Source organism: Cupriavidus sp. 01L43, from assembly GCF_056399925.1.
Genome location: NZ_JBFTSH010000004.1, coordinates 1 through 111,723 on the forward strand (window position 1 = coordinate 1; position 111,723 = coordinate 111,723).

The 111,723-nt window shown below is 67.4% G+C and carries 103 protein-coding genes and 1 pseudogene (1 of these 104 only partly in view); 55 read left to right on the plus strand and 49 right to left on the minus strand.

Going from position 1 to position 111,723, the window contains the following annotated elements:
• The coding region (locus AC1DP9_RS08820; protein WP_477107095.1) for a bifunctional UDP-4-keto-pentose/UDP-xylose synthase at positions 1-1,043 on the minus strand (1,043 nt) is incomplete at its 3' end.
• 39 nt (positions 1,044-1,082) lie between these two features.
• The gene (locus AC1DP9_RS08825) at positions 1,083-2,855 is read right to left on the minus strand and encodes a glycosyltransferase family 39 protein (RefSeq protein WP_477107096.1); all 1,773 of its coding nucleotides are present in this window, start codon (positions 2,853-2,855) and stop codon (positions 1,083-1,085) included.
• 139 nt (positions 2,856-2,994) lie between these two features.
• Between AC1DP9_RS08825 and AC1DP9_RS08830 the strand changes: the two genes are divergently transcribed.
• The 3 genes from AC1DP9_RS08830 to chrA are packed head-to-tail and all read left to right on the plus strand — an operon-like array spanning position 2,995 to position 6,286.
• Positions 2,995-3,684 (plus strand): response regulator, encoded by a 690-nt coding sequence (locus tag AC1DP9_RS08830; RefSeq protein WP_477107097.1) that lies wholly within the window; start codon positions 2,995-2,997, stop codon positions 3,682-3,684.
• Positions 3,681-5,075, plus strand: a complete 1,395-nt coding sequence (locus AC1DP9_RS08835) for an ATP-binding protein (RefSeq protein ID WP_441592687.1) — start codon at positions 3,681-3,683, stop codon at positions 5,073-5,075. Before AC1DP9_RS08830 ends, AC1DP9_RS08835 begins: the two co-directional genes overlap by 4 nt.
• Positions 5,072-6,286, plus strand: coding sequence for a chromate efflux transporter (chrA, locus tag AC1DP9_RS08840; RefSeq protein ID WP_477107098.1), 1,215 nt, complete (start codon positions 5,072-5,074; stop codon positions 6,284-6,286). Before AC1DP9_RS08835 ends, chrA begins: the two co-directional genes overlap by 4 nt.
• 12 nt (positions 6,287-6,298) lie before the next feature.
• On the opposite strand, the gene AC1DP9_RS08845 is transcribed toward chrA, so the two are convergent.
• A complete protein-coding gene (locus AC1DP9_RS08845) occupies positions 6,299-6,727 on the minus strand; it encodes a VOC family protein (protein ID WP_477107099.1) in 429 nt (142 codons plus the stop codon).
• 92 nt (positions 6,728-6,819) lie between these two features.
• Between AC1DP9_RS08845 and AC1DP9_RS08850 the strand changes: the two genes are divergently transcribed.
• A complete protein-coding gene (locus AC1DP9_RS08850; RefSeq protein WP_092295068.1) occupies positions 6,820-7,413 on the plus strand; it encodes a TetR/AcrR family transcriptional regulator in 594 nt (197 codons plus the stop codon).
• Positions 7,413-8,054 carry a DUF2459 domain-containing protein gene (locus AC1DP9_RS08855; RefSeq protein WP_092295067.1) on the plus strand — a complete coding sequence of 214 codons (642 nt, stop codon included), beginning with the start codon at positions 7,413-7,415 and terminating at the stop codon, positions 8,052-8,054. The genes AC1DP9_RS08850 and AC1DP9_RS08855 overlap by 1 nt, the downstream gene beginning before the upstream one ends.
• Before the next feature lie 54 nt (positions 8,055-8,108).
• On the opposite strand, the gene AC1DP9_RS08860 is transcribed toward AC1DP9_RS08855, so the two are convergent.
• Positions 8,109-9,647 (minus strand): catalase, encoded by a 1,539-nt coding sequence (locus tag AC1DP9_RS08860; RefSeq protein WP_477107100.1) that lies wholly within the window; start codon positions 9,645-9,647, stop codon positions 8,109-8,111.
• A gap of 232 nt (positions 9,648-9,879) precedes the next feature.
• Between AC1DP9_RS08860 and AC1DP9_RS08865 the strand changes: the two genes are divergently transcribed.
• Positions 9,880-11,364: an alpha/beta hydrolase gene (locus AC1DP9_RS08865; protein ID WP_477107101.1), complete on the plus strand. Its 1,485-nt coding sequence runs from the start codon at positions 9,880-9,882 to the stop codon at positions 11,362-11,364.
• Positions 11,365-11,496: 132 nt separating this feature from the next.
• Here AC1DP9_RS08865 and AC1DP9_RS08870 read toward each other — a convergent pair whose 3' ends face one another.
• Together AC1DP9_RS08870 and AC1DP9_RS08875 are read right to left on the minus strand one after the other, a co-directional pair.
• Positions 11,497-11,934, minus strand: a complete 438-nt coding sequence (locus AC1DP9_RS08870) for an OmpA family protein (protein ID WP_477107102.1) — start codon at positions 11,932-11,934, stop codon at positions 11,497-11,499.
• A gap of 34 nt (positions 11,935-11,968) precedes the next feature.
• The gene (locus AC1DP9_RS08875) at positions 11,969-12,982 is read right to left on the minus strand and encodes a M35 family metalloendopeptidase (protein WP_477107103.1); all 1,014 of its coding nucleotides are present in this window, start codon (positions 12,980-12,982) and stop codon (positions 11,969-11,971) included.
• 472 nt (positions 12,983-13,454) lie between these two features.
• Here AC1DP9_RS08875 and AC1DP9_RS08880 point away from each other — a divergent pair, with 472 nt between their 5' ends.
• Positions 13,455-13,763, plus strand: a complete 309-nt coding sequence (locus AC1DP9_RS08880; protein ID WP_092295057.1) for a hypothetical protein — start codon at positions 13,455-13,457, stop codon at positions 13,761-13,763.
• A 137-nt stretch (positions 13,764-13,900) separates the two neighbouring features.
• Here AC1DP9_RS08880 and AC1DP9_RS08885 read toward each other — a convergent pair whose 3' ends face one another.
• Positions 13,901-14,974, minus strand: a complete 1,074-nt coding sequence (locus AC1DP9_RS08885; RefSeq protein WP_092295055.1) for a porin — start codon at positions 14,972-14,974, stop codon at positions 13,901-13,903.
• 302 nt (positions 14,975-15,276) lie between these two features.
• On the opposite strand from AC1DP9_RS08885, the gene AC1DP9_RS08890 reads away from it, so the two are divergent.
• A complete protein-coding gene (locus AC1DP9_RS08890) occupies positions 15,277-17,832 on the plus strand; it encodes a penicillin-binding protein 1A (protein WP_477107104.1) in 2,556 nt (851 codons plus the stop codon).
• 12 nt (positions 17,833-17,844) lie between these two features.
• On the opposite strand, the gene AC1DP9_RS08895 is transcribed toward AC1DP9_RS08890, so the two are convergent.
• A complete protein-coding gene (locus tag AC1DP9_RS08895) occupies positions 17,845-18,693 on the minus strand; it encodes an EAL domain-containing protein (RefSeq protein ID WP_477107105.1) in 849 nt (282 codons plus the stop codon).
• A gap of 427 nt (positions 18,694-19,120) precedes the next feature.
• On the opposite strand from AC1DP9_RS08895, the gene AC1DP9_RS08900 reads away from it, so the two are divergent.
• From AC1DP9_RS08900 to AC1DP9_RS08935, 8 genes are all read left to right on the plus strand, one after another.
• Positions 19,121-20,212: a substrate-binding domain-containing protein gene (locus AC1DP9_RS08900; RefSeq protein ID WP_477107106.1), complete on the plus strand. Its 1,092-nt coding sequence runs from the start codon at positions 19,121-19,123 to the stop codon at positions 20,210-20,212.
• A 75-nt stretch (positions 20,213-20,287) separates the two neighbouring features.
• Positions 20,288-21,322, plus strand: coding sequence for an ABC transporter substrate-binding protein (locus AC1DP9_RS08905; RefSeq protein ID WP_477107107.1), 1,035 nt, complete (start codon positions 20,288-20,290; stop codon positions 21,320-21,322).
• Positions 21,323-21,414: 92 nt separating this feature from the next.
• Positions 21,415-22,233, plus strand: coding sequence for an ABC transporter permease (locus AC1DP9_RS08910; protein WP_477107108.1), 819 nt, complete (start codon positions 21,415-21,417; stop codon positions 22,231-22,233).
• Positions 22,234-22,265: 32 nt separating this feature from the next.
• A complete protein-coding gene (locus tag AC1DP9_RS08915; RefSeq protein WP_477107307.1) occupies positions 22,266-23,150 on the plus strand; it encodes an ABC transporter permease in 885 nt (294 codons plus the stop codon).
• The gene (locus tag AC1DP9_RS08920; protein ID WP_092295051.1) at positions 23,143-24,210 is read left to right on the plus strand and encodes an ABC transporter ATP-binding protein; all 1,068 of its coding nucleotides are present in this window, start codon (positions 23,143-23,145) and stop codon (positions 24,208-24,210) included. The genes AC1DP9_RS08915 and AC1DP9_RS08920 overlap by 8 nt, the downstream gene beginning before the upstream one ends.
• Positions 24,207-25,055: a phosphodiesterase gene (locus tag AC1DP9_RS08925; protein ID WP_477107109.1), complete on the plus strand. Its 849-nt coding sequence runs from the start codon at positions 24,207-24,209 to the stop codon at positions 25,053-25,055. The genes AC1DP9_RS08920 and AC1DP9_RS08925 overlap by 4 nt, the downstream gene beginning before the upstream one ends.
• Before the next feature lie 161 nt (positions 25,056-25,216).
• Complete coding sequence (pepE, locus tag AC1DP9_RS08930; RefSeq protein WP_477107110.1) at positions 25,217-25,909, plus strand: dipeptidase PepE; 693 nt, start codon at positions 25,217-25,219, stop codon at positions 25,907-25,909.
• A gap of 102 nt (positions 25,910-26,011) precedes the next feature.
• Positions 26,012-26,218, plus strand: coding sequence for a hypothetical protein (locus AC1DP9_RS08935; RefSeq protein ID WP_477107111.1), 207 nt, complete (start codon positions 26,012-26,014; stop codon positions 26,216-26,218).
• A 20-nt stretch (positions 26,219-26,238) separates the two neighbouring features.
• On the opposite strand, the gene AC1DP9_RS08940 is transcribed toward AC1DP9_RS08935, so the two are convergent.
• Complete coding sequence (locus AC1DP9_RS08940) at positions 26,239-26,619, minus strand: hypothetical protein (protein ID WP_092295119.1); 381 nt, start codon at positions 26,617-26,619, stop codon at positions 26,239-26,241.
• 198 nt (positions 26,620-26,817) lie between these two features.
• Here AC1DP9_RS08940 and AC1DP9_RS08945 point away from each other — a divergent pair, with 198 nt between their 5' ends.
• The 4 genes from AC1DP9_RS08945 to AC1DP9_RS08960 all read left to right on the plus strand — a co-directional run bounded on the left by AC1DP9_RS08945 (position 26,818) and on the right by AC1DP9_RS08960 (position 32,365).
• The gene (locus tag AC1DP9_RS08945; RefSeq protein WP_477107112.1) at positions 26,818-27,840 is read left to right on the plus strand and encodes a class I fructose-bisphosphate aldolase; all 1,023 of its coding nucleotides are present in this window, start codon (positions 26,818-26,820) and stop codon (positions 27,838-27,840) included.
• A 413-nt stretch (positions 27,841-28,253) separates the two neighbouring features.
• Positions 28,254-28,916, plus strand: a complete 663-nt coding sequence (locus AC1DP9_RS08950; protein WP_477107113.1) for a response regulator transcription factor — start codon at positions 28,254-28,256, stop codon at positions 28,914-28,916.
• A gap of 18 nt (positions 28,917-28,934) precedes the next feature.
• Complete coding sequence (locus AC1DP9_RS08955; protein WP_441592700.1) at positions 28,935-30,743, plus strand: ATP-binding response regulator; 1,809 nt, start codon at positions 28,935-28,937, stop codon at positions 30,741-30,743.
• 167 nt (positions 30,744-30,910) lie between these two features.
• Entirely contained in the window at positions 30,911-32,365 is a 1,455-nt protein-coding gene (locus AC1DP9_RS08960) for an aldehyde dehydrogenase family protein (RefSeq protein WP_477107114.1), read from the plus strand.
• A gap of 40 nt (positions 32,366-32,405) precedes the next feature.
• Here the strand turns inward: AC1DP9_RS08960 and AC1DP9_RS08965 are convergent, their stop codons facing one another.
• The 6 genes from AC1DP9_RS08965 to AC1DP9_RS08990 all read right to left on the minus strand — a co-directional run bounded on the left by AC1DP9_RS08965 (position 32,406) and on the right by AC1DP9_RS08990 (position 41,262).
• Positions 32,406-32,573, minus strand: coding sequence for a hypothetical protein (locus AC1DP9_RS08965; protein WP_177219923.1), 168 nt, complete (start codon positions 32,571-32,573; stop codon positions 32,406-32,408).
• A 181-nt stretch (positions 32,574-32,754) separates the two neighbouring features.
• A complete protein-coding gene (locus AC1DP9_RS08970; protein WP_477107115.1) occupies positions 32,755-35,346 on the minus strand; it encodes a hypothetical protein in 2,592 nt (863 codons plus the stop codon).
• A gap of 161 nt (positions 35,347-35,507) precedes the next feature.
• A complete protein-coding gene (locus AC1DP9_RS08975) occupies positions 35,508-36,623 on the minus strand; it encodes an NADH:flavin oxidoreductase/NADH oxidase (RefSeq protein ID WP_477107116.1) in 1,116 nt (371 codons plus the stop codon).
• 110 nt (positions 36,624-36,733) lie between these two features.
• Positions 36,734-37,981, minus strand: a complete 1,248-nt coding sequence (locus AC1DP9_RS08980; protein WP_092295026.1) for a YbfB/YjiJ family MFS transporter — start codon at positions 37,979-37,981, stop codon at positions 36,734-36,736.
• A gap of 116 nt (positions 37,982-38,097) precedes the next feature.
• Complete coding sequence (locus AC1DP9_RS08985) at positions 38,098-38,706, minus strand: TetR/AcrR family transcriptional regulator (protein ID WP_092295024.1); 609 nt, start codon at positions 38,704-38,706, stop codon at positions 38,098-38,100.
• Between the two features lie 150 nt (positions 38,707-38,856).
• Positions 38,857-41,262: an acylase gene (locus AC1DP9_RS08990; protein WP_477107117.1), complete on the minus strand. Its 2,406-nt coding sequence runs from the start codon at positions 41,260-41,262 to the stop codon at positions 38,857-38,859.
• A 133-nt stretch (positions 41,263-41,395) separates the two neighbouring features.
• Here AC1DP9_RS08990 and AC1DP9_RS08995 point away from each other — a divergent pair, with 133 nt between their 5' ends.
• Positions 41,396-42,418, plus strand: coding sequence for a helix-turn-helix domain-containing protein (locus AC1DP9_RS08995; protein ID WP_477107118.1), 1,023 nt, complete (start codon positions 41,396-41,398; stop codon positions 42,416-42,418).
• On the opposite strand, the gene AC1DP9_RS09000 is transcribed toward AC1DP9_RS08995, so the two are convergent.
• The 11 genes from AC1DP9_RS09000 to AC1DP9_RS09050 all read right to left on the minus strand — a co-directional run bounded on the left by AC1DP9_RS09000 (position 42,415) and on the right by AC1DP9_RS09050 (position 53,761).
• The gene (locus AC1DP9_RS09000) at positions 42,415-43,683 is read right to left on the minus strand and encodes a serine hydrolase domain-containing protein (protein WP_477107119.1); all 1,269 of its coding nucleotides are present in this window, start codon (positions 43,681-43,683) and stop codon (positions 42,415-42,417) included. The genes AC1DP9_RS08995 and AC1DP9_RS09000 overlap by 4 nt on opposite strands.
• 33 nt (positions 43,684-43,716) lie before the next feature.
• A complete protein-coding gene (locus AC1DP9_RS09005) occupies positions 43,717-44,106 on the minus strand; it encodes a type II toxin-antitoxin system VapC family toxin (protein WP_477107120.1) in 390 nt (129 codons plus the stop codon).
• The gene (locus AC1DP9_RS09010) at positions 44,103-44,369 is read right to left on the minus strand and encodes a type II toxin-antitoxin system Phd/YefM family antitoxin (RefSeq protein ID WP_441592706.1); all 267 of its coding nucleotides are present in this window, start codon (positions 44,367-44,369) and stop codon (positions 44,103-44,105) included. The genes AC1DP9_RS09005 and AC1DP9_RS09010 overlap by 4 nt, the downstream gene beginning before the upstream one ends.
• A gap of 62 nt (positions 44,370-44,431) precedes the next feature.
• The gene (gene pssA, locus AC1DP9_RS09015; protein WP_477107121.1) at positions 44,432-45,064 is read right to left on the minus strand and encodes a CDP-diacylglycerol--serine O-phosphatidyltransferase; all 633 of its coding nucleotides are present in this window, start codon (positions 45,062-45,064) and stop codon (positions 44,432-44,434) included.
• Positions 45,065-45,078: 14 nt separating this feature from the next.
• Positions 45,079-45,369: an antibiotic biosynthesis monooxygenase family protein gene (locus AC1DP9_RS09020; protein ID WP_092295010.1), complete on the minus strand. Its 291-nt coding sequence runs from the start codon at positions 45,367-45,369 to the stop codon at positions 45,079-45,081.
• Positions 45,370-45,469: 100 nt separating this feature from the next.
• Complete coding sequence (locus tag AC1DP9_RS09025; RefSeq protein WP_092295008.1) at positions 45,470-45,940, minus strand: DUF2127 domain-containing protein; 471 nt, start codon at positions 45,938-45,940, stop codon at positions 45,470-45,472.
• A 69-nt stretch (positions 45,941-46,009) separates the two neighbouring features.
• A complete protein-coding gene (locus tag AC1DP9_RS09030) occupies positions 46,010-46,417 on the minus strand; it encodes a hypothetical protein (protein WP_477107122.1) in 408 nt (135 codons plus the stop codon).
• A 131-nt stretch (positions 46,418-46,548) separates the two neighbouring features.
• Positions 46,549-48,066 carry an efflux transporter outer membrane subunit gene (locus AC1DP9_RS09035; RefSeq protein ID WP_092295006.1) on the minus strand — a complete coding sequence of 506 codons (1,518 nt, stop codon included), beginning with the start codon at positions 48,064-48,066 and terminating at the stop codon, positions 46,549-46,551.
• 37 nt (positions 48,067-48,103) lie between these two features.
• A complete protein-coding gene (locus AC1DP9_RS09040) occupies positions 48,104-51,292 on the minus strand; it encodes an efflux RND transporter permease subunit (protein ID WP_441592708.1) in 3,189 nt (1,062 codons plus the stop codon).
• A 104-nt stretch (positions 51,293-51,396) separates the two neighbouring features.
• Positions 51,397-52,662, minus strand: a complete 1,266-nt coding sequence (locus AC1DP9_RS09045; protein ID WP_092295002.1) for an efflux RND transporter periplasmic adaptor subunit — start codon at positions 52,660-52,662, stop codon at positions 51,397-51,399.
• A 181-nt stretch (positions 52,663-52,843) separates the two neighbouring features.
• Entirely contained in the window at positions 52,844-53,761 is a 918-nt protein-coding gene (locus tag AC1DP9_RS09050) for an alpha/beta hydrolase (protein WP_092295001.1), read from the minus strand.
• Positions 53,762-54,144: 383 nt separating this feature from the next.
• Here AC1DP9_RS09050 and AC1DP9_RS09055 point away from each other — a divergent pair, with 383 nt between their 5' ends.
• A complete protein-coding gene (locus tag AC1DP9_RS09055) occupies positions 54,145-55,071 on the plus strand; it encodes a LysR family transcriptional regulator (protein WP_441592710.1) in 927 nt (308 codons plus the stop codon).
• Positions 55,072-55,239: 168 nt separating this feature from the next.
• Positions 55,240-57,132 carry a lactonase family protein gene (locus AC1DP9_RS09060; RefSeq protein ID WP_477107123.1) on the plus strand — a complete coding sequence of 631 codons (1,893 nt, stop codon included), beginning with the start codon at positions 55,240-55,242 and terminating at the stop codon, positions 57,130-57,132.
• 93 nt (positions 57,133-57,225) lie between these two features.
• On the opposite strand, the gene AC1DP9_RS09065 is transcribed toward AC1DP9_RS09060, so the two are convergent.
• The gene (locus AC1DP9_RS09065; RefSeq protein WP_092294995.1) at positions 57,226-57,636 is read right to left on the minus strand and encodes a rubredoxin; all 411 of its coding nucleotides are present in this window, start codon (positions 57,634-57,636) and stop codon (positions 57,226-57,228) included.
• Positions 57,637-57,717: 81 nt separating this feature from the next.
• Positions 57,718-58,824: an NADH:flavin oxidoreductase/NADH oxidase gene (locus AC1DP9_RS09070; RefSeq protein ID WP_477107124.1), complete on the minus strand. Its 1,107-nt coding sequence runs from the start codon at positions 58,822-58,824 to the stop codon at positions 57,718-57,720.
• A 108-nt stretch (positions 58,825-58,932) separates the two neighbouring features.
• Here AC1DP9_RS09070 and AC1DP9_RS09075 point away from each other — a divergent pair, with 108 nt between their 5' ends.
• The 4 genes from AC1DP9_RS09075 (at position 58,933) to paoC (ending at position 63,824) form a co-directional block, all read left to right on the plus strand.
• Positions 58,933-59,847 (plus strand): LysR family transcriptional regulator, encoded by a 915-nt coding sequence (locus AC1DP9_RS09075; RefSeq protein WP_369823431.1) that lies wholly within the window; start codon positions 58,933-58,935, stop codon positions 59,845-59,847.
• Between the two features lie 134 nt (positions 59,848-59,981).
• On the plus strand, positions 59,982-60,650 hold the full coding sequence (gene paoA / locus AC1DP9_RS09080) for an aldehyde dehydrogenase iron-sulfur subunit PaoA (RefSeq protein ID WP_092294992.1): 669 nt from the start codon (positions 59,982-59,984) through the stop codon (positions 60,648-60,650).
• A complete protein-coding gene (locus AC1DP9_RS09085; RefSeq protein ID WP_477107125.1) occupies positions 60,647-61,597 on the plus strand; it encodes an FAD binding domain-containing protein in 951 nt (316 codons plus the stop codon). Before paoA ends, AC1DP9_RS09085 begins: the two co-directional genes overlap by 4 nt.
• Positions 61,598-61,607: 10 nt before the next feature.
• Entirely contained in the window at positions 61,608-63,824 is a 2,217-nt protein-coding gene (paoC, locus tag AC1DP9_RS09090) for an aldehyde oxidoreductase molybdenum-binding subunit PaoC (protein WP_477107126.1), read from the plus strand.
• 12 nt (positions 63,825-63,836) lie between these two features.
• On the opposite strand, the gene AC1DP9_RS09095 is transcribed toward paoC, so the two are convergent.
• Positions 63,837-64,112 (minus strand): YcgL domain-containing protein, encoded by a 276-nt coding sequence (locus tag AC1DP9_RS09095; protein ID WP_143093896.1) that lies wholly within the window; start codon positions 64,110-64,112, stop codon positions 63,837-63,839.
• A gap of 101 nt (positions 64,113-64,213) precedes the next feature.
• Positions 64,214-65,422: an NAD(P)/FAD-dependent oxidoreductase gene (locus AC1DP9_RS09100; protein WP_477107127.1), complete on the minus strand. Its 1,209-nt coding sequence runs from the start codon at positions 65,420-65,422 to the stop codon at positions 64,214-64,216.
• 277 nt (positions 65,423-65,699) lie between these two features.
• Here AC1DP9_RS09100 and AC1DP9_RS09105 point away from each other — a divergent pair, with 277 nt between their 5' ends.
• From AC1DP9_RS09105 to AC1DP9_RS09130, 6 genes are all read left to right on the plus strand, one after another.
• Positions 65,700-66,737, plus strand: a complete 1,038-nt coding sequence (locus AC1DP9_RS09105) for an ABC transporter substrate-binding protein (protein ID WP_477107128.1) — start codon at positions 65,700-65,702, stop codon at positions 66,735-66,737.
• A gap of 166 nt (positions 66,738-66,903) precedes the next feature.
• On the plus strand, positions 66,904-67,665 hold the full coding sequence (locus AC1DP9_RS09110; RefSeq protein ID WP_477107129.1) for a GntR family transcriptional regulator: 762 nt from the start codon (positions 66,904-66,906) through the stop codon (positions 67,663-67,665).
• Positions 67,666-67,668: 3 nt separating this feature from the next.
• On the plus strand, positions 67,669-68,487 hold the full coding sequence (locus tag AC1DP9_RS09115; protein ID WP_477107130.1) for a transporter substrate-binding domain-containing protein: 819 nt from the start codon (positions 67,669-67,671) through the stop codon (positions 68,485-68,487).
• Between the two features lie 39 nt (positions 68,488-68,526).
• Positions 68,527-69,195 carry an amino acid ABC transporter permease gene (locus AC1DP9_RS09120; protein ID WP_477107131.1) on the plus strand — a complete coding sequence of 223 codons (669 nt, stop codon included), beginning with the start codon at positions 68,527-68,529 and terminating at the stop codon, positions 69,193-69,195.
• Entirely contained in the window at positions 69,192-69,848 is a 657-nt protein-coding gene (locus AC1DP9_RS09125) for an amino acid ABC transporter permease (protein ID WP_092294975.1), read from the plus strand. Before AC1DP9_RS09120 ends, AC1DP9_RS09125 begins: the two co-directional genes overlap by 4 nt.
• A complete protein-coding gene (locus AC1DP9_RS09130) occupies positions 69,829-70,560 on the plus strand; it encodes an amino acid ABC transporter ATP-binding protein (RefSeq protein WP_092294973.1) in 732 nt (243 codons plus the stop codon). Before AC1DP9_RS09125 ends, AC1DP9_RS09130 begins: the two co-directional genes overlap by 20 nt.
• On the opposite strand, the gene AC1DP9_RS09135 is transcribed toward AC1DP9_RS09130, so the two are convergent.
• Entirely contained in the window at positions 70,557-71,480 is a 924-nt protein-coding gene (locus AC1DP9_RS09135) for a sterol desaturase family protein (RefSeq protein ID WP_477107132.1), read from the minus strand. The two genes, AC1DP9_RS09130 and AC1DP9_RS09135, sit on opposite strands and share 4 nt — an antisense overlap.
• 247 nt (positions 71,481-71,727) lie before the next feature.
• Between AC1DP9_RS09135 and AC1DP9_RS09140 the strand changes: the two genes are divergently transcribed.
• From AC1DP9_RS09140 to AC1DP9_RS09155, 4 genes are all read left to right on the plus strand, one after another.
• The gene (locus AC1DP9_RS09140) at positions 71,728-72,036 is read left to right on the plus strand and encodes a hypothetical protein (protein WP_477107133.1); all 309 of its coding nucleotides are present in this window, start codon (positions 71,728-71,730) and stop codon (positions 72,034-72,036) included.
• 45 nt (positions 72,037-72,081) lie between these two features.
• Positions 72,082-72,795, plus strand: a complete 714-nt coding sequence (locus AC1DP9_RS09145) for a response regulator (RefSeq protein WP_477107134.1) — start codon at positions 72,082-72,084, stop codon at positions 72,793-72,795.
• Positions 72,795-74,126: an ATP-binding protein gene (locus AC1DP9_RS09150; protein WP_477107308.1), complete on the plus strand. Its 1,332-nt coding sequence runs from the start codon at positions 72,795-72,797 to the stop codon at positions 74,124-74,126. The genes AC1DP9_RS09145 and AC1DP9_RS09150 overlap by 1 nt, the downstream gene beginning before the upstream one ends.
• Before the next feature lie 105 nt (positions 74,127-74,231).
• Positions 74,232-74,972 carry a DUF4410 domain-containing protein gene (locus AC1DP9_RS09155; RefSeq protein ID WP_477107135.1) on the plus strand — a complete coding sequence of 247 codons (741 nt, stop codon included), beginning with the start codon at positions 74,232-74,234 and terminating at the stop codon, positions 74,970-74,972.
• Here the strand turns inward: AC1DP9_RS09155 and AC1DP9_RS09160 are convergent.
• From AC1DP9_RS09160 to AC1DP9_RS09185, 6 genes are all read right to left on the minus strand, one after another.
• Positions 74,954-76,225 carry a M20/M25/M40 family metallo-hydrolase gene (locus tag AC1DP9_RS09160; RefSeq protein WP_441592719.1) on the minus strand — a complete coding sequence of 424 codons (1,272 nt, stop codon included), beginning with the start codon at positions 76,223-76,225 and terminating at the stop codon, positions 74,954-74,956. The genes AC1DP9_RS09155 and AC1DP9_RS09160 overlap by 19 nt on opposite strands.
• 121 nt (positions 76,226-76,346) lie before the next feature.
• On the minus strand, positions 76,347-77,078 hold the full coding sequence (locus AC1DP9_RS09165; protein WP_092294959.1) for a BON domain-containing protein: 732 nt from the start codon (positions 77,076-77,078) through the stop codon (positions 76,347-76,349).
• 173 nt (positions 77,079-77,251) lie between these two features.
• Positions 77,252-78,946 carry an FAD-dependent oxidoreductase gene (locus tag AC1DP9_RS09170; protein ID WP_477107136.1) on the minus strand — a complete coding sequence of 565 codons (1,695 nt, stop codon included), beginning with the start codon at positions 78,944-78,946 and terminating at the stop codon, positions 77,252-77,254.
• Between the two features lie 49 nt (positions 78,947-78,995).
• A complete protein-coding gene (locus tag AC1DP9_RS09175; protein ID WP_477107137.1) occupies positions 78,996-81,227 on the minus strand; it encodes a xanthine dehydrogenase family protein molybdopterin-binding subunit in 2,232 nt (743 codons plus the stop codon).
• 59 nt (positions 81,228-81,286) lie between these two features.
• Positions 81,287-82,270 carry an FAD binding domain-containing protein gene (locus tag AC1DP9_RS09180; RefSeq protein ID WP_477107138.1) on the minus strand — a complete coding sequence of 328 codons (984 nt, stop codon included), beginning with the start codon at positions 82,268-82,270 and terminating at the stop codon, positions 81,287-81,289.
• A 2-nt stretch (positions 82,271-82,272) separates the two neighbouring features.
• Positions 82,273-82,824 (minus strand): (2Fe-2S)-binding protein, encoded by a 552-nt coding sequence (locus AC1DP9_RS09185; protein ID WP_477107139.1) that lies wholly within the window; start codon positions 82,822-82,824, stop codon positions 82,273-82,275.
• 248 nt (positions 82,825-83,072) lie between these two features.
• Here AC1DP9_RS09185 and AC1DP9_RS09190 point away from each other — a divergent pair, with 248 nt between their 5' ends.
• Complete coding sequence (locus tag AC1DP9_RS09190; protein WP_092294949.1) at positions 83,073-83,594, plus strand: RrF2 family transcriptional regulator; 522 nt, start codon at positions 83,073-83,075, stop codon at positions 83,592-83,594.
• Between the two features lie 49 nt (positions 83,595-83,643).
• Here the strand turns inward: AC1DP9_RS09190 and AC1DP9_RS09195 are convergent, their stop codons facing one another.
• Complete coding sequence (locus AC1DP9_RS09195; RefSeq protein ID WP_477107140.1) at positions 83,644-84,855, minus strand: NAD(P)/FAD-dependent oxidoreductase; 1,212 nt, start codon at positions 84,853-84,855, stop codon at positions 83,644-83,646.
• A 292-nt stretch (positions 84,856-85,147) separates the two neighbouring features.
• Between AC1DP9_RS09195 and AC1DP9_RS09200 the strand changes: the two genes are divergently transcribed.
• Positions 85,148-85,591, plus strand: coding sequence for a carboxymuconolactone decarboxylase family protein (locus AC1DP9_RS09200; protein WP_477107141.1), 444 nt, complete (start codon positions 85,148-85,150; stop codon positions 85,589-85,591).
• 84 nt (positions 85,592-85,675) lie between these two features.
• Here AC1DP9_RS09200 and AC1DP9_RS09205 read toward each other — a convergent pair whose 3' ends face one another.
• Positions 85,676-86,647, minus strand: a complete 972-nt coding sequence (locus AC1DP9_RS09205) for an alpha/beta fold hydrolase (RefSeq protein WP_477107142.1) — start codon at positions 86,645-86,647, stop codon at positions 85,676-85,678.
• A gap of 219 nt (positions 86,648-86,866) precedes the next feature.
• Here AC1DP9_RS09205 and AC1DP9_RS09210 point away from each other — a divergent pair, with 219 nt between their 5' ends.
• From AC1DP9_RS09210 to AC1DP9_RS09230, 5 genes are all read left to right on the plus strand, one after another.
• Complete coding sequence (locus AC1DP9_RS09210; RefSeq protein ID WP_477107143.1) at positions 86,867-87,340, plus strand: DUF6130 family protein; 474 nt, start codon at positions 86,867-86,869, stop codon at positions 87,338-87,340.
• A 46-nt stretch (positions 87,341-87,386) separates the two neighbouring features.
• Positions 87,387-87,851, plus strand: coding sequence for a MarR family winged helix-turn-helix transcriptional regulator (locus AC1DP9_RS09215; protein ID WP_477107144.1), 465 nt, complete (start codon positions 87,387-87,389; stop codon positions 87,849-87,851).
• Positions 87,852-87,905: 54 nt separating this feature from the next.
• A complete protein-coding gene (locus AC1DP9_RS09220) occupies positions 87,906-88,640 on the plus strand; it encodes an SOS response-associated peptidase family protein (RefSeq protein ID WP_477107145.1) in 735 nt (244 codons plus the stop codon).
• 137 nt (positions 88,641-88,777) lie between these two features.
• Positions 88,778-88,939: a hypothetical protein gene (locus tag AC1DP9_RS09225; protein WP_477107146.1), complete on the plus strand. Its 162-nt coding sequence runs from the start codon at positions 88,778-88,780 to the stop codon at positions 88,937-88,939.
• 117 nt (positions 88,940-89,056) lie between these two features.
• Positions 89,057-90,136: a calcium:cation antiporter gene (locus tag AC1DP9_RS09230; protein WP_092294935.1), complete on the plus strand. Its 1,080-nt coding sequence runs from the start codon at positions 89,057-89,059 to the stop codon at positions 90,134-90,136.
• 26 nt (positions 90,137-90,162) lie between these two features.
• Here AC1DP9_RS09230 and AC1DP9_RS09235 read toward each other — a convergent pair whose 3' ends face one another.
• Complete coding sequence (locus tag AC1DP9_RS09235) at positions 90,163-91,137, minus strand: tripartite tricarboxylate transporter substrate binding protein (RefSeq protein WP_477107147.1); 975 nt, start codon at positions 91,135-91,137, stop codon at positions 90,163-90,165.
• Between the two features lie 51 nt (positions 91,138-91,188).
• Positions 91,189-92,313 (minus strand): muconate/chloromuconate family cycloisomerase, encoded by a 1,125-nt coding sequence (locus tag AC1DP9_RS09240; protein WP_441592730.1) that lies wholly within the window; start codon positions 92,311-92,313, stop codon positions 91,189-91,191.
• A gap of 122 nt (positions 92,314-92,435) precedes the next feature.
• Here AC1DP9_RS09240 and AC1DP9_RS09245 point away from each other — a divergent pair, with 122 nt between their 5' ends.
• Positions 92,436-93,317 (plus strand): LysR family transcriptional regulator, encoded by an 882-nt coding sequence (locus tag AC1DP9_RS09245; RefSeq protein ID WP_477107148.1) that lies wholly within the window; start codon positions 92,436-92,438, stop codon positions 93,315-93,317.
• 24 nt (positions 93,318-93,341) lie between these two features.
• Here AC1DP9_RS09245 and AC1DP9_RS09250 read toward each other — a convergent pair whose 3' ends face one another.
• Both AC1DP9_RS09250 and AC1DP9_RS09255 read right to left on the minus strand, forming a co-directional pair.
• Positions 93,342-93,908 (minus strand): TetR/AcrR family transcriptional regulator, encoded by a 567-nt coding sequence (locus AC1DP9_RS09250; RefSeq protein WP_477107149.1) that lies wholly within the window; start codon positions 93,906-93,908, stop codon positions 93,342-93,344.
• 60 nt (positions 93,909-93,968) lie between these two features.
• A complete protein-coding gene (locus AC1DP9_RS09255; RefSeq protein WP_477107150.1) occupies positions 93,969-95,381 on the minus strand; it encodes an SLC13 family permease in 1,413 nt (470 codons plus the stop codon).
• A 381-nt stretch (positions 95,382-95,762) separates the two neighbouring features.
• Between AC1DP9_RS09255 and AC1DP9_RS09260 the strand changes: the two genes are divergently transcribed.
• The gene (locus AC1DP9_RS09260; RefSeq protein WP_092294923.1) at positions 95,763-96,014 is read left to right on the plus strand and encodes a DUF2789 domain-containing protein; all 252 of its coding nucleotides are present in this window, start codon (positions 95,763-95,765) and stop codon (positions 96,012-96,014) included.
• 72 nt (positions 96,015-96,086) lie between these two features.
• Positions 96,087-96,596 (plus strand): GAF domain-containing protein, encoded by a 510-nt coding sequence (locus tag AC1DP9_RS09265; RefSeq protein WP_092294921.1) that lies wholly within the window; start codon positions 96,087-96,089, stop codon positions 96,594-96,596.
• A gap of 44 nt (positions 96,597-96,640) precedes the next feature.
• Here AC1DP9_RS09265 and AC1DP9_RS09270 read toward each other — a convergent pair whose 3' ends face one another.
• On the minus strand, positions 96,641-97,318 hold the full coding sequence (locus AC1DP9_RS09270) for a type 1 glutamine amidotransferase domain-containing protein (RefSeq protein ID WP_477107309.1): 678 nt from the start codon (positions 97,316-97,318) through the stop codon (positions 96,641-96,643).
• A 207-nt stretch (positions 97,319-97,525) separates the two neighbouring features.
• Here AC1DP9_RS09270 and AC1DP9_RS09275 point away from each other — a divergent pair, with 207 nt between their 5' ends.
• Positions 97,526-103,021, plus strand: coding sequence for a trifunctional serine/threonine-protein kinase/ATP-binding protein/sensor histidine kinase (locus AC1DP9_RS09275; RefSeq protein ID WP_477107151.1), 5,496 nt, complete (start codon positions 97,526-97,528; stop codon positions 103,019-103,021).
• A gap of 10 nt (positions 103,022-103,031) precedes the next feature.
• On the opposite strand, the gene AC1DP9_RS09280 is transcribed toward AC1DP9_RS09275, so the two are convergent.
• The 3 genes from AC1DP9_RS09280 to AC1DP9_RS09290 form a co-directional block, all read right to left on the minus strand.
• Positions 103,032-103,808 carry a molybdopterin-dependent oxidoreductase gene (locus AC1DP9_RS09280; RefSeq protein WP_477107152.1) on the minus strand — a complete coding sequence of 259 codons (777 nt, stop codon included), beginning with the start codon at positions 103,806-103,808 and terminating at the stop codon, positions 103,032-103,034.
• 23 nt (positions 103,809-103,831) lie between these two features.
• Positions 103,832-104,458: a cytochrome b/b6 domain-containing protein gene (locus tag AC1DP9_RS09285; protein WP_477107153.1), complete on the minus strand. Its 627-nt coding sequence runs from the start codon at positions 104,456-104,458 to the stop codon at positions 103,832-103,834.
• A gap of 77 nt (positions 104,459-104,535) precedes the next feature.
• Complete coding sequence (locus AC1DP9_RS09290; RefSeq protein WP_477107154.1) at positions 104,536-104,838, minus strand: pentapeptide MXKDX repeat protein; 303 nt, start codon at positions 104,836-104,838, stop codon at positions 104,536-104,538.
• A 252-nt stretch (positions 104,839-105,090) separates the two neighbouring features.
• Between AC1DP9_RS09290 and AC1DP9_RS09295 the strand changes: the two genes are divergently transcribed.
• On the plus strand, positions 105,091-105,663 hold the full coding sequence (locus tag AC1DP9_RS09295) for a sigma-70 family RNA polymerase sigma factor (RefSeq protein WP_092294913.1): 573 nt from the start codon (positions 105,091-105,093) through the stop codon (positions 105,661-105,663).
• Complete coding sequence (locus AC1DP9_RS09300; RefSeq protein ID WP_477107155.1) at positions 105,660-106,301, plus strand: DUF1109 domain-containing protein; 642 nt, start codon at positions 105,660-105,662, stop codon at positions 106,299-106,301. The genes AC1DP9_RS09295 and AC1DP9_RS09300 overlap by 4 nt, the downstream gene beginning before the upstream one ends.
• A gap of 15 nt (positions 106,302-106,316) precedes the next feature.
• On the opposite strand, the gene AC1DP9_RS09305 is transcribed toward AC1DP9_RS09300, so the two are convergent.
• The gene (locus AC1DP9_RS09305) at positions 106,317-107,129 is read right to left on the minus strand and encodes a class I SAM-dependent methyltransferase (protein ID WP_477107310.1); all 813 of its coding nucleotides are present in this window, start codon (positions 107,127-107,129) and stop codon (positions 106,317-106,319) included.
• 226 nt (positions 107,130-107,355) lie between these two features.
• Here AC1DP9_RS09305 and AC1DP9_RS09310 point away from each other — a divergent pair.
• Positions 107,356-107,661 (plus strand): annotated as a pseudogene (locus AC1DP9_RS09310) (DUF4148 domain-containing protein); the annotation flags it as partial.
• Between the two features lie 174 nt (positions 107,662-107,835).
• Here the strand turns inward: AC1DP9_RS09310 and AC1DP9_RS09315 are convergent.
• Positions 107,836-108,627 carry an IclR family transcriptional regulator gene (locus tag AC1DP9_RS09315; RefSeq protein ID WP_177219919.1) on the minus strand — a complete coding sequence of 264 codons (792 nt, stop codon included), beginning with the start codon at positions 108,625-108,627 and terminating at the stop codon, positions 107,836-107,838.
• Positions 108,628-108,764: 137 nt separating this feature from the next.
• On the opposite strand from AC1DP9_RS09315, the gene AC1DP9_RS09320 reads away from it, so the two are divergent.
• The 4 genes in view from AC1DP9_RS09320 to AC1DP9_RS09335 are tightly spaced (at most 21 nt apart) and all read left to right on the plus strand, a layout consistent with a single transcriptional unit that may run on beyond the window.
• The gene (locus tag AC1DP9_RS09320) at positions 108,765-109,937 is read left to right on the plus strand and encodes a CaiB/BaiF CoA transferase family protein (RefSeq protein WP_092294903.1); all 1,173 of its coding nucleotides are present in this window, start codon (positions 108,765-108,767) and stop codon (positions 109,935-109,937) included.
• A gap of 5 nt (positions 109,938-109,942) precedes the next feature.
• A complete protein-coding gene (locus AC1DP9_RS09325) occupies positions 109,943-110,530 on the plus strand; it encodes a cysteine dioxygenase family protein (protein WP_477107156.1) in 588 nt (195 codons plus the stop codon).
• On the plus strand, positions 110,527-111,261 hold the full coding sequence (locus tag AC1DP9_RS09330; RefSeq protein ID WP_477107157.1) for an enoyl-CoA hydratase/isomerase family protein: 735 nt from the start codon (positions 110,527-110,529) through the stop codon (positions 111,259-111,261). Before AC1DP9_RS09325 ends, AC1DP9_RS09330 begins: the two co-directional genes overlap by 4 nt.
• 21 nt (positions 111,262-111,282) lie before the next feature.
• Positions 111,283-111,723, plus strand: partial view of a tripartite tricarboxylate transporter substrate binding protein gene (locus AC1DP9_RS09335; protein ID WP_477107158.1) — the 5' end (the start) only. 549 nt of this gene lie beyond the right edge of the window; 441 of the gene's 990 nt are visible here — the first part of the coding sequence; its start codon is at positions 111,283-111,285; its stop codon lies off the right edge, out of view.

Below are 111,723 nucleotides of genomic sequence, written 5' to 3' on the forward strand. Positions count from 1 at the left end.
ACCAGCGTACGCGCCTCCACCACCTTGTCGCGGTAGGCTTCGAAGATGCGGCGCAGCGCCTGCTCCATGTTCAGCTTCGGCTGCCAGCCCAGTTCTTCCATCGTGTTGTCGATCTTCGGCACACGGTGCTGCACGTCCTGGTAGCCCTTGCCGTAGAACTCGCCCGACGACGTTTCCACGATCTTGGTCTTGCGGGCCTCTTCGGCGTACTCGGGGTAGTCGGCAGCCATCTTGAGCATCATCTCGGCCAGTTCGCGCACCGAGTGGATGTTGGCCGGGTTGCCGATGTTGAAGATCTTGCCGCTGGCCACGCCGTTCTTGTTCTCGATGATCTGCATCAGGGCCGAGATGCCGTCCGAAATATCGGCGAACGCGCGCTTCTGGGCGCCGCCATCGACCAGCTTGATCGGCTCGCCCCGGACGATATGGCCCAGGAACTGCGTCACCACGCGCGAGGAGCCTTCCTTCGACTCGAAGATCGAATCCAGCCCGGCGCCGATCCAGTTGAACGGGCGGAACAGCGTGTAGTTCAGCCCTTCCTCCATGCCATAGGCGTGGATCACGCGGTCCATCAGCTGCTTGGAGCAGGCGTAGATCCAGCGCGGCTTGTTGATCGGGCCGTAGACCAGCGGGGACGCTTCCGGGTCGAACTCATCGTCGGCGCACATGCCGTAGACCTCGGAGGTCGACGGGAACACCAGGTGCTTCTTGTACTTCACGGCCGCGCGGACCATCGGCAGGTTGGCTTCGAAATCGAGCTCGAACACGCGCAGCGGGTGGCGCACGTAGGTGGCCGGGGTGGCGATGGCCACCAGCGGCAGCACCACGTCGCACTTGCGGATGTTGTACTCGATCCACTCCTTGTTGATGGTGATGTCACCTTCGGAGAAGTGCAGGCGCGGATGGTTCACGAGATCGCCGAGGCGGTCGGAGGCCATGTCCATGCCGTAGACCTCCCAGTTGGTGGTCTCGAGGATGCGGCGCGTGAGGTGATGGCCGATAAAGCCGTTGACGCCAAGAATCAGGACTCGCTTGGGATGCATGGTTTCAGACAGGAACAGAAAGGTAAGCAGGAAAGCCGGTCAGCGCGACGTCGGGCTCGGGGTGGGCACGTTGGTCACCACCACCCGGCGCCAGTCGCGCGCCACCACGTACAGCGGCAGCGTGGGCGACAGCGCCAGATAGTTCTCCGGCGACATCACGGCCATGGCGGGCTGGCCGTTGCGCCAGACCTTGGCGAACGCGGCCATATCGGGCAGCCAGCGCTCCGGCTCCACCTCGGTGCCGAAGGACAGTTCGTCCGCCTCCGCCACCATGGTCAGCGGGTGCTGGACGTAGAACGGCAGGGTGTGATCGAGCATCTTCACGCCATAGAACGGCATGCCCGGGGTGAGCTTCTGCTGCACCAGCGGGGCGATGTCCGCGCCGGACGCCGGGCCGCCCACGGTTTCATGGCCGACCAGCGCCACCGTGAAGCCCAGGTACATGCCGAGCGCATACACGGCCACGCTGGGCAGCACGCCGCGCCGCAGCAGCCAGCGCGCGGCGGCAATGCCCAGCAGCATCACCACGAACGCCGCCGCTGCCCAGATCGCATAGGCGCGATAGAAGGCGTTCGGCGTATGGTTGGCGTTGAGCGTGGCCACCACCGGGCTGGCCAGCAGGCCGCACGCGGCCACGATGGCCATGCCGCCGAGCTGGCGCCGCCAGGCGCGCACATCGAGGCGGTCCAGCGCCACGCCGGCCAGGATGCCCATCGCCGGGATCACGGGCACGATGTAGCCCGGCAGCTTCGAACGCGACAGGCTGAAGAACACGAAAATGGCGATGGCCCAGATGCCGGCCAGCAACGCCGGGCGGAAGCGCTCCGCCGCATCATCCGGCTCATCGACCGGCGGCGTACCGATGGCACGCCACAGGCGCGGGAACAGTCCCACCCACGGCAGGAAGCCGCCCACCACCAGTGGCAGGAAGTACCAGATCGGCCCCGGCCGCGAGTGGACGCCCGAGGTATAGCGCTGCCAGTGTTCGTGGATAAAGAAGAAATGCAGGAATTCCGGGTTCCGCACCGATACGAGCCAGAACCACGGCACGGCCACGGCCAGCAGCACCAGCATGCCGGTGAATACGTGCAGCCGACGCCACAAGCGCCAGTCGCGCGTGATGCCTATATAGATAACGAGGACCAGCCCCGGCAGCGCTACGCCCACCAGCCCCTTGGTCAGCACGGCGGCGCCCATCGCCGCCCAGCAGGCGAGCATCCAGCCGCGCCGCGCGCTGGCCGAAGCGGCGGGATGCTGCGCCAGCATCATGCAGGCGAGCACGCAGGACATCACGCCCGCCAGCGTCATGTCGAGGGTGTTGAAATGCGCGGCCACGCTCCACATCGGCGCCGCCAGCAGGGCCAGTCCCGTAAACGCCGCCGCGCGGATGCCGAACCAGCGCCACGTGGCCAGCATCGACATGACGATGCCAGCCAGCCCGGCCAGCGCCACGCAAAGCCGCGCCTGCCATTCGCCCACGCCCCACAGCGCGTACGTCAGCGCCGTGACCCACATGTGGAACGGCGGCTTCTCGAAGTACTTCAGCGCGTCGTAGCGGATGGTGACCCAGTCGCCGGTGGCCAGCATCTCGCGCGAGATTTCGCCGTAGCGGCCCTCGTCCGGCCCCAGCAGGTGCCGCATGCCGAGCGTGCCGAACCAGACCAGCAGCGCCACGGCGATGAACGCAGCGGCCCAGGCCATGGCTGGCGACCAGGCGCCCAGGCGCCAGCCCTCCAGCGGACGGGCCGGGGTGACGGCGGGCTGCTGAGTGGACAGGGAGGGGGACTGCGGATGAGACTGCGATTGCGGCATGCGCGCGGGGGGACTGGGTGAGACGAGCGCGCAGGTTAGGAGAGCAACCTTAATCCCACATTAAGCGTGCGACGCCGCCCGCGCGGTGCTACGCTTCACGCCGTTCCCCGTGCCGTATGCGTCCTTTTTCGCACCCAAGATGAGAATCCTTATCGTTGAAGACGACCCCATGCTCGGCGACGGCCTGCAACGCGGGCTGAAGCTCAAGGGGCATGCCGTGGACTGGTTCACCACCGGCGCGGAGGCGGAGCGCGCCATCGCCAACATGCAATACGACGCCGTGGTGCTCGACCTCGGCCTGCCCGACGACGACGGCGTGGCCCTGCTCGCCCGCTGGCGCCAGCAGGGCTGCCAGACGCCGGTGCTGATGCTGACCGCGCGGGATGCGGTGTCCAGCCGCATCGGCGGCCTCGATGCCGGCGCCGACGACTACCTGATCAAGCCCGTCGATCTCGACGAACTCGCCGCCCGGCTGCGCGCCGTCACGCGACGCAGCGCGGGCATGCCCGAGCCGGTCTGGCACCACGGCGCGCTGGCCTACCAGCCGGCTGCCCGACAAGCTACGTGGCAGGGCCAGCCCGTGGACCTGACTGCCCGCGAGGCCATGCTGCTCGAGGTGCTCCTGGCGCACCCGAGCCGCGTGCTGACGCGCGAATTCCTGCGCGAAAAGCTCTACGCCTGGGAACAGGGTTCGGAGAGCAACACGCTCGAGGTCCACATCCATCATTTGCGCCGCAAGATCCACCCCGGCATCGTCCGCACCCTGCGCGGCGCAGGCTACACGCTCGGCACGCCGGAAGCCATCGCCAGCCCCGGAGACGACGCATGACCCTGCAGCGGCGCCTGATCCTGGCCGTGCTGGTGGGGGTGGCCCTCGCCTGGAGCCTCACCAGCGTGCTGATCTACCTCAGCACACAGGAGGAGATCAACGAGCTGTACGACACCGCCATGGTGCGCATGGCCCAGCAGATGCAGGCCGTGCTGCCGCTGATCAATGTGGGCGCGGTGCCGCAGCCGCCGCCCCAGAACGGTCCCCTGCCCGGCGATGCCGATCTGGGCGACATGGGTGACGCGGGCCTGGGCGACCTCGCCATCGCCGCGTGGCGGCCCGGCGGCGAGCCGCTGCATATCGATCCGGACGGCGACCGCCTGCCCCGCGCGCCGCGTGTGAAGGGCTTCACCAACGTCTCCATCGACGGTGTGCCGTGGCGGCTCTACTACCTCGACGATCCGGTGGAAGGCTGGCGCGTCTGCGTCGGACAGATCCAGGCCGAGCGCGAGGAACTGGTGGTGTCCTACCTCCAGGCCCAGGTGCTGCCGTGGGTGCTGGGCGTGCCGCTGCTGATGGCGCTGGTGGTGTGGGCCGTGCGCGCCACGCTGCGGCCGCTGCGCGCGCTCTCCACTGCCATCGCCGCGCGCGCCCCCGGCGACCCCGCGCCGTTGGAATTGGCCGATGTGCCGCCGGAACTGGCGCCGCTGGTCGGCGCGATGAACACCCTGCTCCACCGCGTCTCGGCGCTGATCGAGCACGAACGCCAGCTCACCGCCGATGCCGCACACGAGATGCGCACCCCGCTGGCCGCGCTCAAGGCGCAGTGGGACGTGGCGCGCCAGTCGAACGATCCCGAGGAACGCGCGCAGGCCTCTGCGAACGTGGAGGCCGGCATCGACCGGCTGAGCCATCTGGTGTCCCAACTACTGACCATGAGCCGGCTCGAGGACGAGGACACGCAGCCGGTGCGCGCGGCGGTGGACTGGCGCGAGATCGTCCAGCAGGTGCTGTCCGATTGCCTGACGCTCTCCGAGCGTCGCCAGGTGGACATGGAGGTCACGTGGCCGGCGGCCATCCACCCGCCCCTGCCGGTGTGTGGCGATCCGGCACTGCTCGGCATCATGCTCCGCAACCTGATGGACAACGCCATCCGCTACAGCCCCGCCGGCACGCTGGTGACGCTGGCCTTCGCCCCAGACGCGATCACGGTGTCCGACCACGGCCCCGGCGTGGCGCCCGGCCTGCTGCCGCGCCTGGGCGACCGCTTCTTCCGGGGCGTCGGGCAGCGTGAACAGGGCAACGGGCTGGGCATCTCCATCGCCCGGCGCGTGGCCACGCTGCACGGCCTGTCATTAACTTTCGATAACCTCGCCAGCAGCGGCCGCACCGGGCTGCTCGCCACCATCCGCCCCGCCGAGGGCCAGACGCCGCCCCCCCAATCGCCATGAGTGCCGTGCCAGACCTCGAACACACAGACGCCCGCGGCAACGCCTGGGCGGTCTTCCTGATCTTCCTGCGGCTGGGGCTGACGTCGTTCGGCGGCCCGGTGGCGCATCTCGGCTATTTCCGGGAGGCCTTCGTCACGCGGCGGCGCTGGTTCAGCGAGCAAGCCTATTCCGATATCGTCGCGCTCTGCCAGTTCCTGCCCGGGCCGGCCAGCAGCCAGGTCGGCATGGTGATCGGGCTGTCCCGGGCCGGCTACCGGGGCGCACTGGCGGCATGGCTGGGCTTCACCATGCCATCGGCCATCGCGCTGATCGTGCTGGCGATGGGGCTGTCGGCCACAGGCAATCACGTGCCGGACGGCCTGCTGCACGGCCTGAAGGTGGCGGCGGTGGCCGTGGTGGCGCAGGCCGTGTGGGGCATGGCGCGTTCGCTCTGCCCGGACGCGCCGCGCCTGAGCGTGATGGCGCTGGCGGCGACGGCGGTCATCGTCGTGCCGTCGCCGTGGTGCCAGGTGGCCGTGATGCTGGCGGCGGGGCTGGCCGGCGCGCGCTGGTTCCGGCCCGCGCAGGTGCAGCCGCACGCGGCGCTGCCGGTGCCCATCGGCCAGCGTGCCGGCGCGGCCTTCCTGCTGGCGTTCGTCGTATTGCTGGTGGCGCTGCCGCTGGCCCATCGGCTGTTTCCGAGCCAGCCGTTGGCAATGTTCGATGCCTTCTACCGGGCCGGCGCGCTGGTGTTCGGCGGCGGCCACGTGGTGCTGCCGCTGCTCCAGGCGGCCGTGGTGCCTACGGGCTGGGTCGACAACGACACCTTCCTGGCCGGCTATGGCGCCGCGCAGGCCGTGCCGGGCCCGCTGTTCACGTTCGCCGCCTTCCTTGGCGGCGCGATGCAAACGGCCCCCTCAGGATGGGCGGGCGGCATGCTCTGCCTCGTGGCGATCTTCGCGCCATCGTTCCTGCTGGTCTTTGGCGCGCTGCCGTTCTGGGAGCGGCTGCGCCGCAACGCCGGCACGCAGGCGGCGCTGGCCGGGGTGAACGCCGCCGTGGTCGGCCTGCTGGTGGCGGCGCTGTACTCGCCGGTCTGGACCAGCGCGATCCACGCCCCGGCGGACTTCGCGCTCGGGCTGCTGGCACTGGTGGCCTTGGCCGCGTGGCGGCTGCCGCCGTGGGCCGTGGTGCTGGCCTGCGCGGCGGCAGGCTGGGCGCTCGGGGGCTGAAGTATCGAGGTATTAGCCCGGCAACGCGCTGGCGTCGTACATCGCCGCGAACTCGGGGCTCGGCGGAATGGGCTGGATGATGTCCAGCATCACGCCGCTGGGGTCCACGGTAATGAAATGGCGCTGGCCGAACGCTTCATCGCGCAACGGCAGCAGGATCGGCAACCCCGCCGCCTGCATGCGGGCGTGCACCGCGTCCACATCCTCCACTTCGAAGTTGAGCAGCAGCCCCGCCGCCCGCTGGCCGCGCGCCGGGGTGGGAATCGTCTCATGCGTGCAATCGAGAATGGCGAGGTTCGTGCGCGCGTCGGCGTTGGACTGCAGGTGCACGTACCAGTCGCTCTCGAACAGCGGGCGGAAATCCACGTGCTGCGTGTAGAACGCCACCGTCTCCGCCACGTTCGTGGTCATGATCACCGGGTAGTAACTCGTTGTTTTCATCGCAAGTCTCCGTTGTGGCGCGCCGGCCGGGCGCGGATCGCATAACATACAGCCTGTATCTTTCCTGAATTTATAACATACAGGCTGTATGTATGCAAAGTAAAAAGACCCGTTCGAACCAGGAACGGACAGAAGCGACGCGCGCTGCCCTGCTATCCGCCGCGCGCAAGCTGTTTGTCGAAAAGGGCTATGCGGCCACTTCCACGCCCGAGATTGTGGCGGCGGCAGACATCACGCGCGGCGCCCTTTATCACCATTTCGCGGACAAGCAGGACCTGTTCCGCGCCATCCTGGAGGAGGAGGCGCGCGCCGTGGCCGGGGAGATCGAGCTGGCCGCCCCGGACGCGCTGCCGGTGCGCGCGGCCTTGATCGCCGGCAGCGAAGCCTATCTGGCCGCCATGACCGTGCCGGGCCGCACCCGGCTGTTGCTGATCGACGGACCGGCCGTGCTCGGCACCGAAGCGATGTTCGCGCTCGATGCCGCCCACGCGGGCCGCACGCTGCGCGAGGGTCTGGCGATGGCGGTCGGCCACGGGCTGCCCGGCGGCACGCCGATCGATGCGCTGGCCGCCCTGCTCTCGGCCGCCTTCGACCGCACCGCGCTGGCCATCGCATCCGGCGCGGACGCCAACGCATTCCGCGCGGCGATGATCGGCATGATCGAACGGACAGTGGCGCCATCGTGATGCGCGCGTGGCGGTGGCTCGTCGGCAGCGCAATGGCCGCCACGCTGGCAGGCTGCAACGCCACGCCTGCTGCCGCCCCGGTCACGCCGGTCACCACCATCGACGTCGTGGAAGGCGACTGGCACACCGAACTCTGCATCCGCACCGAGGACGCCGATGCGCGTCTGCTGCGGCTGACCGTGGGCTACGCCGGCTCGCGTTTTCTTTGTTTTGGATTTGGGGATCGTCAATACCTGCTGAGCCGCGAGCGCGGCCCGATGACGCTGATCTCGGCGCTGTTCCCCGGAGAAGGCGCCATCCTGCTGACGATCCTGCGGGATACCCCAGCGGCGGCCTACGGCGCCGGTAACGTGGTGCGGCTCGCGCTCGACGAAGCCGGCATCTCGCAATTGCGCGAGTTTCTTGGCGATGCGGTGCAGACGGACGCGTCGGACAAGCCCATCGGCCTCGGGGATGGTCCCTACGAAGGCGGCCTGTATTTCGCGGCCACGGCCACCTACGCGGGCTTCTACACCTGCAATACGTGGACCGCGCACGCCCTGCGCACGGCCGGCGTGCCGGTGCGCGGGCCGGTGCTGTTTGCCGAAGGGGTGATGCGGCAGGTGCGCGAGATTGCGGCGGCGGCCCCGGAGGCGCCCTGAGACAGCTAGCGGGGCCGCCGCCCGCCGTTCTCCTAACGGCGTGGCCTCACGCCATCAGTCCTTCAGCAGCGCGGCGCGTCGTTGCACATCGGCAAGATCGCCGCTGACCGCCTTGGTCAGCCGCTGGCCATAGTCGGCATCGGCCTTGTAGAAGTGGCTAAGCATGATCTGCTTCACTTCCGCATGCTTCACCACGCCGAGGTCGGCCGCCAGGTTGCCGATCAGGTTCTCCTGCCCCGATTTGGACAACTTGCGATAGTAGTCGCCGGCTTGCGTGAAGTTGTCCGTGCGAGCGATCGGCGCCTGCTGGGTCGTGCCCGCCAGCGGCGTGCGTGCAAAGCGATAGTGCGGATTGTCGGAATACGCCCCGGCCATCCGCGACGGCTGGTAGTTGATATCGCCCGTCGTGCCGCCGATATCGCCATGCCCGTCGCTGTTGTAGTTGCGGACCGCCACGCGCGGACGGTTGACCGGCAGCTTCTGCTTGTTGGCGCCGAGCCGGTACGTCTGCGCGTCGTAGTACGAGAACAGCCGGCCCTGCAGCATGCGGTCTTCGGACGGCTCAATGCCCGGCACGAGGTTCGACGGGGCGAAGGCCGACATCTCCGAGGTCTCGAAGAAATTCTCCGGCACGGTATTCAGCGTCATGGTGCCGAGCTTGCGGAACGGCACGTCGGGCCAGACCTTGGTCGAATCGAGTGGATCGAATCGATATTTGCCGAGATCCTCGGGCTTCATCAGCTGCACGTAGAAGTCCCATTTCGGGAAATCGCCACGCTGGATGGCCCCGAACAGGTCGCTGGTGAGGTTGTTGAAGTCGGTGCCCTGGATCTTCGCGGCCTCTGCCCGGGTGAGATATTTCTCGCCCTGGTGCGGACGCCACTGGAACTTGGCGTAGTGCACCTCGCCCTTGGCGTTGACCAGCTTGTACGCGTGCACGCTGTTGCCCTGCATCATCCGGTACGACGCCGGGATGCCGAGGTCCGAATAGAGCTGCGTCAGCATATGGGTGCTCTCCGGCACGCTGCTGAAGAAGTCGAAGAAACGGTTCGGATCCTGCAGATTGGTCACGGGCGACGGCTTCAGCGAGTGAACCATGTCCGGGAACTTGATCGCGTCACGGATAAAGAAGATGGGCGTGTGGTTGCCCACCAGGTCCCAGTTGCCCTCTTCCGTGTAGAACTTGGTGGCGAAGCCGCGCGGATCGCGCACGGTCTCGGGCGATCCCTTGCCGTGGATCACCGTCGAGAACCGCACCGTGACCGGCGTGCGCTTGCCAGCCCCGGCGAACACCTTGGCGGTGGTCAGGTCCGAAAAATCGCCTTCGGACACAAATTCTCCCTGTGCTGCAGTGCCGCGTGCGTGCACCACGCGCTCGGGAATCCGCTCCCGATGGAAGCGCTGGAGCTTCTCGATCAGGTGGACGTCCTGCAGCAGCGTGGGACCGTTCGGGCCGGCGGTCTGGGAGTTCTGGTTGTCGCCGATGGGCGCGCCGTTGTCGCGCGTCATGGTCTGGGCACCGGCGGAGAGGGAAAACAGGGCAGCAAGGCCGTAAGCGACGGGTCTGAGTGCGAATCGTCTGAATCGAGCCATTTTGTGGGTCCTCGGAAATGCCTGAAAACAGGCAAGTGAGGGGGCGCCGCGCCATCTTATTTGGCCCGCCTGCCACGGCGCCAATTGTGATGTTCAATGACCCTGATGCATTGCATCAATCGATGCGCCGCACCATTTCTTACACCCGTTTGAGATGTTGGATGCCGCGTGCGCCAGCGCTACAGTGACGCGGCTTCACTTATCGAATAAAAACGAATTCCAAGGAGACATCATGCATCGAGCTGTTTCGCAGGCAGCCCTGTTCGTCGTGGCCGGCCTCCTCTTGTCGGGATGCGGCGGTAGTGACGATCCACCACCTGCTCCGCCTGTCGCCGAAACCCCGCCGCCCACCGTGCAGCCCGAGGACGCGCGGCCGCAGGACACCCGCACGTTCACCATCGACACCGCCGCTGTGACGCAGAAATTTACGCCGATGGCGGGCGCACCCGCCGCCGACCGCTGGTCCGGCGTGCTCGGCAAGGCCGGCTACATGGTCGAGGTGCCCGCGGCCTGGAACGGCAAGCTCGTGATGTATGCGCATGGCTACGCCGGCACCGGCAACGCGCTCGACGTCAATCCGCCGAGCATCCGCCGTCACCTGCTGGAAGCCGGCTACGCCTGGGCCGCGTCCAGTTATTCAACGAATTACTATGACGTGCGGGCAGGCGTGGAAGACACGAACGCGCTCGCGCTGGCCTTCGTCGACATCGCCAAACAGAACGGCCGCACGCTGGCCGCGCCGACGCGCGTGTACATCATCGGCCATTCGATGGGCGGCCATGTCAGCGCGGCAGCCGTGGAAACCGAGACGATCGCCACGGCCAACCACAAGGTCACGTACCACGGCGCGGTGCCGATGTGCGGCGTGGTGGGCGACACCGAGCTGTTCAACTACTTCGGCGGCTACCAGACCGCCGCCCAACTGCTGGCCAACGTGCCGGCCACGTCCTGGCCCGTGAGCAACTGGGCGCAGATCGTGACCTCGGTGCAGGCGGCGCTGTTCACCACCTACCCGGTCACCAACACGGGCCAGGGCGAGAAACTCCGCCAGATCGTCAAGAACCTGACAGGCGGCGAGCGGCCGATGTTCGCCATCGGCTTCAGCGGCAGCCCCGCCTCCAAGAGCCTGCAGGACGCGGTCTGGAGCACCTTCGGCCAGGATGGCACGGTCAACGGCGTGCTGACGCAGAACGTGGTGGACACCACCGGCCTGACCTTCCAGATGGATGACGACGCGGCGCTGACGCCCGAGGAGCAGGCGATCAACACCTCGATCTTCCGCGTGAAGCCGGTGGCCGACGCCAACCGCCTGCGCCGCGACGGCCTGCGCTGGATTCCGAAAACGGCCGCGCAGATCAGCGTGCCGGTGCTGACGCTGCACACGCTGGGCGACATGTACGTGCCCTTCAGCATGGAGCAGATCTACAAGCGCCGCGCGGACGCCAACGGCACGGCGAAATGGCTGGTCCAGCGCGCGATCCGGGGCATCAGCCACTGCGATTTCACCGTGGCCGAGCAGGTGCGCGCGTTCGACGACATGGTGGCCTGGGAGCAAACCGGCACCCCTCCCGCCGGCGACGACGTGCTGACGCCATCGGTGGTGGCCAACGCCAACTACGGCTGCAAGTTCACCGACAACACGCTGGGGGCGGACGACTCAGACACCAACAAGGCCCTGCGGCAGGGGGCGGCGATGGCGGCGCCTTGTACGCCGTAGGTTTGGGAGAACGAAGGATTAACAGAGCCGTCTTTGAGGCGGCTCTGTTTTTGGCGGCGAGGATCCCCGCTATCAATGCCGTTCGCCGCAATATCCAGGTGATATTGCGGCGAACTGGGGGCGAACCGGGGTCTACCTGGCAGCCTCCTCCGCAGCCCGCCACGCAGGGCAGCATTTCTCGTCGCGGCAGCAATAGTTCGGACAACGCGCATCCACATCGATCCGCACAAGGTCCGGACCGTAATGCACGGACGCCGCATAAATGGGCCGGAATTCCGTGTCCTTCACATTATTGGCACTGAGGCCGAATTTCAGCAGCAGATTGCGAACCTGTTCGACCCTGGCCGTTGCCAGTTCACGAGATCCATCCTCGCTTTCCCAAGCCGTCAGGTACACGTCGAAACCTGAGAAGAAATACTTCCGGGTTGCGATTCGCCATTCGACGAATCGCTTGATCTCCTTCGCGGTTACCGTTGCGGATCCCGGTTCGAAGTGAACGCGATATTGCCTCTCATAGACGATGCAGGCAGCGACATTCAAGCTTGTTAGAGCGAAGATGAAAGCTGCCATTAGTTTTTTCATATTTACCATGATTACGATGCCGTTAATCGGAGACATTCGATATGTATGCAGCAATGCTGTCGGAATTATTAAATAGAAATTTATTTCGATACTTTGATAGTAGGCGGGAAATCTTGATACTCGAATAGGTATCCGCGCTATCCATCGCGGCGGGAAAATGAGAAACTTCATGAACAAAGACCGTGACCATGCTGTCGTCAGGCTCCACCACACCTCTATGGCGGATGGCTTCGATCGGTAAGTAGCAATATGTGACACCGATAAAAATCGTAAACGTCTTGTCGGCCTTGCATACGCTTGCCCACGCCGGCTCGTCCCCTTCTCTCGCCGCCGGGATACAACCTACTTTACGCATGACTTCTTCGCTGAAGCGGCAGAAATTCCGTTCTGTCAACCCGAGGGAGAGTTGCCGAATTCGCTGAATCCCCTCGCGCAGGCGCTTTCGAATATCCGGGGTAGCGTCCACAAACCACATGCGAACCCGTTCCTGATCCGCCTCGTTCCAGCGTTGCAACTCAATCAACCGCTGGTCCATATGCGCAACGGCGATGTCACGAACCCGCAATACCGTGGCATGGAATTCGGCATTGGTCATATTGGGGCAGATCATCGTCGGGTCGGCCGCGTAGGCGGCGCGACTCGAAGCATCGGGGCGGGCTTCACCGCTAGGCTCACTCGCCAGCTTGTTGTGGGCTTGCGGTTTTTCCGATGTTCCCCCCACATGCTCACCGGCGCGCCCGCCGCTCGTGACCTCCGTTGACATCGTGTACTGCGATGCAAACACCCGCGGCTTTTCCTTGCATTGGCAATACACGCGCGCGCCTTCCACCAGCACGGATTTCCCCATGTCGGTCCAGCGCGGATCGCAATCGTTGTAGACGGGACCGCCGACCTTGCAGGCGGGGCACGTGGCGTGATCCCCTTCCAGACCAAGGCGTTTGCCCATGTTTGTAGAATCGCTGGTGGCGATCAGCCAGCCACCAGTGCCGGTGCGGCTCGCCCCATCCAGCATGTGCCGCTTGTCGTTTCGCATCATGTCCTCTTCCATTCATGGTAAGAGCACACAGCATCACGTGACGCGATTGAGGCGGTCTATAGCAGTTCTCTGAATTCGCGCGGCGTGCGGGGAGTTTCCCGCCGCGGCTTCCGAATCGTCGTGGGACTGCAATGGAAATGTGCCGGCGCACAAACAAATAGAGCCGTCCTTAGGACGGCTCCGATTCCCCGCTTGCTTGGCAATCCACCCGGCCCATCCCGGTAGCTCTATGGCTTGCCGTGGATATCGGTCAGGCGGTGTTTTGTCGGGCCCGTGGCAACCCCTCCGGTCGCATTATTCAGTGCGATATATACAGCGGACGCGACAAGATGACATTCTGCGCACGCAATATTTCCGTAATAAGTCGCAGTGGGGCAGCATCGCGCACATCCACTGTCTGCTGACGCAAATTTCGAAAACTACGCGACCTGATCCATCGTTAGAATGAAACGGCCCTTAACTCGGAGTTGCCATGAAACGCCATCCCATTGCCGTGACGGAAACGACACCAGAGGGCCTAGCTGCCCTCGTCTATCACCTTGCCCATGGTGCCAGCCAGGGGCAACTCGACCCGGAATTCGTGCGTAAGCTTGCCAAGCGCGTTGGCAAGGAGCTGGAGGCCATGGAAGCCGCCGACATGCTGTCGCCGCACGACAAGACGCAGTTGCATCAGGCCATCAACACGCTGTGCCACACCGCTGAAGCCGAAGAGGGTGCGATGTTGACCAAGGCGCTGGAGCGCCTGCGCGCCGAGGACGCGAGCCACGCCCGTCCCATCTGATCCAATTTCGCGCCGCCCCCAATACCGAACACAAAAAGCAGAACGCCCCTTCCCGCCAAGCCGGGCAAGGGGCGTTGTGCTTTCCGGCAGGACGAGGGGAAAGGCCTCGCCTGCCGGCTCTCGCTCAAGCGTGGTGCTTAGAAGCGATGACGCACGCCGACGACTGCGCCGGTCTGGTTCTGGCCGGCCACAGCCGTGCCAACACCGCTCAGGCCCAGGTTGGACGTGCCCTTGTTGCGCACGTAGCCAACGTTCAGGTAAGCGTCCGTACGCTTCGAGAACGAGTAGTCGGCCGACAGGACAAACATCCACGGATCGTTGCCGCTGTCGTTGGCATCGGTGTAGTACGCGGCGCCGGTCAGCGACAGGGCCGGCGTCACGCGGTACAGGCCGCCGAGCCAGTAGACGTTGCTGCGGGTCGCTGCCGTGGCTGCGGTAGCGATGCCGTCGTCGCGCATCCAACGGTAGCCGGCAAACACCTTGGCCACGCCGAAGTCGTACGACGAGCCCACGGCCAGGCGCTTGGCAGCGCGGTCGGACGTAGCCGACGTGGCGCCCTGGTACTGGTCATACGCCGTGCCGATCGAGAAGCCGCCGGCGGTGTAGGCCACGCCTGCGCCCACGTTGCGGCCAGCCTTGTAGTCGCCCGGCAGTTCGCCCGGCGAGCCAGCCACGGCGTCACGGCCCGTGCTGTAGAAGGCCGTGGCGGTCAGGCCGCCGAACTTGCCGGTGTACTTCAGGGCGTTGTCGGCGCGGCCGTTGAAGCCCGAATCGACGCTGTTCAGCGAGTAGCGCGGGCCCACGCCCATCGGGTCATAGGCACCGAACAGGTCGTACAGCGAGTTCTGCTGGCGACCCAGGGTCACGGCGCCGAAGCTGCCTTGCAGGCCGACGAAGGCCTGGCGACCGAACAGGCGGTTGCCCTGGCCGGACACGCCGGTGTCGATATCGAAGCCCGATTCCAGGGTGAAGATGCCCTTCAGGCCGCCACCGAGGTCTTCCACGCCACGCAGGCCCCAGCGCGAGCCGGACAGGTTGCCCGAGTTCATGCGCACGGCCGTCTGACCATTGCCGCCCGGCACGTGGGTCGCCACTTCTACGCCGGCGTCGACAATGCCATACAGCGTGACGTTGGATGCGGACTGGGCGAGGGCTGCGCCGGACGTTGCGCAGGTAGCGGCTGCCGCCAGGGCAAATAGAGCTTTCTTCACTGTGGTTTCTCGTTTTGTTAAGACATTGAGATGCTTCCCCGTTCCGGTCGCGGCAGGCGCGCGGCGGCGCCGTGCTGCACCAGATGCCCGTGCGGGTCTTTGGGGGGCGAGGCGGATTGTTACAACCCAATATGAAATGAATGTGTCGTAGGCATTACTGCAACACCCCACTACCGGGGGATACGCGCACGCAAAACATGCAAAATCCGGGTTTTCCCGACCCGGGTTTTGGTAGGATTCACACCTTTCGAGATTGGCGTGTGAGCGGACCGGATGTGATGCGGACGCAACATGCCTGCGTCATGCCCCTGGACCCCATCAGAAGACCTATCAAGCCAAGGCTTGCCGCCCCGCTGGCTCGACTGCGCACCCACCTGCAATCGCGGTGGCTGCCAGTCCTGCAATCGGCAATCCAGCGGCTGCGCCGGCCCACCCGGCGCGAAGTCCTGCTGGGCGTGGCGGCCATCCCGGCGCTGTTCCTGCTTTATCTGCTGGTCCTGATTCCGTTCACGCCCGGCATCAGCGACATCCGCAAGGCCAAGTCCGAACAGCCAGCGCAGGTGCTCTCCGCCGATGGCAAGGAGCTGGCCGTCTACCGCTGGGCCAACCGCGACTGGGTCGGGCTCAAGGACATTTCCCCCCATGTCGTCGATGCGCTGATCGCCACCGAGGACCACCGCTTCTACCAGCACCACGGGCTGGACTGGCGCCGCACCGCCTCCGCCGCGTTCCACACCTTCTCGGGCGACCGCCAGGGCGGCTCCACCATCACGCAGCAGCTGGCCCGCAACCGCTATCCCGAAGACATCGGCCGCGCGCCCACCATGACGCGCAAGCTCAAGGAAGCGATCACCGCGTTCAAGATCGAGGCGCTGTATTCCAAGGACGAGATCCTTGAGACGTATCTCAATACGGTGCCCTTCCTGTACAACGCGTTCGGCATCGAGATGGCCGCACGCACCTATTTCGACAAATCCGCCGACAAGCTCGACGTGCTGGAAGCCGCCACGCTGATCGGCATGCTCAAGGGCAACAGCTACTACAACCCGGTGCTGAACCCCGAGCGCGCGCTGGAGCGGCGCAACATCGTGCTGGCGCAGATGGTCAAACGCGGCAAGCTCGATGCCGGCCGCTTCGAGACGCTCAGGAAACGGCCATTGCGGATCGACTTCGAGCGCCAGACCGAGGCCCCCGGTCCGGCCGCCCACTTCGCCCAGCAGCTACGCAAATGGCTGATCGGCTGGGCCGATCGCAACGACTACAACCTCTATACCGATGGGCTGGTCGTCCGTACGACCATCGATTCGCGCCTCCAGGCCATGGCCAACCAGGCGGTCACGCGCCAGGGCAACCAGCTTCAGTCGATTGCCAACGCGGCCTGGGCGCCGCGCGCGGGCTGGGCGGAAAGCCGGGCGCTGGTGCAGGCCTTCGTGCGGGAGACGCCCGAGTTCCGCAGCGCCGTCGCCAGCGGCCAGAGCGAGGAGGACGCGCTCAAGCGTCTCTTCGCCGACCGCGCGTTCATGCAGGCGCTGCGCCAGCAGAAAACGCGCGTGCAGGCCGGCTTCATGGCGCTGGACCCGTCCACGGGCGCCATCCGCGCCTGGGTCGGCAGCCGGGACTTCACGGTCGATGCCTTCGACCACGTGGCCCAGGCGCGCCGCCAGCCGGGCTCCACGTTCAAGCCCTTCGTCTATGGCGAAGCCTTCGCGCACGGCCACGCCCCCGAGGAAACGCTGTTCGACAACCCCGTGGAAATGCAACTGGCCGGCGGCGAGATCTGGCGCCCGACCGACGAGTCCCCCGCCACGGGCCGCGCCCTGAGCCTGCGCGACGGGCTGGTCTATTCGAAGAACACCATCACCGCGCAACTGGTGCAGGCCGTGGGGCCAGACCGCGTGGCGCGGCTGGCGCGGGCCATGGGTGTGCGCGAGAGCAAGCTCGATGCCGTACCGTCGCTGGCGCTGGGCACCAGCCCGGTCACGCTCAAGGAGATGGTGTCGGCCTACGGCACCATCGCCAACGGCGGCCTGTACATCGCACCGACCATGGTCACGCGCATCGAGGACCGCGAAGGCAATGTGCTGGCGCAGTTCCGCGAGCCGTCGCCCGAGCGGGCGCTGTCGGCCACGGCCACCGAGACGCTGGTCGATGTGATGCGCGATGTGATCGACCGCGGCACCGGCACCGCCATCCGCAGCCGCTACGGCATCCGCGCCGACGTGGCCGGCAAGACCGGCACCACGCAGGACAACGCCGACGGCTGGTTCATCCTGATGCATCCGCAGTTGGTGGCGGGCGCCTGGGTGGGCTTCAACGACAGCCGCGTGACGCTGCGCAGCGACTACTGGGGCCAGGGCGCCCATAGCGCGCTGCCCATCGTCGGCGATTTCTACCAGCGCGCGCTACGCACGCGGGTCATCGACGGCCGTGCGCGGTTTGCCGAGGCGGACGAGAAGACCTGGTACACGTCGATCACGGGGCAGGTGCGTGGCTGGTTCCAGCGGCTGTTCGCTTCGAACAAGTCCGATCAGGCGCCGGCCACCCCGCGCCCGTCGCCGCGCCGGCCGGTACTGCCGGCCACGGAGGCGGAGGCCATGCCATCCGGAGGTGCGGGAGGTTCGGGGGGATCTGGTGCCTCTGCGGCGATGGCTGGGAACAGTCAGGCAGGCGGGGCAAATACCGAGCACGGGGAAGCCGCCGAGCCCGGCATGGCGCTCGATGCCAATGAAGTCGTCGAGGTCATCCCGGCATCGGAGCCGGAACCGGTGATGGCTTCTGCGCCAGGCGCGCCGATCGGACCCAGCGCACCCTCCCCGCTCCCTGCTGGCCCGTCAATGGCGCCGGCGCCCGTCCGCTAAGGACGGCCGGGCTTACTCGCCGGACCGCAGGCGCATGGCTGGGTCGATGCCTGGCTCGGACACCTTGTCGCCCGGCAACACCTCCACCGGGCCGGAACGGATCACGCGCAAGGCGTCTTCCGAAATCGTCAGCGGCGGCTCGGCCGTGGGCCGTGCCAGCAGGTAGCCCTGCGCGTAGTCGATGCCAAGGTCGCGGCAGATGCGCAGATCCGCTTCCTGCTCGATACCCTCCGCCACCAGCGCCGTGCCGCTGCTATCGGCCAGCCGGCGTATGGCGCGCAGCGCCTCCAGCTGGAACGGCGACGTCGCCACGCCATCCACCACCACGCGGGCGATCTTCACGTAATCGGGTTTCAGGGCGATCCACTGCCCCAGGCTGGCGTGGCCGGTGCCGTAGTCGTCCAGCGCGAACTGGGCGCCGCGCCCACGGATGGACTCCACCGCCCGCGACAGGCTATCCAGCGAGCCCAGCGGGGCCTGCTCGGTCAGTTCGATGACGATGCGGTCCGAAGTAATGCCGTGGGTTTTCAGGAAGGCGCGCACTTCGTCGCGATGGCTGTCCACCTCGCGAATCGAATCCGCGCTGTAGTTGATGAAGAGCTTGCCGGGGAGCCCGGCGCGCATGAACGCGGCAATACAGATGCGTGACGCCAGCCGCTCGAGCCGCACCAGACAACCCAGACGCGCCGCTTCAGCGAACAGCGCAACAGGGCTCTCCAGCGGCGTCCCGGCGGGACCGCGGATCAGGGCCTCGTAGCCAATGATCTCGCCATTGGCGAGCGACCCGATCGGCTGGAAAACAGGCCGCAGGCGTTGGTGTTCGAGGCAATCGGCAATAGTAGGCGTCAGAGGTCGCGACAAGGGCTTGCACTCAAACTGGCTGTGGATCGTGCTGTGGGCAAAAGCCACTCCCACTGCTGGCTAACGGCGCGCCCAAGACGCAACTTGATCCCCCACTTGCAGGGGGGATCCCATGCAGCGTGCACTTTGCGTCACACCGGTGCCGTACCCGCGACAAGGCGTCGGTCCATGCGCCCGGTCCGGCATATTCCCGATCTTGTGTGGCAATTTTGTGACGAAAGGCGCATGGGTGCTGTCATGGCGGCGTCATGAAACGGCCGGAGAATCCACCCCGAATCAACCCGAATTGACCCCGATTCAACAGGCGCAAGCCCGCCGGGCCTGCCGCAAATGCGGCACTGCAGCGACGGAATACCTTGACGCCTGATTTTTTGGCGCTTCAATGAAAACGTTTTCATTGCTCGCCGACTACCCGCCGAACCTACCCATGCCCAACGCCCGCCGTTCCGTTTTGCTGTCTGCCGATACCGAAGGCGAACGCGGCAATGGCGTGACGCTGGCGGACGTGGCGCTGGCCGCCGAAGTCTCGTTGGCCACGGCCTCGCGCGTGTTCAGCCATCCGCAGCTGGTGCGGGAGACCACCGCCCAGCGCGTGCACGAGGCCGCGCGCCGGCTGGCCTTCCGGCCCAACCTGCTCGGCGCCAAACTGCGCTCGCAGCAGACGCGCATCCTGGGCGTGATGCTGCCCACGCTGGAGAACGCGGTGTTCGCCGAATGCTGGGCCGGGATCGAGGAAGTCTCGCTGGCCACCGGCTATTCGCTGATGCTGGTGACCAGCGGCTACGACTCCGCCCGCGAGCGCGAACGTGTGGAATATTTGCTGCGCCACCGCGTGGACGGCATGGTGCTGACCGTCTCGGACGCCGCGCAGAGCGCCGTGCTCGACCAGCTCGACAGTGAAGGCGTGCCCTACGTGCTGGCCTACAACCAGGCCAGCACGGCCGGCCAGCGGCACTCGGTCTCCGTGGACAACCGCACCAGCGCCTGCGAGGGCGTGAACGCGCTGATCGCTGCGGGGCATCGGCGCATCGCGGTGGTGTCGGGCGCGTTCATGGCGTCCGACCGCGCCCGCCAACGGTTCGCCGGCTATGAGGATGCGATGCGCGCCCATGGCCTGCCGCCGCTGCCGCCCGTGAACCTGCCCTCCCATACCGCCAGCCATAGCGAGCGGATTGGCACGCTGATGGGCGGCGCCACCGCGCCCACCGCGTTCTTCTGCACCAACGACCTGCTGGCGATCGGCGTGATTTCGGATCTCAAGCGCCTGGGCCTGCGCGTGCCGCGCGACGTCTCCGTGCTCGGCTACGACGGCATCGCGCTCGGCGCACTGGTGGAGCCGCCGCTGGCCACCGTGGTGCAGCCCAATACCGACATCGGCGCCACCGCCGTGCGCCTGCTGCTCAAGCGCCTGCACGCCGGCACGCGTCCGGAGGCGCAGTCCGCCTCCGCCCCGAGCGTGACCCTGCTGCCCCACGCGCTGCGCGTGGCCGGCACCGTGGCCGCGCCGCCTGCATCCTGACCGATCGCCTGACTGACCGTTTCGCCTGCCGCCCTGCTGTCCTTATCCAATCGATCTCAAACCCGGGAGCCTGACATGACAACGCAATTTTCCTGGCGCCGCCCGCTGCGCTGGCTGGCCACTGCCGTGGCGGCCACCGCCTTCGGCGTCGCCTTCAGCCAGGGCGCGGCCGCGCAGACCGCCATCTGCTACAACTGCCCGCCCGAATGGGCCGACTGGGCCGCGCAGATCCGCGCCATCAAGGAAAAGAGCGGCGTGACGGTGCCGCTCGACAACAAGAACTCGGGCCAGGCGCTCGCGCAGCTGGTGGCAGAGCGCGCCAGCCCGGTGGCGGACGTGACCTACCTCGGCGTGACCTTCGGCATCCAGGCCAAGGCCGACGGCGTGACCCAGCCGTACAAGCCGGCCCACTGGGCCGACATCCCCGAGGGCCTGAAAGACCCGCAGGGCAACTGGTTCGCCATCCACTCGGGCACGCTGGGCTTCATGGTCAACGTCGATGCGCTGCGCGGCAAGCCCGTGCCGCAGTCGTGGGCCGACCTGCTCAAGCCGGAGTACAAGGGGCTGATCGGCTACCTGGACCCGTCCAGCGCCTTCGTCGGCTATGTGGGTGCCGTGGCGGTGAACCAGGCCCTTGGCGGCTCGCTGGACAACTTCGCGCCGGCCTACAAGTTCTTCAAGGACCTGCAGAAGAACCAGCCGATCGTGCCGAAGCAGACTGCCTACGCCCGCGTGCTGTCCGGCGAAATCCCGATCCTGCTCGACTACGACTTCAACGCCTACCGCGCCCGCTACAAGGACCGCGCCAACGTGGCCTTCGTGATTCCGAAGGAAGGCTCGCTGGTGGTGCCGTACGTGATGAGCCTGGTCAACAACGCGCCCCACCCGGCCGAGGGCCGCAAGGTGCTGGACTTCGTGCTGTCGGACGCCGGCCAGGCGCTGTGGGCCAACGCCTACCTGCGCCCGGTGCGTAACGTGCCGATGCCGAAGGACGTGGAAGCGCGCTTCCTGCCGGCCGCCGACTACGCCCGCGCCAAGCCGGTCGATTTCGGCAAGATGGCCGCCGCGCAGAAGGCGTTCAGCGAGCAGTACATGAAGGAAGTGCGGTAAGCATTTGCAGCTTGCCGCGTGTGTTCTCCCCGCTCCCGCTTGCGGGAGCGGGGAGAACACCAATCTTGGACCAAACCGCCCCCGTCACTGCCATGACCAAGCGATCTCTCCCGCTGTTCCTGTTCGCCCTGCCCGCGCTGGTGGTCTTCCTGGCGTTCTTCTGCCTGCCGATGGCGCGCCTGATCGAGGTCAGCGTCACCGGCAAGCAGGGCGCGGGCGTCTACTGGACCGTGCTGACCAGCGCGCGCTACCTGCATAGCCTGCTGGTGACGGTGGCGCTCTCCGCCGCCGTCACGCTGGCCACGCTGGTGATTGCCGGCATCGCCGGCACCTTCCTCCAGCGCCACCCCGTGCCCGGCAAACCCGTGCTGGTGGCCATCCTCACGTTTCCGCTGGCCTTTCCCGGCGTGGTGATCGGCTTCATGGTCATCATGCTCGGCGGGCGCAACGGCCTGCTGGCGATGGTCGGCGACGCGCTGGCCGGCGAGCGCTGGACCTTCGCCTACGGGCTGGCCGGGCTGTTCGTCGGCTACCTGTATTTCTCGATTCCGCGCGTGATCCTGACCGTGATGGCCGCCGTGGAGAAGCTCGACCCCTCGCTCGAGGAAGCCGCACGGTCGCTCGGCGCCAGCCCGTGGCGCGTGGTGCGGGACGTCATGCTGCCCGCGCTGATGCCGGCCATGCTGTCCAGCGGGGCGATCTGCTTCGCCACCAGCATGGGCGCCTTCGGCACGGCCTTCACGCTCGCCACGCAGCTCGACGTCTTGCCGCTGACCATCTACAACGAGTTCACCAACTACGCCAACTTCGGCATGGCCGCCGCGCTCTCGCTGCTGCTCGGCGCGGTCACCTGGGCCCTGCTGGCTGTGGCGCGCTGGATCTCGGGCGACGCCGTCGCCGCCACCGCATGAGTACCGCGAAAAAAGCCATGAAGAAACCACCGATGACCGCACCGCGCCGCCGCGCCGGCTACTGGCTGCAACTGGCGCTCACGCTGGCCGTCTGTCTGTTCATGACCGTACCGGTGGTGCTGTCCGTGTTGGCCGGGCTGACCAACAACATCTTCGTGGGCCTCTCCAGCGGACTGACCACGCGCTGGCTGCTCGAAGTCTGGGCGCTCTATCGCAACACCATCTTCCTCTCGCTCGGCATTGCGCTGGCCTGCCTGGCCTGCACGCTGGTGATTGGTGTGCCCGCCGCCTACTACATGGCGCTGCGCCGCAACCGCGTGACCCGGCTGATCGAGGAACTGCTGATGCTGCCCGTGGCCGTGCCGGGGCTGGCCACCGCCCTGGGGCTGATCCTGCTCTATGGCGGCTGGCAGGCGCTGCGCACGAGCTGGGTGTTCATCCTGATCGGCCACGTGCTGTTCACGCTGCCGTTCATGGTACGGGCAGTGCTGGCCATCCTGTCCGCCATCGACATCCGCACGCTGGAAGACGCCGCCGCCAGCCTGGGCGCCACGCGGCTGCAGCGCTTTTTCACCGTGGTGCTGCCGAACTGCCGGCAGGGCATCCTGGCCGGGGCGCTGATGGTGGTCACGCTGTCCGTGGGCGAGTTCAACCTGACCTGGATGCTGCACACCCCGACCACGCAAACCCTGCCGGTGGGGCTGGCGGACAGCTACGCGTCGATGCGGCTGGAGATCGGCTCCGCCTACACCATCGTCTTCTTTGTCATGATCATTCCGCTGCTGGTAGCGATGCAGGCGTTCAGCGCCATGGGCGCCCGCGCGCGCCGCCATGTATCAGAACCTGCCGAGCCGGCCACCGCCCCACTCCCCGCCGCCACGCCCGTAACCGCCTCCGTCGAGACCCGCCATGCATGAGCCCACCCCGATTCGCCTGCGCCAGTGCGCCAAGACCTTCGCGGACGGCACGCTGGCCCTGCAACCACTCGACCTCGACATCGGCGCCGCCGAGACCGTGGTGCTGCTGGGGCCGTCCGGCTGCGGCAAGACCACCACGCTGCGCATCATCGCCGGGCTGGAGCAGCCGGACGCGGGTGGCGAGGTCTGGTTTGGCGAGACCCGCGTGACCGACCAGCCGATCGAGCAGCGCGGCGTGGGCATGGTGTTCCAGAACTACGCGCTGTTCCCCAACATGACCGTGGCCGAGAACATCGGCTATGGCCTGCGCGTGCGGCGCGTGGATGGCGCCACGCAGCGCCGGCGCGTCGGCGATATGTTATCGATGATGCACCTGGAGCCGTTCGCCGACCGCCGCGTGGACCAGCTCTCCGGCGGCCAGCGGCAGCGCGTGGCCCTGGCGCGCGCCATCGCCGTGCAGCCGCGCGTGCTGCTGCTCGATGAACCGCTGACCGCGCTGGACGCCAAGCTGCGCGACGCCCTGCGCGCGGACATCAACCAGCTGCTGCGCAGCCTCCATATCACCGCGGTCTACGTCACCCACGACCAGGCCGAGGCGATGGCGCTCGGCGACCGCATCATCGTCATGGACCGCGGCCGCATCGCCCAGTCCGGCACGCCGCAGGAGATCTACCGCGCGCCGGCCAACGCCTTCGTGGCGGACTTCATCGGCACCATGAACCACCTGCCCGCGCAGGCCGAGGCCGGTCTGTGGCGCGTGCCCGGCGGCAGCGTGCCGATGGGGCCGCCCAGCGACGCCCCCGCGACGCCAGCCGCGCGGCTGATGTTCCGGCCCGAGGACGTGGCGCTGGTGCACGCTGATAGCGCCGATCGCGCCCATGTGGAAGGCACCGTGGTCACCGCGCTGTTCCTCGGCAACCACACACGCCTGCTGGTGGACGTGGGCGCCGCCACGCCGCTGATTGTCGATACCGCGCGCCGCGACGGCTGGCCGGCTGGCGCACGCGTCGGCCTGCGCATCGACACCGCCCACCTGATCACCCTTCCCGACGCTGCATGACCGCTCCTTCCCCCTATCTCGTCGCGCAACTGAGCGACCTCCATATCAAGGCCGGCGGCAAGCTGTCCTACCGGCGGGTCGATACGGCCGGCGCGCTCCATCAGGCCATCGACACCCTGCTGGCGGCCCCGCAAATCCCCGATACGGTCATCATTACCGGCGATCTGGTCGACTTCGGCAGCGAAGACGAATACCGCTTCCTGCGCGACATCCTGCAACGGCTGCCGATGCCGGTGCGGCTGCTGCCCGGCAACCACGACCACCGCACCACGCTGCGAAAGGTGTTCCCCGACCACGCCTACCTGTTCGACCACGGCGACGGCGAGGCGCCCATCCACTATGCGATGGCGGCGGGCCCGCTGCGGCTGGTCGGCTTCGACTGCACCGTCCCCGGCCAGCCCGGCGGCCGGGTGACACCCGAAGGACTGGCCTGGCTCGATGCCACGCTGGCCGCCGTGCCGGCCCAGCCGACGCTGCTGATGCTGCACCACCCGCCTTTCGTCACCGGCATCGGCCACATGGACCAGCAGGGGCTCGACAACGCCGCCGCGCTGGAGGCCCTGATCGCCCGGCACCCGCAGGTGGAGCGCGTGGTCTGCGGCCACCTGCACCGCCAGATCACGCGGCGCTTTGGCGGCACCATCGCCATCACCGCGCCGGGGCCGGCCCATCAGGTGGCGCTGGACCTCGATCCGCAGGCCGCCTCCCGCTTCCGCATGGAGCCGCCCGGCTACCTGCTGCACTGGTGGCACCCGGCCCACGGGCTGGTGACCCACCTCGCCGCCAGCGGGGACTACGGCCCGGCGCACCCGTTCTTCGACGCCAACGGGCGGCTGATCGACTGATCCGGCCCGGAAACCGCAAGACACACTAATAGATATAGGGAGATGAACAGGAGATGAGCGGGGCGCGGTTGTCATGCGCCCGCCACCTTGGGTACCATCGTCGGCTTACCCAACTTCCGGATCGCGGTTCCGCATAACGGAACACGACGACCTGCTTCGACATGGATCTCCTGCTGCTGAGCAATTCCTCCTCCGACGACGGCTACCTCGTGCACGCGCACGCGGCCATCACGGAACTGGCCGATGGCCGTACAGACGCGCTGTTCGTCCCCTACGCCGGGGTCACGCGTGACTGGGACGCCTACACCGAACAGGTCCGCGAGGCGTTGGCGCCCATCGGCATCACCGTGCGCGGCCTGCACGCCGAGGCGGACCCGCTGGCGGCAGTCAACGCGGCCACGCTGATCGTGGTGGGAGGCGGCAATACCTTCCGGCTGCTCCAGGTACTGCGCCAGCAGGCGCTGCTGGCCCCGATGGCCGCCCGCGTGCGCGCCGGCGCCGCGCGCTATATCGGCTGGAGTGCCGGCTCCAACCTCGCCACGCCCAGCATCCGCACAACCAACGACATGCCCGTGGTAGACCCGGGCGGCCTCGACGCCCTCGGCCTGATCCCGTTCCAGCTCAACCCGCACTACTACAACCTCGTCATCCCCGGCTTCCGTGGCGAAACCCGCGACCAGCGCCTGGCCGAGTTCACCACCCTCTCGCCCGACACCCCCGTCCTCGGCCTGCCCGAAGGCAACTGGGTCCGCGTGTCGGGTAATCGCCACACCTTGCATGGTCCGCACGTGGCGCGGTGGTTTTTGGGGGATCGGACTTGGGATGTGGGGGCGGGGGTGCTCGCGACGCCTTGACTGCGCGGGTGCGGTGACCGCTCGCTAGAGGAATGAAACGATTCGACTATCGTATGAACGTGTGCCGCCAAAGATGAATGGCATCGGCGGGCGCGGCATGCGATGGGCTCGACAAAGGGTCGCTTCAAGCCGACGCTTGGCACAAACCTGGTCAACGCCTTTCACATGGGTGCCATCGGCATGGTCATCGCGCTGATCTTTATCCTGGATGAGCCTTACCGTGGCGAGACTGCGGTGTCGCCCGCGCCCCTCGCCAAGGCGGGCGGTATCGCGAAGGCAGGCATCCCGTCGCCGCAGCCCTCCCACTGATCGACGTAGCGCCTGGGTCCCTACGGCAGGGTGCCGGGCGGCAACACGCTCCATCCTGAAACGCTACTGGATGTCGTCCTCCCGTGACTCCGGAGGACGCCGTTTTGGTCGAATTCGAAAAGGACCATCACCGACCGAATCTCGCCGCCTGAGAACAGCGGGCCAATGAACGGCAGAAAGCTCTCGGGATGTGGCCTGGAGCTGGCAAACGAATAGATCAGGACCGTCGAGCCGCTACTTAGGGATGCCCGCCAGGTCGGATTTCCGAGCTGCCCGGTAACGTCGTCGAGCGTGGAGAAGCCGATCATGAAGTACGACAACTGTTCCTGCTTCACATCGACGCCAGTCGACACGCAGGCAGCCAACCCGAACGTCGCCAAAAGAATGTGAACACCCGTCATGGCGAACCGGGCTCGTCCATGGAAGACCAGTGTGAGGAAGGACATGGCGCTTCTGGCGACTGACCGTTGACGGCAACCACCGGCCAGATGGATTCCGTGAATCGTTCACAAACACGTGGCCGTCTCCTACATTTATAGGCGCCTGAAGAGCACAACCCCATGCCGTGGGGGCTCATGCCACGCGTCCCGGAGCACATCATGGATACAAAAAGCGAATTGCAAGGCACCATGGATGCGCTGGTTCAGGCCGGCAAAGGCCTTCTGGCCGCCGACGAGAGCGGGCCAACGATTGCCAAGCGGTTCGAGCACATCGGTGTCCCATCAAGCGAGGAGACGCGCCGCGCGTGGCGCAGCCTGCTCTTGTCCACGCCGGGGCTCGGCGAGTTCATCAGTGGCGTGATCCTGTACGAGGAAACGCTGGGCCAGCGCGCCGACGATGGCACACCGTTACCGGAGATGGCGGCGCGCCAGGGCATCGTGCCCGGCATCAAGGTGGACAAGGGCAAGCTGGCGCTCGCCCACGCGCCCGGGGACGAGATCACCGAGGGCCTCGATGGGCTGGCGAAGCGGCTCGCGGGCTATCGCCAGCAGGGCGCGCGCTTCGCTAAGTGGCGCGCGGTGTACAACATCTCGGACACGCTCCCGGGCCGGCTCGCCATCGCAGCGAACGCGGACGCGCTGGCGCGCTATGCCGCGATCTGCCAGGAAGCGGGCGTGGTGCCGATCGTCGAGCCCGAGGTGCTGATGGACGGCGCGCACACCATGGCGCGTTGCGCCGAGGTGTCCGAGGCCGTGCTGCACGAAGTCTTCCACGCCTTGCACCGGCACAGGGTGGCGCTCGAGCACATGCTGCTGAAGCCGAGCATGGTGCTGCCCGGCAAGGCGTGCGGGCGTGCTGCAGCGGCCGAGGTGGCCATGCATACCGTGCAGATACTCAGGCGCACGGTGCCGGCGGCGGTGCCGGGCGTTTTCTTCCTGTCCGGCGGCCAGACACCCTCCGAAGCCACCGCCAATCTCGATGCGATGAACCGACTCGCCCCGCTGCCCTGGCGGCTGTCGTTTTCGTACGGCCGCGCCTTGCAGGAACCGGCGCTGCTGGCGTGGAGCGGCGAGGCAGGCAACGCGGCGCTCGCACAACGGGCCCTGTTGCAACGCTCCCGCCTGAACGGCATGGCCTGCCTGGGCCAATACCAGGCGGCGCTCGAGGATGCCACAGGCTGAGCCTGCAACACGCTCAGTGCGCCACGTGGGACGTCGGCATCCGAGCGGCGTCTCGTTCGTTCAGAGGGATGGGCGAAGACCGTGGAATTGGCTCGCCCTTTCCAGCAGGCCGGCGAGATGAAGAATCGTCGACTCGGCCTGCACGGGCGTACGGCGGGACTGCTGCCGGCGTAGGCCCGGCCCCGCACACCGTCGACAAGCAAAAGCCCAAAAAAATACCCACTGCCGGGAGGGAGTGGGTATCCAAAGTGGTATGGACAAGTCGCGGAATTCGTCCACGTGGCGATCCTCGCACCCCGGCACGCGAGTGCCAATAATCTTTCCGGACTAGCCGGGCGTCTGCGCAACGCCCCGCATGGACAAGCTGGCCGGAATCGAGTCCAATCGTCTCCTCCCCCGCCCCCCGCCGTTCCATGCCCCGTGCCCGCCTCCTGCTGATCGATGACCACACCCTGTTTCGCACGGGGCTCAAGCTGTTGCTGGCGGACAGTCCGAGCGTGGATACGATCATCGAGGCCGGTTCGGTGATGGAGGCCGTGGCGCAGCATGGCGAGAAGCCGGTGGACATCGTCCTGCTCGACATCCAGATGCCGGGCCTGAACGGGATCGAGGGCGTAAAGGTACTTAAGCGTCACTTTCAGACGGCGAAATTCCTGATCGTCTCGGGCACCTCCGGGCTCGACGCCATATCAGCCGAGGCGCGCAAGGACATTGCCGGATTCCTGCCGAAGTCCGCCGATGCGCGCGAGATCGAGGAAGCGATTGCCTGCTGCCTGAGCGGCGGCACGCATTTCGCCACGGAAGGCAACGGCGGCTGCCTCGATGGCCTGAATGGGCTGAATGGCGCCCCGCAGGCGGCGCACTATGCGCCGAGCCAGCTCACGCCGCGCCAGTTGGAGGTGCTGGGGCAACTCAACCTGGGGCGATCGAACAAGGTCATCGCCTATCACCTGGGGCTGTCCGAGAACACCGTGCGCGTGCACGTGGCGGCCATTCTCGGCCACCTTGGCGTGGTCAGCCGCGTGGAAGCCATCCTCGAGGCCCAGCGCCGCGGGCTGGTGCAGGCGCAACGCTGACTGCCCGCCGCCATCCGCATGACATCGACTCCATTCGGCCTGCTCCCGCGCTACGACGAGCCGCGCCTGCTGACGGCGCAGATGGAGTTGATCGACCAGAGTTTTGGCATCGCCATGCTCGGCTGCGCGCTGGCTGCGCTGATATTGGCCAGCGGGCTGACCATCACCGGCGGGCACCCGGGCGCGCTGCCCTGGGCGGCGGCAATGGCCATCGCCTGCGCGGCGGCCTATTTCGGGCGGCTGGCGGTGCCGAACCGGCTCACCGAATCCGGCTCGGGCCGCTACGCGCGGGTCATGACCGTGATGCTGGTGCTGATCGGCAGCCTGTGGGGGCTGGTGGCCTGGCTCTATCTCGATATCCGCTCCCCGGCCGTGGTGATCTGCGTGCTGTCGCTGATCGCCGGCATGAGCGCGGCGGCGCTCGCGGTGTTCTCGGCCTGCCTGCCGGTGGCGGTGGGCTTCTTCATCCCGTCGATCGTTCCGGTCTGGATGGTCTTCCTGGCCACGGGCGATATCGCCTACCTGCCGATGTTCCTCGGCACGCCGCTCTACCTCGTGGTGCTGATGATTTTCGCGCGCAACTACGCGCGCGTGGCGCGGCATGCCATCGCCCTGCGCTTCGAAAACGTCGAACTCATTTCGCAGTTGCGCGACCAGACCGCGCGCGCCGGCCACGCCCAGCGCGGGGCCGAGGAAGCCAACCGGGCGAAGTCGGTGTTCCTGGCCTCCGCCAGCCACGACCTGCGCCAGCCTTTGCACGCGCTGGGGCTGTTCGTGGTCTCGCTGGGCCGCACGCGGCTCGATGACCACCAGCGCCAGCTGCTGGCCCATATCGAGGCTTCCTCCGGCGCGGCACGCGAGATGCTGAACACGCTGCTCGATTTCTCGAAGCTCGAAGCGGGCGTGATCACGCCCCGGCCGCGCCCGTTCCGTCTGCAGCCGCTGCTGTACAAGCTCGAGAACGAGTTCGCGCCGCAAGCCAACGCGCGCGGGCTGGTCTACCGCACGCGCGACACCACCGCCACGCTGTTCGGCGACCCGACGCTGGTGGAACTGATCCTGCGCAACCTGATTGCGAACGCCATCCGCTACACGCGCACGGGTGGCGTGCTGGTGGCCTGCCGCACGCGCCGCTTCCATGTGTCGGTGGAGGTCTGGGACACCGGCATCGGCATTCCGGCCGCGCAGCACCAGGACATCTTCCGCGAGTTCCACCAGCTCGGGAATCCCGAGCGCGACCAGCGCAAGGGGCTGGGCCTCGGGCTGGCCATCGTCGAAGGACTGGCGCGCACGATGCAGACGCGCGTGACGCTGGCCTCCGCGCCCGAGCGTGGCTCGGTGTTCCGGCTACGGCTGCCGCTGGCCTGGACCGCGCCCGAGGAAGTCGCCCATCCGCGCGCCGCGATGCGGTTGGACGGGCTGCGCGTGCTGGTGATCGACGACGACCCGGCCATCCGCGAGGCCATGGCCGGGCTGCTGGCGGTCTGGCACTGCCAGTGCCGCACCGCCGAGAGCGAGGAAGAGGCGCTGGCCACGCTGGAGGCCTTCACCCCGGACCTGATCCTGGCCGATTACCGCCTGCGCGGCCATCGCACCGGGCAGGAAGCCATGGCGGCCATCCGCGAGCGCGTGGGCCGTGCGCTGCCGGCCATCATCATCACCGGCGACACCGCCGCTGACCGCCTGCGGCATGCCCATGCCGGCGGCACCGCCCTGCTCCACAAACCCGTGGTGCCGGGCGAACTCCACGCGGCCATCAGCACCCTGCTGCGCGAGTCCCACTGGGTGGAAATCGACCAGGGTGAATGCTCGCGGGCGGAACAATAAGCCCCACCCCTATTCATGCATTAAAAGCATGAATGAATCAGTCCTATTAATTGGACTTAGATCAGCACGCCCACCACACTGCAAGGCAGAAGCGGGCGCGGCACCGCAGCTCGTCCGGCCAATGCGCACGTCATCCCCAACAATGACCCAGCAGCGAGGAGCCTTCCATGCCTTTGTCCCCATCCGGCGACCTGCCGACCCATGATCTGCTGATCGACGGCCAGCGCGCACCGCCCGGAAGTGGCGAATACTCCACTGACATCAATCCGGCCAACGAAACGCCCATCGCCCGCGTGGCGCAGGGCAATGCCGCCGACGTGGACCGCGCCGTGCAGGCCGCGCGCGCCGCGCTGAAGGTCTGGAACCGCATGCGCGCCGCCGAGCGCGGGCGCATTCTCTACCGCTTCGCCGACCTGCTGGAAGCCCACGCCGAGGAACTGGTGCAGCTGGAAAGCCAGGACTGCGGCAAGCCGCTGGCCGGCGTGCGGCGCCAGGACGTGCCGGCCGCCATCGACACCGTGCGCTACTACGCCGGCTGGTGCGACAAGATCAACGGCCAGGTGATTCCCGCCCGCAACGACGCGCTGACCTACACCGTGCGCCAGCCGGTGGGCGTGGTGGCCGCCATCGTGCCGTGGAACTTCCCGCTGATGATCGGCATGTGGAAGATTGCCCCGGCGCTGGCATGCGGCTGCACGCTGGTGGTGAAGCCGGCCGAAATCACCCCGCTCTCCGCGCTGCGCGTGGCCGAGCTGGCGCTGGAGGCTGGCGTGCCGCCGGGCGTGTTCAATATCGTCACGGGCAAGGGCAGCGTGGTCGGCAACGCGCTGGTGGCGCACCCGGGCGTCGACAAGGTGACCTTCACGGGCTCGCCGAGCGTGGGGCGCGGCATCATGCAGGGCGCGGCGGCCAACTTCAAGCGCGTGACGCTGGAGCTGGGCGGCAAGTCCGCCAATGTGATTTTTGCCGATGCCGACCTGGACGCCGCCACGCGCGCGGCGGCCTCCGGCATCTTCTTCAACGCGGGCCAGGTCTGCTCGGCGGGCTCGCGCATCCTGGCGCAGCGGCAGGTCTACGACGAAGTGGTCGAGCGGATGGCCGCGCGCGCCCGCGCGATCCGCGTGGGCGACCCGGCCGAGCCCGGCACGACCATGGGCCCGGTGGTCTCGGCGGCGCAGATGAAGACCGTGCTGGACTACGTGGAGATCGGCAAGAAGGAAGGCGCGAGCGCGGTCACCGGCGGCGCGCGCATCGGCGAACGGGGCTTCTACGTGGCGCCCACCGTGTTCGCCAACGTCGAGCACGAGATGCGCATCTCGCAGGAGGAAATCTTCGGCCCGGTGGCCAGCGTGATCCCGTTCGACGATGAGGCGGACGCGGTGCGCATCGCCAACGGCACCGCCTTCAGCCTCGCGGCCGGGGTGTGGAGCGCGGACATCGCGCGCGTGCACAAGGTGGCCGGCGAGCTGCGCGCGGGCACCGTGTGGATCAACACCTATGGCTATACGGACGTGAGGCTGCCGTGGGGCGGGTCGGGCGACTCGGGCCTGGGACGCGAGCACGGCGATGCCGCCATCGAGAACTTCACGGAACCAAAGGCGATCTGGCTGTCGCTACGCTAGCGTCAGCCAGAACGGAGGAGGATGGGATGCGGAGGGTCGGTCAGCCGACCATCCGCATCGGCAGCAGCGCGTAGGCGATCGTCAGCACGCCGACGATGGCCGGGGAGCCGTACTTGAGCGCCAGGCTCTGCGACTGCACGCCCAGATACGTGTACGCGCAGATCAGCATCATGGCGCAGGCAAAAACAAGGCCGTCATAGACTTGCATGGATGTCTCCCAGAGTTCGTTCTTCGACTACTTCTGTGATGGCGGGCTGGCTCGAATCGGGGCGCCCGCGGTACTGCCCAACGCAATCTATTGAGGCCCATGGTCGTCACTTCACCGGGTCGTGACAATCATGGAAATCCCTGCTCCTGCCGCGCCTGGCTCATCGCCTATGGCGCGTGCCTTATTTGCCGCATCGCACCAATCCGCGCCGCCGCAGCCGGCGCTGCGGACGGGGCGTGCCCAGCGACGCGGCGTCGTTGCCGAACGGGATCGGGTGGTCCATGTACGCGTTGAGCTTGTCGCGCACGAAGGAGGTGTCATCGCCCACCGTCGAAATGATGCCCGTGGTGGCGCCGCCGCCCAGCAGCAGCGTGAAGATGCCGCGATACGGGAAGTCGCCATAGGCCGGGGCGCTGACGTCGAACGGTATCGAGCGCTCGAACATGTCCTCGGCGCTCGTGCCCATCGCCCAGTGGAAGGCATCCGGGAACTGCAGGGCGATGATCTTCGGATTGATGTTGTGGTAATCGCTGCCGATGGCCGGATCGCCGAGGATGTACGTGCCGCCCGTGCCCCAGTTCTGCGTGTCGAAGTTGTCGTTGACCGGGTCCGTGACCAGCGGCGCATGGCTGGCCGGCACCTGCCACGGCATGATCGGCACCTTGAGATCGCGGCTCAGTTCGGCGCAGAAGTCGAAGAAGCGCTTCCACTCGTGCACCCAGTAGCAATAGCCGTTGGCGTAGGCGCGGATGGTGAAGTCGTCGGCCTCGTAGCGGTCCACGGCGAGGAAGTCCGGCGCGTACGGCCCCTCGTGGACCTTCAGCGCCCGCACATACGCGGCGGTGACCCGGCCGTTGCGGACCGGTGAGTCGTCGGATGCGTAGATCCACTCGGACGCCCCCACCCCCCACAGGTTGACCTGCCAGCCGAAGGTGACCGCCGGCGCCACGGTGCGGATCAGCCAGTTCACGGCCGCCACATAGCCCCGGATGTTCTCTTCGATGTTCTGCGGAATCGTGGCGACCACCTTCCAGTGGGCCAGGGCCTGCCGCAGCGGCTCGCGCACCGGCATGGCGTAGTCCGGCGCGAATCCGCCCTGCTGGCAGGCGCCGAGGAAGTCCGGGTTGACCACGAAGCCGCACGGCACCGGATGGTCGACATCGGTGTGGGCCTTCGCCAGGTTCAGCGACAGGATGAGGTTGCCGAAGCTGTGAGCCAGCCCCTGCGTGTTGGCGAGCTGCGTGGGCGTGTCGCCAAGGGACAGGTTGCAGGTATAGGACACCATCACCGGCAGCACCTTGTGGCCGCCGCCAATCTGCTGCTCCACATCGCGCGCCAGCAGGATGGTGCGCGTGGTCTGGGCGTCGTCGGTTAGGTATTGGCCGGGATCGCCGGCCCCATCGAAGCCCGCGTACTTGAACACCGATGACGCGCGCGCCGCGACGAAGTCCACCGCATTGCCCGGCGTCAGGTCGGCGCAGCCGCCGAAGCTCAGGAAATCCGGGAAGCCGCGCACCTTGAGGTTCGCGCCCTGCGCGACGTCGATATGCAGCTGCGCCTTGCCCGTGGACAGCACCACGAGGTAGTCCGCGGTCTGCGTGTTGTACACCACGCCGTCGTAGATGAAGTCCGACACCTCCACGGCGTACGTCTGCGGCTGCACCGGCACGGCGAGGTTGTAGCTATGCGTGCCCGCCACGAGGTGGAAGGTCTGGTGATAGCTCATGTTCGGCGCCACCAGGCGCACGTCCAGCGGCGCATTGACGGTCACGTCCGAGGTGATGACGACCGGCAGCGTCACGAAGCCGGCGGTGCTGACCGCCGTGGAATGCATGTCGGCGGCCGTGAACGCAACGAACTGGAGCTTGGTATCGAGCGAACGGTGCTGGGACGGGAACGTGTGGCGAACGTTGTTCACCGCGATGCTCGCCACGCTGATGTCGACCACGCCGACCAGCGGCAGCCCGTGCAGTTGCGTGAGATGCCCGGGCGGGCTCGAGAACGCGGCGAGCGGGTCCTGGCTGTTGCGGGACACCACCGTGACGTCGAGCAGTTCGTCCGCCAGCACGGGAATATCGCCAATCGACACATCGAGCGCCGCGGTGTACTTCGCCGGGTCGTAGACGACCATGATGACTGCATTGCTGCCGGGCGTGACCGTGACTGTCGACGGCTGCACATGGGCAGTGGACACGACCGTGCCGGCATGGTTCGACAGCGGGCTGGCGGTAATCGAATACGTGCCGGCCGGCAGCGCCAGCGGCGTGGTCGTGCCCGGCGCCACTGTCTCCACATGGACTTGGGTGCCCTGCGTGAAGTACAGGGTCTGGGCGGACGAGTACAGCCGCTCATCGGGCGCCGAGTTGACCTGCACGCTGACGATGCCGTTGGTATCCGGCAGCGTATCCGCAGCCAGCGCGAACGACGACAGGTAGTCGGCCGCGTCGGGGCCGGTCAGGTCGCCATTGATGCCGATATTGATCTTGTCCTGGGCGGCAAACGTGTGCCCCAGTTCGAAAATGAGCTTGGCGGTAACGTCCCAGGTCTGGCTGTCGATCTGGTCATTCGTGGTCTCCGCCGTGGTCGGCGTCCACATCCAGAACTGCGGATTGAAGTCGGTGGGCTGCACCGATGCCGGGGAATGGAACCCCATGCCGAGGAAGTCGTTGACCCGGACCGCGCTGCCATCGGCGTAGCGGATATTCGTGACCGAGATCACGCCATACCACTGCGACGCCCCGCTCTCCACCTTGATGTCGTAAAGCACTGCCATGATCCCTGCCTCCGCATGTTCGTCAGCGCGGCGCCCCGTGCGCCAGCGTCAGCGCAGGTTAGGCGGCAAGGCAGGATCGGAGAATGGATTGGCGATGCGCGCCGGATGCATCAGATGGATCAGGCGCGCCGGGAAAGGCTGGACAAGGGGAAGTCAGGGACTCAGCGCTGGCCGAAATGCGCGTCGCGGAACAGCTTCTCGAGCCCGCGCGGCTGGGAGCGCCAGTACTGCTTCGGGGCGTCCACGCTGGCGCCGAGCTTGGCGGCGGCATGCCACGGCCAGCGCGGGTCGTAGAGCATGGCGCGCGCAATCGAGATGACATCGGCCTCGTGGTTGGCGACGATGGATTCGGCCTGCTCGGGTTCCGTGATCAGGCCCACGGCCAGTGTCGGCAGGCCCACCTCGGCCTTCACGCGCTGCGCGTACGGCACCTGGTAGCCCGGACCGAGCTTGATGGCCTGCTGCGGGGACACGCCGCCCGTGCTCACATGCACCGCCGCGCACCCGCGCGCCTTGAGCGCGTGGGAGAGCGCCAGCGTGCCGTCGATGTCCCAGCCGTTCGGCACCCAGTCCGTGGCGGAGACGCGCATCCACACCGGCCGCTCGGCCGGAAACGCCTCGCGCACGGCATCGAACACTTCCAGCGGGAAGCGCATGCGGTTCTCCAGGCTGCCGCCGTACTCGTCGGTGCGATGGTTGGCCAGCGGAGACAGGAACTGGTGCAGCAGGTAGCCGTGCGCGCCGTGCACCTCGATACCGTCGATGCCAAGCCGCGCAGCGCGCTTGGCCGCCGCGACGAAGTCGTCACGAATCTTGCGCATGCCGGCCTTGTCCAGCGCCACGGGCGACACTTCGTCCGCGCCATGCGGCACCGCCGACGGCGCCAGGGTCTGCCAGCCGCGCGGCTGGTCCGGGCGGATTTGCGCGCCGCCCTCCCAAGGTGCCTGGCTCGACGCCTTGCGGCCCGCATGCGCGAGCTGCACGCTCACGGCGATGGGCGAGTACTTGCGCACCGCGTCCAGCACGCGGCCCAGCGCGGCCTCGTTGGCATCGCTGTACAGGCCGAGGTCGTCCGGCGAGATGCGGCCCTCGGGCGACACCGCCGTGGCCTCGACGATCAGCAGCCCGGCGCCGGACAGCGCCATGTGGCCCAGGTGAATCATGTGCCAGTCGGTGGCCGAGCCCTCGTCGGCCGAGTACTGGCACATCGGCGCAATCGCGATGCGGTTGGCAAGTTCGAGATTGCCGATCTTGTAGGGCGTGAAAAGTTGGGACATGAACAGGTTCCTTCGGAGGCCTTCAGGCGTAGGCGGGTGTCACGATGTTTGGCGATTGTAGTGGCGCGCGGAAAACCTTGCTCGCAACGCCCCTACAGCGCCGCCGACCCTTATCGCACCCGTCCCCGCAGCGCCAGATCCGCCCCCAGCGCAATCACGAAGGCCACCGCGCCGCAGGCAAAGATCAGCGCGTAGTTCTCGTGCGTGTGCGCGAACAGGTAGGAGTAGCCGTAGCCGGCCAGCACCTGGAACAGCGCGAAGGCGCTGGTCACGCGGCTCCAGGCGGCGCGCTGCGCGCTGGGGTCGTGCGGCAGCGCGTCGTGCACGCGGCCGAGCATCAACGGCACCACGCCGGGCGTGAACGCGCCGAGCACGATGGTGGCCGCCACGATCGCCACGGGGCCGTCCCACAGCGCCAGCGCCGCCACAGCCAGGGCCTGGAGCGCCAGCGCCAGCCGGTAGGCATTGCGGAAGCCCATGCGGTCACCCATGAAGCCGGAGACCAGCGGCCCGGCGATGGCTGCCACGCCGTAGAGCACCCAGTAGCCGGCGCCCACGTTGGCGCCCTGCCCCAGCCCGCGCGCCACGTAGTCCACCAGCAGCACCATCGCCGGCACCAGCCCCAGCGCATTGGCCGCGTATTGCAGGCTCAGCAGCCGCAGCGTGGGCCGCTCGGCGCGCAGCGCTGCACCAATTTCGGGGTGCCCGGCGGGCGAGGCCGGCGTGCCGGCCGGCGCATCGGTGGTCGGCCAGCCGAACCAGCTCAGCGCCGTCAGCACCAGCGACAGCGCGCCAAGGCCGAGCCACGTCTCGCGCAGGCCCAGCGTCAGCAGCGCCGGCACCAGCGTGCCGGATGCCGCGATGCCCAGCCCCAGGCCGAGAAAAATCATGCCGCTGACGAACCCGCGCCGCGCCGGCGCGATATGGGGCAGGATGGCCGTCGCCACGAGCACCATGATGGCGCCGCCTGACAGCCCGGACAGGAAGCGCCAGACGAAGAACCAACTCACCGAGAGCGGAAACGCGCAGGCGAAGAACGCCGCCGTGGCGGCCACCATCAGCCAGCGCAGCGCATGGCGGTTGGACAGCCGCGCGGCGATCGGCCGGCCAAACAGCGCGCCGGCGAAGTAGCCCGCGAAGTTGGCGGCGCTGAGCGTGACCGTATCGGCGGCGGTGAACCAGTGCGCGTGGATCAGCGGGGGAATCAGCGGCGTGTAGGCAAAGCGTGCGAGGCCGATGGCGACCAGGCTCGCGCAGAGGCCGGCCAGCGCGGCATAGAGGGCCCGGGCATCGAGCGCCCCGTCCGCGGAAGGCCGGATCGCGGTGGGTGTTGGTGCCGTAGCGGCATCTTGGGACATGACGGAACTCCTTGGGGACGAACGCCGCCCCCGCGCTGCGCCGGCAGCACGTTGGCGAAGGGATCAGGGGGAATGCGAGGCGGGCCGGGGGCCCTCAGCGGATCAGCGGATCGGCATCAACACGATGGCGGGGACGTGGACGGCAGACCCAGCATGGACAGCGCCTGCCGCACCATCGCCTCGAGCAGCGGGCGCTCGGGCATCACGCGCGACAGCACGCGCAGGCCCACCTGCACGGCCAGCAGGTTGGCGGCCACGTCCTCGGGGACGAAGTCGGCATCCAGCGTGCCGGCGGTCTGCGCGGCGCGCACGGAACGTTCGAAGAACGCGCGGAGATCGTCCAGTTCCTCGGCTACCACCTCGCGCAGCGCGGGGTCGTCGGACGAGGCATCCAGGGAAGCATTGATCAGCATGCAGCCGCGATGCTGCGGGTCCGCCAGTGCGCGCTCCACGCTCTCGGCGAAGAACGCCGAAATGGCCTCCGCCGGCGGATGGTTCGCTTCCGCGCGCGCGATGCGGGCACGCAGCGACTTGTTCAGGTAGTCGTCCAGCGCCAGCAGGAACAGCGAGCGCTTGTCGCCAAACGCGTTGTAGAGGCTGGGCTGGGTCAGGCCCATGGCCTGCGTCAGCTCGCGCGTGGACGTGGCCTGGTAGCCCTTGTCCAGGAAGGTGTTCTGGGCGGCGGCCAGCGCAGCCGCTGCGTCGAATTGCCGGGGTCTTGCCATGACGATTCCGTTTTGTATCGGTCGATATGAAACGGATTATAGAGCGATCGATACAAAACGCAAGGTCGGATGCTGCGTCGCCACAAAAAACAAACCGCCCGGCGGGGAACCGGGCGGTGTCTTTGGGAATCGGGGTGACGCAGAGCCCTCTTATTGACTCAGTTTCACCACGGTGAGCTGCGGGTCCGCCGCAATCGCCTGTTCCGTGAACGGCAGCGAAATCCAGCGTTTGGCCGAGAATTGCCGCATCTGGTCCCAGGCGTGCGGCGAGTTGGGATCGACCGACTGGCCGTAGACGAGCAGCGCCTGCGCCACCGGCCCTTGGTCATCGAACCCCACCGTCTGGACATAGCTGGTGCCGAAATAGACGTGCAGGCCCTGCGCCGACACCGGCTGGCTGGTCAGCTTGTTCAGCACGCCCTCGTACTCCTCGCCGCCGTGGAGCGCGATGCGGCCCGCCGGGGAAATCGCCGCCTGGACGTCTCCAAGTGGCGCATCGAGCGCAAATCCAGCCATGCGCATGGCCCCGACCGCGTCCTTGAGCGCCTTGAACACCGCCGGGCCCACCGTGCCGTCCTGCATGCGCAGGCCGCGCGGCGTGTTGACCGGGTCCGCCGCATTGAACGCCACGGCGTAGACGTTGGGGATGGTGTGCGCGCGCATCCAGAACTCGCGGAACAGCGGCGCCGCGCGGCTCTCCACGTTGCTGCGGCGGTCCCACTGGCCCAGCGCCACGCACCCATCGCGCAGATCCGCATCGGCCTGCGCCGCCTTGCCGGCACAGGCGCGCAACAGGTCGTCCAGTACGATTTCGGCCGCCAGGTTGCGGTCACGGAACAGCACGGCTTGCAGGCTCGGCACATCGAAACGATTGCCGGGCAGGCCATCCACGCCCGACAGCCGCTTGCCGATCTCCATCAGGCCCACGCGTGTGCGCAGCCGCTGTGGCACGCCCTGCGGGCCGAGCACCGGCGAGAAGCCCTCCAGCTTCTGCGCCGGGTTGGTCAGCCAGGAGCTGTCGTTGCTATTGGCCACGAAGTCGTCGCGCTCCAGCACCGGCATGGCCGATGGCGGCACAAGGCCCGGCACCGGCGAGGCGGCGTCCACGGTCCAGTTGCACGCGGCGCGTGAGCCGTCCAGCAACACCATGCCGGTGCCCACGAGCAGCTTCTTCGCCAGCGCGGCGCCCTCGCCGGCCGGCGCACACTGGCCGAGCATCGCCGTCGAGACGTTCGGCGTGACCGAGACATCGGCGAACAGCGCACGACCATGGCGGTCCGTGGCGATCGTGTTGACCCAGGGGATGCCGAGGTTGCCGATGGCCTGGCGCACATCGCCCACATTGCCGGCGCGGGCGATATCCAGCCAGGTGTCGATGGCGCGCATGTTATTGCGGTTGGCGTCGCGCAGCGTGTAGGCGCGCTGGGCGGTCCACGGCAGGCCGGCAGCCGGCATCGCCACCACGGGGCCGTACTCGGTCAGGTAGATCGTGTGCGTACGCGCCGCCAGCGTGCCGTCAGGCTGGCGCACGTCGTAGCGCACCGTCTTCGTGGTCATCTTGTGCGGCTTGCCGTCGATCAGGTAGGTCGTCGGGTCGCCCTCGGCCAGCTTCAGTTCGAACAGTGTGAAGCGGCGCGCGGTGGACACCGTGTGGGTCCACGCCACGTCCTTGTTGAAGCCGATGCTGATGATGGGGAAGGACGCAATCGACGCGCCCATCACGTCCAGCTTGCCCGGGACAGTCAGGTGGGCTTCGAAAAAGCGGTTGGTGGTGGTCCACGGGAAGTGCGGATTGCCGAGCAGCAGGCCGCGCCCGTTGACCGTGGCGGCCTTGCCGAAGGCCCAGCCGTTGCTGCCGATGGGCGGATCGAGCAGCTGGAGGTCACGGTTGACGGCGTCGACGTCGATCGACGCGACATCGATCTTGTCGGACAGCGCCGCAGCAGCCTTGCCGGCGGCAGGCGGCGCAGCGGCCAGGATGCCGGCCGCGAGGGCGCCGGCGCTGGCCTGAATGCTCTTTTCCTCGGCCAGCCGCGCCATGTCCAGCGCGGTGATGGGCCGCACCCACGCGGCATTGCGGCACGCGGCGGGGCGCTGCGCCGGCGGGGTATCGCGCAGATAGCGGTTGTAGCCGGCGATGTAGCCGCGCAGCAGTTCGCGCGCCTCGGGCGACTGCGTGGCCATGCCGGCCTGCAGGGCGTCGTCGTCCAGAATCGCGCGGAAGAACGCGTCTGCGTCAGTGTTGCGCATGCGCTTGAACGAGACCTCGGTGGTCTGGTCCGGGCCGAACACGGCCGAGCGCTCGCCGCTGACCGTAACAAGCTGGTCGGCCATCAGGCAGACGTTTTCCTGCGCATAGGCGTAGGCCATGCCGAACGCCACGCCGGCGTAGTCGTTGGCACGGATGTGCGGAATGCCGTACGACGTGCGCCGGATTTCCGCGCTCAGGCCCTGCTCGCTGCCATATCCCCCGCTGGTGGCGCAGCCGGTCAGCGCGGTGGCTGCCAGGGCCAGCGTGGCGAGCGCGATCGCGCCTCGCGCAATGCGATGCTTCATCTGTCTCTCTCCGTCTCTTGTGATTGTTCTGGGTGCCGCGTGGCCAATGGTCGGGTAAATCGGGGCATGACAGGTAGGGGGAATCTCGCCAGAATTGGTGGCAATGCCGCCATGCGGCGCCGCCCCCGCTCCGATGACCATCGTCTATCTGATCTGCTATCCCGCCGTGGCGGTCTCCACGCTGGCCGTGGCGGCCGATACGCTGATGATCGCGAACACGCTCGCCTCCATGCAGCCACGGCGGCGCGGCCACGCCACGCCCTTCCAGTGGCGGATCGCAGCAGCCGAGCCCGATCGCTGGCGCGCCGCCGCCGAGGTCATGCGGGCCGAGGTGGTCGGGCTGGACGCCCTTGCGCAGGCAGACAGCGACAGCATGGTGGTGATCGGCCCGCCGCTGTTCGACCATATCGCCGGGCTGGAACTGCTGCTGTCAAAGATCGATGCCGAGCGCGCGGCCATCGCCGCGGCAGCGGCCAACGGCGCGCTGCTGGTGGCGCCGTTCACGGCGGTGGCGCTGCTGGTCGGCCTGACACTGCCCAAGCCGTGGCGGCTGGCCGTGCCGTGGCTGATCGGGAACTGGATGCGTGCCGGGGAGCCGGCGCGGCGGCTGCCGGCCGATCCGGCCATCGTGGAGAGCGGCAACCTGCTCAGCGCGCGCGCGATGGAGCAGATCCACGTGCTGATGCAGCGGGCCGTGGCGCGCATGGCCGGCGACGCGCTGGCGCGCACCGTCGGCAATACCCTGCTGGACCAGCCCGAGCGCGGCGCGGCGCTGAAGATATGGCTCCGCGCTGGCGACGCGCCCCGAGAAAGCGTGGTGCTACGCGCCCGCCGGCACCTGCAACAGCATCTGGCCGATCCCTACGACCTGGCGCGGCTGGCAGCGGTGGCCGCCACCAGCGAGCGCACGCTGCTGCGGCATTTCATGAAATCGGTGGGGATGTCGCCGCTGCAGTTCCTGCACAAGCTGCGCGCGGAACGCGCCTGCCATCTGCTGGAGGTGACCACGCTGAGCCTGACGGCGATTGCCGAGCAGTGCGGCTATCAGGACATGTCGGCGTTCCGCTCCGTGGTGCGCAAGCACACGGGCCTGCCGCCCGGGGCGCACCGGCGCGCGCACTCGGTGCGGGCCGAGTTGCGCGCGGGGGCGGCTTAGCCCCTGCCGCGTGCTGCCGGGCCGGGCTCGGTAATCGCGCTATAGACCAGCGTCCGCAACTGGCGCCGCACGGGGAACGCGGACGACGGCAGCAGCTGCGTCAGGAACACGCCGATCAGGTCTTCCTGGGGATCGACCCAGAAGAAGGTGCTGGCGGCCCCGCCCCAGAAGAAGTCGCCGGCACTGCCCGGCATCAGCGTGCTCGCCGGCGTGACCGTGGTGGCGAAGCCGAGACCGAAGCCCACCCCATCGTAGGTGGCCTCGCTGAACATCGAGCGCGACAGGCGCGGGATGTCCTGCCCGCCCGGCAGATGGTTGGCGGTCATCAGCGCCAGCGTCTTGGGGCCGAGCAGGCGCACCCCATCGAGTTCACCGCCTTGCAGCAGCATGCGCGAAAAGCGCAGGTAGTCGGCGGCCGTGGAAACGAGCCCGCCGCCGCCGGAAACCAGCGTGGGCGGCTTCAGGTACGGGCTGGTGCGCGGGTCATCCTGCAGCGTCGGGCGGTCCTGGGACACCACTTTGGAGCCAAGCACGCCCACGGCATAGCAGGCGCTGAAGCGCGAGACCTTGTCTTCCGGCACGTGGAACGCGGTGTCCACCATGCCCAGCGGATCGAGGATGCGCTGCTTGACGAAGCTCTCGAACGGCATGCCACTGACCTTGCCGACCAGATAGCCCAGCACGTCGGTGGAAACCGAGTAGTTCCACGCCTCGCCGGGCGAGAACTCCAGCGGCAGCTTCGACAACTGCTCGACCATGTCGTCCAGCGTCGTGCCCTCGGTGGTCCGGTCGGCAATCTTCAGCTTGCGGTAGGCGGCATCGACATTGCTGTTCTGCTGGAAACCGTAGGTCAGGCCGGACGTATGGCGCAGCAGGTCCACCACCAGCATCTGGCGCTTGGCCGGCCGGGTCTGGAAGCTCTCCATATAGCCGCCCGCATAGACGCCGAGGTTCTCCCAGGACGGGATGTACTTGCTGACAGGATCATCGAGGGCGATCTTGCACTCCTCCACCAGCATCATGATCGCCACCGAGGTGATCGGCTTCGTCATCGAGTAGATGCGGAAGATCGAATCCTCGGCCAGCGGCGTCTGCCGCTCGCGGTCGGCCACGCCCAGCACGGAATTCAGCACGACTTCGCCGCGCCGCCACACCTGGACCAGCGCGCCGGGCAGCTTGCCGGTCGCCACATAGTTGGCATCGAGAAACTGCTCGACCCGCTCCAGCCGGGCCCGGGACATACCTTGCACCGTCTTGTCTTGCATCGCCGAATCTCCTGGTTGTTTTTATCGCGATGATCACACAATGCGGACCAGCACCGGATGGTAGCCGGACATCTTGGCATCCGCCGTCAGCAGCGTCATGCCTTCTGACAGGGACTGTGCCACCAGCATGCGGTCGAACGGATCCTTGTGGTTCGGATTCAGCGCGAGTCCGTCAAGCGTGCGCGCATGCAGCTTGGTCAGGTCCAGGGAGCGGTATCCACACAAGTCGAACACAGTCGAGGCTTGCGTAGCCGTGAGTTCGAGCTTGCCGATGGACGACTTGATCCCAATCTCCCACAGGCTGACCGTGGACACAAAGATGTCGTTGATGGGATTGGCGATCAACTCGGCGGCGGCTGGCGGCAATTGGGGGGCATCGAAGGCCGCCCACAAGGCGATGTGCGTATCCAGCAGCAGCCTCATTCACGCTCCCCATAGAAGAGCGCGGCAACGTCCTCGTCCACTTCGTTGAACTTGGCCAGCGTCGTGTCGTCCATCACCGCCCCGAACAACGCCCTGCCGCCGCCGATGCGCCTGGACACATCCACCGAAGCCGATATCGGCACCAGCCTCGCGGCCGGCTTCCCATTGCGGGCAATGATGACTTCGGTCTCCAGGCCGGACTCGACCGCATCCACCAGCCTGGACAACTGACTCTTGGCCTCATGCATGTTGATGGTTGGCATTTTTTATCCTAGCTAATCTTCTTAGCTAAGTATAGCCCATCCGGCGGCAGGACGAAAACGCCCTAAAACTTCGGAATCCGCAGCGTCTTGCTGATCATGAACGAGCCGCTCAGGACGAACAGCAGCGCCATCGGGTGGAAGGTGCCGGGGCCGATCAGCCAGGCGCCGGCGGGCAGGGCCTCGCCGATGCGGCCAGCGGCGGCGCACCAGGCCAGGATGCCGGTCAGGACCACGCTGGTCGGGATCGGGGTGCCTTCGAAGTACTTGACCTTGCCGGTGCCCTCGGCCAGCGTTTCGGCGGTCACGTTGAAGCGTGCCAGCCGGCTGACGCCGCAGCAGACGAAGTAGATCAGCGCGGCGAGGTCCCAGCCGCCGCGCATGCCGGCGGCGAAGGCCAGCGTGGCCGGGCCTACGCCGAAGGAGATGATGTCAGACAGCGAATCGAGTTCGCGGCCCAGCGCCGAATGGGCGTGGCGCCAGCGCGCGATACGGCCGTCGAGCACATCGAAGATGAAGGCTGCCGGCGCCAGCGCCGCGGCGATGTAGAAATAGGTCAGCATCGGCTCGGCCACGTAGTACATGGCAAAAAATACCGATCCCATTCCGCACGCCGCGTTGGCCAGTGTAAAAAAATCGGCCAGCTGCAGGTCGCGTAGCATCGAGAAATGCCGTGGGCGCTCCTGGGGTGTCGCCATGCGCAACCTCCGGGTCAGAGCACGGTGGTGACGTGATGCACCTGGGGTGGCGCGGCAAAGCAGTCGCCCACGAGCTTGCGCCAGGTCTGGAAGTCGTCGGACTCGCGGAAGTGGACCATGTGGTCTTCCACGGTTTCCCAGGCCACCACGAGCGCGTATTGCGACGGCTGCTCGATCGAGCGTCGCAGGTTCATGCCGTGGCAGCCGCGCGCACGCAGGAACAGCGGCTTGGCCTGCGCCACAGCGCCTTCGAACTGCGACTCCATGCCGGGCTTGATGGTGATCTGGGCGATTTCGTGAATCATGATGGTCTCGTGTTCGGGTGGGATCAGAGTCTTCCGATCAGTCAGCAATGCGCCGCGAAGCGGCTTGCTGTCTACCTTAGCAGATTTTGGCGCGCGCTCGTCACGTCACGCGGTGCCGCGCCAGCCCCATCACGAGGTAGGCCACCACGAGCGCGTTGGCCACGGCCAGCCCCACATGGAGCCATGTGGGATGGCGGATCGCCTCGTAAACCTCCACCGGAATATAGATGCCGCCGGACCACACGCCGAGCCAGTTGCCCCATGCGCGCCCACGCCAGAGGCCATAGGCTTCAGTGAACCGCATCAGCGCGTACATCGCGGCCGAGCCGCCAATGGCCCAGAGCCGCCCATCTGTGGGATGGGCAAGCAGCGACAGGAAGATGGTGGGATACCGGCTCGCCGGGTTGATATGGAAGCGGCTGACGATGGCTTCCGCCAGTGCCTGCGCGTCGCGGTGCAGCAGCGCCACAAGGCCGATGCCGGCCAGGATGACGAGCGCGCCCTTGGCGGCTTCGAACATTGCAATGCTCTTGAGGCCCAGTTGCGGGCTGGCTGCTGCCCCTTTTGCCATGGCGAGTTGCGGGAGTCGACGAAGCCGCCATTGTGCAGCATTCGCGGCGGGACGGATCGCCCGGCTGGCCTAGCGCGCCTGCCGCTCCACCATCGGGCCGCCGGCGTCGATGCCACCGCCGGCCTCGAGCGGGCCGGTGACCGTGAGCGGCCCATCGACATGCAGGTCGCCGTGCACCACCATCGTGCCATGTACCGTCAACGGCCCATGGAACACCTTGAGCAGGCCGCGCGCCGGCGGCGGCGGATAGCCGCGCCCCGGGGAGGAGAACCACGCGGCAGTGATCGGACCCTCTGCGTAGACGCTGCCGTCCACGCTCAGGGTGCCCTGCACGGTGACTGGCCCCTTCACATGCGCCGAGCCGCCTACCGCGATCGATCCCGTGGTCGAGGGCTGGGCGCCTGCCCACTGGGGCCACAGCACGCCCAGCGACAACTGGGTGGCCGCCATCATGGCAACAAGCAGTCTCGATGGCATGGCGCCCTCCTCTTTCATGGCGCCGCTACAAAAAGAAACTGGCGCGATGCATCCAGTGTAGTGCTCTGGATACCTCGCGCCAGCGTGCCCCTGCCGGGGCTTACGACTTGTTACGCCGCTTACTGCCTAGGCTACTGGGCGGTTTGTTGCGCCGCCGGTTGCGCGGTGCCGTTGGCCGCCACCGACTCCGGCAGCGGACCCCAGCCGCCGCCGAGGCTGCGCACCAGCGACACCGTCGCCGCTGCGCGCAGGCCCGCGACCTGATTAGCCTCACGCTGCGACTGAAGCACCGTGCGGTCCGCGTCGATCACGGTCAGGTAATCGACCGCACCGGCATCGTAGCGGCTGCGCGAGATGCGCTGCGCGCGGCGGGCGCCGGCCAGCGCGCCGTCCAGCGCCGTACCCTGCTGGCTCAGCCAGCGCACGTCGGCCAGGCTGTCTTCCACTTCGCGGAAGGCCACCAGCACGGTCTGCCGGTACGACGCCACGGTTTCCTCGTGCGCGGCGCGGGCGCCGGCCAGATTGGAGCTGTTGCGGCCACCGTCGAACACGGTCTGCGCGACGGTTGTGCCGATCAGCGGCCCCAGCATCCACGTACGCGACGACCACTTGAACAGGTTCGACAGATCGGCCGATTCGAAGCCGAACAGCGCGGTCAGCGAGATACGCGGGAAGAACGCGGCCTTCGCCACGCCGATCCGCGCGTTGGCGGCCGCCATCTGCCGCTCGGCGGCGGCGATGTCGGGACGGCGCTCCAGCAGCTCCGACGGCAAGCCGGCCGGCACCGCCACAGGTGCCGTGTCGAACGGCCGCGCAGCCAGCGTGAACTGCGCCGGCGGCACGCCGGTCAGCACGGCCAGCGCATGCTCCTGATTGGCGCGGCGACGCTCGATACCGGCCAGGTCCGCGCGCGCGGTGCCCAGTTCGGCTTCGGCACGGGCCGGATCGAGGTCGGTAGTCTCGCCGGCGTCGTAGCGCTTCTTCAGCAGCGACAGCGCATCCTCGCGCAGCTTGATCGTCGCGTTCAGCAGTTCGCGTTCGCTATCCAGCGTGCGCAGCGCGAAGTAGGCCTGCGCGGTGTCAGCCTGCAGCGCGAGTTGCACCGAGCGATACAGATCCTCGGCAGCCTGGGTGTCTGCCCGGGCGGCGTTCACACTGCTGGCCACGCGGCCGAACAGGTCCAACTCGTAGCTGGCGAAGGCACGGGCCTTGTACACGGTCTGCGGCGACACACGGGTGCCGTCAGGCAGGCCCTGCGAGGCGGCTGACGCCTGCGTACGCGTCGGATCGAGCCCGACGCTCAGTTGCGGATAGAGGTCGGCCTCGGTCGCGCCCATGAAGGCCCGCGCCTGCTTCAGCCGGGCGGCTGCGGCAGCGAGGTCCTGGTTGCTGCCGTTGGCGGCCGTGATCAGGCGGTCCAGGTCGGCATCGCCGAATACCTTCCACCAGTCACCGCGATGCTGGCCCTCGGCCGGCGTAGCGGTCTTCCACTGCGCGCCTTCGGCCTGCGCCGCTTCCGCTTCCTTGAACGCGGGCACGGAGGCGGTCTCGGGCACCTTGTAGGTCGGCGCCAGCGAGCAGCCCGCCAGCACCAGCGCGGCGGCCAGTGTGGCCAGGCGGGGCAGCGTGCGTGTCAATTGCGCAATCATGATGTGTTCCCTTTTTGCTTTCATGTCTCTGATTGGCTTATTCCGCCGATGCCACCGCGTGCGAAGCCGAGGCGTCATTCGCCACGGCCTTACGCTGGCCACGGGTGGCCCACAGGCGCAGCGCCACGTAGAACACCGGCGTCAGGAACAGGCCGAAGAACGTCACACCGAGCATGCCCGCGAACACCGCCACGCCCATCGCATGACGCATTTCCGAGCCAGCGCCGGTCGAGACCACCAGCGGCACCACACCCATGATGAACGCGAACGACGTCATCAGAATCGGGCGCAGACGCAGGCGGCTCGCTTCGATCGCGGCCTGCACCACCGTACGGCCGTGGTGCTCCAGTTCCCGTGCGAATTCGACGATCAGGATCGCGTTCTTCGCGGACAGCCCCACCAGCACGATGAAACCGATCTGCGTGAAGATATTGTTGTCACCACGCGTCAGCCACACGCCGGTCATGGCGGCCAGCAGGCTCATCGGTACGATCAGGATCACGGCCAGCGGCAGCGTCAGGCTCTCGTACTGGGCTGCCAGCACCAGGAACACCAGCAGCACGCACAGCGGGAAGATCCACACACCCGCGTTGCCGGCCAGGATGTCCTGATAGGTCAGCTCGGTCCATTCGAACTTGATACCCTTCGGCAGCGTTTCGGCGGCGATGCGCTCGGCTGCAGCCTGCGCCTGGCCCGACGAGAAGCCCGGTGCCGGACCGCCGTTCATGTCAGCGGCCGTGAAGCCGTTGTAGCGCACCACGCTGTCCGGGCCAAAGCCCTGCTTCACCTGGACCAGCGAGGACAGCGGCACCATGTCGCCATTCACGTTGCGGGTCTTCAGTTGCAGGATGTCCTCGGCATGGGCGCGGAACTGCGCATCTGCCTGCACCTTCACCTGATACGTACGGCCGAACTTGTTGAAGTCGTTCACGTACGCCGAGCCAAGGTAGGTCTGCAGCGTATCGAACACGTCCGTCACCGGCACGCCGAGCTGCTTGGCCTTGGTACGGTCCAGCTGCACGTCGAGCTGCGGCACGTTCACCTGGTAGTTGCTGAAGATGCCAGCCAGCTCCGGCGTGGCGCGTGCCTTGCCCATGAACGCATTGGTCGCATCGAACAGCGCGTCATAGCCCAGCGCGGCGCGGTCCTCGATCATCAGCTTGAAACCGCCGATGGTGCCCAGGCCCTGCACGGGCGGCGGCGGGAACACGGCAATGAACGCGTCCTGGATCGCACCGTACTGCTTGTTCAGATCCGCTGCGATGGCATCGCCGGACAACTCCTTGCTCTTGCGCTGATCGAACGGATCGAGCGAGACAAACACAATGCCGGCGCTCGGGCTGTTGGTGAAGCCGTTGATCGACAGGCCCGGGAACGCAATGGCCGATTCCACGCCCGGATGCTTGAGGGCGATATCCGACATGCGGCGGATCACGTCTTCCGTACGGTCCAGCGTGGCGCCGTCCGGCAGCTTGGCAAAGCTCACCAGGTACTGCTTGTCCTGCGCCGGCACGAAGCCCTTCGGCACCATCTGGAACACGCCCCACGTGGCCACCAGCATCACGGCATAGACGCCGAACACCGCACCCTTGCGACGGATCACACCCGTCACGCCGCGGCCATAGTTATCGGAGCTGCGGTGGAAGAAGCGGTTGAAGCGCTTGAAGAAGCCGCCGAAGACCTTGTCCATGCCACGCGTGAGCCAGTCCTTCGGCGCATCATGGCCGCGCAGCAGCAGGGCCGACAGCGCCGGCGACAGCGTCAGCGAGTTGAAGGCCGAGATGATCGTCGAGATCGAGATCGTCAGCGCGAACTGCTTGTAGAACTGGCCGGTCAGGCCCGTCATGAAGGCCAGCGGCACGAAGACGGCGATCAGCGTCAGCGCGATGGCGATAATCGGGCCGCTCACTTCGCGCATGGCCTTGTAGGTGGCCTCCTTCGGCGAGAGTCCTTCCTCGATGTTCCGTTCGACGTTCTCCACCACCACGATCGCATCGTCCACCACGATACCGATGGCCAGCACAAGGCCGAACAGCGACAGCGCGTTGATCGAGAAGCCGAACGCATGCATCAGGCCGAAGGTACCGACGATCGACACCGGCACCGCCAGCAGCGGGATGATCGACGCGCGCCAGGTCTGCAGGAACAGGATCACCACCAGCACCACCAGCGCGATGGCCTCGAACAGCGTGTGAACCACGGCCTCGATACTATGGCGCACGAACTGCGTGGGGTCATAGACGATGCTGTAGTCCACGCCTTCCGGCATGTTCTCCTTGAGCTCGGCCATGGTCTTGCGCACGTCATCCGAGATCTGGATGGCGTTGGAGCCCGGTGCCTGGAAGATCGGCAGCGCCACGGCGGACTTGTTGTCCAGCAGCGAGCGCAGCGCGTACTCCGACGCACCGAGTTCGATGCGGGCGATGTCCTTCAGGTAGGTCACCACGCCGTCGGACGAGGTCTTGACGACGATGTCGCCGAATTCCTCCACCGTCTGCAGACGGCCCTGCGCGTTCACCGACAGTTGCAGGTCAGTGCCAGGCAGCGACGGCGACTGGCCGATCACACCGGCTGCCACCTGCACGTTCTGCTCGCGGATGGCCTTGACCACGTCTGACGCGGCAAGATGGCGCTCGGCGATCTTCTCCGGGTTCAGCCACACGCGCATCGAGTAATCGCCCGCGCCGAACATCTGCACCTGACCAACGCCCTGGATCCGCGCAAGGCGGTCCTTCACGTTGATCAGCGCGTAGTTGCGCAGGTACGTCATGTCGTAGCGGTCGTTCGGCGAGACCAGGTGGACCACCATGGTCAGGTCGGGCGAGCTCTTGACGGTCGTGATACCCAGGCGGCGCACGTCCTCGGGCAGGCGCGGCTCGGCTTGCGAGACGCGGTTCTGCACCAGCTGCTGGGCCTTGTCCGGGTCCGTGCCGAGCTTGAAGGTCACCGTCAGCGTGAGGTTGCCGTCGCTGTTGGCCTGCGAGTTCATGTAGAGCATGTCCTCGACGCCATTGATCTGCTCTTCCAGCGGCGTAGCCACCGTTTCGGCGATCACCTTCGGGTTGGCGCCCGGGAACTGCGCGCGCACCACCACCGACGGCGGCACCACCTCGGGATACTCCGAGATCGGTAACTTGAACATCGAGATGGCGCCGATCAGGAAGATCAGCACCGACAACACGCCCGCGAAGATCGGGCGATCGATAAAGAATTTCGAGAGATTCATCTTGGTCTCGGCGAAAGCACTCCCCCTGGCCGTCCGCCGGAGCGGACGCCATATGCTGCAAGGGAGAAAAAATTAAGCTACCTGTGCGTACTGCGGGGTAGTGCTCAGCTCACGGTCTTGGCCGCTGCGGCTTCGGCAGGCTTGTCGGCCTGGCCCGCCTTGTCCTCGGCAGCCTGCTTGCGGTCCGGCGTGGTGCCACGCGGTTCGAGTTCGCTGCGATAGGCCATGGCCACCGGCTTCGGCGCCACGGTATCGCCCGGACGCACGCGCATCAGGCCATTCACGACGATGTTCTCGCCCGGCTGCAGACCCTTGCGGATCACGCGCAGCCCTTCGAACGACGGCCCGAGGTTCACCTCGCGGTAGACCAGCTTGTTGGCCTTGTCCACCACCAGCACGAACTTCTTGCCCTGGTCCGTGCCGATGGCGCGGTCGTTGATCAGCACCGCCGGGTGCGGCGTGCCGCCGCCGAGCTTGACCTTGGCATAGAGGCCCGGCAGCAGGCGGCCGTCGGCGTTGTCGAACACCGCGCGCACGCGGATGGTGCCGCTGCGCGTATCGAGGCGGTTGTCCACCGAGTGGATCTTGCCCTTGTGCGGGTAGTCGTCCTCGTTGGCCAGGCCGACGAACACCGGCAGGTCGTTCTTGCCGCCGCCGGCGCCCGGTGCCGTGTAGCGCAGGTAGCTCTGCTCGTCCACGTCGAAGCTCGCGTACACCGGCGAGACCGACACCACCGTGGTCAGCGGCGGCGAAGCCGCACCCGCCGCCACGAGGTTGCCCACCGTGATTTCCGCACGCGACACCTTGCCCGAGACCGGTGCAACGATGCGCGTGTAGCTCAGGTTCAGGCGCGCCACTTCCAGCGCAGCCTGCGCGCCACGCACGTCGGCGGTGGTCTCGCTGGCAGCGTTGATGCGCTCGTCGAACTCGCGCTTCGAAATGGCGTTGTCATCCAGCAGGCGCTGGGCGCGTACCTTTTCGCTCTGCGCGTGGCTGGCGCGCACCTGGGCCGCGTTCAGCGCGGCGTCGGCACGGGCCACTTCGGCCGCATAGGGACGCGGGTCGATCGTGAACAGCGGATCGCCCTTCTTCACGATGGAGCCTTCGCGGAAATGCACCGTGTCGATGGTGCCGGAGACGCGCGGACGAATCTCCACGCGGTCCACGGCCTCGATGCGGCCCGAGAATTCATCCCATTCGGTGATGGTCTGCCCCACAGCCGCCGCCACTTCCACCGCAGGGGCGGACGGTGCCGGGTTGGCCTGTGCTTCCCCGCCGTGCCAGGGACGCAGAACCGAGGTCGCCACGCCGGCGCCCAGGATTGCCACGATGGCAATGGCGATCAGCGTGCGTCGAGACTGATGATTCATTTTTCTTCACTCCGTGTTCGTCGGGTTTTCTTCAACTGGAAAAGCAAAAGGCCGAACGCCCCCCGCCGGGCTGGAAGGCCCGGAAAAATGGGAAACAAGGGTTCGTCCCCGCCTGGATGGACGGGGCTATGCCACTACCGCTGCCAGCCTCAAAGGGCGCTGGCTAACTTGCTCCGGTCGCTCAGGCTCCTTGAGCGCCGGGCCGGCGTTCGGCCGGTGATGAGGTATCGTCGGTTTGCGCAAAACACTCGCGCAAGAACCGCGCACCTTCGTTGACCCATGCCTGGCACTGCTCATGGGATTCTTCCACCCCGTCGCCACAGGCGCCGGGCATGATCAGGGTGCGGGCCGGAATGCCCGCCTTGACGAGTTTTGCCGCGAAGGCTTCGCCCTCGGCGCGCAACGCATCTTTCTCGGCCACCTGCACCAGCGTGGACGGCAGCCCCACCAGGCGCGATGCCATGGCCGGTGCCGCATACGGGTGCACGCTGGCGGCCGGCGTGGGCAGGTAATCACGATAGTTGCAGGCCAGGCGGCGCAGCATCTCCATCGGCACCTGGCCGGTCGTGCACATCGACGCGTGCTGGAGGCACGGGTCCGTTACGGGGCGGATCAGCCATTGCCCGGCGGGCTGCGGCAGGCCGCGGTCACGCAGCATCTGCGCCAGCGCAATCGCGAGATTGCCGCCGGCTTCCTCGCCGACCAGCGCGAAGCGCAGCTTGTCCACCTTCAGCTTCTTGGCGTGCTTGAGCACCCAGACCGCCGTATTCACCGCATCTTCCGGCGCGGCCGGAAACGGATGGTCGGGCGCCAGCGAATACGCCGGTGTCACCACCACGGCCGGGACCGACTTCGCCAGATCCCGCGCCAATGCCTGTGCCGCTTCCACGCCACCTTCGACGAAACCGCCCGCGTGCAGGTACACCAGCCACGGCAGCAACTCGGTGCTGCCCGCCGCCGGTGCATACCCGGCGGGATAGGCCACGCAGACCTTGATCTCGCGGTCGCCGCTCGCCACCATGTATTGCTCAGCGCGCGCTTCTCCCTTGCCTGCAGCCGGTTTCACGGCGGGGGTGATGGGATTCACGGTCTTTGACATGGTGGTTACGACGCCTGCACGGGCCGTCGATACTGTGTTGCGATGCAACGAATTATGGTGATTGACCCGATTGGGATAAAGCTGGAGATTGCCAACGCACTGTTTCTGGAGTGGAATAATCGCCAGAGTGTTGCGAGAAGTGAAACCACACGCTTGGCAAGGACACCGGAAATGTGATTCACTCCGGTCCTCGGTGCACGCACGGTTGGGGAACCGCGCCCGCCACCGAGCCCCCAGACCTCCACCCATCCCCGCTCCGGCCGCCACTGGCGGACCGCCGGCAGCAAACCCAGGGCACGCACTTGACATGCGCGACCCCACTCCCGCCAGACACCATCCTTCGGAACGTAGCCCCCGGTCTCACCCCTTTCGGAAGCAACATCATGGATCGTCTTGTCTCTATGCAGGCATTCACTCGGGTGGTGGATGTCGGCAGCTTTGCGCGCGCGGCGGAGTCCCTGGACCTGCCTAAAGCCACGCTCACCCGCCTGATCCAGAACCTGGAGACCCATCTCGGCGTCAAGCTGCTGCACCGGACCACGCGGCGTATCAGCGTGACCACGGACGGCGCCGCCTATTACGAACGCTGCGTGCGCATTCTCGCGGACGTGGAGGAAGCCGAACAGTCACTGACGCGCCACAACAACTCGCCACGGGGCACGCTGTGCGTAGATACCACGGCGGCTCTCGCGCGGATGGTGCTGATTCCCCACCTGCACGATTTCTACAATGCCTACCCGGAACTGAAGCTCGAGCTGACCATCAACGGCAAGCCGATCGACCTGTTGCAGGAAGGCGTGGACGTCGTGCTGCGCGTGGGCTCGCTGGACGAGGCGATGGTGGCGCGGCGCCTGGGCCAGGTCAAACTGGCGTTCTTTGCCTCGCCGATCTACCTGCGGCGTTTTGGCACACCCGCCGACCTGACCGAGCTGGCGCAGCACAAGGCCATCAACTATCTGTCCAACCGGCACGGCCGCGAAATGCCGTGGACGTTGTCACGCGGCGGCGAGAGCAGCGAGATCCTGCTGCCCTCGGCCATCTCCACCAACGACGCCGACGTCTACATCGGCTGCGCGCTGGAAGGCCACGGCATCGCCCAGATTTCGCGGGCAATGGCGGAGCCCTACGTCCAGAGCGGCCGGCTGGTCGAGGTCATGGGTGACTGGCAGACCGAGGAATTACCGATTTCGGCGATGTACCCGCAGAACCGCCACCTGTCGGCGAAAGTGCGGGTCTTCGTGAACTGGGCGGCCGACCTGTTCTCCCGGCATCCGCACTTCGGCGTGGCGCCGCAGCAACTGGCGGCGTAGGCCTTGCCAGACCGGTCCGCAAACCCCTTGCACCGCTGTGCAAGGGGTTTTTTCATTTCAGCGTCCAACACGAAGCGGGGATGGATCGCGCCGTATTGATTCACGCCGGTTTTCTTGCTACGTTTCTGCCGCTTGACATATCAACAATAATCACAAACGGGTCCAATCATGAGCCATCTCCTGCGCTGGCGCCACGCCGCGCGGCCTTTGCGCGTACAAGCCGCCTTTCTGCCATGCCTCGCGCTGTTCACCGCCCTGCTGTTGGGCGGATGCGCGGCGGACGAATCCACCGAGGCACCGGCAGTGCCCACGGCGCCCACAGTGCCGGCACCCCCCGGCCCGTACGCCATTGGCGGCACCCTCGCCGGCCTCGCCGCCGGCAGCCAACTGGTGCTTCAAAACAACGGGCAGGATGCGCTGACGCTGTCCGCCGACGGCAGCTTTACCTTCGCCACGCCCGTGGCGCATAACGGCGGCTACGCGGTCACCATCGCCCAGCAGCCGGCCGGACAGGTCTGCTCGGTGGCAGGCGGCGCCGGGGCCGGTGTGACCGCAGCGGTCACAAATATCGCCGTGGTCTGCGCCACCACTCGCTTCACCGTCGGTGGCAAGGTCAGCGGACTGGCTGGCGGGCAGTCGGTCGTCCTGCACAACAATGGCGCGGATACCCTGACCCTGAGCGCGAATGGCACGTTCAGCTTTCCGACGCCGGTGCCGTACAACGGCAGCTACCTCGTGACGGTGTCCGCCCAGCCGGCCGACCAGACCTGCACCGTGAATGGGCACCAAGGCAGCGCGGTCATCGCGGACATTGCCTCGGTGGACGTGGTTTGCGCCACGAACACATACAGCGTGGGCGGCAGCGTGGCGGGGCTGTCCAGCCAGGTCACCCTGGCCAACAACGGCGCGGACTTCCTCACGATTACCGCGAACGGTGCATTCACCTTGCCAACCGCCATGCCGACGGGCGGCACCTTCAATGTCACCGTCAACACCCAACCGCTCGGGCAGACCTGTGTCGTGTCGAACGGCACCGGCACGGTGGCGGCCGCCAACGTCACGAATGTCGCGGTGACCTGCAGCTCCCTGCCGATTGGCACCCTCTACATGCCGGCCGCCTTCGCCACGCGGACGGACGTCTACAGCGTGATGTCGGACGGCCAGCTGGTCTTTTCCGGCAATGCCTATGGCTACAGCGGGGATCCGATCGCCATGGCCCATGACGACAGCTTGAGAACGCTGTACTTTTCGACGACGAGCGGATGGACGTACAAGTTCGACGTGGCCGCGGACGGCACGTGGATCAGCACCGCGGGGAACTGGGCCTACGGCGGCACGCCCACCAGCCTGTTGCGCGACCCCCTCGGACGGTTCCTCTTCGTGGGAAGTGACGTATTCAACATCCGCACCGCCACTCTCGATGTCCTCGGCAACATGACGACCCCGACGACCCCGATTGGGACGACCTTCCGGCCCGATACGATGGTCGCTACGCCCGATGGCCAGTACCTGATTGCCAGCTCGTCCGCCACACCGGGGTTCGACGTCTTTGCGATCGCCCCGGATGGCTCGCTGACCTCCAGCAGCCATCTCGCCCTGGCTGTGGCGCCGTCAGCGCTGGCGATGCATCCTTCCAACAGCTATCTGTATGTGGCGGACCCCATCAATAACCGAATCATGGAGTATCGCGTCGACGGTGCAGGCAATGTGACGCCCCTGCCGGCCGTGCTCATTGCCACCGACGGGCAGCCACAGCACCTCAGCATCGACCCTTCGGGCCGCTACCTGTACGCCACGAGCCCGGCATCCGGCAGGATCTCGCAGTACACGATCGCCGCCGATGGCACGCTGGTGGCGATGCCCCAGCCCACCGTTGCCGCGGGCACCCTTCCCGGCGCGCCGACGATCGACCCGACCGGGCGCTTCCTTTATGTGCCGAATGCCAGCAGCCTCGAAATCCGCCAGTACGTTATCGGCGTGACCGGTGCGCTGACGCCGCTGACGCCCGCAACCGTGTCGATCCTGGCCGCGCCGACACTGCTGTACAGCGTGCCGTGGTAGACGCCACCGCCTGAGGGGAAAAGCCAAAAAAAACAGGGCGGGGATGCACTCCCGCCCTGTTTTTCATTTCAGGTACTGATCAGCTCGGACCGCTCAGAACTCCACCATCGCGAAGTCTTCCTTGCCCACGTCGCACTCGGGGCAGCGCCAGTCGTCCGGAATGTCTTCCCAGCGCGTGCCGGGCGCGATGCCGTCCTCGGGCAGGCCGGCCGCTTCGTCGTAGACCCAGCCGCAGATGATGCACACCCATTGCTTGAATTCCGCTTCGGGGGCCGCTGGCTTCCCGGCGCTGGCGGGGGCGTCCTGGCTGGTTTCGGGGTCATCGAGACTGAAGACCAGCGGCGCGGCCGTGGCGCTCGCCAGATCGGCCATGTGACCCTGGAGCCGCGCCATCAGCGCCTGGGTTTCCTCCAGCGTGAAGTCGATCCAGAACGGATCACCAGCGCCATCGTTCAGGCGTTGCGGGGAAAACTGAAGTTCTAGGACGGAGCCTTTCTTGTACATGCGTCGATCGGGTTGAGGGCGGCAAAGGCGCCTAGATGGGGATGATCGGCGGCGCTTCAAGCCGCGCCGCCGGGATCCGCCTTACTGCTGCACCCGGTAGCGCTCGAGCCAATGCGCATACGGCGCCGGCAGCACCCACGACGGGCGTTCCACGTTCAGCGCCATGGCCGCCTGATACGGCCAGTGCGGGTTGGACAGCAGCGCGCGACCCACCATGACGAGGTCGATCTGGCCATCGGCAACGGCCTGGTTGGCAATGGCCGGATTGTCGATGCCCCACGACGCCGCCACCGGCAGGCCAGCCTCGCGGCGCACGCGCTCGGCCACCGGCGCCAGGAAGGCGGGGCCCCACGGGATCTGCGTGTCCGGGATGGTGAAGCCGACGCTGACATTGAGCATGTCGAGCCCGCCCTCGCGCATCGCACGGGTCAGCTGGATCGATTCGTCGAGCGTGCGAGCGTCGTCGCCGTCATATTCGATCACGCCAAAGCGCGCGGTCAGCGGCAGGTTCTTCGGCCAGACTTCGCGCACGGCGGCCAGCGTTTCCAGCAGGAAGCGGCTACGGCCGGCCACGTCGCCGCCATAGCCATCGGTACGCTGGTTGGCGTGGCGCGAGAAGAAGCTCTGGGCGAGGTAGCCGTGCGCGAAGTGCAGCTCAAGCCACTGGAAGCCGGCTTCCAGCGCGCGCTTGGCGGCGGCCACGAAGTCGGCCTGCACGCGGGCGATGTCGTCGAGCGTCATCGCCTTCGGCACCTTGGGCAGGTGGGCGCCGAACGGCACGGCAGACGGGGCGATGGTCGGCCAGCCGCGCGCGTCGTCTTCGGCGATATGGTCGTCGCCTTCCCAGGGCCGGTTGGCGCTGGCCTTGCGGCCGGCGTGGGCGATCTGGATGCCGGCCACGGCACCGCCGGCCTTGATGGCCGCCGCGATACGCGCCATGCCAGCCATCTGCTCGTCGTTCCAGAGGCCGGTGCAACCCGGGGAGATGCGGCCTTCCGGCGACACCGCCGTGGCCTCGACGATCACCAGACCCGCACCGCCACGCGCCAGCCCGGTGTAATGCGCCAGATGCCAGTCGTTGGTGACACCGTCGACGGCGCTGTACTGGCACATCGGCGGAATGGCGATGCGGTTGCGCAGCGTGACGTCTTTCAGCGTGAAGGGGGTGAACAAAGCGGCGTCGCTCATCGGATGGCTCCGGGGGTGTTGTCGAGGGTGCCAATCGTAGGCGGGCGCCGCTATAATGAAAACTATCTGACGATTATCGTCGTAATAAGAGTTTGTTATGGTGAATCGATGATGGTGAACCCGCAATGGCTGAAGTCCTTCGCCACCCTGGCCGAGCTGGGCAACTTCACGCGTACGGCAGACCGCCTCGGGCTGACCCAGGCCGCCGTCAGTCAACACGTAAGGCATCTCGAAGAGATGTATGGATCACTGTTGATCCGCCGCCCCCGCGCCCTGGAATTGACCCCGGCGGGTGCGGCGCTGCTCGAATACTGCGCCGAGGTGAACCAGGCGCATGAGCGGCTGGCCTCGCGGCTTTCCGACGCCGATGCCACACAGGGCGAGGTGGCGCTGATCACGCCGGGGAGCATCGGCCTATTTATCTACCCGATGCTGCTGGACCTCCAGCAGGAGCATCCCGGGCTGGCCGTGCGGCACCGCTTCGCGCCCGATACCGAGGTGCTGGAGGCGGTGCTGCACAACCGCTACGAACTCGGCATCGTCACGCTCAAGCCGGACGACACGCGCCTGACGGCCACGCCGTTCATCGAGGAACCGCTGGAACTGGTGATCCCGCCCGACGAGGAAGTCCATAGCTGGGACGACCTCGTGCGCATCGGCTTCATCGACCATGCCGAAGGCCAGGCGATGGCCAACCGGCTGCTGAGTCGGCGCTTTCCCGGCAACCCAGGGGCGTTCCACCTGCCTAGGCGCGGCTTTAGCAACCAGATTGGCATGCTGCACGAGCCGGTGGCGCGGGGGCTCGGCTTCACCGTGGTGCCACGCTTCGCCCGCGAGGCGTGGGAGCGCACCCGCCCGGTCAAGGTGGCCGAATGCGGTCCGCCGGTGGTGGACACGCTGTGGTGGATCCATCGTGCCGAATGGCCCCTGTCGGCACGCGCCACGGGCGTGATCCGGTACCTCCGGCAACGGATCGAGGCGGCCTGCGGCAGCATGGTCTGCCTGCTGCCACCGGAGCTGTGACGGGCGCCGAATCCTTGCATTCATGAGCACAGCTAACAAGTGTATGCAGATTCCTGCGTCTACCCTTTGTGCGCCACGCCTCCTATCATTCCGGTTTGCCTTGCCCGAAAGTCCACAAAACAAGGATGCCCCCCATGGAAGATTTCGGCGACATCAGAATGTCACGGCGTGACCTGCTCAAGGCGGGCGCGGCATCGGCCACCGCAGCGGCCGTGCCAGCCGCCCAGGCGCAGGACAGCCCCACTAATGTAAACACCCCCTCGCCCTCCCCCAACGCCAGCCGCCCGCCCGTGGTGGCCAGCGTCACGCTCGACGTCAATGGGCGCCGCCACACGCTCAAGCTGGACACCCGCACCACGCTGCTCGATGCCCTGCGCGAGCACCTGCACCTCACCGGCACCAAGAAGGGTTGCGACCACGGCCAGTGCGGCGCCTGCACGGTGATGGCCGATGGGCGGCGCATCAACGCCTGCCTGTCGCTGGCCGTGATGCACGACGGGGGCAAGGTCACCACCATCGAGGGCCTGGGCACGCCCAACAGCCTGCATCCGATGCAGGCCGCCTTCGTCAAGCATGACGGCTACCAGTGCGGCTATTGCACGCCGGGGCAGATCTGCTCCGCCGTGGCTGTGCTCGACGAAATCCGCCAGGGCATTCCCAGCCATGTCAGCGCCGACCTCAACGCGCGGCCCCAGATGACCGTGGTGGAGTTCCGCGAGCGCATGAGCGGCAATATCTGCCGCTGCGGCGCCTACGCCAACATCGCCGACGCCATGACCGAAGTGGCCGGGAGGCAGGCATGAATCCCTTCAGCTACGAACGCGCCAAGACCCCGGCGGAGGCCGCCGCAGCCGCCGCGCGCACGCCGGGTAGTCGCTTTATCGCGGGCGGGACCAACCTGCTCGACCTGATGAAGCTCGGCATCGAGTCCCCCACGCACCTGATCGACGTGAACGACCTGCGGCTCGACAAGATCGAGCCCACCGCCGAGGGCGGCCTGCGCGTGGGCGCGCTGGTACGCAATACCGACCTGGCCGCCGATACCCGCGTGCGGCGCGACTACGGCGTACTGTCCCGCGCGCTGCTGGCCGGCGCCTCGGGCCAGTTGCGCAACAAGGCCACCACGGCCGGCAACCTGCTGCAACGCACCCGCTGCCCCTACTTCTACGACACCAACCTGCCGTGCAACAAGCGCACGCCGGGCAGCGGCTGCTCGGCCATCGGCGGCGTCACGCGCCAGCATGCGGTGATCGGCGTGAGCGAGGCGTGCATCGCCACCCATCCGAGCGATATGGCCGTGGCCATGCGCCTGCTCGACGCCTCCGTGGAAACCGTCCAGCCGAATGGCGCCGCGCGCGTCATCCCGATTGCCGATTTCCATCGCCTGCCCGGCAACACGCCGCATATCGAGACCGCGCTGCTGCCCGGCGAGCTGATCACGGCCGTCACGTTGCCGCGTCCGCTCGGCGGCGTGCACGCCTACCGCAAGGTGCGTGACCGGGCCTCGTACGCGTTCGCGCTGGTCTCGGTGGCTGCCATCGTCCAGCGCGACGGCACCGGCCGCGTGGCGCTGGGCGGCGTGGCGCACAAGCCGTGGCGCGTGGAAGCCGCCGAGGCGGACCTGCCGCGGGGCGCGCGCGCCGTCAACCAGCGCCTGCTGGAAGGCGCCACGCCCACGCCCGAGAACACCTTCAAGGTGGCGCTGACCGAGCGCACACTCGGCGCCGTGCTACTGCAGGCCAAGCGCTGAGGAGGATTCGATGAAATTCGACACGCCCGCCACCACCAATCCGATCGACCAGCTCAAGGTGGTCGGCCAGCCGCTCAACCGCATCGACGGCCCGCTCAAGACCACCGGCGTCGCCCGCTACGCCTATGAATGGCACGACGTTGCCCGCAACGCCGCCTATGGCTACGTGGTGGGCGCCGGCATCGCCAAGGGCCGCATCGCCGGCATCGACACCGACGCCGCGCACCGCGCGCCGGGCGTGCTGGCCATCGTCACCGCCGCCAACGCCGGCACGCTCGGCAAGGGCCGCTTCAACAACGCGCGGCTGCTGGGCGGCCCGGAGGTGCAGCACTACCATCAGGCCATCGCGCTGGTCGTGGCCGAGACCTTCGAGCAGGCACGCGCCGCCGCGCAGCTGGTACGCGTGCGCTATGAACGCGAGCGCGGCAGCTTCGACCTCGCCGCCTCACGCGACGGGGCCACGCGCCCCAAGAGCGGCACGCCCGAATCGGCCCGGGGCGATTTCCCCGGCGCCTTCGCGGCGGCCCCGGTGCAGCTGGATGCCACCTACGCCACCCCCGACCAGGCCCACGCGATGATGGAGCCCCATGCGTCGATGGCGAGCTGGACCGGCGACCAGCTCACGGTGTGGACTTCCAACCAGATGATCGACTGGAGCCGGGGCGACCTCGCCCAGACGCTCGGCGTGCCGAAGGACAACGTGCGCCTGATCTCGCCCTTTATCGGCGGCGGCTTCGGCGGCAAGCTGTTCGTGCGCGCCGATGCCGTGCTCGCCGCCCTCGGCGCGCGGGCGGTGCACCGGCCCGTGAAGGTGGCGCTGACGCGCCCGCTGATCTTCAACAACACGCCGCACCGGCCGGCCACGATCCAGCGCATCCGCCTCGGCGCCGGGCGTGACGGCCGGCTGACCGCCATCGGCCATGAAAGCTGGTCCGGCGACATCGACGGCGTGAAGCCCGAGAACGCGGTGCAGCAGACGCGCCTGCTCTACGCCGGCGCCCATCGCATGACCGCGCTGCGGCTGTCCGCGCTGGACCTGCCGGAAGGCAACGCCATGCGCGCGCCCGGCGAGGCGCCCGGCATGATGGCGCTGGAGATCGCCATGGATGAGATGGCCGGCAAGCTCGGCCTCGATCCGGTGGAATTCCGCGTACGCAACGACACCCAGGTGGACCCGGAGAAGCCCGAGCGCCCGTTCTCGCAACGGCGCCTGGTCGATTGCCTGCGCATCGGCGCCGAGCGCTTCGGCTGGAAGGGCCGCGCCACGCGCCCCGGCGCGGTGCGCGACGGCCAGTGGCTGGTCGGCATGGGCGTGGCGGCGGCGTTCCGCAACAACCAGGTGGCCAAGTCCGGCGCGCGTGTGCGGCTGGACAAGCGCGGCATGGTGACCGTGGAAACCGACATGACCGACATCGGCACGGGCAGCTACACCATCATCGCCCAGACCGCCGCCGAAATGCTGGGCCTGCCGATCGACAAGGTCATCGTGCGGCTGGGCGACTCGACCTTCCCGGTCTCGTCCGGCTCGGGCGGCCAGTGGGGCGGCAACAGCTCCACCGCCGGCGTCTACGCCGCGTGCGTGAAGCTGCGCGAGGCGATTGCCACGCAGGCCGGTCTTGATGCCGCCACGGCGGTGTTCGAGAACGGCCGGGTCCGCGCCGGCGGCAACAACCCGGGCGGGCGCGCCGTGCCGCTGGCCACCGTGGCCGCGCGCGGCGATATCGTGGCCGAAGACACCATCGAGTTCGGCGACCTCACGCGCCGCTACCAGCAATCCACCTTCGGCGCCCATTTCGTGGAAGTCGGCGTGGATGCGGACACCTGCGAGATCCGCGTGCGCCGCATGCTGGCGGTCTGCGCCGCCGGGCGCATCCTCAACCCGAAGTCCGCCCGCAGCCAGGTGATCGGCGCGATGACGATGGGCGTGGGCGCGGCGCTGATGGAGGAACTGGCGGTGGACAAGCGGCTGGGCTGCTTCATCAACCACGACCTGGCCGGCTACGAGGTGCCCGTGCATGCGGACATCGGCCCGCAGGAGGTGGTGTTCCTCGACGAAACCGACCCGATGTCCTCGCCGATGAAGGCCAAGGGCGTGGGCGAACTGGGCATCTGCGGCGTGGGGGCCGCCATCGCCAACGCGGTCTTCAACGCCACCGGCGTGCGCGTGCGCGACTACCCGGTCACGCTCGACAAGCTGCTCGGGCGGATGCCCGACCTGTCAGCCTGAGGGCCTGAGCCCCTAGTCCCACGGCCGGGGCGCCGACACCGGATGCCGGTGTCGCGCCTCGGCCAGGATGCGGCATTCGTCCACCGCGCAGTAGCCGTCACGCTGCAGCGCACTCCAGACCTCGGTGGCGCTAAGGCCGGTCAGCGGCGTGTGGGGATCGAAATCGCACGACTCCACCCGCTCGGGCGGACCGAGCCAGGCGAGCATGGCGGGCGGGATGTTTTCCAGCGGGTGTGTGTGCGCGACGAAAAGAGCGCGTACACCACGACGATGTATCGAGATCTTCACGACGGTACCCTTCGAGAGGAACGGAACTATCTAATTTTTAGGATGCCGGTCGGCCGGAGGTCAAGGGCGTCCCTGTATCAAAGTATTAATGCACCAACGGATTAACGGATTAACGCATCGGCGATCCGGTCGGCCGTGTTGACCGAGTCGGTCAGCCCCAGGTGGCCGTGGCCCACCGCCAGCCAGAGGCCGGGCTGGCCCTCGGCCGGTCCCACCACGGGCACCGAATCCGGCATGCAGGGCCGGTGGCCCATCCAGGTGGTGACGCGGGCGTCTTCGAGCCCCTTGAATGTCTCCCGCGCAATACGTTCGAGGATGGCCGCGCGCTTCGGATCGGGCCGCGCCGCCAGCCCGGCGATCTCCACCGTGCCGCCCACGCGCAGCCCGCCCTCCATCGGCGTGACGAAGATCTTGCGATCGGTCAGCACCACGGTGCGCGACACCGCGTCGTGCCGGTTGGTGAACTGCACGTGATAGCCGCGCTGGCTCTCCAGCTGTAGCCGCACGCCCAGCGGGTCCAGCAGCCGGCGCGACCAGGCGCCCGCCGCCACCACCACGTGGTCCGCCGTGTGGCGGCCTTCCGCGCCGCTCAACAGCCATTCCCCGTCCTGCCGGCGCATCCCGCGAATCTCGTCGCGCACGATCCGGCCGCCGCGCGCGACGAAGGCCGCGGCAATCGCCTCCGTGTAGCGCGCCGGGTTGCGGATGGTGGCGTGGTCGGCCAGAAAGACGCCCGCCTGGTAGCGCGGCGCCACGCCGGGCTCGAGTGCCTCGATGCCGGCCCGGTCCAGCCGTTCGAAGCGGAAGCCGAAGCGCTCGCGCAGCTGCCACGCCGCCGCATCCGCCTCAAGCGCGGCAGCATCGGGGTACAGGTGCAGATGGCCGCGCCGCATGAACAGCTCGGGCACGCCGACTTCGCGCGCCAGCGCCTCGTGGCGGTCCCCGGCGTTGGCGTGGAGCGCGGCCAGCGCTGCCGCCGACTCCGCCACCCGCCCCGGCGCGGCCGAGAGGACGAAGCGCGTCAGCCACGCCGCCGCCGTGGGCAGGTAGGCCAGCCGCAGATGGAGCGGGCTTTCCGGATCGAACAGCATCTTCGGGAGCGAGGCCAGCACGCCCGGCATGGCCAGCGGCGCCACCGAACTCACGCTGATGGCGCCCGAATTGCCGTAGCTGCACCCCTGCGCGGGGCCGTCCCGGTCGATCAGCGTCACGTCGGCGCCGCGCTTGCGCAGCGCCAGGGCGATACAGCAGCCCACAATGCCGGCGCCCACCACGGCAACCCGTGGCGTCTTGTCAGTCGTCTTCGTCATGGGCCGAAACGGTAAACGGATCAGGCGGCGCCGGCAAGCCATCGCGCCGATGTTCGCCCAGCCGGGGCGCCGATGCATCGCCAATGCGCCGCCATGGCGCATGGCATGACACATTGCGGTGCGCCACACGGCCCGCCCGGCGCCCGGGCCGTGGCACGGAACCTGCTGAACCGGTGGCCAGGAGAGTAGAAGCGTTCAGCGGCCCGCCTCGCCATGTCGGGCCGCCCGGAAATTGCTCGCCGCGTGTTCCCACACCCATTTTCCGGAGAGCTTTCCCATGCGCCGCCGTTCCTTTCTCCACGCCACCGCCGCCACCGCAGCGTCCTCGCTGATTGCCGCCCCCGCCTTCGTGCGCGCCGCCGGCAGCCTGCAGAAGTTCAAGTTCAACCTCGGCTGGAAGGTCGAGGCGTCCGGCGCCGGCTTCCTGCTGGCCCAGCAGCGCGGCTACTACAAGGACGCCGGGCTCGACGTGGTGATCGACACCGGCAATGGCTCGGCCTCGGCCATCAGCCTCGTGGCGGGCGGCGCCTACGACTGCGCCTCGGCGGATCTGGCCGCCATGCTCGAATTCAACGCCGCCAACCCCGCCGCCGCGCTCAAGGCGGTGGCCATCCAGTACGACCTGAACCCGAACGCCGTGATCGTGCGCAAGGACGGCCCGATCCGCAAGCCGGGCGATCTGGCGGCCAAAACCATCCTCGGCCAGCCGTTCAACGCCTCGCGCAAGCTGTTCCCGGTGTTCGCCAAGGCGCAGGGCTTCGACCCCTCCTCGATCAAATGGGAGAGCGCCACGCCGGATATCGGCGACACCCGCTTCGTCAAGGGCGACTTCGACGCCGTGGCCTACTTCTACTTCACTGGACTGCTCAACCTCAAGGCGCGCGGCATGGGCCCGGAGAAGCTCAGCGTGTTCCGCTTCTCCGACTACGGCATGAAATCGTACGGCAACGGGTTGGTGGCCAACCCGAAGAGCATGGCCGAGCACCCGGACGCCATGAAGGCCTTCGTCAAGGCCTCCACGCGCGGCTGGATCGAGGCGATGGCCGACCCGCAGGCCGGCGCCGCCGCCGTCAAGGCGCGCGAGCCGCTGGCCGACCAGACGCTGGAATTCGAACGGCTGAAGCTGATTGTCGATGGCTCGATGCGCACCCCCGATACGCTGCGCGACGGTTGGGGCGCCGCCACCCAGGCACGGCTGCAGGCCACCATCGACGAGACGGTCGGCGCGTTCGGGATGAAGCCCGGCCTGACCGTGGCGGATATCTGGACCGGCCAGTTCCTGCCGACCCCGGCGGACCGCAAGCTCAAGGCGTAAGCCCCGGGGCTCCCCCCAAAGATCAACCGGCTGCGTGCACCACGCGCGGCCGGTCATGCACCCTGTTGGGGCCGATTCCGGCGCCGATGGGGGCTGACCGGCCCCTTGCGCCCCATCTTTGCTCACAAGTCTTGCATACAAGGCTGGCATACCACTTGCAATAGGAATGCCCGTGAGCGACATCCAAGAAAAACCCTCCGCCGACATTGCCCAGCGCATCACCGAGGCCATGCTCGCGCAAAAGCTGCTGCCGGGCTCGCGCCTGGGCGAGCAGGAACTGGCCGCGCTGTTCGGCGTCAGCCGCACGCTGGTGCGTGAGGCGCTGATGCGGCTTGCCGCGCGCGGCATGGTGACCGTAAGCGCCCGGCGCGGCTGGTACCTGATCGAACCCGGCGCCGACGATATCCGCGCCGCGTTTGCCGCGCGCCGCATCATCGAGACCGGCCTGCTGCGCGAGATCAGCGCGGCCCAACCGCCCAGCGCGCCAGCCATCCACACGCTGAAGGTGCATATCGCCCGCGAAAAGGCGGCGCTGGACGGCGACGACGCCGGCGAGCGCAGCTTCCTGCTCGGCGACTTCCATGTCTGCCTGTGCGCCACGCTGGGCCACGGCCTGCTCGTGGATACCCTGCGCGACCTGACCGCGCGCACCACGCTCGTCGCCAGCCGCCAGCAGTCCGCCGCCGATGCGGGCCGCTCCTGCGCGCAGCACGAGGAAATCGTCAACGCGCTGGCCGCCGGCGACGGCGAACGCGCCGCCCGGTTGATGACCGAACACCTCGGCGAAGTCCACGCCAGCCTGGACGCCGTGCCGGCGGACCCGCTGGCCGGCCTGCGCCATGCCCTGGCGCCGGTTTCCGGCCGCGCGCCAGCGCCCCCGATCTCCGCTTCCTCCCGCTCCAACCCACCCGCTTTGCAAAAGGACTGACCGATGACCCCGACTCCATCGACCCCGCTGTTCTCCAAGGCGCGCCGCGCGCTGCTGCTGGGCCTGTTCGCCAGCGTCTGCGTGGCCGCCCTGCCCCGCCCGGCGCAGGCCGACACGCTCGCGGACATCACCAAGGCCGGCGTGCTGCGCGTGGCGGTGCCGCAGGACTTCCCGCCGTTCGGCTCGATTGGCGCCGACATGGCGCCGCAGGGCCTGGACATCGACGTGGCCGCGCTGATGGCGAAGCGGATGGGCGTGAAGCTGCAACTGGTGCCGGTGTCCAGCACCAACCGCGTGCCCTACCTCCAGACCCGCAAGGTGGACCTGATCATCTCCAGCCTCGGCAAGAATCCCGAGCGTGAGAAGGTGCTGGACTTCTCCGAAGCCTATGCCCCGTTCTACAACGGCGTGTTCGGCCCGGCCGACATGCCCGTGAAGAGCGCCGCCGACCTGGCCGGCAAGACCGTCGGCGTCACGCGCGGCGCGGTGGAGGACCTGGAGCTGTCGAAGATCGCCCCGGCCAACGCCACCATCAAGCGCTACGAGGACAACAACGCGACGATCTCCGCGTTCCTGTCGGGCCAGGTGCAGCTGATTGCCACCGGCAACGTGGTCGCCGCCGCGCTGATCGCCAAGCATGCGCCCAAGGCGCCCGAGACCAAGTTCCTGATCAAGAACTCGCCGTGTTTTATCGGCATGAACAAGGACGAGCCCGCGCTCCAGGCCAAGGTCAACGCCATCCTGGCCGACGCCAAGAAGGACGGCGCGCTGAACTCGCTGTCGATCAAGTGGCTACTGCGTCCGCTGCCGGCCCAGCTCTGATCTGAACCGCTTCCCCTCCCGCTGCAACCGGTCCCGTCCATGGCCTATCAGTTCGATTTCCTGTCGGTGCTCGACTACACCGACGTCCTGCTCAAGGGCATCGCCGTCACGGCCCAGCTCACGCTCACGGGCGGCGTGCTGGGCGTGGCGGTGGCCATCTTCGGCGCCTGGGCGCGGACGCAGGGGCCGGCTTGGCTGGGTGCCATCGTCGGCGCCTATGTGGAGATGATCCGGAACACGCCGTTCCTGATCCAGCTCTTCTTCATCTTCTTCGGCCTGCCCAGCCTGGGCGTGCAGTTGCCCGAGATGGTGGCCGCCTCGCTGGCGATGGTGATCAACCTGGGCGCCTACGGCACCGAGATCATTCGGGCCGGGCTGGCCGCCACGCCACGCGGCCAGTTCGAGGCCGGCGCCAGCCTGGCGATGTCGCCGCTGCAGGTGTTCCGCCATGTGGTGCTGCGCCCGGCGCTGCAGAAGATCTGGCCGGCGCTGTCGAGCCAGATCGTCATCGTCATGCTCGGCTCGGCGGTCTGCTCCCAGATTGCCGCCCAGGACCTGACCTACGCCGCCAACTTCATCCAGGGCCGCAACTTCCGCGCCTTCGAGGTCTATCTGGTGAGCACCGTGATCTACCTGTTGCTGGCGCTGCTGCTGCGCCAGCTGCTGCGCGGCGTGGGCCGGCAACTGTTTGCGCGGAGGGCGCGATGATCGACTTCACGCTGTGGGACATCGTGCGCAACCTGCTGCTGGCCGCGCGCTGGACCGTCCTGCTGTCGCTGGTGGCCTTTGTCGGCGGCGGCGTGGTGGGCTTGTTGGTGCTGCTGATGCGCACCAGCAAGCGGCCCTTCCTGCGCCGGGCCACCTGGGCCTATATCGAGATCTTCCAGGGCACGCCGCTGCTGATGCAACTGTTCCTCGCCTTCTTCGGCCTCGCGCTGTTCGGCGTGGACGTGCCCGCGTGGCTCGCCGCCGGCGTGGCGCTGACGCTCTGGACCGCCGCCTTCCTGGCCGAGATCTGGCGCGGCTGCGTGGAGGCGATTCCGCGCGGCCAGTGGGAGGCATCCGGCAGCCTGGCCATGAGCTACGTGCAGCAGATGCGCCACGTGATCCTGCCGCAGGCCATGCGCATTGCCGTGGCGCCGACCGTCGGCTTCGGCGTGCAGGTCATCAAGGGCACCGCGCTGGCGTCGATCATCGGTTTCACCGAGCTGTCCAAGGCCGGCACGATGATCGTCAACGCGAGCTTCCAGCCATTCACCGTCTATGCCGCCGTCGCGCTGATGTACTTCGCGCTGTGCTGGCCCCTTTCGCAAGCCAGCAAACTGCTGGAGAGGAAATTCCATGCCGCTCATCGCCATTGACCAGGTCCGCAAGTCGTTCGGCAGCAACGAGGTCCTGAAAGGGGTGTCGCTGTCGGTGGAGCCGGGCGAGGTCATCGCCATCATCGGCAAGAGCGGCTCGGGCAAGAGCACGCTGCTCCGCTGCATCAACGGGCTGGAGTCCATCGACGCCGGCGCCATCACCGTGGCTGGCGCCCATCTGGCCGATACCGAGCTGCAACTGCGCGCGCTGCGGCTCAAGGTGGGCATGATCTTCCAACAGTTCAACCTGTTTCCGCACCTGAGCGCGGGGCGCAACGTGATGTTGTCGCCAATGATCGTCAAGGGGGTGCCGGAGGCCCGGGCGCGCGAGCTGGCGGAGCTGAACCTGGCCCGCGTGGGCCTCTCGGCCAAGTTCGACGCCCATCCCGATCAACTCTCCGGCGGGCAGCAGCAGCGCGTGGCGATTGCCCGGGCGCTGGCAATGCAGCCCGCTGCGCTGCTGTGCGACGAGATCACCTCGGCGCTGGACCCGGAACTCGTCAACGAGGTGCTCCAGGTCATGCGCGGGCTGGCCGCCGATGGGATGACGCTGCTGATGGTCACGCACGAGATGCGCTTCGCCCGGGAAGTGTGCGACCGCGTGGTCTTCATGCACCAGGGCAAGGTCCACGAGATCGGGCCGCCGGACGAGGTCTTCGCCCGTCCGAAGACCCCGGAGTTGCAGCAGTTCCTGGGCATGGTGGAAGCCTAGGCGCTGACCTGACCCTGAGACTGCGCACGCAGGTTCTCGGTGGTCTCGCCCTTGCCGTCGGGCTGCCAGCCCGGGGGCATCGTCAGGTAGCCGAGGGCCGCGCCGAGGCTGGGGGCTGCCGCCATGTCGCGGAACAGGCCAATCCAGTGTTCGAACTGGTTCATCAGCGGGTTCACCGTGCGGGACGGCTTGACCAGCCCGTAGCGGCACGGCTCTTCGGCACGCTCGGCCACATAGGTACCGAACAGGCGGTCGAACACGATCAGCACGCCGCCGTAGTTGGCATCGAGGTAATCCACATTAGAGGCATGGTGCACGCGGTGGGCGGACGGCGTGTTGAACACGTATTCGAGCCAGCCCAGGCGCGGCACCCACGTGTTGTGCAGCCAGAACTGATAGAGCAGGTTGAACATCAGCGTGGCCAGCACCACTTCCGGCCGCACACCCAGCCAGACCAGCGGCGCGAAGAAGATGGCCGTGCCGGTAAGCTTGCCGGTCCAGCCGAGCCGGTATGCCGAGGCCAGCGTGAGCTGGTTCGGCGAGTGGTGGACCGCGTGCGTCGCCCAGAAGAAGCGCACGCGGTGCGAGGCGCGGTGATACCAGTAGTAGCAGAACTCCTGGCCCACGAAGAGCAGCAGCACCATCAGCGCGCTGTTGAGCGTGACCGTGAACAGGCGGTGATCCCAGGCAAAGGCGAACACGGGCGTGGCCAGCGAGAGCGGCAGCAGCACCGATATCTTGCGGCCGGCCAGGTCGGCCAGCGACAGCCAGACCTCCCGCCAGTCGAACGGGGCATTCGAATTCCGGCGCTTGCGCCAGAGCACCACGGCTTCGACGAGCGAGACGGCGACGATGAACGCCGTGGCGTAGAGGGCTATCCGCTGGACGGATAGTTCGGGGTTGGCGGTGGGAGTCAGCATGGCGTGCCTCATGGGGTAGTCGGTTGGGGATCGGGACGATGTTGCGTCGCGGTGAGCCAAATGTAGGTGCCGCCCTCCAGCCGCGCCATGCGGGAAATATGTCGCCGGATGTCATGCCCGGAACGGCGCCACGCCGTGTAACACCGCGACATGGTTTGCGCCTCGCGGACTGCCCCGTCCCCTCCTATATTTCGTCCCGTTGCCGCCGCACATCGGTCGGCTGAAACTCACCAGGAAGGGACTCATCATGAAACGCCTCAGCTTCGTTACCGCTACCGCCGCCCTCATCGTTGCCACCGTCACCGCCGCCACGCCCGCCTTCGCCGGCTGGTATGGCGCTGGGGCGGTCGTCGTCATGCCGCCGCCGCATGCCGTGTATGTCGCCCCGGCGCCGCGCCCCGTCTATGTCGCCCCGCCGCTGCCGCCGGTCTATGTCACGCCCCAGGGCGAATATGTCGCGCCGCGTGCCGTCTATGTGGCGCCGCCGCCCCACCCGGCGGTGTGGGTGCCGGGACACTGGGTCGGACGTGTCTGGGTGCCCGCACACTACGCATGACTTCGGGTATCGTTCCCGCATGACGGATGGTCACGGAGACATGCCATGGAGGTAGTCAACCGCATCCTCGTGCTGGACGACGAGGCCGAGTTGCGCAACATGCTGCAGCGCTTCCTGACCAGCCAGGGGTTTCGCGTGCGCGCCGTGGCCGATGGCAAGCAGCTCGACCGCTACCTCCAGCGCGAACCCTACGACCTGCTCGTACTCGACCTGATGATGGCGCCCGAGGATGGCCTGACCATCTGCCGGCGGCTGCGAGCGGACGGCATCACGCTGCCCGTGCTGATGCTGACCGCCAAGGGCGATCCCATGGACCGCGTGCTGGGGCTGGAGACCGGCGCCGATGATTACCTCGCCAAGCCGTTCGTGCCGGACGAGCTGGTCGCCCGCATCCGTGCGCTGCTGCGGCGGCAGCGGATCGCGTCGGGCGATCCCACCGTCACCGCGCAGACGCTGCGCTTCGGCGAATTCGAGTTCGATGTCGGCCAGCAGACGCTGCGGCTGCGTGGCGATCCCGTGGAGGTGCATTCGGCCCAGATGCTGTTGCTGCACGCGCTCGGCTCCTCGCCCAACCGGCCCGTGAGCCGGGAGAACTTGCTGGCCCGCGCGCGCGGGCGCGACCATGACGCGCTGGACCGCAGCATCGACGTGCAGGTGCTGCGCCTGCGCCAGATCATCGAGGAAGACCCGTCCAAGCCCCGTTTCATCAAGACGGTGTGGGGTGTGGGCTACATGCTGGTGGCCGGCGTGGCGGCGTGATGCGGCTGCCCCGGTCGCTGCTGGCGCGCAATATCGCCCTGCTGGTGGCGCTGGTGGCCGTCACGCAGGCGTGCTCCCTCTCGGTACTGCTCCACTATGTGCAGCGCCCGCGTATCGAGCGCGCGGCCATCATCTTCGCGGACTATGTGAAGACGCTCGATGGCGTGCTGGCCGCGCTGCCGCCTGCCCAGGCGCAGGCGGTCACCACGCGGCTCAACGCCCAGGCGGCGGACCCTGTGCCGGAGCCCACGCCGGACGGCGCCGCCAGCCCCTTGCAACTGTTCCGCACCTACCAGCGCGATGTCTTCCTGCACGCCCTGCGCCGCGACCTGCCGCCCGACATGCCGGTGCGCTGGCAGATCGACGCCCCCGATGGCGAGGAGCGCCTGTGGATCCGCGTGCACGTGGCCCACACCCCGGCGTGGATTTCCCTGCCGATGACCGCCGATGCCCGCGCCAGCGGCATCCTGGCCGCGCTGGCGCTCTCGACCGCGCTGGCGATGCTGGCCGCGCTGACCGGCTACCTGATCCAGCGCCACCTGAACCGGCCCCTGCAGGACCTCGCCCGCGCCGCAGGCGACGTGTGCGCTGGAGAGATGCCCGCGCCGCTCCCCACGGACGGCCCCACGGAAATCGCGCAGGTCAGCGCCGCTTTCAACCAGATGACCGACGCCCTGCGCCAGGCGGAAGCCACCCGCGCGCTGATGCTGGCAGGCATCTCGCACGACATCCGCACACCGCTGACCAAGCTGCGCCTGGCCATGGCGATGGCCATGCCACGCGGCAGCGACGACGCTTTCGTCGCTTCCACCGAAAGCTATCTCGACCAGATCGACACCATCCTCCAGCAGTTCATGGACTACGCCGGCAGCGGCGAGCGCGAGCCGCCCCAGCCGGGCGACCTCAACGCGCTGGTGCAGCAGTTGTCGTCCGATTTCGCGGGGCTGGGGCACAGCTTCGAGTTGTCGATCGGCAACCTGCCGCCGCTCGACTACCGCCCGGTGAGCCTGATGCGGCTGCTGATGAACCTGATGCAGAACGCGGTGGTCTACGGCCGCACCGGACTGGCCGTGCGCACCTGGGCCGACACGGAGACCGCCTATGTGGCGGTGTGCGACCGGGGCAACGGCATCGGCGCGCAGCAGTTGGAGCAGCTCAAGGCGCCGTTCGCACGCGGCGACAACGCGCGCGGTCATTCGGGCGGCACCGGGCTGGGGCTGGCGATTGTGGAGCGCATCGCGCGGCTGCACGGCGGCTCGCTGCAATTCCGCCCCCGTGACGGCGGCGGCCTCGAAGCCGTAGTGGCGCTGCCGCTGCGGCCAGCGGCCTGACATTTCTCGACATACTTGCTGCATGGCATCTGTGGTCGGTTTTTCCCATACTGGGTTCCAGCGATGCACCGACACGCTCCAACCCAACCGATACAGGATTTCGCCATGCAAACCACCCAACTCTCCCTCATTGCCCGCCGCTTCACCCTCGCCACGCTGACGGCCGCCGCGCTGCTGGCCGCCGGCTACGCCAACGCCACTACCATCACGCAGGGCGCCGCCGCCCTCCCCGGCAACGCGGACATCATCTGCGTGCAGACCTTCAACGCCAACCCCGATCAGGTCAAGGTAGACAGCCGCGTGATGCAAAAGGTCATGTCGATGGCCGGCGCGGACAGCCAGGCTGGCAAGGCCATGCACGATGCGCGCGAGGCCCGTGATCAGGTGAGCGATGAAATCGTGCGGCAGCTGCGTGCCAAGGGGCTCAACGCAGTGCGCCTCGATGGCCCGGTCCCGGCGGGCGCGAATGCGTTGGTCGTTACCGGCCAGTTCGACAAGATCGACGAAGGCAACCTGCGCCGCCGCATGGTGGTGGGCCTGGGCGCGGGCAAGAGCGATGTGGGCGCGTCGGTCGAACTGGTCTACCAGCCCGCCAATGGCCCGGCGGTGGCGGTGCAGGACTTCCACGCCAGCGCGGATAGCGGCCACATGCCCGGCGTGGCGGAGACCGCCGGCGTGGGCGCGGTGGCCGGCCATGTGGCCATGTCAGCCGCCGCCGGCGGCGCGGCGCACGGCGTCAGCGAACTGCAGCACGACAGCGTCTACAACGACGCCACGCGTGTTGCCGACGCCATCGCCAAGCAGGTTGCCCAATCCGCCCAATCCGCTCAGCGCCCGCTCTCCTGAAGCATGCGGGTCATCAGGTAGAGGCGCGGGACGATGGAATCGAGTTCGATGTACTCGTCGCGCGCGTGATAGCCAAAGCCGGACAGGCCGAAGCTCTCCACCACGGCGGCCTTGCCCGACTGGCCCGCGAAGCCGGCATCCGTGGCGCCGCCCGTGCCGGGAAACAGGGCCAGCTGCCGGCCGTCCAGTTCCGCGTAGATCTTCTGGGCCTGCGCCGCCAGTTCCCGGCCACGCGCATTGACCACGAAGGGCGGACGGCCCTCTTCCATCGTGATGGTGGTCTGCGTATCGGGCACCAGATGACCGGCGTTGACCTTCTCCTGCAGCGCCGCCTGCAGCTTCTGGGCGGCACCGTTGGCCGTGATCCGCACATCGCCGAAGGCGCTGGCCGAAGCAGGAATCTGGTTGCGGGCATCCCCAGCCTTGGCATTGGTCCAGTTCAGTTGCGAGCCCGGCACGGACTTCGCCACATCGCGCGTCTGCTGCAGCTGGTAGGCCAGTTCCATCAAGGCATTGCGGCCCAGCTCCGGCGCGGCGCCGGCGTGCGAGGCGCGGCCCTGAACAGCCATCGTCGCGGAGGCCGTGCCAGCGGCGCCGAGCAGCAGGGATTCGGTCTTGGCCACGGCCTTGGCCGGATTGGGCTCGCAGGACAGCACCACATCGTGCTGCGCCCCCAGCGCGGCAATGGCGGCGCCCGAGCCGAGCGAGCCGATTTCCTCGTCCGCATTGAACAGCACGGTCACCCGCGCGAAGTCCTTCCAGCCCTGCGCCTTCATGATCTCCAGCGCGTGCAGGATGACCGCGATGCCGCCCTTGTCATCGGCGATGCCCGGCCCGTAGAGCTTGTTGCCGTCCTCGCGAATCGGCTGCGAGGCCAGCGTGTTGCGCGCGTAGACGGTGTCCATATGGGCGATCAGCATGATGCGACCTTTGCCCGTGCCTTCCAGCGTGCCCTTGACGATCGGGCCGTGGCCCTGCGCCGCCGGCACGCGCTCCACGCTGGCACCCAGCGCCTTGAGGCGCTTCTCGGTGTAGGCGGCCATGCGGTTCAGCCCTTCGACGTCATGGCTGCCGGACTCGATCGACACCATCTCCTTGAGCGACTGCACCACGCCCGGCTGCGCGGCCTGTGCCGCCTGCAGCAGGGCCGCGTCCGGCCCGGCGGCCAGCGCGGCGCCGCTCCAGGCCAATGACAACGCGAGGGAAAGCGCGGCGGGCAGCGCTGCGCGGCGGTGACGAACGGAACGGGGCATGAGGATTCCTGTGTGGACGGTTGGCGACAAAAGCCGATCCTATCGCCTGCGCGCGTGGCCGGGGAGGGTCAATCCCGCCAATCCACGCGCCGTTCCCGCCACCGGCATGCCCCCAAAGCACTCAGCTGCTCAGCGAAATCCGGTTGACGACGTCCTCCACGCCGTACACATACCAGGCATCCCGCTCGACCTGCTTGCGCGCGCCCTCGCTCGTGGCGTAGCCGTCGAGCGTCACCACGCGTTTCGCGGTGCGCACCGCGATGCGGCCCGCATCGACGAAGGGATCGGTTTCCAGCACCAGTTGCAGCGCCTCGGTGATTTCCTCATCGCTATCGGCCTCGGCCGGCGCCACCACGAGTTCGTTCACCACGCAGCGGCAGCCGCGCGACCACCACGCCAGCACGCCGGCCAGCCGCATGTGGGAAAGGCTGATCACATTGCCGGACAGCGTGACCACGCCATTGGCGGCGGCCACCTCGATCCAGCCGCTGCGCTCGCCCACGGCCTCGCGTCGCGCCTCGTCCTGGCCCTTCACCTTCGCGCATATCTTGCAGTTCCGGAAATCAATCGCGGTAAGCAGCCGTTGGCACACGGCATCGCGCAGTTCGCCGTCGCCCACCGGCGCGGCGCCATCGGCAATGCGCAGGTGGTCAATGACCATGGTCACGCCGTCCACGCGCCGCAGGTGCGCGGCGGCGCGCGTCTTGTCGACGATGTCCGCTACCTCGCCCTCGAGGATTAGCGCGCCGTCGGAAAGCCGCAGGTGAATGGTGGGATGGAGATGGTGGCCCTGATACGGCACATGCGCCAACGCGGCTCGCGCCTGCGTCAGCACCGCTTCGCTACTCTGCATGATGTTTCTCCATGTTTCGTGGAGATGAGTGGCGCGCACCCCTGCCTGCGAGCACGCGTGGCAGCGACAGTGCCGCGCATCAGCCCGCGCGGCCTGTCCGTCCAGCTATTGTAGGCATTCCGATGGGGGCGCGTTGGCGGAGTGATGCCGGCGCCGCAGGGGGGGGAAACGGATCAGCGCGTGCCGGGCTGGCAGGTGCCGCGCATGCCGGCCAGCACGGCGTGGATCTGCGCAACCACGGCAGCGCCCTCGCCCACGGCGGAAGCCACCCGCTTGATCGATCCCGAACGCACGTCGCCGATGGCGAACACGCCTTCCAGGCTGGTTTGCAGGGACGGCACGTGCGGCGCGGCATCGGGCACATCGGCCCCGGTCAGCACGAAACCCTTCTCGTCGCGCAGCACGCCGCAGGTGGCCAACCACGCGGTATTCGGCGCCGCGCCGATGAAGACGAACAGGTGATGCGTGGTCATGCAGCCCTCCACGCCGCCCGCGCCCCGGTAATACACCCGTTCGAGACGTGGCCCGCCTTCAAGCGCGCGCAGGTCCACGCGGGTATGTACGGTCACGTTGGGCAGCACGGCGATCCGCTCGGTCAGGTAGCGCGACATGCTGTGCTCAAGGCTGGTGCCCCGGATAAACAGGTGCACGTGCTCGGCATGCGCGGCCAGGAACACCGCCGCCTGCCCGGCGGAATTGCCGCCGCCCACCAGCAGCACCGGCTCCTTGCGGCACAGGCGCGCCTCGATCGGCGTGGCCCAGTAGTAGATGCCGGACGACTCGAAGCGCTCAAGCCCAGTCACGTCCGGTCGCCGGTATTCGGCGCCGCTGGCGATCACCACGGTGCGCGCGGCAATGCGGCGGTCATCGGTCAGTTCCACGAAGAGCGGACGCCGGTCGCAATACAGGGCCTTCACTTCACATGGAATGCCGATATGGGCGCCGAATTTCTGCGCCTGGGCGAAGGCGCGGCTGGCCAGCGACTGCCCGGTGATGCCCGTGGGAAAGCCGAGATAGTTCTCGATGCGCGCGCTGGTGCCGGCCTGCCCCCCCGGCCCACGGCAGTCGAGCACGGCCACGGACAGCCCTTCGGACGCCGCATAGACGGCGGTGGCCAGCCCGGCCGGGCCGGCGCCGACCACCGCCACGTCGTAGACGTGGCTCGGATCGAACTCGGGAATCAGGCCCAGGCACGAGGCCAGGTGGCCTTCGTCCGGATTGCGCAGCACGGTGCCGTCCGGGCAGACCACGAGCGGGAAGTCGTCCGGCAGCGGGGTCAGGCGTTCGAGCAGCGCGACGGCCTCGGGGTCCATCGCCGCGTCGAGCGTGGTGTTGGGAAAGCCGTTGCGCCGCAGGAAGTTCTGGAGCGCCACCAGCCGCCCGTTGTCCGGCGCGCCCACCAGCACCACGCCGTGGCCGCGCTCGATCACCAGCATGCGGCGCAGGATCAGCGCGCGCATGATGGTCTCGCCGAGATCGGCCTCGCTGATCATCATCGCGCTCAGTTCGTCGGGGCGCACCAGCACGGCCTCCACGTCCTCGATCACGCGCGCATCCACCACGGCTGGCTTGTTCGAGAGCTGCGTCACGTCCGAGGTGAACTCGCCGCGCTGGGTGTAGGTGTGGAGGACGCGCTCGTGGCCCAGCCCATCGCGCCCGACGATGCGCACCTTGCCGGACAGGATCAGGAACATCCCCGGGCACAGGCTGCCGGCGCGGTACAGGCATTCGCCAACAGCGAAGTGCGACAGGCGCCCGAAGCGGCGCACGCGCTGGATGTCCTCCTCGGTCAGCACGGGGAACATCTGCGCGTAGCGCGGGTGCTCGCGCACCCCGGCGTCATCCTCCGGAACCGGATTGTCGACCATCACTCCCTCCCGCGCTCGGCCATCCACCGCTATATATATAGGCCATCGGCTAGGCGGCGGTCCGGCCGGGCGCGTCCATCAGCTTCTCCATGGTGATGGGCAGGTCACGGATGCGCTTGCCCGTGGCGTGGTAGACCGCGTTGGCCACCGCCGCCGCAAAGCCGGTAATGCCGATCTCCCCGATGCCGCGCGCGCCGAACTCGTTGAAGGCCAGGTCGGGGTAGTCGAGCAGGATGACGTCGATGTCCGGCTGGTCCGCATGCACCGGCATCACGTACTCGGCGTAGTTGTTGTTGCCCGGGATGCCGTTGCGCTCGTCGTACTCGGTGGCCTCGAACAGCGCCATGCCCACGCCCATGACGATGGCGCCTTCCACCTGATTGCGCGCCGTCAGTGGGTTGATGACGCGGCCCACGTCGATGGCGCTGACCACGCGCGCCACGCGCAGGCGCGAGATGCCGGGGTCCCAGCGCACCTCCACGAAATGCGCGCCGAACGACATGAACGACATCTTGTCCGTGGGCGTGCCGCCCGTGCGCGCATGGCCATCGGCGCTAGCAAAGCGCTGCGCGGTCAGCACGGTGGCGTAGTCCACGGTGCGCGTTCCATCGGTCAGGCAGCCATTCTCGAAGCGAAGCGACTCGGGCTTCGCCCCGGCGAACGGCGCGCCCTCCTGCGTGGCAAACGTGCGCAACTGGTCGATGGCGTTGCGCGTGGCCTCTGCGATGGCCGGCAGGACGCTGGCCGTGGCCCACGATCCGCCCGAGACCGGTGCCGCCGGGAACGAGGAATCGCCCAGCTTCACCTCGATCTTCTCGAACGGCAGGCCGGTCAGCTCGCTCACCGTCTGCGCCGCAATCGTGTAGGTACCGGTGCCGATGTCCTGGATCGAGCAGATCACCGCGGCCGTGCCGTCGCTGCGCAACTGCACCCGCGCTTCGGCTGGGGTGCGCCAGGCGTCCCAGTTGCAGACGGCCACGCCGTAGCCGGCAATCTCGTCGCCCACACGCATCGCACCGATGCGCGGGTCGCGCCTGGCCCAGCCAAACTTGCGGGCGCCCTGCTCGATGGCCTCGCGCAGGTGGTTGCTGGACCACGGCAGGTTGGTGCTTTCGTCGCGCGTGGAGATGTTATCGACGCGGAACTGCACCGGGTCCTTCTGGCACGCCAGCGCCAGTTCGTCGATGGCGGATTCGAGCGCGAACAGGCCAGGCGCGGCGCCGGGCGCGCGCATGGAGGTGGGCGCGCCCCGGTGCACGTCGATGGTGTGGTGCGTGACCAGCACGCTCGGGCAGGTGTACAGGCTCGACGTCATGCCGCCGCAGTTCTCCACGTACTGCTCGATAAAGGACGTGGTGTTGATCGACTCATGCCGGATCGACGTGATCTTGCCGTCGGCGCCCGCCGACAGCCGGAGGTGCTGTTTCGTCTCCGGCCGCTGCCCCGTGGTCGTGAACATCTGCGCGCGCGGCACCACCAGCTTCACCGGGCGCCCGGTCATCTTGGCCGCCGCGCAGGCGGCCACGGAGTGCGGCCACAGGAACAGCTTGGCGCCAAAGCCCGAGCCGATGAACGGCGCGTCCACGCTCACGCTCTCCGGCGTGAGTCCGAAGATCAGGGCCAACGTGTTGCGATGAACCAGCACGCCTTGCGAGGCCTCGTAGAGATGCAGGTCGCCGCCCTCCCACCACGCCACCGTGGCGTGCATCTCCATTGGATTGTGGGTCTCCACCGGCGTGTGGTACACGGCATCGACACGGACCGGCGCGGCGTCGAAGTCCCTGGCCGGCTCGCCGCGCGAGTGGCCGCGCCCGCCGTCCTGCAGCTTGCCAGCCGCCATGCCCTGCTCCAGATTGGCGAGTGCCTTGGCCGGGGCATACGTCACCTTCACAAGCTGGGCCGCCTCTCGCGCATGCTCGTAGGTGTCCGCCACGACCAGCGCGACGAACTGGCCGGCGTAGTGCACCTTCGCGTCCTCGAACGGCAGGCGGTGCTCGTCCGTGATGCCGGCGGTCAGGATCGTGGCCGGCGAGATCGGCGCCTTCGGCGCGCGGTAGAGCCGCAGGAAATTGTCATGGTGCAGGATGTCGACCACGCCCGGCACGCGCCGCGCGGCGGCGGTGTCGATGCCCGTGACGCGCCCGCTCGCAATCGTGCTGAATACGCCATAGGCATGCAGCATACCGGGCAGGTTGCGGTCCGCCGTGTAGAGCGCGGCGCCGGTGACCTTGAGTCGACCGTCGATACGGCGCGGCGACGCGCCGATGGCATTCTTGTTCACGCTGGACTCCCGTTGTCGAGTGAAGGTCCGCTGGATCGGGGATGGATCGGGGCAGCCGGTCAGGCGACGAGCCGCGTCAGGTTGCGCGATACCGCCTGCTGGCCGAGCAGCAGCTTGAAGCCGTTCTGGCCATAGGACTGCGCGCCCGCCATGGCAGCGGCGGCGGTCTCGCGGATCAGCGCGTCCGTCACCGCCTTGCCGCGCAGCACCGCCTCGGCATTGGCGGCCCGCCACGGCTTGGTGGTGACGCCACCGAGCGCGATGCGCACGTCCCGCACGGTGCGACCATCCAGCACCACCACCACCGCACTCGACGCCAGCGCGAACTGGTAGGAGCCCCGGTCGCGCAGCTTCAGGTAGGCCGAGCGGCTGTTCGGCAGCGGCGCATCGAGCGTGATGTGCGTGATCATCTCGTCGGCCTCCAGCGCGTGCTCCTTCCACGGCGTTTCACCGGGCAGCAGGTGGAAGTCCGCGAACGGGATGTCACGCCGGCCCTTGGGCCCCTGCACGTGGATGGTGGCGCCGATGGCGACCATCGCCACGCACATATCGGACGGATGCGCGGCGATGCACTGGTTGCTGCCGCCCAGCACCGCGTGCACGTTGCGGTTCAGCCCGTCGATGGCGGGGCAGCCCGAGCCCGGCTCGCGCTTGTTGCAGGGCGACACGCCATCGCGAAAGTACCCGCAACGCACCCGCTGCATCACATTGCCGGCCGTGGTGGCCTTGTTGCGCAGCTGCGTGCTGGCGCCGGACAGCAGCGCCTGCGACAGCGCCGGGTGATGCTTGACGATGTGCGGATGGCGCGCCAGCTCGGTGTTGCTGACCATCGCGCCAATCCGCACCCGGCCGTCATCAGCCACCTCGACCTGGTTGAGGCCGAGTTTGTGGATGTCCACCACGCGCGGCGGGTGCATCACGTCCAGCTTCATCAGGTCCAGCAGGGTGGTGCCACCGGCCAGATAGGCGGTCTCAGGCGCGCGCGCGTGCAGCACGATGGCCTGCTCGACGTCCGCCGCGCGGGCATACTCGAAGGTACGCATGGCTAGCCTCTCTTCATTTTGCCGCGTGCGTCCTGGACGGCCGCGACGATGTTCCGGTAGGCGCCGCAGCGGCAGATGTTGCCGCTCATCGCCTCGCGCACGGCCGCGTCGTCGGCCGGGATGCGCTTGTCGCCGAGCACGCCCACGGCGCTCATCATCTGGCCGGCGGTGCAGTAGCCGCACTGGTAGGCGTCGTGATCCCAGAAAGCCTGCTGCACCGGGTGCAGCAGGCCGCCCTGGGAGAGCCCTTCGATGGTCGTGATCTCGTCGCCGTCATGCATCACCGCGAGCGACAGGCAGGCATTGATCGCCACACCGTTCACGTGCAGCGTGCACGCCCCGCACTGGCCATGGTCGCACCCCTTTTTGGTGCCAGTGAGGTGCAGTTGATCGCGCAAGACGTCCAGCAGTATGGCGTTGGGCGCCACCGTAAGCGACTGGAGCGTGCCGTTGACCTTGAAGCTCACCGCGTGGCCAGCGCTGCCCTGCGACGCGGCGGGTTGCACGCCGCCGGTGCGGGCACGGCCACCATTCTGCTGACAAGAGTCGTCCATTTCCCGTTCTCCTTGAACGCGAGCGGCGCAAGTTCACGAGGAACATTGCAGGATTGTCATCTGGCGAAATTGTCCAGACATTTGCAAGTGGCAGGCTTGCGATGCCGGACGGGGCAGTGTGGGTATTTGCAGCTAGTACAACAGTATTCGAACAACCGCTTCAGTTTTTCAAGGTCTCTGGAGAGCCTTGCTGCCGCGCCGGCGCTGGTGTAGGCTTGCAACTACGATCTATTGAGTCCTAGTTAAAAATGTCCCATATCAGCACGGGTGTCGAGTACGGGCTGCACTGCCTGCTCTATCTGTCCCGGTCCAACATGGCCGTGGAAGAGGCCAGCGTGCGCGACCTGGCCGAGCTGCAGGGCATCCCCACCGAGTTCCTGGCCAAGCTGTTCACCAAGCTCGCGAAGGCCGAACTCGTGGTGGCCACCGAAGGCATCAAGGGCGGCTTTCGGCTCGCACGTCCGCCTTCGCGCATCTCGGTCTACGACGTCATCGTCGCCATCGACGGCGACAAGCCGCTGTTCGAGTGCCGGGAGATCCGCGAGCGCAGTGCCGTATTCGAGGGCTGCCCGCCGGCATGGGCGACGCGCGGCGTGTGCACGATCCACGCCGTGATGCAGTCTGCCGAGAAGGCGATGCGCGCCGAGTTGAAAAATCACACGCTGGCCGACATTGCCGAACGCACCGTGGAGAAAGTGCCCGCCGCCTACGGCGGGCAGGTAGTGGAGTGGCTGACAGACCGCGCGGCCAACCGGCGCAGCGCAAGATAAAAAAAGGGCGATCCCGGCGGATCGCCCTCCTTCTTTCCCCCCAGCCCGATCAGGCCACGACGATGCGGCGCGGGTCAGCCGACGCCAGTGCCTCGGCCCGGTTCGCGCTCGGCGGATAGATCCATTCCGTGTTGATCCTGGTCTTCAGCGCCTTGGCCTCGGCGCCGGACAGCTTCACCTGGCGGTCCCAGCCCTCGGTGTAGACCGCGCCCCACGGACCCAGGTCCAGACAGGTCACGTACTTCGACTGGCTGTACGGGATCGGCGGCTGGCCCAGCAGATCGGCTGCCACGTTGTGCCCGGCGGACCGCCCGAGGTTCATCGCGTGCTGGCACGACATCATCGTGACGTTGCCCTCGTCATCGGTCGCCGCACGGGCCACATCGCCTGTGGCATAGACGTGCGCCACGCCATCGACCTTCAGGTTTCGATCGACGTGCAACCGGCCGAAGTTGTCGCGCTGCGCGGGGATCTGGTCGGTCAGCGCGTTCGCGCGGGCGCCTGCGGCCCAGATCACGGTCTGGGCGTCGATGCGCTCGCCGCTTTCCAGGGTGACGCCGTCCGCATCCACCGATGCCACACCGGAGCCCAGCTTCCACGTCACGCCGAGTTCGGTCAGCGCCTCGGTGATCACCGGGCGCGGCCCCTGGCCCAGGTCCGGACCGATCTCGCCATTGCGCTCTACCATGATGACGCGCACTGCGGCATCGGCACCGAGCACTTCGCGCAGCCGCGCCGGCATTTCGGCCGCCGTCTCGATGCCGGTGAAGCCAGCGCCGGCGATCACCACGGTATTGCGCGCCACGCTGTCTGGGCGGCCGACCAGACCGTGCAGATGCGCTTCCAGCCGGGCGGCATCGGCCACCTGATCGACGTTGAAGGCATGCGCTTCGAGCCCATTGATCGCCGGCCGGAACAGCCGACTGCCGGCCGCCAGCACCAGGCGGTCATAGCCAAGCGTCTGGCGCGATGGTTCGGCGCCCACGCCCCTCACCTCCACTTCACGGGCCGCCACGTCGATGCGCTCGACGAAGCCCTGTACGAACCGCACGCCGGTAGCGGCGAAGATCTCCAGCAGCGGCGCCTTCATCTTCAGCGGGTTCTGCTCGTAGAGCCGCGGACGCACGTGCAGCGCCGGCTCCGGCGCGATCAGCACGATTTCCACATCGGTACGCGCGGCCTCGTCGAGTAGACGAGCCGAAGCGAGGGCGCTCCACATGCCGGCAAAACCGGCGCCAATGACAAGAATGCGTTGGGACATCTCTACTGCTCCTGAATGGATCTGTGCTGCCTTGACCAGCGGCGAGGCCGCGGCGATCTCCAGCCCGCCTTTCTCGACGCGGCTTAACTACGATTGTATTAGTCGTAGTTAAGCCGCGCAAGAAATTTTGAGGGCGGGGTTTACGCCAACCCATCCACCGCTTGCGGTACGACCGCGGATCGGCTATCTTTATCTCCGACTATATCAGTCGTAGTAATGAATTGAAGTCGATCATGAGGCAGTTTGGCTCTGATCGGCTCCAACCCTGAACACCCAACAAGCAGGACGGAACATGCGTATCGACTACACCAAAACTTCCCCGGCCGGCATCAAGGCGCTTGGCAGTGTCTACGGTTACATCACGCAGTCCGGGCTCGACCCCGCGCTGGTGGAGCTGACCTACCTGCGCATCAGCCAGATCAACGGCTGCGCCTACTGTCTGGACATGCACACACGGGATCTCACGCGCAGGGGCGTGGACGTGCAGAAGCTCGCGCTGGTCCAGGTCTGGCACGAGGCCGGCAGCCTGTTCTCCGACCGCGAAAAGGCCGCACTGGCCTGGGCCGAATCGGTGACCCGTGTCGCCGACACCCATGTGCCCGACGACGCCTTCGAGGCTGCCGCCGCCGTCTTCGAGGAAAAAGAACTGGCCGACCTGACCATCGCGATCGGCCTCATGAACGCCTTCAACCGGCTGGCAATCAGCTTCCGGCGCGGGCCGGAGGGCGCGGCGTAACGGCGACAGGAGCCGTCAGCGGCGTGTTCGCCACGTAGGAAAGGCGGCGGCCCGTGGTGGCGACACGGGCCACGTTGGGGACCCTCAACGAAACGCCGCGCGGACCTCTTCGATCGTCTCGTGCGGACGCTGCAGGTGCGGGTAATGGCCCGTGGTGGGCAGCAGCCGCAAGGGCGCTCCGGTCCTGCGCGCGAACTCGACGCCCATTTCCTTGTTGATATAGATGTCCTGCTCGCCCCACACCACGCTCACCGGGGTCTTCAGGCCCGGCAGCCGCGCCTCGAACGCATCCTGATCCCGCGTGAAGTGCGCGTAGTAGTGCGCGAACGCGTCGGCCGACGTCAGCGCCCCGTTCTGCCAGCCCTGCGCAAGATCGGCACGGTACGCCGCATCCAACACATAGCGCGCCCCCTCCGGCAATCCACGCGTGAACGCATTCTGCAGAATCTCGTCGCGCGAGGCATTGAAGGCGCTCCGCACGGCTTCGGCCGATGCGGGCTCCTTGAGCGCCTGCAGGCGTTCCTGCATGTATTGCGGGCGGTTGAACGGTGCGAAGTCGCCGACGATGATGGTCCGGGCGATGCTGGGCCGGTCGATGGCCGCCAGCAACGCCGGCAAGGCTGCGATGTCGGTGGCGTAGATCACCAGGCGGCTGCTGTCGATGCCTGCCGTGTCGATGTAGCGCGTCAGTACCGTGGCGTAGTCACGCGGCGCGTAGGCGAAACGCTCGGCAGGCGGACGTGAAGAATCGCCATAGCCCGGCCAGTCGAACGCGTGGACTTCGTATTCCTCCCCAAGCGTCCTGGCAATCTCTTTCCAGGCGAGCATGGTTTCGGGAAAACCGTGCAGGAACAGCACCGTGCCTCGCGGTGCCGCCGGCCGGACCACCATCCGCCGCAAACGCAGTTCGGGATCGACATCCACATAACTCACTTCCGCAACGGGCTCGCTGGCCGCTGCGATGGCGGCGCCTGTGCCGGCCATAAGCGCCGCGGAGACACTGACTGCAGTGGCCACCGACCGTGCCGACCGACGGATTGCTGATTTCGCTTTCATCTCGTTTCCTCCTGCACCGGCCAAGCCGCGCAATCTGTTGCATATGCAGCATTAGAGTGAGGCGATGTATCCAGTCTGTGGTCCCGAGACGGTCAAACGGTATCGCCGTGTATGCCGGCGCCGCGCAGATACATGCGCGTACAAAATGGCCGCGCACCTACTATTCCGTCAAGGCATCATCGGCGCCCTCGGGTTGTTTCCCAACTTCAGGAGTCAGACATGAGAGCACTTACCTACGTATTCGCCGCCGCGCTCGCGACAGTGCAGATGACGGCCGCCGCACAAACCCCTCCGGACACGAGTCGTCCACCGGCCGTCCTGCCGCTCGACGCGGAGCCGGCGCCCAGGGTTGTGGCTTACCCGGCATTGCCGGAGCCGCTCGCGCGGGGCGTGGTGATCGTCCAGTTCCGTACCGAGAACTTCCGCGTGATCCCGGTGTTCGGCAAGGCTGCCACCCAGGTTTCGCCGCGCGTCGGCCATCTGCATGTGACCGTTGACGATGGCCCGGCCACCTGGGCGCACACGAGCGAGGATCCCATCATCGTGGTGGGGCTGCCGCCGGGGCCGCACAAGGTGCGGATGGAACTGGCAGATCCCACGCACAAGATCCTGGCGACGGAAGTGGTGAGCGTGACCGTCCCCGATATCCGGTCGCCGGGCACCGCGGCCGCGCCGCCAGCACATCGGCACTGAGTGCGGTACGCTGGCGGTACTTCATCGCTCCCCCTTCCCGTGAGACATGCGTACCGACAAGCGTTCTGTGGCCAGCAACCCGGGCGCCGAGATTTTCCGGCACTGCGTGATGACCCGTGCCCGGCAGATCTCGCGTGTCCTGACCGCTGCCTACGATCAGGCGTTGCGCCCGTTCGGCATCAACGCGACGCAGTTCACGCTGCTGGTGCTCGTGCATGAACTCGGCCCGATCAGCCGCGCCGATCTCGGGCGGCGCAATCATCATGACCGTTCCACGCTGACCCGCAACCTGCAGCCGCTGCTCGCGGCAGGCTGGATCGCGGAAGACGCGGCGGAGGCCGCCGATGGCCGATCGCGGCCGCTCTCCGTGACCCGCGCCGGCAAATCGATGCTGAAAGCGGCCGCACCCGCGTGGGCACAGGCGCAGGCGGCCGCCAGCGCCATGATGGGAGACGACGGCGTGGCAGCCATCATGGGCATTGCGGGGAAGCTCCCGAAGCGGGGTGCGTAGCACGGCGGCGGCTGCTAGGATGTCCGCACGCCTCTCCCCTCCCTGGAGCGATCGATGTGCGTCAATTACGCCCCCATCCAGCGGCAAGTCCTGCGCGACATCTTCGGCATCGAGCCGCCGGCCCGGTTGTGGGCGGACGAGGCGTGGCCAGACAGCCTAGCCCCCATCATCACCGGCAGCGATGCCGGGCGCACCTGCGCATTGGCCTCGTTCAGCATGGTGCCGAAGGGGAAGATCCCGCCCGGCACCCGCTACTTCCCCACCGCGAATGCGCGCGCGGAGACCGTGGGGACGCTGAAGTCCTTCGCCCGGTTCTGGAAGGCCGGCCAGCTGGCCCTGATACCGGCCAGCGCGTTCTACGAATACGCCTACCCCGAGACCGGCACGCCGGAGCGGCCCGGCAAACCCGTGCGCTGGAAGCTCTGGCTGCCAGACGCGCCGGGGTTCGGCATCGCCGGCCTCTGGCGCGCGTGGCCGGACGACACACTGTCTTTCACCATGCTCACCGTCAATGCCGATGCCCACCCGCTGCTGTCGCGCATGCACCGGCCCGGCACCGAGAAGCGCTCGGTGGTGATCGTGCCGGAGACTGAATGGGATGACTGGCTGCGCTGCCGCGACCCGGAGGTCGCCCGGACCTTCCTGCGGCTCTATCCGTCCGAACGCATGGCCGGGGCGCCCGCGCCGATGCCGCCGGCGGCAAGCAAGGCCGCCCCAGATGCCACCCCCGATGCCGCCCCCGATGCCGAGCCCGCGCCGCCCGCGCCCGAGTCCGGCTCGCTGTTCTGACTCAGGCGCCCACGCGCGGCGCAGCCCCCAATTGGGTGACCGGAACGCCCCTCCGACAGAGGGTGTCGGGCGCTGCGCTTGTTGCCCATACTGACCTGCACCGGCCACCAGAGCCGTTCCTATATAGGGGTCAGACCATGCATAACGCCGTCTCTTTCGTCGGGTACGTTCTCGCTTTCCTCATCGCCCTCATCGTCGCCGCGCGCTGGATCTCGCGCCATCATCCCGGCCTGCGCGATGCCGATGCCGACCGCCTCGCGCGTGCGGAGCCGCCCACCCGGCCGCTCATGCCGGACTGAATCCGCCGCCCTCCGGAACTTCCCCGCCCCGCCTGAAACCTATCGCCGGGCGGCCTTCTGCTGCACAATGCCCCGTCAGTCGCCCGTCGTGCGGCAGCAGAAGAAAAAGGAACAAGGATGGCTACTTCGAACAAACTGCCCGCATGGACCGTCTGGTCGCCGCTGGCCGCCTGGGCCGCGTTCGGCCTCGGGCTGATGCTGCCGGGCCAGGGCTGGCTTGTTGCGATCATGGCCGCCGCGCTGGCGGGCGCGGTATTTTCCGCGGTGCACCACGCCGAAGTGGTGGCCCACAAGGTGGGCGAGCCGTTCGGCACGCTGGTGCTGGCGATTGCGGTGACCGTGATCGAGGTGGCGCTGATCGTCTCGGTGATGCTGTCGGCTGGGCCCGAAAAAGCCGGGCTGGCCCGGGATACCGTGTTCGCCGCCGTGATGATCATCTGCAACGGCATCGTCGGCGTGTGCCTGTTCGTGGGTGGCCTGCACCACCGGGAGCAGGAATTCCAGGCGCCCGGCGCCAAGGCGGCCATGGCCGTGCTCGTAGCGCTGCTGGTGCTGACCATGGTGCTGCCCAATTTCACCAGCTCCACGCCGGGGCCGATGTTGACCTCGTCGCAACTGGCGTTCTCGGGGCTGATGTCGCTCGTGCTGTACGGCTGCTTCGTGTTCGTGCAGACGGTGCGACATCGCGACTACTTCCTCGTGGAGAGCAGCGACGAGAACGAGCACGCACCGCCGCCGCCGGGGCGCGTGGCCGCCGCGAGTGGCGTGCTGCTGGTGGTGTGCCTCGTGGCCGTGGTGGCGCTGGCGAAGATGCTGTCGCCGTCCGTGGAAGCGGCAGTGGCCGCCGCGGGCCTGCCGCCTGCCGTGGTGGGCGTGGTGATCGCGGCGCTGGTGCTGCTGCCCGAGGGGCTCGCCGCGCTGCGCGCCGCGCGGCTGGACCGCCTCCAGACCAGCATGAACCTGGCGCTGGGCTCGGCGCTGGCCAGTATCGGCCTGACCATTCCCACGGTGGCGGTGGTCTTCATCGCCCTTGGCCGCCCGCTCGAACTGGGGCTGGGCGCCAAGGAGATGGTGCTGCTGTTCCTGACGGTGATCGTCGCGTCGCTGACGCTCGGCTCGGGCCGCACCACGATCCTGCAGGGCGTGGTGCACCTTGTGATCTTCGCCGCCTACCTGTTCCTCACCATCGTTCCCTGACGGGGGCTCGCCCCCGTCCGCAATCCTCAATCGGCGCGAATGCCCTTTTCCTTGATCAGGGCGCCCCACTTGGTGGTTTCCTTCGCCAGATGGTCACGCAGCGCCGCCGGCGTGCTGCCGATGGGCTCCGCGCCGATGCCCGCCAGCCGCTGCTGCACGGCGGGCTTCTTCAGCGCCTCCAGCATGGCCTTGTTCAGCGCGTCGATGACCGGCTGCGGCGTCTTGGCCGGCACGAAGGCGGCGAACCACGGCGACAGCTCGTAGCCCGGCAGCCCCGCCTCGGCCAGCGTCGGCACGTTGGGCAGCGCCGAGGAACGCTTGGCGGTGGTGACGGCGATGGGCGTCAACTTGCCGCTATCGATCTGGGGCTTGGCCGAGGTGATGCTGTCGAACATATAGTCCACCTGTCCGCCAAGCAGGTCGGTCATGGCCGGGCCCGACCCCTTGTAGGGGATGTGGAGCAGATCCACCTGTGCCATCGACGTGAACAACTCCCCCGCCAGATGGATCGACGTACCGTTGCCGGCCGACGCGTAGGTGTACTTGCCCGGCCGCGCCTTGGCGCTGGCGATCACCTCCGCCACGGTCTTGGCCGGCGTCTTCGCCTTGTTGGCGACCAGCACGTTTGGCACCACGGCCAGCAGCGAGACCGGCGCGAAATCCTTGACCGGGTCGTAGCCGAGCTTGCCGTACAGCGCCGGATTGACCGCCATGCCATTGGCCACGATCAGCAGCGTGTAGCCATCGGCCGGGGCACGCGCCACCAGTTCCGCGCCGATGTTGCCGCCCGCGCCGGGACGGTTCTCCACCACCACGGCCTGGCCGAGCGTCCTGGACATGTCCTCGCCCAGCGTGCGGGCGATGTTGTCCATCGCGCCGCCGGCCGGGAACGGCACGATCCAGCGGATGGGGTGGTCGGGATAGGCGGCGTGGGCGGTGCCCGCCGCCAACGCGGCGGCGGCCAGCAGGGCCGACAGCAATGACCGGTTCAGGGATTTCATAGTCTCCATTCCTTCTTTTATATGTCGATGATGCGGGGCGGCGGTCGCCGCTCAGGCGGCCGGACGACGATAGTGCGCGAGCTTGTCTTCGTCCAGCGCCAGCCCCAGGCCGGGGCCGGTGGGCAGGTGCAGCGCGAAGTCGCGGTAGGTGGGGCGCTCGGCCACGATGTCGTCCTTGAGCAGCAGCGGGCCGAACAGCTCGGTGCCCCAGGCGAGCTGCGGCAGCGTGCAGAAGCCATGCGCAGCGGCGATGGTGCCGACGCTGCCTTCCAGCATCGTGCCGCCATAGAGCGCGATGCCAGCCGCGTCGCCCACGGCCGCCGTGCGCAGCATGCCGAAGATGCCGCCGGACTTGGCGATCTTGAGCGCGAACACATCGGCGGCGCCCAGGCGGGCCAACTCCATCGCGTCTTCCGGGCCGGTCACGGCCTCGTCGGCCATGATCGGCACCACGAAGCGCGCCGCCAGCCGCGCCAGCGCCGTGCGGTGCTCGCGCGGCGTGGGTTGCTCGATCAGGTCGATGCCGGCCGCCTCCAGCATGGCGATGCCGGTGGCCGCGTCGGCCTCGTTCCACGCCTGATTCACGTCGACGGTCACGCGGGCACGGTCGCCCAGCGCGCGCTTGATGGCGGAGACGTGCGCCACGTCGTCACGCACCGCGCGGCGGCCGATCTTGAGCTTGAAGGTGTTGTGGCGGCGCTCGGCCAGCAGGCGCTCGGCTTCCTCGATGTCCCGGGCGGTGTCGCCACTGGCCAGCGTCCAGAGCACCGGCAGCGTGTCGCGCACGGCGCCGCCGAGCAGCGTGGCCAGCGGCACATTCAGGCGCTTGCCCTGCCCATCGAGCAGCGCGGTCTCCAGCGCGCTCTTGGCGAAACGGTTGCCGCGCGCCACCTTGTTCAGCCGCGCCATCGCGCCGTGGACATTGGTGGCGTCCTGGCCGATCAGCGCCGGGCCGAGATAGGTGTCGATGGTCAGCTTGATACCTTCGGGGCTTTCATCGCCATAGGACAGCCCGCCAATGGTGGTGGCCTCGCCGATGCCCTCCACGCCGTCGCTACAACGCAGCCGCACGATCACCAGCGTCTGCTGCTGCATGGTCGCCATGGCCAGTTGGTGGGCCCGGATGGTCGGGAGATCGACCAGGATGGCCTCGATGCCGGTAATCGTCGTAGTCATACTTTCTCGATGCTTGGTATCAGTTGCAATCGAGCATACGCCTTGACTTTACGGGCGTCCAAGACCGATGATGTCTCGATCGATACCCTGTGGGTATGCATCGACCCGACCAAGGAGGCGCCATGGAACTCCGGCACCTGCGTTATTTCCAGACCGTTGCACAGGAACTCAATGTGACGCGGGCGGCATCCCTGCTGCATATGGCCCAGCCGCCGCTGTCGCGCCAGATCCGCCAGTTCGAGGAGGAAGTGGGCGTGGCGCTGTTCGATCGCGTCGGGCGGGGCCTGAAGCTGACCGAGGCCGGCCGCTTCCTGCTCGAACAGTCGCTCCAGCTGACCCAGCGGCTGGAAGAGACGCTGGAAGGCACGCGGCGCATCGGCCGCAATGAGAAGCGCTGGTTCGGCATCGGCTTCGTGCCCTCGGTACTCTACGGGGTGCTGCCCGAACTGATCCGCGTGCTGCGCGACGACGCCAGCCAGATCGAAGTGGGCCTGACCGAGATGATCACGGTGCAGCAACTGGAGGCGCTCAAGTCCGGCCGCATCGACCTCGGCTTCGGCCGGCTAGCGCTCAATGATCCGGCCATCGCGCAGCGCGTGGTCCGGGCGGAGGCCCTCGTGGCCGCCCTGCCCGCCAGCGCAGCCGTGCCGGCCGCCCCACTGACGGCGGACGCCCTGGCCCGCCATCCGCTGATCCTCTACCCTGCCCGGCCCCGCCCCAGCTATGCGGACCACGTGCTGTCGCTGTTCCGCGCGCAGGGGCTCCAGCCCCATGTCGTGCAGGAAGCCAACGAGTTGCAGACGGCGCTGGGGCTGGTGGCGGCGGGCATCGGCATCACGCTGGTGCCGGCCTCGGTGCAGCGGCTGCATCGGGACGATGTGCGCTACGTGCCCGTGGATGCGGCCGGCTTCGTCTCGCCCGTGATCATGAGCTACCGTGCCGGCGATACGTCGCCGTACCTGCTGCGGGCGGTGGACTGGGTGATGCGGCAGAGCGGGGAATGACCGGCGTGGGACGGGGGTAGCTGCCTACCCGGCCGCGTGCAGCCGGGCCAGCAGGCGGCGGCCGGCGTCGATCGATGCCACGTCTGGCACCATCTGGTAGCGCACGATCATCCCTTCGATGCAGACCATGGCTTCCTCGGCCACCGCCTCCGGGTCGCTCAGCTTCAGTTCGCGGGCCACGTTCGCGACAAATTCGGCGAGCGATTTCTTGTGTTCCACCGCGTGCCCGGCCAGCCGGGGGTCATCCCCTGCGCCGCCGCCGGCCTCGGCCACCACGTTGATGAAGGCGCAGCCCCGGTAGTCGTCCGACTGGAACCACTCGGCGAGGGCATCGGCCAGCACATCGAGGTTCGGCCGTTCCGCCAGCCGGCGCTGCACGGCGGCCTCGAACCACGCCATCCAGTTGTCATGCCGGCGGGCCAGGAAGGCCGAGATCAGATCGTTCTTCGATGCAAAGTGACGATATAACGACATTTTCGCCACGCCGGACTCGGCGATGATCTTGTCGATGCCGGTGGCGCGATAGCCGTCGCGGTAGAACAGCCGCGCGGCGGTATCGAGAATGCGGTCGCGGGCGGAGGGAGTGGCCATGGCGGTGCGGAAGTCAGGTGCGGATGCCGACCATTATAGAAGACAGACCTGTCTACAACCTCAGAGCACGACGAAGGCAAACCACAGCACCACTGGCGCGATGATCGTGACCAGCGCGCCGTAGACCATCAGCTTGCGGAAGAAAGCCTGCCGATCCACGCCCTGGGCATTGGCCAGCACCAGCGCGCCGTTGGTCGAGAACGGGCTCACATCGACGATGGTCGACGACACGGCCATCGCGGCGATAAAGCCGATCGCGCTCACGTCGGAACCCTGCTGCAGGAACGGCACCGCGAGCGGGATCAGCGACCCCAGCACGGCGGTCGACGATGCGAACGCGGACACCACGGCGCCCACGAAGCACAGCAGCAGCGCGGCCATCAGCGGGGAGGTCAGGTGCGCCACGCTGTGGCCGACGAAATCGATCGTGCCCATCTTGTCCATCACGCCCACATAGGTGCTCACGCCGACGATCAGCATGATCTCGGGCCAGGACACCTGGCCCAGCGCCCGCTTCTGCAGGTCCGGGGCGATCAGCGTGAGCGCCAGCGCGATGGTCAGCGAGACGAAGCCGATATCGAGCTTGAAATAGAGCGTCAGCACGGCCAGCGCCACGAGGCCGGCCACGGTCAGGTACTGGTAGAGGCCGGCCGGCGTCTCCGAGCTGCTGGCGGCATCGTTGCCCCCCTCCAGCATCGATCCCCGGTCGCGCGTCATGGTCTTCTGCTCCTCCATGCCCGCCTCGGCCTCGGCATCGCCATAGATCTGTGCGCCCTGTGCCGCCACCGTGTAGGCGCCGAAGGGATGCGGCATGGCCAGCGCGTCGCCGGCCGGTTGCGGCGCTGCCGCAGCCGATGTTGCCGATTGGCGCATCAGGCGCAGCCCGCCGAACGCCACGAACAACCCCGCCGCCACGGCGAGATTGACGCCGAGGCTGGCGAAGGCCGTCGCCATCTCGCTCAGCGGCAGCCCGGCCTTCTGCACGATCTTGTTGGTGATGCCGCCATAGATGCTGATCGGCGAGAAGCCACCGCCCTGCGCACCATGGATCACCATCAGCCCCATCAGCAGCGGGTTGATGCCGTAGCGCGCGGCAAAGCCCAGCGCAATCGGCGCGATGATCGCTACCGCTGCGGGGCTGACCGCGCCGACCGAGGTCAGCAACGCCGCGATCAGGAACATGATCCACGGAATTGCCGCGATCCGGCCGCCCACGGCGCGTACTGCCAGCCGCACCAGCCAGTCGATGGTGCCGTTGTTCTGCGCCACGGCGAACAGGTAGGTGATGCCGACCAGCGTCAGGAACAGGTCAGCCGGAAAGCCGGCCAGGATGGCCTTGGCCGGCATGGCGGCCACCCAGGTACCGACCAGGAACGCGCCGACGAAGGCGAGCGCCCCCATATTGACCGGCAGGACCGTGGCGACGACGAACATCAGTCCCAGGACTGAGATGGCAATCAAATGTTGCGACATAGCGGCTCCATCGCGGCAGGCACGCATCGGCGCACCCCGCTTGGTAGGGAAGGCATGGGAATGGCATCGGCAGAACTGCCGGGAGGATTCGCCGCTAAGGCAAACGTTGGCGGGGGCTGGCGGTCACGAGTTGTCTCCGGGTGGTGGGGGTCGTCACCGGAAGAATTCCGCCGGCGCGCCGCTGATCTGGTTGTGATCCCACAATACGGCGCCGGGCGGCAGGCATCAATTAAGGTACCGGGCCAATCCTTACGCTAACCGGAACAGCACCGGGAGACCGCCGCATCACAAAGCGCGCGTAGGCGGATGGAGGATTGCAGGCCCCCGCTCCGCGAGCGAGAATCGGCCATCACACTGCCGGCCAACCTTCAGGAGCACGCGATGGACCTGTCCTTCCACCATTTCTCCGATCTGTTCGCACAACTCGGCCTGCCCGCCGAAGAGGCCGACATCCGCGCCTTCATCACCACGCATTCCCCGCTCGCCGAGGACGTCGAAATCTGGGAGGCGCCTTTCTGGACGCCCGCGCAGGCGGCACTGCTGCGCGACGAGTACATGGAAGACGCCGACTGGGCCGAGATGGTGGACCAGTTGAATCTGGCATTGCGTGGGGCGCCGGCCCCGGGGGCCTGAAGTCGGGCGAATGTAGGCGGCCGGCGGCCGGTATATCATCGGCCCTTCCGCAATATCTCCGGCCTCCTCACGATGTTCCAGCTTTCCGACGATCTCTCCGCCGCCCCCAAGTCCGACCAGTACGCCACGCTGGTGGACATGGCGCGCGGTCTCCTGGCCGATGAGCGCGACCTGATCGCCAATGCCGCGAATTTCTCGGCACTGGTCTACCACTCGCTGGCCGACCTGAACTGGGCCGGTTTCTATTTCTACGATGGCGCCGAGCTGGTGGTGGGCCCCTTCCAGGGCAAGCCGGCCTGCGTGCGCATCGCCATCGGGCGCGGGGTCTGCGGCACGGCCGCGCAGACGCGCGCCACGCAGCTGGTACGCGATGTCCACGCCTTCCCCGGCCATATTGCCTGCGATGCGGCCTCGCGCTCGGAAATCGTGGTGCCGCTGGTCGCGCCCGATGGCACGCTGATTGGCGTGTGGGACGTCGACAGCCCCCGCGAAGCCCGCTTCGACGAAGCGGACCAGGCGGGCATGGAAGCGCTGTGCGCGGTGTTCGTGGAACTCGCGTGGGCGCGCCGCATCGACGGCTGAGCGCCCGATAACGTCATCGGCGCGCCCTGGCGGCAGGCGTCAACTCACGCCAGTCGCTTCAACAAGGCCGCCGCCGCTGACGCCGAGGATGCCGGGTTCTGGCCCGTGATCAGCAGGCCATCCTCCACCACGTAGGGCGCCCAGTCATCCCCTTTGGAATAGAGGCCGCCCTTGGCCTTCAGCTCGTCTTCCACCAGGAACGGCACCACCTTCGTCAGTTCCACGGCGGCTTCTTCGGTGTTGGTGAAGCCGGTGACTTTCCTGCCCTGCACCAGCGGCTTGCCGTCCGGCGTGACCACGTGCCGCAGCACGCCCGGCGCATGGCAGACCAGTGCCACGGGCTTGCCGGCGGCAACGAACGACTGAATCAGCGCGACCGAGTGCTTGTCTTCCGCCAGATCCCACAACGGACCATGGCCGCCCGGATAGAACACCGTGTCGAAGTCCGCCTGCGAAACCGAATCCAGCCGCACGGTGGCGGCAAGCTGCGCCTTGGCCGCCGCGTCGGCTTCGAATCGATGCGTGAGTTCCGTCTGGAAATCCGGCTCGTTGCTCTTGGGGTCCAGCGGCGGCTGGCCACCCTTGGGCGAGGCCAGGACGATTTCAGCGCCCGCATCCTTGAAGGCGTAATACGGCGCAGCCAGCTCTTCGAGCCAGAAACCCGTCTTGCGGCCGGTATTGCCGAGCTGGTCGTGCGAGGTCAGGACCATCAGGATCTTCATCATGTTGCTCCATGGAGAGAACGAGAATGCCGCAGACCGGCGCTTCGGCCGGGCTGGGCGTGATGAGCCTGATGATTATAGGAATCCGCCAAATATTACGATATCATCACATTTTCATACTATTCCCCAATGGCGCCGTAGCGGCGTCGGCGTATCTTCACTCGATACCTGCGTCCGCAGGAAAGGCCTACAGGATGCTTCGGGGTAATGCATAACGGACTGCAGATCTTGTGGGACGACGGCGAGCGTGTCTTCTACCGGGGACGGCGCCCGGACGAGGCCGCCGGCGATTTCCTGCTGGCGCGGCCCGCTGCGGAACAGCCGTTGCCGGCCAGTCTGGACCGCCTGGCCCACGAATACCGCCTGAAGGACGAACTGGACAGCGCCTGGGCGATTCGGCCGCTGGAACTGGTGCGAGAGGCCGGCCGGACTGCGCTGATGCTCGAGGACCCGGGCGGCGAGCCGCTCTCCCGCCTGCTGGGCGCGCCGATGGAGATCGGGGCGTTCCTGCGCCACGCGGTGAGCATCGCCACCGCGCTCTGCGGGCTCCACCAGCGCGGGCTACTCCACAAGGATCTCAAGCCGACCCACATCGTCGTGAACTGCGCCGACGGGCAAGCACGGCTTACCGGCTTCGGCCTGGCCTCGCGCCTGCCGCGCGAACGTCAGGCGCCCAAACCGCCCGAAACCATCGCCGGCACGCTGGCCTACATGGCGCCCGAGCAGACCGGGCGGATGAACCGGTCGATCGATTCCCGCAGCGACCTCTACGCATTCGGCGTCACGCTCTACCAGATGCTGACCGGCGCGCTGCCGTTCACGGCCACGGATCCGATGGAGTGGGTGCACTGCCACATCGCCAAGATGCCAGTGTCGCCGCGCGCGCGGCAGGAAACCGTGCCGGCGACGATTTCACGCATCGTCATGAAGCTGCTCGCCAAGATGGCCGAGGAGCGCTACGAGACCGCTGTCGGGCTTGAGCATGACCTTCGCCAATGCCTGGAAGACTGGGAGCGCCAGCGCCGCATCGAGGACTTCCCGCTCGACGCGCACGGCACGCACGACCGCCTGCTGATTCCCGAGAAGCTCTACGGGCGCGAGTGCGAAGTCAGCACCCTGGTCGACGCCTTCACCCGGGTGGTCGAGACCGGCACGCCGGAACTGGTGCTGGTGTCGGGTTATTCCGGCATCGGCAAGTCCTCGGTGGTCAGCGAATTGCACCGGGTGCTGGTGCCGCCGCGCGGGTTGTTCGCGTCTGGCAAGTTCGACCAGTACAAGCGCGACATCCCGTATTCCACGCTGGTGCAGGCCTTCCAGGGTCTGGTGCGGATGCTGCTCGGCAAGTCCGACGCGGAGCTGGAGCGTTGGCGCAGCGCCCTGCTGGAAGCGCTGGGGCCCAACGCGGGGCTGATGACGGACCTGATTCCCGAGTTGAAGCTCATCATCGGCGAGCCGCCTCCGGTGCCCGAGCTTGAGCCGCAGCAGGCGCAACGCCGCTTCCTGCTGGTATTCCGCGCCTTCATCGGGGCATTCGCCCGCCCGGAACATCCGCTCGCATTGTTTCTTGACGATCTGCAGTGGCTGGACGCAGCCACGCTGGACCTGATGGAAGACCTGCTGACCCACGCGGACATGCGCCACCTGCTGCTGGTGGGTGCGTACCGCGACAACGAGGTCGGCGCCGCCCATCCGCTTACTGGCAAGCTGCAGGCCATCCGCAATGCGGGGGCGCGGGTCGATGACATCCAGTTGGCGCCGCTCGCCAGCGCGCATATCCGGCAGTTGCTCGCGGAGGCGCTGCATGGCGAGCCGGCACGGATCGAGCCCCTGGCGCAACTGGTGCACGACAAGACCGCCGGCAATCCGTTCTTCGTGATCCGGTTCCTGCACGCGCTGGTCGACGAAGACCTGCTCACCCCGGACCATGCCACGCGGCAATGGCGCTGGGATCCGGCGCGCATCCACGCCAAGGGCTACACCGATAACGTCGTCGATCTGTTGGTCGGCAAGCTGGCCAAGCTGCCGCTGCCGACGCAGCAGGCGTTGCAGCAGCTCTCCTGCCTCGGCAACGTCGCCGAGATCACGACGCTTGCAGCGGTGCTGGGCATGCCCGAGGCGCAGGTCCACACGACGCTGTGGGAGGCGATTCGTCAGGAGCTGGTCATCCGGCAAGAGACCACCTATGCGTTCGTGCACGACCGCGTGCACGAAGCCGCCTACACGCTGATCCCCGAGGCCTCGCGCGCCGAGGCGCACTTGCGGATCGGCCGGCTGCTGGCCGCCCGGACCCTGCCGGCGCAACGCGACGAGGCGATCTTCGAAATCGTGGGCCAGCTCAATCGCGGCACTGCGCTGATCACGGACGCGGCCGAGCGCGAGCAGCTGGCCGAATTCAACCTGCTGGCGGGCCAGCGCGCCAAGGCGTCCACCGCCTATGCCTCCGCGCTGACGTATCTCGGCGCCGGCGCCGGCCTGTTGCCGGAAAACGGCTGGCAAGACCACTATGACTTGATGTTTGCGCTGGAGTCGAACCGGGCCCAGTGCGAATTCCTGACCGGGCAGCTGGCCGCCGCCGAAGCGCGCTTCATGTCGCTGGCCGAGCGCGCCGTGGACGTGGTCGAGCGTCTGGGCATCGCTTGCTGGCAGATGGATCTGTACCTGATTCTCGGCCAGGGCGACCGCGCGGTCTCGGATTGCCTCGCCCTGCTCCGCCTGGTGGGCATCGAATGGTCACCCCAGCCGGACGAGAGCGTGCTACGCCACGAATACGACCGCATCTGGTCGCTGCTCGGGGACCGGCCGATCGAGACCCTGATCGATCTCCCGCCGATGGAGGACCCGGTCGCCCTCGCCACGATCCAGGCGCTGGCCAAGCTGTCCTCGCCCGCCTTGCACACGGCGAGGAAGGACGGGAACCTGGCCTGGCTGACGATCTGCAAGGCGATCAGTCTCAGCCTCGAACACGGCAACACCGATGCCTCTTGCGTGGCCTATACCAATGTCGCCCGGGTCGCCGGGCGGATTTTCGGGGACTACCAGGCGGGATTCCAGTTCGGGGAACTCGGCTGCCAACTGGTCGAACGTCGCGGCCTCAAGCGCTACGAGCCGCGCACCTACCTGTCGTTCTCGGTGTTTGTCGCACGCTGGTCGCAGCCGGTGCGCACGTGTGGCGAGCAGCTTCAGCGTGCTTTCGATGCGGCACACCGGGTCGGCGATGTGCCGTCCGGCGCGTTCACGCGCAACAACCTGGTATCGAACCTGCTGTTCGCCGGCGAGCCCCTACCGGCGCTGCAGGACGAAGCCGAACGGGGCGTGGCGTACGCCCGGCAGGTGCGGTTCGGGATCGCCATCGGCTTCAGCGAGAGCCAGCTGGCGCTGATCCGCATGCTGCGCGGCATCACCCCGACGTTCGGCTATCTGGATGGCGAACACTTCAGCGAAAGCCTGGTCGAACCGGGCCTTTCGCTCGCGTCGCCGGTATTCGCCTGCTGGTACTGGATCCGGAAACTGCAGGCGCGGTATTTTGCCGGCGACCTTGCGGCAGCCATGGATGCCGCCGCCCATGCCAAGGCGCTGCTCTGGTCCTCGTACTCGTTCCTCGAGGAAGCCGAGTACTACTTCTATGGCGCGCTGGCCCGGGCGGGCCTCTGCGATGCGCTCCCGGCCGGCGACCAGCAGTCGCATCTGGACATCCTGGCCGACCATCACCGGGAACTGCAAGTCTGGGCCGATCTCTGCCCCCAGAACTTCGCCAGCCACGCCGCGCTGGTGGGCGCCGAGATCGCCCGCATCGAGGGCCGCGAGATCGACGCGGAACTGCGCTACGAGCAGGCGATTCACGCGGCACGGGATGACGGCTTCGTCAACATCGAAGCGCTGGCGAACGAACTCGCCTCCCGCTTCTACGCGGCGCGTGGCTTTCAGAAGATTGCCCGGTCGTATCTGCGGGACGCCCGCTACAGCTACCTGCGCTGGGGGGCAGATGGGAAGGCCCGGCATCTCGAGGCGCAGCATCCGTACCTGCGGTCGGAGGCTTCCACGCCCGGCGCCACGAATACGATGGCCACGTCAGTCGAGCAACTGGACCTCGCCACCGTGATCAAGGTGACGCAGGCCGCCTCGGGCGAGATCGTCCTGGAAAAGCTGATCGACATGATCCTGCGCACGGCCCTGGAGCAGGCCGGCGCCGAGCGCGGGCTGTTGATCCTGTCGGAAGGCGGCGAGCAGCGGATGGCGGCGGAAGCCACGAGCGACGCGACCCGCCTGCATCCCCACAACGTGCCGGTCAGTGCGGCGATGTTGCCAGCATCCGTGCTCAACCATGTGATGCGCACACGGGAGCCTCTCTTTCTGGACGATGCCGTCGCCGAGCCGCTCTATGCCGCCGACCCGTACATCCATCAGCATCGCGCCCGCTCGATCCTGTGCGTGCCACTGATGACCCAGGCGAAGCTCACCGGCGCGCTCTACCTCGAGAACAATCTGGCGGCGCGGGTATTCAGTCCGTCCCGCATCGCCGTACTGCGGCTGGTGGCCTCCCAGGCCGCGATTTCGCTGGAGAATGCGCGCCTGTACCGTGATGTGGCGGAGCGCGAGGCCAAGATCCGGCGGCTGGTGGAGGCCAATATCATCGGCATTGCCGTCTGGCGCGCCGATGGGGGCATCCTCGAAGCCAACGACGCGTTTCTTCGCATGGTGGGATACGCGCGCGCGGATCTTGTCTCGGGCCACATCGGCTGGCGGGACCTGACGCCGCCGGACAGGCAACAGGACACCGATCGCGCCGCAGCGGCGTTGATCCAGACGGGGCGCGTCGCGCCGCTGGAGACGGAATACCTCCGCAAGGATGGCAGCCGGATACCAGTCATCGTGGGCCTGGCGACCTTCGAACCGGGCGGGCGGGATGGTGTCGCCTTTGTGCTCGACCTGACCGAGCAGAAGCAGGCGGAAGACAGGGTGCGCGAGGGCGAACGCCGCTATCGCGAGGTGCAGACGGAACTGGCGCACGCCAACCGCGTGGCCACCATGGGGCAGCTTGCGGCCTCCATCGCCCATGAAGTGAATCAGCCGATTGCCGCGACCGTGACCAACGCCCAGGCCGCGACGCGGTGGTTGAACCTGCCGCGCCCCGACCTTGACGAGGTCGGCTTCGCGCTGACACGCATCGTCAAGGATGCCAATCGCGCGGCGGACGTGCTCGGCCGGATTCGGCAACTGATCAGGAAGGCGCCGCGCGGCAAGGAACTGGTCGACATCAACGCGGCCATCCGCGAGGTGGTGGAACTCACCGGCGGCGAAGCCCGGAAGAGCCGCGCCCGGGTGGAGACGCAGCTCGCACATGACTTGCCCCTCATCGAGGGCGAGCGCGTGGCGCTGCAGCAGGTGCTGCTCAACCTGATCGTCAACGCGATAGAGGCCATGCTTGGTGTCGATGGCGAACGGCACGTGCTGATCGCCACGCGCTGTACGGCCGATGGCTGCGTCCTCGTTACCGTGCGGGATTCTGGCCCCGGCTTCGGCTCCCTGAACCCCGACAGCATCTTCGCGCCCTTCTACACCACCAAGTCCACGGGGCTGGGCATGGGGTTGTCCATCTGCCGTTCGATCATCGAGGCGCACGGCGGCCGGTTGTGGGCCAGCGAGAACGCGCCGCACGGCGCCGTCATCCAGTTCACGGTGCCCACGCAGGCTGGCGAACCGTGACAGCCGGCGTTCAGGATCCGCCGAACCAGTTGTAGCCCTGATCCACCCAGTAGCCACCCGGGTAGGTGTTCGTCACGAACAGCTCCATGATGTGCTTGGGGTTCTTGTAGCCCAGCTTGGTCGGCATCCGGAGTTTCATGGGGAAGCCGTACTTGGGCGGGAGGCGCTCGCCATCGTACGTAAAGGTCAACAAGGTCTGCGGATGTAGCGCGGTGGCCATGTCGATGCTTTCGTAGTAGTCGTCGGCGCACTTGAATCCCACGTACTTCGCCGTGGTATCGGCGCCGATCCGCTGGAGAAAGCCGGCGAACGGCGTGCCGCCCCAGCGCCCGATGGCGCTCCAGCCTTCCACGCAGATATGCCGGGTGATCTGCTCCGCCTGCGGCAAGGCGTAGAGGGCATCCAGCGTCCAGCTTCGCTTGTCCTGCACCAGCCCCCCCACCTTGAGCCGGAAGTCATCGCCGTTTACCACGGTCACTTCGTCGATGCCGTAGAACGCATTGAAGGGAAACGGGCGCGTGATCTGCGCGGCGGTGTAGGTGGGGGCGAGCCGGTTCGGATCGAACAGCCATGCCTGTACCTTGTCGTTCATGCGCGAGATGCGACCCAGGAAGGTTTCGACCGACGCCTCGTCGCGCAGACTGCATCCCGTGAGCATGGCAAGGCCGCCGAGCGTGAGGATGCGCTTGCCGAACAGGCGCCGCGCGGGCGCGTCGAGTTCTCGACGTACGTCGATGATCAGCGACTGGCGATCGACGGCCAGGCGCCGGGGAGGTTTGGGGTTCACGGCTCTACTCCAGTTTCGTGACGTCAGCGCCCGCGAATCATCGTCAGCAGGCTGCGCGGCACCAGCGCCACCATCACCAGATGCACAAGGATGAAGGCGGCAAGCAGCGCCATGGCACAGAAATGCACCACGCGGGCGAAGTCATAGCCGCCCATCAACTCGCGCAGCAGCGGGAACTGCACGGGCTTCCAGATCGCGATGCCGGACAGCACCAGCACGACAAGCACCGCCATCACGAACAGGTACGCGAGCTTCTGCACGGCGTTGTAGTGACTGAGATCCGCATGCGAGAGGTGGCCGCGCAGCGCGGCGGCCAGATCGTGGAGCACGGCACGCGGCGCCAGTGGAAAGAACTTCCTGGCGAGCCGGCCTGTGATCACATTCATCGCCAGATAGAACAGGCCGTTGAAGAACAGCAGCCACATGGCCGCAAAATGCCATTGCAGCGCGCCACCCAGCCAGCCGCCGAGGGTGATGTCGGCCGGAAAGCTGAAGCTGGCGAAGACTGGTGAAGCGTTGTAGATGCGCCAGCCCGACAGCATCATCACCACCGCTGCCAGGGCATTGAGCCAGTGCGATATCCGCACCCAGACGGGCTGGATTGCACGTGGCGCAGCGCGGCGCGGCATCGCGTCATGTGTGGTTTCCATTTCGGCCTCCAGAACCCATGCGCCGCGCGGGACGGTCATCCCGCCTGCGGCGCAGGGGCGCGCTCACTTGCCCGGCATCACTTGCTCATGCCGCCGGACATGGCATCGCCATCCTTGCCCATCTTGTCCCCCGACTTCGACTTGCTCATCTTGTCCTTGTGCATGCCATCCTTGGACATGCTGTCCTTCGACATCGCATCCTTGCCCATGCTGTCCTTCGACATGGTGTCCTTGTGCATGCCGTCCTTATGCATGCCGTCCTTCGACATGCTGTCCTTCGACATCGAATCCTTGGCCATCGACCCGCTGGCCTGGGCGAATGCCGCCGTGCCGCTCATCAGGAAGGCGGCGGAAACCACGGCGATTGCGATCTTCTTCATCTTCACACCTCATAGTTTGGACATGGACCGGGAGCATCCCGGCATCAGAAACTTCGCGCCACGCCGGGACGGCTGGCGGTAGATCCACACGGCATGTGTGCGTCTGAAAGGAAATTCGCCCCGGCGGCGCATCCGGTTACAGCCATCGCAAAAAAATTTCCTCCCCAATGACGGTGCGCTGCTCACCACATCGCCGCCGGCGCGGCGTAGAATTCGCGCAAACTAACGTGGCCGGTGTAACCAACGCGATCGATGGAGCGAACTACAGGACAGGAAGCGCTGCAGCGGCGGGAGGCGCGCCTGCGCGAACTTTTTGCGGACGGGCTGGCAGGGGATCAGGCGGCCTACGCGCGGTTCCTGACCGAGCTGGCCGCGCTATTGCGCGGCTATTTCCGCCACCGGCTCCAGCAACAGGCCGGCGATGTCGAGGATCTGACGCAGGAAGTCCTGCTGGCGGTGCATAACGCCCGGCACACCTACCTGCCGGACCAGCCGCTGACGGCCTGGGTGCACGCCATCGCCCGCTACAAGCTTGCGGACCACTTTCGCGCCCATGCGCGGCACGACGCGCTGAGCATGCCGCTGGATGCCGCGGAGGACATCCTGGCGACGCCGGACCTGGAATCGGCCCAGGCCAGGCGGGATCTGAACCTCCTGCTCGACCAGCTGCCCGACCGGCAACGCCTGCCGATCGTGCACGTCAAGCTGGAGGGACTGTCTGTCAGCGAAACCGCGCGGATGACCGGCCTGTCCGAATCGGCGGTAAAGGTGGGCGTGCATCGCGGGCTGAAGGCGCTCGCGGCGAAGATTCGAGGAACGAAATGAAAACGGACGACCTGATTTCCATGCTTGCCACGGGCGCCGCGCCGGTGGACCGGCACGCGCTCAGCCGCCGTTTTGGTATCGCCGTGGCGGTGGGCACGGCGCTGGCGACCTTGCTGGTGGCCACGATGCTGCACGTCCGCGCGGATCTGGCCGACGTCGCCGCCACGCCGCTGTTCTGGGCGAAGGTAGCGCTGCCGCTCTCGCTGCTGCTGGGTGCGCTGTGGATGACAGCCCGGCTGGCACGGCCCGGAATGACCACGGGTTTCCGCTGGCTGGGCATCGCCGTGCCGTTTGGCGCCGTCTGGCTGGGCGCGATCACTGCGGTCGCACAGACACCCGCCGGAGAACGGGCGGCGGCCATCCTGGGGCAGACGTGGCGGGTCTGCCCGCTCAACATCACGCTGCTGTCGGTGCCGGTGTTCATCGCCGTATTCTGGGCGTTGCGCGGCCTGGCCCCGACACGGTTGGCCCTGTCCGGCGCCGTCGGCGGTTTGTTGTCCGGTGCGGTGGCAACGCTCGCCTACTGCCTGCATTGCCCAGAGATGGGCGTCGCCTTCTGGGCGGTGTGGTACGTGCTTGGCATGCTGGTGCCAACCGCGATTGGCGCGCTGCTGGGGCCACACCTGCTTCGCTGGTGATGTGGCAGGCGACAGCTACCCTGCCGCCACGATCACATGCGCCTGGATTTTCCCGCCCGCCGGGCCGTCGCCATGGCGGCTGGCAATCGTCTCCGTCGCCCGGTCCGTCGCGTGTTGCAGCAAGCTGGCGTCGCGCGCCTCGATCTCGTTCCGTAGCGGCGTGCCCAGGCAATAGGCGGTGGCGACGTCGCGTGCCGAGTTCGCGCGACTTGTCTTCTCGCGTGTCTCGATCTGGACGCTGGCGAACCCTGCGCGGTTCAACTCGTCGCGGATCAGCGCCACATCGTGATAGCCGTGCGGCGTGCGCGCGAGGAATCTCGGTGGATCGTGCGGGAACACCGTGGCTACGGCGTCGGTGACGTCGCTGGCAAAGACGTTCTCTTCGATGCGGTCCCAGACATTGAAGATGAAGCGACCGCCCGGCCGCAACATGCGACGTGCCTCGGCATAGCCGGCGACCCGGTCGGGAAAGAACATCGCACCAAACTGGCAGCAGACAACGTCGAACGACGCGGCCTCGAACGGCAGGTGGAGCGCGTCCGCCTGCTTCCATTCGATACGGCTGTCGGGCCCCTGCCGGCTGGCGGCATAGTCGAGCATGGGCTGGTTGAGATCGGTCACCACGTAGCGCGCGCCAGCGCTCAGCCTGGGCGCAAGCGCCCGCGTGACCACGCCACTGCCGGCCGCCGTCTCCAGCACCGCGCCGGGCGAGGCGGCTGCCACCAGCGCGGCCAGATCGACGGCATAGGCTTCGAAGATCAACGGGACCATGAACGTGTCGTAGAACTTCGGGATCGAGCCAGCAAACACCTGATCGCAATCCGTCATGATTCCCCCTTGAAAGCGCTTTATGGCGCGCTTGCCGATGCATCCGCACGCCCGAAGTGGATTGCGCTGCGCGGCAACTGCCCACCAGTTTCCTGCATCGTGATCCCGCAAGAAATCCATGCGAACCCGAAAATCGCGCCGGCCGGACGCGCGCATGCTGACGCCAGACGCTGAGATGCGTCGTGGATTCATCCGGATCCACCCGTTAGTTCGCAAGGAGCACATCATGAAAACACTCGTAAGACTCACCAGCCTGGCCCTTGTCGCGTTGCCCGCACTGGCCTTTGCGCAAAGCACCCCGGGCCCTGTGACCCGCGCGGAAGTGCGCGCCGACCTCATCCGTGTAGAGAAGGCCGGCTACAACCCGTTCGGCAACGACGCCAACTATCCCGTCGATATCCAGGCAGCGGAAGCCAAGGTGGCTGCGCAGCAAGGCACGCCGGCCATCCAGCCGGAGACGCGCGCCGAAGTCCGGCAAGATCTTCTGAAGGTGGAGAAGGCCGGCTATGATCCGTTCCGCGTCGGCAGCACGTATCCCGCCAAGCTCGAGGCCGCCGAGGCACGCGTATCCGGCACCACCACCGCCTCGCCCACGCCGGTGCAGAAGCCGGTGGCAACGATGGCCGCCGTGCCGGCAATCCCGCGCATTGATCGCCCCCGCAATGCGTTCTACGATGGCGCCTGAGGATGCAGGTATGTCCAGGCCCTAGCGCAGCCCACCCCAGTGGTTGGTCACGCGCAGCAGCGAGGCATGCGGGCCGAATTCGCCGAGCCCTGTCGATAGTTGCTCGGCTGCCTCGCACACGGCTGCGGCCAAATCGCGCAAACGCGTGGGCCGCAGCCGTGTGTCCGGCCCGGAAATACCAACCGCCGCGATGACCGCGCCTGTTCCATCGAAAATGGGCGCGGCCAGTCCGTTCACGCCCGGGCGCCATTCGCCCCGATTGATGGCGTACCCCATGCGGCGGACCTGCTGCATCTCATGCAGAAAGGCCTCGGGCTCCGTGATCGTGCGGGGTGTGGCGGCGCTGAGGTCATCGGCGATCTCGGCCAGCCACTGCGGATTTCTGAACGCCAACATGGCCTTCCCCGTGGCCACGCAATGCGCCTGCGAGCGGCCACCAATCTGGCTGTAGGCGCGAATCGGGTTCGGACATTCCACCTTGTGCACGTAGACGACCTCGCGGCCGTCCAGCACGGACAGGTGGACCGACTCCCCGGTGGATTGCATCAGCGCTTCCATCAGCGCGTCCGCGTGACGGCGCAGGTCGAAACTCCACAGCGCCGCCGACCCCAACTCCCATAGCTTGATCGACACCGTGTAGCCCGACGGCGGCACCCGCACCACATAGTGCTCGTCCACCAGCGCCTGCAGCAGCCGATGCGCGCCGCTCTTGGGCATGCTCGCCATCTGGGCGAGCTCGCTCACGCCAATCGGCTTGCCGTGGCGCGCCATGATGTCGAGTAGGTGAAGACCCTTAATCAGCGTGTTGTTCATGGCACCGAGCATCTGACGCCCGGTGGAGCCCGGGCAACTGTTCCAAAGTGTAGAACACCCGTGCCGGAATGAGGAACGGTTCTAGACTCGGCCCTGACGTCATGCACCCCAGCCATGACGACCCACGACACCCATCCATGACCGACGTCCAAACCGAAGACCTGCCGCTGCGCGGCATCCGCGTGCTGGAGTTCTGCTCCGTGGCCGCCGGCCCATTTTGCGCCATGCTGCTGGCCGATATGGGCGCCGATGTGATCAAGATCGAGCCGCCCGGCGGCGACACGCTGCGCACCTGGCCGCCGATTAGCGCCGGCTTCAGCGAGAACTTCGCATCGCTGAACCGAAACAAGCGCTCCGTGGTCCTGGACCTCAAGCTTCCCGCCGATCTCGACGTCGCGCTCGCCCTGTGCGCCAAAGCCGACGTGATCATCGAGAACAACCGGCCGGGCGTGATGGATCGGCTCGGGCTGGGCTACGCGCGACTGAGTGCGCTGCGCCCCGAACTCGTCTACTGCTCGATCTCCGCCTTCGGCCAGTCAGGCCCGCGCGCCGCCGAGGGCGGCTTCGACCTGACGATCCAGGCGGCTGCAGGCGTGATGAGCGTCACAGGAGATTCCGATGCCCCAGTCAAATGCGGCGTGCCGGTCTCCGATTTCGCCTCGGGCCTGTACGGCGCCTTCACGATCGCCAGCGCGCTGCTCCAGGCCAGGGCGCGCGGGCGCGGCGCGCATCTGGATGTACCGATGTTCGGCTGCACGCTGGCGATTGGTGCACTGCAAACCAGCGAATACTTCGGCACGGGCCGCAGCCCCGTCAAGCTCGGCTCCGCCCATCCGCGCAATGCGCCCTACCAGGCCTTTCGCGCCGCCGATGGCTACTTCGCCATTGCCGCCGGCAACGATGGCCTGTGGCGCGATGTGCTGCGCGCAGTGCAGATGGAGCCGCTGGCGGACGATCCGCGCTTCCTGTCGCCCACGCTGCGCGCCCGCCATCAGGTGGCGCTGAAAGCGCTGTTGGAAGAGGTCTTCGTGCAGCAAGGCGTCGACCACTGGATCGATGTCTTCCGCAGCGCCGGCGTGCCGCATTCGCGCATCAACGACTATGCGCGCGCACTGGAAGACCCGCAGGTGGACCACATGCGCTGGATTCGCGATATCGAACTGCCGGGCGGCACCCAGACGCGCACGTTCTCCTCGCCGATTCGCATCGACGGCCATGCGGTGCCGGTGCGCAGCGCGCCGCCCGCGCTGGGCCAGCATTCGGAGGAAGTCCGCCGCACGATCGGCAACCCGCAAGACAAACAGGGGTAAACACCATGCAGAACACATCCACAGCAGACACCCAGCCACTGCGGCGCTTCATCGCCCGGATGGACGCCATCGTCGCGGACACCAGCCAGCCCGAGGCAGCCACGCTCGAACAAGTCGGCCAGGCGCTGGGCGACCTCGTGGCGCAGGACAACTGGCTGGACCCGCAATTCGCCGTGTCGCATCCCGAGTACTACCGCCAGTACCTGCTCCACGCTGACCCGGAGGACCGCTACAGCGTGGTGAGCTTCGTGTGGGGGCCGGGCCAGAAGACGCCGATCCACGACCACTGCACCTGGGGCGCGATCGGCATGCTGCGCGGTGCCGAAGTGGGACAGGCGTACGCGCAGCGCGCGGCGGGCATGGTCGAGACCGGCGAGGCCGAACGGCTCGATCCGGGCGACGTGGCCTTCGTCTCCCCTGCACTCGGCGACATCCACGTGGTGCGCAATGCCTATGACGACCAGGTGTCCATCAGCATCCATGTGTACGGCACCGATATCGGCAAGCAGTCCCGGCATGTGTTCGATGCGGCTACCGGCGCGATGAAGACCTTCATCTCCGGTTACGCCAACGTGGAAAAGGCGTCCGCATGAGCGAAGCGCCGCTGCTGCTCCGCTGGGACGACAACGTGTGCCGGCTGACACTGAACCGGCCGCAGCAGGGCAACGCCTTGTCCCGCGACCTGCTCGATGCGCTCGATGCGGCGCTGGACGCCTGCGCGGCGCGCCCGCCGGCCTGTCTTGTGATCGACGGCGCGGGACGCCATTTCTGCACCGGCTTCGATCTCTCCGGGTTGGCTGACGAAACCGATGACAGCCTGCTGGCGCGCTTCACACGGATCGAACTGCTGCTCCAGCGCGTAGCACGTGCCCCGTATCCCACGATTGCCGTCGCCCACGGCCGCACCATGGGCGCCGGTGCCGACCTGTTTGCTGCCTGCGCGGTACGCATCGCAGTAGCGGGGGCGAGCTTCGCCTTCCCAGGCTGGCGCGGCTTCGGGCTCGTGCTTGGCAGCCGGCGGCTGGCCGCGCGCGTCGGTACGGATCGCGCGCGGGACTGGATCGAGCGCGCGTGCGTCATCGCTGATACCGAGGCGCTTGCCGCCGGCCTTGCCATGGCACGCGTGGAAGCGGCCCCGGCCACGTTCACGGCGCCGGTTGCAAACGCGTTAGACGGCCCGCTCGCCGGCGCCCTCGATGGCAATGCCGAACTCGACGACGCGCGCGACCTTGCCGCGCTGGTGCGTTCGGCGGCATGCGCCGGCTTGCAGCAGCGGCTGACGGCCTATGTGAACCGGCAAGCCGAGGCACGGCAGGCACGATAACAAAGACAAAGGAGACAGACGATGAACGGGAAGATCCAGCGGTTTGCAGCGGCCGTGGCCGTCGCCATGGCGGGGATGGCCGCCACGGGCGCCCACGCGCAGGGCGAGGGGCCCTATCCGTCCAAGCCGATCCATCTTGTGGTGGGCTACGCCCCCGGCGGCGGCACGGACATCATGGCGCGCCTGATCGGCCAGCAGATTGGTATCGCGCTGGGGCAGCCCGTCGTTGTCGAGAACAAGCCGGGCGCGGGACAGAACATCGCGGCCAGCTATGTGGCCCGGCAACCGGCGGACGGCTACACCCTGTTCCTCAGTTCCAGCGCGCTGGCCGTCAACATCAGCCTGTACAACAAGCTCGACTATGACCCGATCAAGAGCTTCGCGCCGGTCGCGGTGTTCGGACAGAGCCCCAACCTGATGGTGGTGCCCGCATCGCTCGGAGTAAGTTCGGTCAGCGAGTTC

What these genes read in the sequence shown, in the direction of transcription:
- AC1DP9_RS08825 (WP_477107096.1), bottom strand. Translation starts at nt 2,855, where the DNA reads ATGCCGCAATCGCAGTCTCATCCGCAGTCCCCCTCCCTGTCCACTCAG.
- AC1DP9_RS08830 (WP_477107097.1), top strand. Translation starts at nt 2,995, where the DNA reads ATGAGAATCCTTATCGTTGAAGACGACCCCATGCTCGGCGACGGCCTG.
- AC1DP9_RS08835 (WP_441592687.1), top strand. Translation starts at nt 3,681, where the DNA reads ATGACCCTGCAGCGGCGCCTGATCCTGGCCGTGCTGGTGGGGGTGGCC.
- chrA (WP_477107098.1), top strand. Translation starts at nt 5,072, where the DNA reads ATGAGTGCCGTGCCAGACCTCGAACACACAGACGCCCGCGGCAACGCC.
- AC1DP9_RS08845 (WP_477107099.1), bottom strand. Translation starts at nt 6,727, where the DNA reads ATGAAAACAACGAGTTACTACCCGGTGATCATGACCACGAACGTGGCG.
- AC1DP9_RS08850 (WP_092295068.1), top strand. Translation starts at nt 6,820, where the DNA reads ATGCAAAGTAAAAAGACCCGTTCGAACCAGGAACGGACAGAAGCGACG.
- AC1DP9_RS08855 (WP_092295067.1), top strand. Translation starts at nt 7,413, where the DNA reads ATGCGCGCGTGGCGGTGGCTCGTCGGCAGCGCAATGGCCGCCACGCTG.
- AC1DP9_RS08860 (WP_477107100.1), bottom strand. Translation starts at nt 9,647, where the DNA reads ATGGCTCGATTCAGACGATTCGCACTCAGACCCGTCGCTTACGGCCTT.
- AC1DP9_RS08865 (WP_477107101.1), top strand. Translation starts at nt 9,880, where the DNA reads ATGCATCGAGCTGTTTCGCAGGCAGCCCTGTTCGTCGTGGCCGGCCTC.
- AC1DP9_RS08870 (WP_477107102.1), bottom strand. Translation starts at nt 11,934, where the DNA reads ATGGCAGCTTTCATCTTCGCTCTAACAAGCTTGAATGTCGCTGCCTGC.
- AC1DP9_RS08875 (WP_477107103.1), bottom strand. Translation starts at nt 12,982, where the DNA reads ATGATGCGAAACGACAAGCGGCACATGCTGGATGGGGCGAGCCGCACC.
- AC1DP9_RS08880 (WP_092295057.1), top strand. Translation starts at nt 13,455, where the DNA reads ATGAAACGCCATCCCATTGCCGTGACGGAAACGACACCAGAGGGCCTA.
- AC1DP9_RS08890 (WP_477107104.1), top strand. Translation starts at nt 15,277, where the DNA reads ATGCCCCTGGACCCCATCAGAAGACCTATCAAGCCAAGGCTTGCCGCC.
- AC1DP9_RS08900 (WP_477107106.1), top strand. Translation starts at nt 19,121, where the DNA reads ATGCCCAACGCCCGCCGTTCCGTTTTGCTGTCTGCCGATACCGAAGGC.
- AC1DP9_RS08905 (WP_477107107.1), top strand. Translation starts at nt 20,288, where the DNA reads ATGACAACGCAATTTTCCTGGCGCCGCCCGCTGCGCTGGCTGGCCACT.
- AC1DP9_RS08910 (WP_477107108.1), top strand. Translation starts at nt 21,415, where the DNA reads ATGACCAAGCGATCTCTCCCGCTGTTCCTGTTCGCCCTGCCCGCGCTG.
- AC1DP9_RS08915 (WP_477107307.1), top strand. Translation starts at nt 22,266, where the DNA reads ATGACCGCACCGCGCCGCCGCGCCGGCTACTGGCTGCAACTGGCGCTC.
- AC1DP9_RS08920 (WP_092295051.1), top strand. Translation starts at nt 23,143, where the DNA reads ATGCATGAGCCCACCCCGATTCGCCTGCGCCAGTGCGCCAAGACCTTC.
- AC1DP9_RS08925 (WP_477107109.1), top strand. Translation starts at nt 24,207, where the DNA reads ATGACCGCTCCTTCCCCCTATCTCGTCGCGCAACTGAGCGACCTCCAT.
- pepE (WP_477107110.1), top strand. Translation starts at nt 25,217, where the DNA reads ATGGATCTCCTGCTGCTGAGCAATTCCTCCTCCGACGACGGCTACCTC.
- AC1DP9_RS08935 (WP_477107111.1), top strand. Translation starts at nt 26,012, where the DNA reads ATGGGCTCGACAAAGGGTCGCTTCAAGCCGACGCTTGGCACAAACCTG.
- AC1DP9_RS08940 (WP_092295119.1), bottom strand. Translation starts at nt 26,619, where the DNA reads ATGACGGGTGTTCACATTCTTTTGGCGACGTTCGGGTTGGCTGCCTGC.
- AC1DP9_RS08945 (WP_477107112.1), top strand. Translation starts at nt 26,818, where the DNA reads ATGGATACAAAAAGCGAATTGCAAGGCACCATGGATGCGCTGGTTCAG.
- AC1DP9_RS08950 (WP_477107113.1), top strand. Translation starts at nt 28,254, where the DNA reads ATGCCCCGTGCCCGCCTCCTGCTGATCGATGACCACACCCTGTTTCGC.
- AC1DP9_RS08955 (WP_441592700.1), top strand. Translation starts at nt 28,935, where the DNA reads ATGACATCGACTCCATTCGGCCTGCTCCCGCGCTACGACGAGCCGCGC.
- AC1DP9_RS08960 (WP_477107114.1), top strand. Translation starts at nt 30,911, where the DNA reads ATGCCTTTGTCCCCATCCGGCGACCTGCCGACCCATGATCTGCTGATC.
- AC1DP9_RS08965 (WP_177219923.1), bottom strand. Translation starts at nt 32,573, where the DNA reads ATGCAAGTCTATGACGGCCTTGTTTTTGCCTGCGCCATGATGCTGATC.
- AC1DP9_RS08970 (WP_477107115.1), bottom strand. Translation starts at nt 35,346, where the DNA reads ATGGCAGTGCTTTACGACATCAAGGTGGAGAGCGGGGCGTCGCAGTGG.
- AC1DP9_RS08975 (WP_477107116.1), bottom strand. Translation starts at nt 36,623, where the DNA reads ATGTCCCAACTTTTCACGCCCTACAAGATCGGCAATCTCGAACTTGCC.
- AC1DP9_RS08980 (WP_092295026.1), bottom strand. Translation starts at nt 37,981, where the DNA reads ATGTCCCAAGATGCCGCTACGGCACCAACACCCACCGCGATCCGGCCT.
- AC1DP9_RS08985 (WP_092295024.1), bottom strand. Translation starts at nt 38,706, where the DNA reads ATGGCAAGACCCCGGCAATTCGACGCAGCGGCTGCGCTGGCCGCCGCC.
- AC1DP9_RS08990 (WP_477107117.1), bottom strand. Translation starts at nt 41,262, where the DNA reads ATGAAGCATCGCATTGCGCGAGGCGCGATCGCGCTCGCCACGCTGGCC.
- AC1DP9_RS08995 (WP_477107118.1), top strand. Translation starts at nt 41,396, where the DNA reads ATGACCATCGTCTATCTGATCTGCTATCCCGCCGTGGCGGTCTCCACG.
- AC1DP9_RS09000 (WP_477107119.1), bottom strand. Translation starts at nt 43,683, where the DNA reads ATGCAAGACAAGACGGTGCAAGGTATGTCCCGGGCCCGGCTGGAGCGG.
- AC1DP9_RS09005 (WP_477107120.1), bottom strand. Translation starts at nt 44,106, where the DNA reads ATGAGGCTGCTGCTGGATACGCACATCGCCTTGTGGGCGGCCTTCGAT.
- AC1DP9_RS09010 (WP_441592706.1), bottom strand. Translation starts at nt 44,369, where the DNA reads ATGCCAACCATCAACATGCATGAGGCCAAGAGTCAGTTGTCCAGGCTG.
- pssA (WP_477107121.1), bottom strand. Translation starts at nt 45,064, where the DNA reads ATGGCGACACCCCAGGAGCGCCCACGGCATTTCTCGATGCTACGCGAC.
- AC1DP9_RS09020 (WP_092295010.1), bottom strand. Translation starts at nt 45,369, where the DNA reads ATGATTCACGAAATCGCCCAGATCACCATCAAGCCCGGCATGGAGTCG.
- AC1DP9_RS09025 (WP_092295008.1), bottom strand. Translation starts at nt 45,940, where the DNA reads ATGGCAAAAGGGGCAGCAGCCAGCCCGCAACTGGGCCTCAAGAGCATT.
- AC1DP9_RS09030 (WP_477107122.1), bottom strand. Translation starts at nt 46,417, where the DNA reads ATGCCATCGAGACTGCTTGTTGCCATGATGGCGGCCACCCAGTTGTCG.
- AC1DP9_RS09035 (WP_092295006.1), bottom strand. Translation starts at nt 48,066, where the DNA reads ATGATTGCGCAATTGACACGCACGCTGCCCCGCCTGGCCACACTGGCC.
- AC1DP9_RS09040 (WP_441592708.1), bottom strand. Translation starts at nt 51,292, where the DNA reads ATGAATCTCTCGAAATTCTTTATCGATCGCCCGATCTTCGCGGGCGTG.
- AC1DP9_RS09045 (WP_092295002.1), bottom strand. Translation starts at nt 52,662, where the DNA reads ATGAATCATCAGTCTCGACGCACGCTGATCGCCATTGCCATCGTGGCA.
- AC1DP9_RS09050 (WP_092295001.1), bottom strand. Translation starts at nt 53,761, where the DNA reads ATGTCAAAGACCGTGAATCCCATCACCCCCGCCGTGAAACCGGCTGCA.
- AC1DP9_RS09055 (WP_441592710.1), top strand. Translation starts at nt 54,145, where the DNA reads ATGGATCGTCTTGTCTCTATGCAGGCATTCACTCGGGTGGTGGATGTC.
- AC1DP9_RS09060 (WP_477107123.1), top strand. Translation starts at nt 55,240, where the DNA reads ATGAGCCATCTCCTGCGCTGGCGCCACGCCGCGCGGCCTTTGCGCGTA.
- AC1DP9_RS09065 (WP_092294995.1), bottom strand. Translation starts at nt 57,636, where the DNA reads ATGTACAAGAAAGGCTCCGTCCTAGAACTTCAGTTTTCCCCGCAACGC.
- AC1DP9_RS09070 (WP_477107124.1), bottom strand. Translation starts at nt 58,824, where the DNA reads ATGAGCGACGCCGCTTTGTTCACCCCCTTCACGCTGAAAGACGTCACG.
- AC1DP9_RS09075 (WP_369823431.1), top strand. Translation starts at nt 58,933, where the DNA reads ATGATGGTGAACCCGCAATGGCTGAAGTCCTTCGCCACCCTGGCCGAG.
- paoA (WP_092294992.1), top strand. Translation starts at nt 59,982, where the DNA reads ATGGAAGATTTCGGCGACATCAGAATGTCACGGCGTGACCTGCTCAAG.
- AC1DP9_RS09085 (WP_477107125.1), top strand. Translation starts at nt 60,647, where the DNA reads ATGAATCCCTTCAGCTACGAACGCGCCAAGACCCCGGCGGAGGCCGCC.
- paoC (WP_477107126.1), top strand. Translation starts at nt 61,608, where the DNA reads ATGAAATTCGACACGCCCGCCACCACCAATCCGATCGACCAGCTCAAG.
- AC1DP9_RS09100 (WP_477107127.1), bottom strand. Translation starts at nt 65,422, where the DNA reads ATGACGAAGACGACTGACAAGACGCCACGGGTTGCCGTGGTGGGCGCC.
- AC1DP9_RS09105 (WP_477107128.1), top strand. Translation starts at nt 65,700, where the DNA reads ATGCGCCGCCGTTCCTTTCTCCACGCCACCGCCGCCACCGCAGCGTCC.
- AC1DP9_RS09110 (WP_477107129.1), top strand. Translation starts at nt 66,904, where the DNA reads ATGCCCGTGAGCGACATCCAAGAAAAACCCTCCGCCGACATTGCCCAG.
- AC1DP9_RS09115 (WP_477107130.1), top strand. Translation starts at nt 67,669, where the DNA reads ATGACCCCGACTCCATCGACCCCGCTGTTCTCCAAGGCGCGCCGCGCG.
- AC1DP9_RS09120 (WP_477107131.1), top strand. Translation starts at nt 68,527, where the DNA reads ATGGCCTATCAGTTCGATTTCCTGTCGGTGCTCGACTACACCGACGTC.
- AC1DP9_RS09125 (WP_092294975.1), top strand. Translation starts at nt 69,192, where the DNA reads ATGATCGACTTCACGCTGTGGGACATCGTGCGCAACCTGCTGCTGGCC.
- AC1DP9_RS09130 (WP_092294973.1), top strand. Translation starts at nt 69,829, where the DNA reads ATGCCGCTCATCGCCATTGACCAGGTCCGCAAGTCGTTCGGCAGCAAC.
- AC1DP9_RS09135 (WP_477107132.1), bottom strand. Translation starts at nt 71,480, where the DNA reads ATGCTGACTCCCACCGCCAACCCCGAACTATCCGTCCAGCGGATAGCC.
- AC1DP9_RS09140 (WP_477107133.1), top strand. Translation starts at nt 71,728, where the DNA reads ATGAAACGCCTCAGCTTCGTTACCGCTACCGCCGCCCTCATCGTTGCC.
- AC1DP9_RS09145 (WP_477107134.1), top strand. Translation starts at nt 72,082, where the DNA reads ATGGAGGTAGTCAACCGCATCCTCGTGCTGGACGACGAGGCCGAGTTG.
- AC1DP9_RS09150 (WP_477107308.1), top strand. Translation starts at nt 72,795, where the DNA reads ATGCGGCTGCCCCGGTCGCTGCTGGCGCGCAATATCGCCCTGCTGGTG.
- AC1DP9_RS09155 (WP_477107135.1), top strand. Translation starts at nt 74,232, where the DNA reads ATGCAAACCACCCAACTCTCCCTCATTGCCCGCCGCTTCACCCTCGCC.
- AC1DP9_RS09160 (WP_441592719.1), bottom strand. Translation starts at nt 76,225, where the DNA reads ATGCCCCGTTCCGTTCGTCACCGCCGCGCAGCGCTGCCCGCCGCGCTT.
- AC1DP9_RS09165 (WP_092294959.1), bottom strand. Translation starts at nt 77,078, where the DNA reads ATGCAGAGTAGCGAAGCGGTGCTGACGCAGGCGCGAGCCGCGTTGGCG.
- AC1DP9_RS09170 (WP_477107136.1), bottom strand. Translation starts at nt 78,946, where the DNA reads ATGGTCGACAATCCGGTTCCGGAGGATGACGCCGGGGTGCGCGAGCAC.
- AC1DP9_RS09180 (WP_477107138.1), bottom strand. Translation starts at nt 82,270, where the DNA reads ATGCGTACCTTCGAGTATGCCCGCGCGGCGGACGTCGAGCAGGCCATC.
- AC1DP9_RS09185 (WP_477107139.1), bottom strand. Translation starts at nt 82,824, where the DNA reads ATGGACGACTCTTGTCAGCAGAATGGTGGCCGTGCCCGCACCGGCGGC.
- AC1DP9_RS09190 (WP_092294949.1), top strand. Translation starts at nt 83,073, where the DNA reads ATGTCCCATATCAGCACGGGTGTCGAGTACGGGCTGCACTGCCTGCTC.
- AC1DP9_RS09195 (WP_477107140.1), bottom strand. Translation starts at nt 84,855, where the DNA reads ATGTCCCAACGCATTCTTGTCATTGGCGCCGGTTTTGCCGGCATGTGG.
- AC1DP9_RS09200 (WP_477107141.1), top strand. Translation starts at nt 85,148, where the DNA reads ATGCGTATCGACTACACCAAAACTTCCCCGGCCGGCATCAAGGCGCTT.
- AC1DP9_RS09205 (WP_477107142.1), bottom strand. Translation starts at nt 86,647, where the DNA reads ATGAAAGCGAAATCAGCAATCCGTCGGTCGGCACGGTCGGTGGCCACT.
- AC1DP9_RS09210 (WP_477107143.1), top strand. Translation starts at nt 86,867, where the DNA reads ATGAGAGCACTTACCTACGTATTCGCCGCCGCGCTCGCGACAGTGCAG.
- AC1DP9_RS09215 (WP_477107144.1), top strand. Translation starts at nt 87,387, where the DNA reads ATGCGTACCGACAAGCGTTCTGTGGCCAGCAACCCGGGCGCCGAGATT.
- AC1DP9_RS09220 (WP_477107145.1), top strand. Translation starts at nt 87,906, where the DNA reads ATGTGCGTCAATTACGCCCCCATCCAGCGGCAAGTCCTGCGCGACATC.
- AC1DP9_RS09225 (WP_477107146.1), top strand. Translation starts at nt 88,778, where the DNA reads ATGCATAACGCCGTCTCTTTCGTCGGGTACGTTCTCGCTTTCCTCATC.
- AC1DP9_RS09230 (WP_092294935.1), top strand. Translation starts at nt 89,057, where the DNA reads ATGGCTACTTCGAACAAACTGCCCGCATGGACCGTCTGGTCGCCGCTG.
- AC1DP9_RS09235 (WP_477107147.1), bottom strand. Translation starts at nt 91,137, where the DNA reads ATGAAATCCCTGAACCGGTCATTGCTGTCGGCCCTGCTGGCCGCCGCC.
- AC1DP9_RS09240 (WP_441592730.1), bottom strand. Translation starts at nt 92,313, where the DNA reads ATGACTACGACGATTACCGGCATCGAGGCCATCCTGGTCGATCTCCCG.
- AC1DP9_RS09245 (WP_477107148.1), top strand. Translation starts at nt 92,436, where the DNA reads ATGGAACTCCGGCACCTGCGTTATTTCCAGACCGTTGCACAGGAACTC.
- AC1DP9_RS09250 (WP_477107149.1), bottom strand. Translation starts at nt 93,908, where the DNA reads ATGGCCACTCCCTCCGCCCGCGACCGCATTCTCGATACCGCCGCGCGG.
- AC1DP9_RS09255 (WP_477107150.1), bottom strand. Translation starts at nt 95,381, where the DNA reads ATGTCGCAACATTTGATTGCCATCTCAGTCCTGGGACTGATGTTCGTC.
- AC1DP9_RS09260 (WP_092294923.1), top strand. Translation starts at nt 95,763, where the DNA reads ATGGACCTGTCCTTCCACCATTTCTCCGATCTGTTCGCACAACTCGGC.
- AC1DP9_RS09265 (WP_092294921.1), top strand. Translation starts at nt 96,087, where the DNA reads ATGTTCCAGCTTTCCGACGATCTCTCCGCCGCCCCCAAGTCCGACCAG.
- AC1DP9_RS09270 (WP_477107309.1), bottom strand. Translation starts at nt 97,318, where the DNA reads ATGAAGATCCTGATGGTCCTGACCTCGCACGACCAGCTCGGCAATACC.
- AC1DP9_RS09275 (WP_477107151.1), top strand. Translation starts at nt 97,526, where the DNA reads ATGCATAACGGACTGCAGATCTTGTGGGACGACGGCGAGCGTGTCTTC.
- AC1DP9_RS09285 (WP_477107153.1), bottom strand. Translation starts at nt 104,458, where the DNA reads ATGGAAACCACACATGACGCGATGCCGCGCCGCGCTGCGCCACGTGCA.
- AC1DP9_RS09290 (WP_477107154.1), bottom strand. Translation starts at nt 104,838, where the DNA reads ATGAAGAAGATCGCAATCGCCGTGGTTTCCGCCGCCTTCCTGATGAGC.
- AC1DP9_RS09295 (WP_092294913.1), top strand. Translation starts at nt 105,091, where the DNA reads ATGGAGCGAACTACAGGACAGGAAGCGCTGCAGCGGCGGGAGGCGCGC.
- AC1DP9_RS09300 (WP_477107155.1), top strand. Translation starts at nt 105,660, where the DNA reads ATGAAAACGGACGACCTGATTTCCATGCTTGCCACGGGCGCCGCGCCG.
- AC1DP9_RS09305 (WP_477107310.1), bottom strand. Translation starts at nt 107,129, where the DNA reads ATGACGGATTGCGATCAGGTGTTTGCTGGCTCGATCCCGAAGTTCTAC.
- AC1DP9_RS09315 (WP_177219919.1), bottom strand. Translation starts at nt 108,627, where the DNA reads ATGAACAACACGCTGATTAAGGGTCTTCACCTACTCGACATCATGGCG.
- AC1DP9_RS09320 (WP_092294903.1), top strand. Translation starts at nt 108,765, where the DNA reads ATGACCGACGTCCAAACCGAAGACCTGCCGCTGCGCGGCATCCGCGTG.
- AC1DP9_RS09325 (WP_477107156.1), top strand. Translation starts at nt 109,943, where the DNA reads ATGCAGAACACATCCACAGCAGACACCCAGCCACTGCGGCGCTTCATC.
- AC1DP9_RS09330 (WP_477107157.1), top strand. Translation starts at nt 110,527, where the DNA reads ATGAGCGAAGCGCCGCTGCTGCTCCGCTGGGACGACAACGTGTGCCGG.